Origin of the sequence: Mycobacterium sp. 5-140-3-2 (assembly GCF_035666375.1) — a bacterium.
GTDB lineage: Bacteria > Actinomycetota > Actinomycetes > Mycobacteriales > Mycobacteriaceae > Mycobacterium > Mycobacterium intracellulare.
This window is the reverse complement of the sequence record NZ_CP142025.1, coordinates 4168331-4281578: the sequence shown is the minus strand read 5'-3', so window position 1 is coordinate 4281578 and position 113248 is coordinate 4168331. Positions and strand designations below refer to the sequence as shown.

The window sequence follows — 113248 nt, the reverse complement described above, 5'->3', positions numbered from 1 at the left end:
GCCTGGCGCTGGTCGTCGGCTGCGCGGTGCTGGTGGTGTTCCTGCGCAGCATCACCGGTTCGGTGATGGCCCTGTCGGCGATGGGCACCGTGCTGGGCGCGCTGTTCGTGGTCATGGCCGCGCCGGACGTCGCGCTCGCCACGGTCGCGGTCGGCGCGATCGCCCAGCCGGTCCTGTACCTGATCGCCATCGGGAAGATTCGCACCGACGTTTTCGACCGGGGTGAGCTGGGCGAGGCCCTCGACGATGGTGGTGCCCGCGATGACTGATCGACGACCCCCGCGCGAGGCCGGGTGGCATCGCGCGGGGCTGGGCGGGCTGCTGGTCGGCGGTTTCGCCGCCGTGGTGGCCGTCGGCTTCACGGCCTTGCCCGACGGTTCAAACGCGTTGCCGGACATCGCAAGACACGCGATGGCGATCGCGCTGCCGCGGTGGGGGACCACCGAGGCGGTCAGCGAAGTGGTCTACGGCAGCCGGGCCTTCGACACGTTCGGCGAGACGTTCTTGTTGCTGGCCGCCGTCGTCGCGGTGCTGCTGCTCTCGCGGGGCCGCGAACCGCGATCGGAGTTCGTCGGCGAAGCCAGCGCCGGGCGCGCCGAGCAGGAGAAGGCCGACCCCGACGAAGGCCCCGACCGGCGGGAGTCACAGGCGCGTGCGGCGGAAGACCAAGAGCGCCGCGACGAGCCGGAGCCCGCCCCCGAGCACGCCGACGACGACGCGCTGGGCGCGCCCGCCCCGGAGCGGGCGGTCGCGATGACGGTGGTGGTGCGAGTGGGCGCGCGCGTCGCCGCGGTCATCCTGGCGGTCGCCGGGGTCTACCTGGCCGCGTGGGGCTACACGCCCGGCGGCGGTTTTCCCGCCGGGGTGGTGCTGGCGGGCTGCGTCGTCCTGCTCTATACGGCGCTCGGGCACCGCGCGGTGCGCGCCGCGGTGCGCCCGGCGACGCTGGAGGTCGCCGAAATGGCCGGCGCCGCAGCCATTGTCGGGGTTGGCCTGGTGGGCATGTGGCTGACCGGTTCATTCCTGGACAATTGGCTTCCGCTGGCGCCCCAACAGACGATCCGCGCCGGTGGCACGCTGCAGGTGATCTCGGCCGCCGAGTTGGTGGAGGTGGCCACCGGCATCACGATCGCGGTGTTCGCGTTGCTGGGCATGAGACATGACTGGACACCCGACGAGGACGAATCATGATCGTCGCCAACTACGTCGCCGCCGGGGTGTTGTTCTGCCTCGGTTTGTTCGCGGTGACGTCGCGCCGCAACCTGATCAAAATCGTCCTCGGCCTGTCACTGATGGAGTCCTCGACCTATCTGCTGCTGGTGTCGATGGCCTATCGCAACGACTCGACCGCGCCGGTGCTCGCCGGGCTGCCGGGCGGGCGCACTCAAAAAGACCTGGTTGCCGGGAATGTGGCAGATCCGGTGCTGCAGAACTTCTGCATCACCGCGGTGGTCATCGGGGTGGCCATCACCGCGGTGTTCTTGACGGTGGTGGTCCGGGTGGCCCAGCACTACCGCAGCGTCGACGCGGCGGACCTGACCGAGCTGCGGGGCTGAGCCGGTGCCGACGCCCGCGCAGCTGCTCCCGTTGCCAGTGGTGCTCCCGCTGATCGGCGCGGTGCTGGCCGCGCTGGCCGCCCGGCGGGCGCCGCGGGCGCCGCTGTGGGTGGCGGTGACCGCGTTGAGCGCATCGCTGGCGGTGCTGCTGGGCGTCGCCGCGCGCGTGTTCGCCGGTACCGGTCATCTGTTGACGCACTTCCTGTCCAACGAACACCCGGTGCGGGGCGCGTCGCTCGGAATCGCCTTGGTGGCAGACCCTTTCGGGCTCACCTTCGCCACGCTGGCCGCCGGGGTGGGCATCGTGTTGGTGGTCAGCGCGCTTTCCGAACTCGGAGACCTCGGCCGCCGAGAGCTGGGTGGCCTGGCCTGCCTGGTGCAGCTGCTGTTGGCCGCGCTGATCGGGGCCGCGCTCACCGCCGACACGGTCAATCTGTTCGTCTGGTTCGAGGTGGCCGCGCTGGCCAGCTACGGCCTGACCGGTTTCTTTCTGGAACGCCCCATCGCGGTGGAGGCCGCCTTCAAAAACCTGGTCCTCACCAGCATCGCCGGCTTCTCGGTTTTCATCGGCAGCGCGATGCTCTACTCGGCGACCGGGGCGCTGAACTTCGTGCAACTGCACGGCGCCGTCGCCACCGGTGCCACCAGGGCGACGCTGCTCGCGGTCGCGTTTCTGGTGGCGGGCTTCGCGACCAAGGCCGGCCTGGTGCCGTTCCATGCCTGGCTGCCCGACACTCACACCCCCGTCCCGGGCGCCGTGTCGGCGCTGTTCTCGGCGCTGATGGTCGACCTCGGGGTGGTGGCGCTGGCCCGCCTCAGGCTGCAGGTATTCGTGAACCTGCCGTCGCTGCCGGCGCTGCTGACCGGACTCGGCCTGGCCTCGGCGCTGGTCGGCGCGGCGATGGCGTTGCTGCAAGACGACCTCAAGCGATTGCTGGCCTGGGACACCGTCGCCCAAACCGGAGTCCTGACAACGGGATTCGCGAGCAGGACCGCGGACGGCGTCGCGGGTGCGGTCTATCACCTTGTCAACCACGGACTGTTCAAGGCGCTGCTATTCCTGTGCGCCGGCGCGGTGGTGCACGCCACCGGGCTGACCAAGCTCTCCGAGATGGGCGGGCTGGCGCGTCGGCGTCCGCTGCTGACCGCGGCGTTCACGGTCGGGGTGTTGTCGATCGCCGGCCTGCCGCCGCTGAACGGCTATGCCTCACTTGGCTTGATACACAAGGGTTTGTCCGACCGGCCCGCCGTGCTGGGCTGTGCGCTGCTGGCGCAGGTCCTGACCGTCGCCGCCCTGGGGCGCGCCGCATACCTGGGCTTCTACCGCCGCCGGAACCGGGCATACGCCCATTTGGAGCCGATCCGGCCGGGCATGAAGGCCAGCCTGATCATGTTGAGCGCGTGCTGCCTGGGCTTCGGCGTGCTGGCCGGCCCGTTCGTCGCGCACGTCGCCGGCCCTGCTACCGCCGGGCTGCTCGACCCGGCCGGATATGCGGCGGGCGCCCTGGGGTCGGCGGTCACGCTGCCGAACCCCGGCGTGGGATTTGGCTATTTCGAACCCAAGACGTTGGGAACCATCGCCATCGAGCTGATCCTCGGGGTGGCGCTGCTGGTGCTGGCGCTGCGGCGCGACGGCGTTGCGCGATCGCTGGGGTGGCTGCGGCGCGTCCACACCGGGAGCATCAACGACTACGCCGCGTTCGTCACCGGCGGGATGATCGTCGTCAGTTGTGCGCTGCTGCTGTGAGCTAAGCCCCGCCGGGTTTTTCGCCGTCGGCCGCATGGTGCCCGTCGGTGCTCGGCGCCAATGTCCGCAGCCACGTGTCGACGTCGGGACCGACGACCACCGCGTGCCCGGACGCCAACAGCGCCCCGTTGGCGAGCGCGGCCACCGCGGGCCGCACGGTCCGCACCTGCCGGCCATCGCCTTGCTGGGCAAGCAGTTTCGATGTCAGTTCGGGCAGGCGAATGGGGTGCGGGCCGGTGATGGTGCGCGGGGTGTGCGACTGTCCCAGCGCCGCCTCGACGAGCACGTCGGCGACGGTGTCGGCGGCGATCGGCTGAATCAGCCAGTCCTCGACGATCACCTCGTCACCGTCGCAGCTCACCGCATCGCAGTGGGTGGCGCATTCATACCACTGGGTGGACTTCACGATCGTGGTCGGCACCGGGCCGTCGAGCACGATGTTCTTCGCCGCCCGTTTGCCTTCGTAGTAGGGGATGCCGTCGAATTCCGGGTCGTCGATGCCCGCGATCGTCGGCACCACCAGGCGGTGCACCTCCTGGATGGCACAGGCGCCCACGATGTTGTGCGAGGCGGTGGCCAGAGATTGACCGATGTCGGACGGCTCGGGCGGCACCGGATCGGACACGTCGATCGCGACGTCCACCCCCTGGAGCGCCTCGCACAGGTCCAACCCGCTGAACACATCGACGCCCTGCTCGCGTGAGATCTCGACCACCGCGACGTCGCGCGACCTCAGCCGGGCGACAACGCGGGACCCGGCCGTGCCGGTGGCCCCTATCACGGCGATGGTGGTCACCGCCTTCACCCCCCTTCGCGCCGCCGGCTAGTACTACTACCCGGTAAAAGCCCGTTCAAACCGACCGATCGACGCTCCGATACGTGGGGCGTGGATGCGACGGCGGGGCGTTTGGCGAGGCGTGCGGCGGGAACGCCCTAGGTGCCATCGAGCGCAAGCTCACTCACCACCGAGAGGGAGGTCGACCCATGGGGGACCAGAAGAGCGGGCCGCAGGAAGCGGTGCAGGGCGCCGTCGAGGGCGTGAAGGGCAAGGCCAAGGAGGTCGGCGGGGCCGTGCTCGGCCGTGACGACCTTGCCGACGAGGGCCGGGCCCAGCAAGACAAAGCCGACGCCCAACGCGACGCGGGCAAGAAGGAAGCCGAAGCCGAGTCGGCGCGGGCCGGCGCGGACGCGGCCGAAGAGCGCCAGAAGAAAAACCAGTAAGCCGCTTGCTCGACGGGGCGGGTCCGGGCCCGGTTTCAAACCGCCGCGCCCGGTTATCCCTGCCGTGTCCCGCTGGAGCGGGCGGGCGGTGGATGAGCGAGGTGGAACATGAACCTTCAAGCTCGGGTGTCCAGGGTTGTCGCGTTTCTGCGTGCGGGCTGCCCGCCGCTCGCCCCGGCCACGGGGTACGCACCGCTGCTGGCGTTGTTGCCGCGACGGGTGGCCGACGACGAGGTCATGGCCATCGCCCGCAAACTTGTTGCGCCCCAGCGTCACCCGGTCGACAGCGCCGACGTCGGAGTGGAGATCATCAGGGTCACCGGCGAGGCGCCGTCGACGTACGACATCGAGCGTGTCCTGGGTGCCATGAAATCGGCCGGCGATCGCCCGTGCTGACGCCGCGGGCTCAGACTCGCTGGAGGTCGACCACCAGCGGTCGGTGATCGGAAATCGGCATGGGGCTGGCGTCGACCGCTCCGCCGCACAGCCGGGGATCGTCGGTCAAGATGTGATCGAGCTGGCGGTTGGGGTTATCGGCGGGAAACGTTTCGGCGGTGGCCAAGGCCCGCATACCCGACCAGCGGCCAACGGTTTTCGGCGTCATGTTCAGGTCGCCGGTCAGCAGCCGTGGACCGGGGAAGCCGCGCAGGTCATGAATCACCCGCAGCAGCTGGCGCCTGTTCCAGCCCGGAACGAAGGACAAATGCGTGTTGGCCACCGTCAGCCCGCCCATCGGGGTGCGCAGCTGCGCGATGACCGCCGCCCGCGGCTCCTCGTCGACGATCATCACCCGGTTGGGGCCGGGCAGGTACATCGGAAACCGCATCGGGATGCGGGGCAGTCGCAACACCTGCCAACTGGCCACGGGGTATCGGGACAGCAGGGCGATTCCGTACGCGGCTGTCCCGGGTTGTTCCCGGCCGGTGGCGGCCATCCAGGTCGCGCCCGGGGTACCGGAAATCGCCGCCACGAACCGGTGCTCGACCGCGCCCATGGCCTCGGCCGCCGCGGCGGTCAGGTCGGCCCGCTCGGAGCGTGGCTGATCGCAGTCGACCTCCTGCAGGCTGAGCACGTCCGGATCGAGACGGCGCACGCAATCACGCAGGCGCGCAACGTCGACACCGTCCCCGATCGTGCGGCCGTGCAGGATGTTGAAGGTCGCCACGCGCATAGGTTTTCACCTACCCACTTTGCCGCCTGGGCACTCACCGCGGCATTTCGTCGCGGGTCGGCGCGGGGGTCACCGGAATACGAGTTCCCCCATCGCGGCGCCCACCGCGAGCAGCCGCGCAAGCACGAAACCCGGCAAGGTGGGCGAGGATTCCCCGCCGGCGGGCTCGAGTTGGCTCCGATAGCATTGCGCCGCGCGGCGTTTGCGGCACATCGCCCAACTCGGTGACGGCACCGAATAGGCCCGGTCCCACGGCACCGCGGGATCGGCGACGCGCGCCCAATGCCACATCAGCACCGGATATTCCAGCAGTGTCGTGCCGGTGCGGGCGCACGCCGCGGAGGCAGCGCGCCCGGCGGCTTCGTGATCGGGATGCCCGTCGCCCCGCCACGTCGCCGCACACCAGGTCGCCGGGCCGCCACCGTCGAGGATCTCCGCCAGCGTGTCGGCCAGCGTGTCCTCGTGATCGGTCAGCTCACCGTCGGGAAAACCCAGCGAGATCGGGCTGGGGACATTCAAAAGGCTGGCCGCCCGGCCCAATTCGTATCTGCGGATGGTTGCCATACGAAGTCGGTCCGTGACCGACACATCGGGCTGGGCAGCCCCGCCGTCGCTGACCGAGACCACCTGAACGTCAACCCCCAGCGCGGTCAGCTGCGTGGCCATCGCGCCCAGGCCGAGGGTTTCGTCGTCGGGATGCGGGGCTACGACGATCAGCCGTCGGCACTCCGCCAGATCCAGTGTCGGCAGGGGACTTTCGGCGAAAGCGGCCAGCCACAACGGCACCGGTGTGCCGCCGTGGGTCAGCGGATCGGCCGCGAACGCGCAGTTGCCCGCCGGCACGGTTTTCACGGCGCCCTCATCGCCTGTCTGCCCGCCAGCTGCCCGAGTTCGGCCAGGTCCCGCTCCGCATGGCTCTGCCGGATGTAGATGCTCAGGTCGGCGACCCGTTGAGCGTGCCGTCCGTCCTGGCACAGCGGGCCGGGGCCCAGGGCCCGGCCGGTGCGCGTAATCGCTTCGTCGACAGCGTGTTCCACGACCGTGCGGACGCGGCGGGCCAGCAGTTGCGCGGTTCCGGATCGGTCGAACGGATCCGCGTCGACCTGCGCCGCGGCCTCGGCCAGCATCGCGTCACTGGCGGCCAGCGCGGCGTCCACCGCGCCCAGGTGCGCCAGCGAGTACGCGTCGGCGGATCGGCTTGCGGCGCAGCGGTATAGCGGGTCGGCGACCCTGCGTGCACCGCCGAGCCAACAGGCGGCGACACCGATTGCGCCGTGCCAGAAGCCCGGTCGATTCAGGTAGGCTCCGGGGTCACCCACGGCGACGGCCTGGGCGTTGGTGAACTGGACCGGCCTGGTGTCGCTGCCGGCCATCCCCGCGTTCCACCAGGTGCTGGGCAGGGCCTTGACGGCGGGGTCGGTCACGGTCACCGCGAACAGGCCTTGGGTCCCGTCCTCGAGCCGCGCCGTCACCAGCGCATGCGTGCAGAACCCGGCGCCCGCGCACCAGACCCTGGTGCCGTTCAGGGTGAACGCGCCGTCGACATCGGTTGCCGTCAACGCCGTGTCCGGCGCTTCGGCGGCCCACACGCCCCACAGCTGACCGGGGTCGGGGGGCTTGCCGCCCAACTCGTGCAGGATCGCGACCGCATCCACGTGCGACTCGGCGATCCTGGCCGCGACGATGTTGTCCTCGGCCAGCCGCGCCAGCCGCTGCCAGCGTTCGGCCGTGCGTCCCGACGCGGGCAGGGGAAGCTCGAGCCGTCCGGACTCGAGCCAGTGCTCGACCAGCCCCGCCGTCACGCCGGGCCGCCCACCGGGAGCGTTCCCCCTCGCCTGATGGGGTCGGGGGAGGGGGCCGAAATCACGACGGCCGCAGCATCGTATGAACGTGGCACCGCGGTTGACATAACGGACGATTTCCCCGTTGCGCGCAAGTTAAACGGCCTTACGACCGCCCGTCGTCAGGTTGCCGGTCCGGCCCGCGGGGTATCACCTAATGCACCATGGAACCCCTCGACGCACATGCCGACGCAACCAGCTGCGCCTCGCGGTTGCGGGAGGCGCTGAGAGGCGCCGCCTCGGCGCTCAAGGAACATGGGCCGCGCTTCGCCCTGGCCGGCAGCTATGCGTTATGGGCTTACGGCGCACCGGAACCCAGCCACGACGTGGACCTCGTGGTGGCCGAGGCCGACGTGGAGACGGCGGTGGCCACCCTGACCAATGCGGGCTTCGCCATCGAACGTCCCCCGGAGGATTGGTTGTTCAAGGCCCGCACCGGCGACACGCTCGTCGACGTCCTGCATCGCATCAACGGCGTGCCCGTCGACGCCGCGACGCTGGATCAGGCCGAACAGCAGGAGGTCCTGGCGATCGGCATGCCGGTGCTGCCCCCGACCATGGTGCTCGTCCAGCAGTTGCGCTCCCTGGGGGAGCATCACTGCGACTTCGGCCGGTTGTTGCCGGCCGTGCGCGCGGTGCGTGAACGCCTGGACTGGCAGCGCATCGAGGCGGAGACCGCCGAAAACGATTACGCGGTCGCCTTCTTGGTGCTGGCCGACCGGCTCGGCCTGTCGCGTCAGTGATTACGCAGCTTGGCCACCAGCTTGTCCTTGGTCAGGCTCGAATAGCCTGACATGCCAAGCTCTTTGGCCCGCTTCTTCAGTTCCGGAACGGTCCAGTCCTGGTAAGACCCGGACTTGCCGCCCTTGCGGCCCACCGAGGACTTGCCCCGGCCGGCGGCCGCATTCGAAATCCGCGCGGCCTTCTCCTTGGAGTCGCCCTTCTTGCGCAGATCCTGGTACAGCTTCTCGTTCTTGATCGACGAACGCGGCATGATCCATCCTCCTGTCCACGATGAGACACCTTTTCAGTTATGCCCGCCCCGGCCGCGGGGAAAACACCGGCGCTAGGCCGGAACCGGGTCGGTGCGCCGTTGCCAGCAACGGTGTTGGGCGAGCGCGCCGGCGAATTCCTCGACGAAGCGATCGGGCAACTCGTCGGCGGCGGCCTTGGTGGTGATGACGGACTGGTCGTTGAGCACGTCGGTGTCCTCGGCGAGGCGGTTGGTGATACCGGCGGTGCGCAGCAGGTCGACGCCGGCGCCGTACGCCCCGATGGGCTTGAGGTGCTTGTAGGCCTCGGTCACGAAGTGCACCGCATACCCGTCGTTGGACAGCGTCGCGATCGACCGCGGCCCGCACGCCACCACGACCGCGTCGTAGAGCACCGACGCCATCGTCGTGAAGGACCGGTCGACGGGCAGTTCGCCGCCGGATCCGCCCTCCAGTGTGCCGCCGGCCACCGGCGCCAACACCTCGACCACGGCCCCGCGCTGTCCCATCAGCTCGATAAAGCGCTGTGTCCCCACAACATCGACGCCGTTGGCGGCCAGCACGGCGACCTTGCGCGATTCGATGGTGTCGCCGGCATCGGTGACCTGTGACAGCGCCGGTGAGGCGGTCACCGTGTCGACCTGCTCCTCGGGCGGCGCGGGAAGCCCCAGCTTCGCGGCCACCTGGGCGGCCAATTCGCCGTCGACCCGCGCGAGCTGTGCCACCACCGCCGAACGGATCTCGGGCGTCTCCACCTTGCCGAGCTCGAAAGCGAACGCGGCGACGATGTGTTCGGCCTCCACGCGCGTCATGCTCATCCAGAACATCCGCGCCTGGCTGTAGTGATTCTCGAAGGACTCGGCCCGCTTACGCATGGTCTGCCCGTCGAGCCGCTGGGTGTAGTGCCGGAACACGTTCTCGTCGGCCAGCGCTGGGCAGCCGCCGCCGATGGTGTTCTTGTAGTAGCTGGAGCGGCCCTGCGGAATCGCGTGCTGTCCGTAGCCGTCGTGCTGGTTGGTCCGGACCTCGGCCACCGGCCGATTGATCGGCAGCTGGGCGAAGTTGGGGCCGCCCAGCCGGATCAGTTGGGTGTCCAGGTAGGAGAAGTTGCGGAACTGCAGCAGCGGATCGTTGGTGAAGTCGATGCCGGGCACCACGTTCGCCGTGTGGAACGCGACCTGCTCGGTCTCGGCGAAGAAGTTGTCCGGGTTGCGGTTCAACACCATCTTGCCAACCGGGCGCACCGGAACCTGTTCCTCGGGAATGATTTTCGTCGCGTCGAGAAGATCGAAATCGAAGCTGAACTCGTCCTCCTCGGGAACGAGCTGGACGCCGAGCTCCCACTCCGGGTACTGGCCCGACTCGATGGCCTCCCACAGGTCGCGGCGGTTGTAATCGGGGTCTTTGCCGGCGATCTTTTGGCATTCGTCCCAGATAAGTGAGTGCACGCCGAGCCGCGGCTTCCAGTGGAATTTCACGAAAGTGCCCTCGCCGCGGTCGTTTACCAACCGGAAGGTGTGCACGCCGAAGCCCTGCATCATCCGGTAGCTACGCGGCAATGCCCGGTCCGACATCAGCCACATGATGGTGTGCAGCGTCTCGGGCTGCAGCGCCACGAAGTCCCAGAGCGTGTCGTGGGCCGACTGCGCCTGCGGAATCTCGTTGTGCGGCTCCGGTTTCACCGCGTGCACGAAATCGGGGAACTTGATGCCGTCCTGGATGAAGAACACCGGGAAGTTGTTGCCCACCAGGTCGTAATTGCCTTGTTCGGTGTAGAACTTGGTGGCGAAGCCGCGCACGTCGCGCACGGTGTCGGCCGAACCCCGCGAGCCGGCCACCGTGGAGAATCGCACGAACACCGGGGTCTGCAAGCCTGGAGTGGTCAAGAATCTCGCCGCGGTGTATTGCGCCAACGAGTCGTCGTACGGTTCGAAATAGCCGTAGGCGCCGGCGCCCCGCGCGTGCACCACGCGCTCCGGGATGCGCTCGTGGTCGAAGTGGGTGATCTTCTCCCGGGCGTGAAAGTCCTCCAGCAGCGTCGGTCCCCGCTCACCGACCGACAGCGAATCGTCGGTGTGGTCGACGCGCACGCCCTGCTGGGTCGTCAGGTATCCCGTGTCGTGGCGGAACCGTGCGGATTCCAGGTCGCGCTGCTTGGGATTCTGGTCGGTGGCCATGGCCTCCCTCTCTGCCTGATGTGGAATCGGGACTGATTAGCTGTGATGGGCCGCTCAACGGTGTGGGGTACCACAGCGAAACCGGTGTAAAACGGCCCGAATCCAGCCTGTCCATCGCGTCGACGGTTGCCTACCATCGATCGGGGTAGACGGAAGTGGTGATTGCGGCGGCGGACGGTGGCGACCTCGAGGGCGACCTCCAGGGCCTCCGATCGCCACCTGCTCGTCTCCGACCATCACGTCCTGCTGTCCCAGGGGCCCACCGAGAACGGGCATCGGCCGGCTATCAATGCGTTGTTCCGATCGGTCGCCGTAGCATTCGGGCCCCGCGCGATCGGCGTGCTGCTGTCCGGCGTGCTCGACGACTCCGTGCTGGGAATGGGAGCCATCCGTGCCCGAGGCGGCACCGCCATCGGCCAGTCACCCGAGGACGCATTGTTCCCCGCGATGCCCGTCAACGCCGCCGAGGCCGGCGTGGTGGATCGGCAGGCCGACGCGGCCGACATCGGAGCGGTCCTCAAAGAGCTGTCGCACCGAGAGATAGAGGGTTTTGCCATGGAGCGCGACGCCGCGATGGAGCTCGAGAACCGCATCGCCATGAGGTCGCGGTTCGCGACCGACTTCGACACGGAAAAACTGGGGTCGCCGTCCGGCTACACCTGCCCCGATTGCAACGGTTCGCTGGTTTCCATCAGTGAGGGCAACTTCCGCTGCCAGGTCGGCCACGCCTGGACGGCCGAAGCGTTGCTCGGCGCGCGGGACAACGAGCTCGAGGGGGCGCTGTGGATCGCGGTGCGCAGCCTGCAGGAAAAGGCCCGGCTCGCAAGGGACATGGCCGACAGGGCCGGGCCGGGACTGCTCGTCCGCCGCTACGCGGCGATCGCCGAGGAAACCGAACGCGCGCTGCACGTGCTCAGCGACCGGCTGTCCGGCGCCGCCCGGCAGCCAGGTGACGCCGGATGACCGGTCGCAGCCCCGCTCCGCGGATAGCGCTGGAACCCGTTGAGGATGCCGCCATCCTGACGGTGCAGGGAGTGCTGGACAGCTCCACCTATCGAACGATCCGCGACGCCGTGATCAAGGCCGCGATCGACGCGCCGCGCGCGGTGATCGTCGACATCAACGGGCTGCATGCGCCGTCAGCCTCGGCGTGGACGGTGTTCACCAGCGCTCGCTGGCACGTCAGCGTGTGGCCGGACGTCCCGATCCTGCTGGTGTGCGAACAACCGGCGGTGCGCCGCGCGATCACCAGGGCCGGGGTCACCCGATATGTGCCGGTGCATCCGGATCGCAAGCTCGCCCTGGAGGCGGTGCACGGGCAGTCGGTCAAGGTCCGACGGCGGGCCCGCACCGAGCTGTCGCGATCCAGCGCCAGCATCGATCTCGCCCGCACCGTGGTTGCCGATTGGCTTACCAACTGGGACATTCGCGAGGTGATCGCGGTCGCGGCCACCGTGGCCACCGTCTTCGTCGAAAACGTCCTCGACCACACCGAGAGCGTTCCGGTGCTGATCGTCGAGAGCTACCAAGACATCGTCTCCGTCGCGGTCGAGGACAACAGCCCGCAGTTGCCGGCCCGGCACGAAGATGCCGACCGCGGCGCCCACATGGTCTCGGGTCTGGCGATCGTGTCCGCCGTGTCTCGGCGATGGGGGGCCACCCCCACGCTGTCGGGCAAGACGGTCTGGGCATTGGTCGGTCGGGAAAACCGCCTCTGATTTCGCGAGTAGTGTTCAAGTCCTTCGTCGAACCGTTGTCGGACGGGACTTGCATTGGAATCCACCACTGACGAGGCTTTCGAGGCCCTGTTGCGCTATATGCGCGATTCGCGGGGCTTCGACTTCACGGGCTACAAGCGCACCTCACTGATGCGCCGCGTCCGTCGCCGGATGGACCAGGCGGGTTACACCTCGTTCGAGGAGTACCTTGACTTTCTGCAGGCCAGCTCGGACGAATTCACCGCGCTCTTCAACACCATCCTGATCAACGTCACGTCGTTCTTCCGCGACGCGGAGGCCTGGGACTACGTGGGCGCCGAGGTCATCCCGCGGCTGCTGGCCGAGCGGGGACCCGACGACCCGATCCGGGTGTGGAGCGCCGGATGCGCGTCGGGCCAGGAGGCCTACACGCTGGCCATGATGCTGGCCGAGGCGCTGGGAGCCGAGGAGTTTCGCCAGCGGGTCAAAATCTATGCCACGGATGTCGACGAAGATGCACTCGGCGAGGGGCGCGGGGCGTCCTACGACGCCAAGGCGGTCGAGTCCGTGCCGCCGGAAATGCTCGGGCGCTACTTCGAGCAGGTCAACGGCCGCTACGTCTTTCGCAAAGACCTGCGCCGGGCGGTGATCTTCGGCCGCAATGACCTGGTCACGGATGCGCCGATATCACGGGTCGACCTTCTGGTGTGCCGCAACGCGTTGATGTATCTCAACGCGGAGACGCAGCGAAATGTGTTGGGGCGTCTACACTTTGCGCTCACGCCCCAGGGCACGCTGTTTCTCGGGCACGCCGAGATGCTCCTCAGTCATGGTGACCGATTCACGCCGGTGAGCCTGAAACATCGAATCTTCCGCAAGGCGGCCGGGACCCATGTCGGCGCGGATCGCTACGAGCCGGGCGGGGCGTTCTACGAACGCCACGCGGAGCTGCCGGGCCTGGCGACCGTGCGCGACCTGGCCTTCCGCGCCAGCCCGGTGGCCCAGATCGTGGTGACCGGCGAGGACACCGTCGCCATGATCAACCAGCAGGCCGAAACCCTGTTCGGCCTCTCGGCGCGCGACATCGGCCGGCTGCTGCGTGATCTCGAGGTCTCCTATCGTCCGGTGGAGCTGCGCGCCTACGTGGAGCAGGCCAAGGTGGAGCGCCGTCCGTCGCGGATCCAGGACGTCAAATGGCAGCGGCCGGGCACCGAGACGGTGTGGTTCGAGATCCACGTGAATCCGCTCGTCGACGCCGAGAACGGTCTGCTCGGCGTGTCGATCGTCTTCTTCGACGTCACCGCGACGCGGGCTCTCCTGGACAAGGTCGTGCAAACCAACCGCCAGCTCGAGGCCGCCTACGGAGAGCTGCAGTCCACCAACGAAGAGCTCGAAACCACCAATGAGGAACTGCAATCCACGGTCGAGGAACTCGAGACCACCAACGAGGAACTGCAGTCCACCAACGAAGAACTCGAGACGATGAACGAGGAGCTGCAGTCCACCAACGACGAACTGCAAACCATCAACGACATGCTGCGCGAACGCAGCCTGGAACTGGACGAGGCGAAGAGCTTCCAGGATTCCCTGGTCGACTCGATCCAGAGCGGCATGGTGGTGGTGGACCGCGAAATGAAGATCGTTCTGTGGAACCGCGGCTGCGAAGACCTGTGGGGGCTCCGCGCCGACGAGACGCTCGGGTCGCGGCTGACCGCCCTCGACATCGGCCTGCCGCTCGACGGCGTGCTGCCGTTGATCGGGAACGCCTTCGTCGACCCCGACACCTCCGGGGAAGTCGTGGTGGACGCGGTCAACCGGCGCGGGCGCCCCGCTCGGGTGCGGGTCACCTGCACGCCGTTTCGTTCGAACATCGGCACGGTCGGCGGCGCCCTGCTGCTGATGGAGGTTCTGGGCTAGCAGTCCACGCCAGCACACGTGTGGTCCATCAACCGAATTCCCGGCCACCAAACGAAGCGGTGATCTTGTTCGTTTCGCGGACGCCCCAGGGTGGTATGCCCAGGTGATGTCGGGGTGGATGGATGACGTGCGCGGAGGGAACCGCGAGTGAAGATCGCAATCGTCAGCGGCGATGACGTGGTCGGGGAGGACCCCGAGCAGCTGGGCGCCGCGCTGACCACCCAGGGGCACGATGCGGTGGTCTGCCTGCGGCAAAACGGCCGGCGGCGTGCCAGGGCCGGTGCCTGCCGCAGCGTGTCGGTTCCCGTCGGTCCGCGCGCCGCGGCCTCCGCCACCGACGTGCTGCCCTACGTCGGGGACTGGGCGGCCAGACTCGAGCGGGTCTGGTCGAAGGAACAACCCGACGTCGTGCACGCGTACGGGTGGCTGGGCGGGTTGGCCGCCCAGCTGGCCGCACGACGTCAGCGTGTCCCGGTAGTGCAGACGTTCTTGGGCCTCGCCACGGCATCAGGCGCCCACGCGGGGAATGGGAGCGAACGCCGGCGCATCGAGCCGTTGCTGGCGCGCGGCGCCGCCTGGGCGACCGGCGAGAGCAGCGCCGACGTCGACCTCCTGGCCCAACTGCGCCGCAGCCGGGCGCGGGTGTCCGCGTTGACCTGCGGGGTGGATTCCGAGCGATACACCCCGGCCGGTCCCGCAATTGCCCGTGACGGGCTGCAGCGTGTTCTCTGCATAGCGCCGAACCCCCTGCAGCATAACGGTTTTGACATTGCGATCAGCGCGCTGTACCGCGTCCCCGGAGCGGAGTTGGTCATTGCGGAAACCGAGGCGACCAACCCCGCGCACGACGACGCGCGGGCCCAGCTGCAGTATCTCGCCAAGGAATTCGGGGTTGCCGACCGCGTCCGCTTCGCGGGCACGATCCCCGGCAACGAAATGCCGATGTGGGTCCGGTCCGCCGATGTCATGGTGTGCACCCCTCGCGAACCGTTGCGCCCCTCGACCGCGTTGCAGGCCATGGCCAGTGGCGTGGTGGTGGTCGCCGCGACGGTGGGCGCCCTCGCCGACGTCGTCCTCGACGACATCACCGGCGTCATACTGCCCCCGGAGAATCCCGTCGGCCTGGCAGCCGCGCTGAGACGGCTTCTCGCCCAGCGCTTTCAGTGCGAAAGCATGGGCGCGGCCGGACGCAGCCGCGCACAGTCACGCTTCGCATGGGAGCGAATCGCGCTCGACGCGCTGAATGTCTACCAGAGCCTGGGCGCGCAGGGCCGGGCATCCACAGATCTGTCCTCGACGGCGGCACGGTGATGCAATGACGAGGCTGCCCCCGGTCTTTCCTCCGAGCCGGCCATGACCACCGCGACCCGCGCGACCGCCAGTTTGCCCTCTGGGGGGCTCCTGGGTTCCGCGGGCGAGGAGACCCGGGCCGAGTACCGCCCCGCACGTCCCGAGCTCGGAGGTGAGCACGAGCACGGGGTTCAGCCAGTCGCGGTGGAATACAAGCAGTTTCGCGGCATCGATGCGCGGGCTGCGCGCCGGCTTTTCGCCGCCGCCTATCGGCCGGGCTGGCGGCTCTCCGGCTTCACCGGACACTGCGCGGTGTCGCATCGGCGCCGGGACACCGGATCGATGACGGTGGACGAGGTGGCGATCCAGGGTCGATTGACGCTCGAGATCCCGGCGGGCGACACCGTTGTCGTCATACAGCCGCGCGCGGGATCGTTGAGCGTCGCGGGCGGCCCCTCGGCGACCGCGGACTTCCCCATCCTCGTCGCGCACGGCATGTCGTGTGTATTGCACTGCAACGGGGCACGTTTCGATGTGGTTGTCCTCGCGGCGGAGGTGCTGCACGCGGTCGCCGCCGAATGGCACACGGCGCTGTCGCAACGGACCCAGTTCTTGAAGTGGCGACCACGTTCGCGTGCCGCCGTGCGGGCCTGGCATCGCGCGCTCGACTACGTGTTGACGACGTTGGCGTGTGCCGACACCGCCCAGCAACCGATGATCGCCGCGGGCATGGCCAACCTGTTGGCCGGCGCGCTGCTCGAGTGTTATCCATCCAATCTGACCGAGCAGGATCCGGGCGGCGACGGCACGCTGCCCGAAACGCTCAAGGAGGCGGTGTCTTTCATCCACCGTCACACCACCGAGGACATCGGCATCAACGATGTCGCGGCCGCGGTGCATCTGACCCCCCGGGCGGTCCAGTACCTGTTCCGCCGCCAACTCGACACCACACCCACCGAGTACATGCGCCGTGTCCGGCTGCGCCGCGCCCATCTAGAGCTGATCGCGGCGTCGGCGGGCACCTCGACCGTCACCGAAATCGCCCAGCGGTGGGGGTTCGCGCACACCGGGCGGTTCGCGGTGCTGTACCGGCAGACCTACGGGCAAAGCCCCCACACCACGCTGCGCCAGCAGACCCCGGCGTGACGGCCGCGCGATCAACCGCTCACCCGGTGCAGCAGTTGCTTCGCGGCATAGCGCCCACCGAGCACCGCGCCGGTCGCGGTGGCCGGAGCCGGGCGGATCCACGTCCGTACGTCGGTCAGCGCGATGTGGTACCCGAAGAGCCGGATTTCCCAAACCCATACCGAATGTCGGGATAAAATCGTCTCATCCTTAGCTGCGGCGACGGGGCCGTGTTCGAGGGGGGAGCGGCGCATGAGTGCTCGACGGGCGGTACGCGCCTTTGACCCGTTCCCCGAACGGCTGCCACCGAGCGAGACCCTGCCGGTCCGCGCGGCCGACGGCACCTGGCTGCACGCGGAGGTGTTCGGGCCTGCTGACGGTTATCCGATCGTCTTGACGCACGGCATCACGTGCGCGATCCGCGCGTGGGCCTACCAGATCGTCGACCTGGCCGGCGACTACCGGGTGATCGCGTTCGACCATCGCGGGCACGGCCGCAGCGGCGTACCGCGGGCCAAGGCGTACAGCCTCAAACACCTTGCGTCCGATCTGGATTCGGTGCTAGACGCGACGCTGGCGCCGCATGAACGGGCGGTGGTGGCCGGCCACTCGATGGGCGGCATCACGATCGCCGCGTGGTCGGAGCGCTACCGGCACAAGGTTCCGCGGCGCGCCGACGCCGTCGCGCTGATCAACACCACGAGCGGCGACCTGATTCGCAACGTGCAACTTCTCGCGGTGCCCCACGGGCTGTCGCCGGCGCGGGTGCTCGCCGGGCAGGCCCTCATCGGCGTCTTTGGTGGGTTTCCCGTCCCGGGTGCGGCCCGCATCCCGAGCCGTTATGTGGTCGCGATGCTGGCGACCGGGCGCGACGCCGACCCGAGCATCGCCCGCCTCGTCTACGAGCTCTTCGAGAACACGTCGCCGCGGGGCCGGGCCGGCTGCGCGCGGGCGCTGGTCACGTCGATGGGGTCCCGCTATCTCGACCTGAGCGGGCTGACGGTGCCGACGCTGGTCATCGGCAGCGAACGCGACCGGCTGACACCGATCAGCCAGTCCCGCCGGATCGCACGCGACGTGCCCAATCTGATCGGTCTGGTGGAGCTGCCCGGTGGGCACTGCTCGATGCTCGAGCACCCGCGCGAGGTGAGCCGCCAGCTGCGCACGCTGGCCGAAGCGGCGATCCACCAATCGGCGACCAGCCGGATCAGCTCATAGCAGCGCGGTGATCTCGGCGGCCGCACGCTGGCCGGACCTGATCGCCCCGTCGAGGAACCCGGTCCATTCGTCGGCGGTCTCGGTGCCCGCCCAGTGGATCGGGCCGACCGGTTCGCGCAGCCACCGCCCGAACCGCGTCCACGACCCCGGCGGCACCGCCGCGGTCGGGCCGCCCGGCGCGAATTCCTCTGCGCCCCAACGATGATCGACGTAGTCGAGCGGTTTGAGTGCGTCGTCACCGAAAAGCGTTGCAAAGCAACGTAACACGTCGCGACGGCGCTGGTCGCCGGGCAGTGAGTCGAAGGCGCGGGCGTCGACGAAACCCATGAGGATGCCCGGACCGTCCGGGTGCGGGCTGACGTCGAACGTGATGAAAACGGGGCCCCGGTCGGACAGCGCCTGCCCGGAAAAGCCGTTGGCCCGCCAAAACGGCGTGGAATAGGCCGCGTACGCCTTGCTGAGCCGGCCCTGCGGCCAATGCCGGGCGAGCTGCTCGTACTCGGCGGGCAACGGGGGAGTGAACTCGATCGAGGCGCGATGGGCCGGCGGGATCGCGACGATGACGAAGCCGGCCTCGGTCTCGCCGACATCGGTCGTCACGGTCACGCCCGCACCGTGGCGTTCGATGCGCCGCACCGGTGCGCCCAGCACCACCCGCGTGTCGAGTTCGGCGGCCGCGGCTTCGGCGATCTGTTGCGTGCCGCCGGGAAAGCGGTCCTGTTGGGCGCCGTCCTCGACGTCGAGCAGTCGGTCCAGGCCGCCGGCCGCGTGCGCGTAGCGGGCGGCGTGCAGCATCGACACGTCGTCGGGCTCGCACCCCCAGGTCACCCGCGCCACGATCGCCAGCAGGTCGCGCGACGAGGCGGTTGCCCGCACCGAGCGCAGCCAGCCGCCGAGCGACAGGCCGTCAAGTTCGCGCGCCCGGCGGGCGTCCCACGGGGCCGCCAGCGGGACGCCGCGGGCGATCCGGTCGAACTGCCAGCGCAGCCGGCCGATGTCCAGCAGCCCGGTCAGGGACAGCTTGGGAATGGTGCCGCGATACGCGTGCGTCCAGCCGCGCCAGTGGATCAGGTTCTTGCCGTCGTGGTGCGTGGGCGTGGTGGGGACGTCGAGTTCGGCCGCCATCGCCAGCACGGCGTCTTGGGTCGGCCCGACGAAAGTGCCGCCCAGATCGGCCGGCAATCCGGCGACGCTGCCGGTCAGCGACCGCCCACCGACCCGGTCGCGGCCCTCGAAGACCACCACGTCGTGGCCCTGCCGGTTCAGCTCGCGCGCGGCGGCCAGCCCGGCAAAGCCCGCTCCGACCACGACGACGTCGACGATCCGGGGCGGCTGTGACACGCGGTCTAGTGAACCGCATTTCTGCGAGTTGCAGGGCGAAATCGTGAAGCGCGGACCGGTTACGGCGCGACCGTCAGCCAGTCCTTGAATCCCGACGGGTCGTGGCGGCCCAGCGCGCCGTGCTCGTAGAGGCCCCAGCCCTCCACCGGTGGCTTGTCGCCGTCGCGGCACAGCGCCCGGCCGACATGGTCGATCACGCCGAACCCCGCGCGCGCGACGATCGCCGGGTCCGTCATGTCGTAGGTCAGCCGCTCGGCGAACTTCTCGCCCTTCCACATGCCGTGTATCCAGTCGGAATCGCCGCCGTAGCCGCCGCCGACGTGAATGGGGACCGGCAGCTTGGACTCCACGTCGAAGTGGACCTCGGTGCCGTCGGGGGAGGTGGCCTCGATGGTCGCGCCGGTCGGGATGCGGGTGCCCGAGCGGTAGTGGATCTTGACCCGCGGCCAGCCGAGCTGCTCGACGCGGCCGTCGCGCCAGATCCGGGTGCAGTCGTTGAGCGAACGGAACCCGTTGGGCTCCTCCTGAATGATCAGGACGATCGCGAAATCGTCGAAGGCCATGGGCACATAGAGCCACCACATGCCCTCGAACGGCGGGTCGGCGGGCCGTCCGGCGGGCTCGGCCTCGCCGATCGGGCGGATGCCCCAGGACCGGTCGCGGCTGCCCAGCCAGGTGTTGGGGTCGACGGTGATTTCCTCCCCGTCGACGACGATGTGGCCGCTCCAGCTGCCGAGTTGCGCGAAACGCTGGGCGTCCAGCGTCACCCGGTTGCCCGAACGCAGGATGTGCGGCTGCTCCTGGACGACGTCGAACAACCCCTTCCAGGTGAGATCGGCTGCGATGCCTTCGGTTTCGTCGAGCACGATGCGCAGCCGGTGCAGCGGTTCGATGACCTCGATCCGATAACCGTTGACGTGCTGGTTGAGGCGGTCCTGATCGATGGCGTCCGAAACGTGCACGGCGGTCTGCGTGTCCCCGCGCCTGACGAGCAGGAACGCGTCCTTGACCCCGAGGTTGGGGTAGTAGCCGATGCCGCTGATGACGAAGATGTTCCCGGTGCGGTCGTGGGCGTTGAAGTAGGAGCGGTCGTAGAAGTTGCGGTCCGAGGAGCCCGGCCACGCGATCGGCTGGGGGATCTGGTGTACCGGGTATTCGTCGAGCGGTCCGAGCATTACTGGTCCTCTCCGATCAAACGTCGCATCAATCCGGCGTGGTAGAACAGCGATTCGACATCGTCGGGCTTTTCGGTCTCGCCGAAGTGCACGCGCCGCGCGCCGGTGCGCATGAACACGCACGCCCACATGACGCCCGAGTACACGTAAAACCAGTGCAGGTCGCCGACTTCGACGCCGGCCAGGCGCGCGTAGGTCGCGCGCACGTCGTCCTCGCGCATCACCTCCGGCAACCCCGGCAGCGTCGCCAGGCCGGCGAGTTCTTGAAAGACCATGTGCGCGAATATCATCCACGCCACATCCAGCTCGCGCGGCCCCAGCGTCACCATTTCCCAGTCCAGCACCGCCACGGGCGCGAAGTCTTTGTACAACACGTTGCCGACGCGCGCGTCGCCCCACAGCAGCACCGGCTCGGCGGCGGCCGTCTCGGCCGGCCAGTTGGCCTCCAGCCAATCGAAGGTGCGTTCCAAAAGCGGCGATCGCCCGATGTCGGGCACGGCGAAGTCATACCAGGACCGCACCCAATTGAAGTGCTTGCGCAGCGCGGTGTCCCCGATTTGTCCCTCGGTGAGGAAGCCAAAGGTGTTCTGCGCGTCGGGAATCGAGTGTAGCGAAGCCAAGACGCCGACGGTGGCGTCTTGCAGTTCGCGCTGCCGTTCGGCGGGCGCGTCGGCGAACCAGTTGCCGCCGAACGTGTAGGGCATGACGTCGGGCGGCACCTCCCCGTCGACGTAGTCCATCACGAAGAACGGTGTGCCCAGGACGTCACCGGTGTTCTCCAGCCACCGCACCCGGGGCACGGGCACGTCGGTGAGTTCGCCGACCTTGCGGATGACGTCGAATTGGTGGTCGAGCCGGTAGGTCGGGAAGACCTGCACGTCCTCGGCGGTGGGCGCCACCCGCGCCACCAGCTTTTGCTCGGTCGGTTGCCCGTCCTGCTGCCAGCGGACGGTCAAGATGATCGTCTCCGACGACATGCCCGTCGAATCCACGCCGCTTTCGACGGTCACCTCGGGTTTTGCGCCGTAGGGCAGTACGGTGGAGAGCCAGCGCGACATCACCGTCGGCAACGTGGTGACGTCGCGGCTGGAGCGCTGCAGCCGGTCGACGTTGTCGACTGCCGGTTCAGTGGCCACGGGGAGTGCCTCCATCCTTTGAGACTTTTTCGCGGCAATTACGATACGGTAGGTAGCGTTATGAAAGCAGACCCGTCCGGCCTTGACAAGGCCCCCGGCGCCGGCCGCCCGCGCGATCCGCGTATCGACTCGGCCATCCTATCGGCGACCGCGGAACTGCTTGTCCAAACGGGCTATTCAAACATCAGTCTGGCCGCGGTGGCCGAGCGCGCCGGCACCACGAAGTCGGCGCTGTACCGGCGGTGGTCCAGCAAGGCCGAGCTGGTGCACGAGGCGGCCTTCCCCGTGGCCCCCACCGCGCTGGAGGCGCCGGCCGGGGATATCGCCGCCGATACGCGGATGATGATCGAGGCCGCCCGCGACGTGTTCACCACCCCGGTGGTGCGCGCCGCGCTGCCCGGCCTGGTGGCCGACATGACGGCCGATCCCGCGCTCAACGCGCGGGTGATGTCGCGATTCGTGGACTTGTTCGCCGCGGTGCGGGTGCGGCTGCGCGAGGCCGTCGACCGGGGCGAAGCCCATCCCGACGTGGATCCGGATCGCTTGATCGAGTTGATTGGGGGAGCGACGATGCTGCGGATGCTGCTGCGCCCGGAGGAAGAGCTCGACGACGCGTGGGTGGAGCAGACCACGGCCATCGTCGTGCACGGCGTGCGGCGATGACGGGCCGGCTCGCCGGGCGCGCCGCGATCGTCACCGGTGCCAGCCGCGGCCTCGGTCGAGCGATCGCGTTGGCGCTGGCCGCCGAGGGCGCGGCGGTGGCGGTCGCCGGGCGCACCGAAGAGGTCTGGGATGACCGGCTGCCGGGAACGATCGGTGAGACGGTCGCCGACATCGAGGCCGCGGGCGGACGCGCCGTCGCGGTGCGCGCCGATCTGACCGACCGCGACGAGATCGCCCGGCTGGTGGACTCGGCGCGAGATGCGTTGGGCCCGATCGCGATTCTGGTCAACAATGCGGCGTTCACCGCGCCCGGCCGCCCGCCGGCGCCCGGCGGCGAACCGCGCCCCAAGCCCGCCAAACCGCCGAGCGGCGCCGCCAGGCCCGGCTGGCCGGGGTTCGTCAGTACGCCCTTGCACGCGTATCGCCGGCATTTCGACATCGCGGTGTTCGCGGCTTACGAGCTGATGCAGCTGGTGTGCCCCGACATGATCGAGGCGGGTGGCGGGTCGATCATCAACATCACCTCGGTCGCGTCGCGACTGCCCGGTGATGGCCCGTACGCCGACCGCAGCGGCGGTGTGCTGCCCGGGTACGGTGGGTCCAAGGCGGCGCTCGAGCATCTAACCCAATGCGCGGCATTCGATCTCACCGACCACAACATCGCGGTCAACGCGCTGTCGCCGTCCAAGCCGATCCTCACACCGGGGCTTTCCTACTACGCCCGCAACTTCGACGACACCGCGTCCGCGGATGAATTCGCCCGCGCTGCAGTGGAATTGGCGCTCGTCGACCCCGGCAAGGTCACCGGACGCACCATCGGGCACCTACAAGTGCTCGACGGCAGTTTCCGGCCGTTCGCGCTGGACTGAGCCGGGGCGGTCGATCGCACTCCGGCGAAGCCCGGACCACGCCACCGACGCTATCGAACGCCAGTCCTGGCCCTAGGGCCGCCTGACGTGCAAGTATGAGCAAAGCCAGTGCCGCAACGGCGGCAGGCAACCGGTTGAGTGGTGTGCCCATGCCTGGTATGGACAAGCCGACAGGGCGGGTCGTGGCCCTGATCGTTCTCCTACTCGTGGTCGCGGCCGCCCTGCGCGGGTATTTCCCGGCTCAGCAGCATGCGGCCCGCAGCGAGTCGGGGGGCCGGGCGGCCATGGTGTTCGTGGTCGCCATCCTGGCGGCGACGCTGGCCTTGGTCGCGATCGCGGTCGTCGCGCGGTTGCGAGACCCCCGTGCACCCGCGCCGTCCGCCGGGGCGCTGTCCGACATGCTGGGCACCGGGAGGGGCCGACCGAGCTGGCGGGTGTTGCTGATCGGCCTCGCGGTGATCGTCGCGTGGCTGCTGATCGTGATGCTGCTAAGCAGGCTCCTGGCGCCCCACGGCATCGGCCCGGCTCCCTCCCCATCCGAGACCGGCGGCCAGCCGCCGTCGGGGCATGGCGGCTCGCCGCCACCACCGCAGCAGCAGCACCGGCCGCGCGACGGTTCCCAGAGCATGCTCGGCGTGCTGCTCGCCAGCACGGCCGCGATGTTGTTCGTGATCGTCGCCGGAACGGTCGCCACGGCGAGGCGACGGCGGCACCCGATCGCACTCCGCATCGCCGACGAGCCGGCCGAATCCCCGGCGGCCGCGGCGCCGCCGCGGTCGCTGGCGCGGGCCGCCGAGCGTGGGCTGGCGGAGATGACGGACCTCAGCCGCGAGCCGCGCGAGGCGATCATCGCCTGCTACGCCGCGATGGAACGCGAACTCGCGCATGTTCCCGGGGCCGTCCCCCAGGACTTCGATACCCCGTCCGAGGTGTTGGCCCGTGCGGTCGAACGCCATGCCCTGCATGCCGATAACGCCGTACAACTGGTGAACCTGTTCACCGAGGCGCGGTTCAGTCCGCACGTGATGAACGAGGGACACCGCGACGTGGCGGTGCGCGTGCTTCGATTGGTCCTCGACGAACTCCGATCGCTGAGCGTCGCATGAAAAAGACCGCGACCCTAGGAGTTTGCCTCATCATCGCCATCGAACTGCTGACGCTGACGCAGCATGACCGCCGACTCGTGTTGGCGGCCTCCGGTATCGGGCTGGCCGTGGTACTGCTCGGCCTGCGGCGCAAGCTGGGACGCGGGCCCGAGGCCGGCACCGAGCCCGAGGCCGACGACCTCGGGGATTCGTTGCGCCGCTGGCTTTCCACCACCGAGACGACCATCCGCCGGTCGGAGGCCACCCGGGCCGACTGGGACCGGCATCTGCGCCCGATGCTGGCCCGACGGTACGAAATCGCCACGGGCCAACGGCAAGCCAAAGATCCCGCCGCCTTCCACGCGACCGGCCGAATGCTCTTCGGTGTCGAGCTGTGGGACTGGGTCAACCCCAACAACGTCATCCGCAACGGTGACCGCCAGCCGGGGCCGGGCCGGGCGGCGCTGGAAGAGATTCTGCGAAAGTTGGAGCAGGTATGACAGGGGGCGCGATCCAGAAATGACGCTGCCGGTAGCAGCCACGACCGCACACTGCGAGGCGATCCTCGACGAAATAGAACGCGTGGTGGTGGGCAAGCGCGCCGCGCTCAAGCTCATCCTGACCGCCGTTCTCGCGCGCGGTCACATCCTCATCGAGGACCTGCCGGGCCTGGGCAAGACGCTGATCGCGAGATCCTTTGCGGCCGCGCTGGGGCTGCAATTCACCCGTGTGCAGTTCACCCCCGACCTGCTGCCGGCGGACCTGCTCGGGTCGACGATCTACGACATGCAGTCGGGGCGCTTCGCGTTCCGGCCCGGACCGATCTTCACCAACCTGTTGCTCGCCGACGAGATCAATCGCACGCCACCGAAAACCCAGGCGGCGCTGCTGGAGGCGATGGCCGAACGACAGGTCAGCATCGACGGCGAAACACACCAGCTGTCACGGCCTTTCATCGTGCTGGCCACCGACAACCCGATCGAGTACGAGGGCACGTATCCGCTGCCCGAGGCGCAGCTCGACCGATTCGCGATCCGGCTGGAACTGCGGTATCTCTCCGAACGCGACGAGACCTCGATGCTGCGGCGGCGCCTCGAACGCGGATCGGCCGAGCCGACGGTCAATCAGGTCGTGGACGCGCACGACCTGCTGGCGATGCGGGAATCGGTCGAGCAGGTGACCGTGCACGAAGACGTCCTGCACTACGTGGTCTCGCTGGCCAACGCGACGCGGCACCACCCGCAGGTCGCGGTCGGAGCCAGCCCGCGCGCCGAACTCGACCTGGTCCAGCTCGCCCGCGCCCGCGCGCTGCTGCTCGGCCGCGACTACGTGATCCCCGAGGACGTCAAGGCGCTCGCCACCGCGGCGGTCGCGCACCGCATCACCTTGCGCCCGGAGATGTGGGTGCGAAAGATCCAGGGCGCCGACGTCATCGGGGAGCTGCTGCACCGGCTGCCGGTGCCGCGCACCGGCGCGAGCCCGGGGGACACCGGATGAGTCCGGCGTGACGCAGGGCCGCGAGATCGAGTTTCGCTGGCGCGCATCGGGATTGACGCGCGCGGTTGCCACCTGCGCGGGGTTCGCGATGGCCGCGGCCGTCATCGGCGCCCGGTGGCAGCTGATCGCGTTCGCGGCGCCGCTGCTCGGCGTGCTGTGTTCGATCAGCTGGCAGCGGCGGGTGCCGGAAATTCGCGTGCACGGCGAGCCTGACGCCCAGCGATGCTTCGAAAGCGAGCAGGCGCACCTGCGGGTGTGGATCAGCGGGGAAGAACAAGGGTTGTCGGCCGCCCGGCTCACGGTCCCGGACGTGGAGGGGATGGAGCTCGAGATCGCCGATGCCGATGCGGGCCGGGCGAAGACGGTGGCGGCCACGGCGCAGCGCTGGGGACGGTACCGGATCGCGGCCCGCGTCGAGGTGATCGCACGCGGTGGGCTGCTCACCGGCACCGGCGTTGTCGACGCCGCCGAGGTCATCGTGTTTCCGCTGACGCCGCCGCAGGCCACGCCCATCCCGCAGATCGAGTTGCTCGACCGGCTGGGCGCCCACCTGACCCGGCACGTCGGCCCCGGGGTGGAATACGCCGACATTCGTCCCTACGTGCCGGGAGACCAACTGCGCGCGGTGAATTGGCCGGTGAGCGCGCGCCGCGGCCAGCTGCACGTCACGGAGCGGTTGACCGACCGCGCGGCGGACGTGGTCGTGCTGATCGACGGGTATCGGCAGCCGGCGGGTCCGGCGACCGTAGCCACCGAACGGGTCGTCCGGGGCGCGGCGCAAGTGGTGCAAACCGCCCTGCGGCACGGTGATCGGGCCGGGATCGTCGCGCTCGGGGGCAACCGTCCGCGCTGGCTCGGCGCCGACATCGGGCAGCGCCAGTTCTATCGGGTGCTCGACACCGTGCTCGGTGCCGGTGACCGATTCGAGCGCACCACGGGCACGCTGGCGCCGCGCGCGGCGGTGCCTGCCGGGGCGATCGTCATCGCGTTCTCCACGCTGCTCGACACCGAATTCGCTCTCGCCCTCATCGATCTGCGGAGGCGGGGCCATGTCGTGTTGGCCGTGGACATCCTCGACAGTTCGCCGTTCGAAGACGATCAGGATCCGTTGGTCGATCGGATGTGGGCGCTGCAGCGCTCCTCGATGTATCGCGACATGGCCACCGTCGGTGTGGACATCGTGTCGTGGCGGGGCGAGAGCGGCCTCGAGCAGTCGATGGGTGTGCTGCCCGATCGCCGCCGCCGGGTGCGCGGGAGGCTGCGTGGATAGCGGTGGTGCGGGCGCGCTGGGTCGGCTGGGCTCGCCCGCGTTCGCGACCGGGTTCGGTCTGCTCATGGTGGGATCGGCGGCCGGGGGCTCGCACGGTTTCGCCGTGGCCGCGTGGGTGGCGGCCCTGGTTTCGGTGGGCGCGGGGACGGTATTCCGGTTCGCCGCAACGGTTGCCGTGCTGCTGGCGGTCGTGACGGTCACGCTGTCCGATCCGCCGGTCGTGTTCGTCGCGCTGTCCGGATTGTGCGCGGCCGCCTACCTGGTGTGCCGCCATGCGGCCGGCGCGGCCGCCCCGGTGGTGCTGAGCAGCTGGCCGACGGCCGTTGCCGCGGTGGGGTTTACGTTCGCCGGGTTGGTCGCAACGTCGTTCCCGTTGCAGTTGCCGTGGTTGCCGTTGGCCGCCCCGCTGGGTGCGCTGGTGATCTACCTGCTGGCGATCCGGCCGTTCTTGGCCTGAGCGCCGACGTCGGTCACCGTCAGTGCAGCAGGTGCGCGGCGTGATCGGCCAGGTCGAGCAGCGGCTGCGGGAAGATGCCCAACACCACGGTGACCGCGGCGCAGACCGCGATCGCGGCCTTGCTCAGGATGCCCGGCGCCACCACGTGCGGGGTGTCCTCGGTGGCTTCGGTGAAGAACATCGACACGATCACCCGCACGTAGAAGTAGGCGGCGACACCGCTGGCGACCACACCGACGATCACCAGGGGCGCGGCGCCCCCCTGGGCGGCGGCCTTGAACACGGCGAGCTTGCTGACGAATCCACTGGTCAGCGGGATGCCGGCGAACGCCAACAAGAACATCGAAAACATCACGCCCACAATGGGGGAGCGCTGTCCCAGCCCGGCCCAGTGCGACAGCGCGGCATCCTCGACACCGTCGTCGTCGCGAATCAGGCCCACGATGGCGAACGCGCCCACGGTGCTGAAGCTGTAGGCGAGCAAATAGAACAACGTGGAGGAAAGCCCGGTGTGGTTGTCGGCGATGACGCCGGTGAGGATGAATCCGACGTGGGCGACCGAGGAGTAGGCCAGCATCCGCTTGACGTCGGTCTGGTTCACCGCGGTGATGGTCCCCACCACCATGGTCAGGATGGAAATCGTCCACAGCACCGGCCGCCACTGGTCATGCAGCGGCGGCAGCGCCACGTAGATCACCCGAAGCAGCGCGCCGAACGCCGCCACCTTGGTGGCCGCCGCCATGAATCCCGTGATCGGGGTGGGGGCGCCCTGGTACACGTCCGGAATCCACGAGTGGAACGGAACGGCGCCGACCTTGAACAGCAGGCCGACCGACAGCAGTGCGACACCGACCAGCGCCAGCGAGCTGTCGCCGCGTGTGGTCAGCGCATCGCGGATACCGGTCAGCAGCAGCGTGCCGGTCGCGCCGTAGAGCAGCGCCACACCGTAGAGGAAGAAGGCCGACGAAAACGCGCCCAGCAGAAAGTATTTCATGGCCGCTTCCTGCGACAGCAGGCGACGGTGGCGGGCCAGGCCGCACATCAGGTACAGCGGCAAGGACAACACTTCCAGCGCGACGAACATCGTCAGTAGGTCGTTGGACGCCGGAAAGACCATCATGCCGCCGACCGACAGCATCGCCAGCGGGAAGAGCTCCGTCTGGGCGGCTCCGGCCCGCTCGGCCTCCCGCTCCGCGTCACTGTCGGGCACCGCCGACGCCTGCGGGGTGAACGAGTCCAGGCCTCCCGTGCCGCCGGCGCCCGTTGCGACGGAAACCTTGCTCTCCGTTTTGGTTTGGGTCCGTTCGGCGATGAAGATGACGGCCATCACCGCGACCAGCAGCACGGTGCCCTGCAGGTACAGCGTCGGACGGTCGATGGCCATGGCGCCCAGGACCGCGGCCCGCCCCGAGCTCTTGATCGAGCGGCTCACGGCGACGACGGCGACGAACGCCGCGATCAAGCCGCCGAGGGCCAGCGTCACCTGGCCGGCGTAGCGGATGCGCCTGGGCAGGAACGCTTCGGCGAGGACCCCCACCACGGCGATGCCGAACACGATGAGGGTCGGGGACAGCAGGAAGTACTGGATGCTGGGGGTGGGGAGGGTCATCGCGGTCCTTCAGCGGTCCGGGCTTGGGCCGGCCTGGGATTGCCCACCGGCACCGTTGGTTTGGGGTCGTGCTGGCCGATGGTGGTCATGGTGTTCTCGACGGCCGGATTGATGATGTCGAGGACGGGCTTGGGATAGATCCCGAGCACGAGCAGCAGCGCGATCAACGGTGCGACGACGATCAATTCGCGCGCCCTCAGGTCGCCGATCTTCTCGTTGCCGGTGGCCACCGGCCCGGTCATCACGCGCTGGTAGAGCCACAGCATGTACACGGCCGACAGCACCAGCGCGGTGACGCCGAATCCGGCGGCCAGCCAGTACCGGTTGAAAGTTCCCAGCAGGACCAGGAATTCGCTGATGAACGGGGCCAGGCCGGGCAATGACAGGGTGGCCATGGCGGAGACCAGGAAGGTGCCCGCCAAGATGGGCGCCACCTTCTGCACGCCGCCGTAGTCGGCGATCGCCCGGCTGCCGTGCCGCGAGATCAGGAAGCCGGCGATCAGGAACACCGCCGCCGTGGACAGCCCGTGATTGAGCATGTACAGCGTCGACCCGCTCTGGCCCTGGCTGGTCATCACGAAGATGCCGAGGATGATGAACCCGAAGTGCGAGATCGACGTGTAGGCGATCAGGCGCATGATGTCGGTCTGGCCGATGGCGACGATCGCCCCGTAGACCACCCCGATGACCGCCAGCACGACGATCAGCGGGCGGAAATACGTTGAGGCATCGGGGAACAGCTGCAGGCAGTAGCGCAGCATGCCGAAGGTGCCGACCTTGTCCATCACGGCCATCATCAGCACCGCGGTGGCCGGGGTGGCCTCGACCGCGGCGTCGGGCAGCCAGCGGTGGAACGGCCACAGCGGGGCCTTGATCGCGAACGCGAACATGAAGCCCAGGAAGAGCGCCTTGAACACCGCGGAATCCGCCCCGTAGCGCCCGGAGGCGACGCCGGCGACGATCTCACGGAAGTCGAACGTGCCCGACCCGTGCTGCGAGGTCACCACATACAGCCCGATCACCGCGGCCAGCATGATCAGCCCGCCGAACAGGTTGTACAGCAAGAACTTCACGGCCGCACGTGAGCGGCCCGACCCCCCGCCGAAGCCGCCGATCAGGAAGTACATCGGGATGAGCATGGCTTCGAAGAACACGTAGAACAGCAGCACGTCCAACGCGATCACCGAGATCAGCACCATGGATTCGATGGCCAGCGTCAGCGCGACGTAGGCGTGCACGCCGCGCGTGCGCTGGCCCCCGTCGTTCCAGCCGGCGATCTGCAGCACCGGGATCAGCACCGCGGTCAGCAGCACCAGCACCACCGCGATGCCGTCGACGCCCAGGGTGTAGCCGGCCCCGAAAGCCGGGATCCACTGGTGCTTTTCGACGAACTGATACGGGGCGCCGCCGGTCTTGAACCCGAGGGTGACGACGATCGCGACCGCCAGGGTCGCGACGCCGAACACCAGGCCCGTCCACTTGGCGAGCTGCCGCAGCCCGGGTGGCATCAGGATGATCAGCACGGCTCCGGCCAGCGGCACCAGCCACAGCACGCTGAGCCATGGAACCGAGGTCATCGGGTTCACCACAGTTTCACCGCCAGGATCAGCGCGACCACCAGCACCGCGCCCGTCAGCATCGACAGTGCGTAGTTGCGGGCGAAGCCGGTTTGCAGGCCCCGCAGCCGATTCGACGCCTGGCTCACGAGCGCCGCCAGCGCGTTGACCGAGCCGTCGACGCCCGCGTTGTCGACTTCGACAAGCGCGTGGGTCAGTTGCGCACCGGGGCGCATGAACACCTCCTCGTTGAGGGCATCGCCGTAGAAGTCCTTGCGGACGGCCGACGTCAGGGGCGAGACCGACAGGGGGGCCACCCGGGGGATGTCCGCGGTGGCGTAAAGCCGGTAGGCGACGGCGATCCCGATGGCGACCACACCCAATGCCAGCGCGCTGCTGACCCAGACCGGGAACGCGTGGGTGACTTCTTCGTGTTTCCCGACGACCGGTTCGAGCCAGCGCGCCAAGGTGCCACCGACCGCGAGCAGGCCGCCGGAGAACACCGAGCCGATCGCCAGCAGGATCATGGGCCACGTCATCAGGCCGGGCGCCTCGTGCGGGTGGGCGCCGGGCGCCCAGCGCTTTTTACCGAAGAAGGTCATCAGCATGACGCGGGTCATGTAGAACGCGGTGACGCCCGCGCCCAGCAGCGCCGCCGCGCCCAGCACGTAACCCCGGACGCCGCCGGCGGCCAGCGCCGCCTCGATGATGGCGTCCTTGGAGAAGTAGCCCGCGAAGGGCGGCACACCGATGATCGCCAGGTATCCCAGGCCGAACGTGGCGAACGTGATCGGCAGCGCGGCGCGCAGGCCGCCGTAGCGGCGCATGTCCTGCTCTTCGTCCATCGCGTGGATCACCGCGCCGGATCCCAGGAACAGCCCGGCCTTGAAGAAGCCGTGGGTGAGCAGATGCATGATCGCGAACGCGTAGCCGGCCGGACCCAGGCCCGCGGCCAGCACCATGTAACCGATCTGGCTCATCGTCGAGGCCGCCAGCGCCCGCTTGATGTCGTCCTTGGCGCAGCCGATGAAGGCCCCGAGCAGCAACGTGACCGCACCCACGACGACCACCGCCAGTTGCGCGTCGGGCGAGAGGTTGTACAGCGGGTTGGACCGCACGATCAGATACACCCCGGCGGTCACCATGGTGGCGGCGTGGATCAACGCGGACACCGGGGTGGGGCCCTCCATGGCGTCACCCAGCCAGGCCTGCAGCGGCACCTGCGCGGATTTGGCGCAGGCGCCCAGCAGCAGCAACAGCCCCATCGCGGTCAGCGCGCCCCGCCCTGCGGCCGGCGCCCCGGCGAACACCCCGGCGTACGACAGCGTGCCGAAAGTGCTGAACATCAAGAACATTCCGAGCGCCAGCCCCGCGTCGCCGACCCGGTTCATCACGAAAGCCTTCTTGGCGGCGGTGGCGGCGGTCGGCTTGTGGTACCAGAACCCGATCAGCAGGTAGGACGCTAGGCCCACCCCTTCCCAGCCGACGTAGAGCACCACGTAGTTGTCGGCGACCACGAGCAGCAGCATCGAGGCGAGGAACAAGTTGAGGTAGCCGAAAAAGCGCCGGCGGTCGGGGTCTTCGGCCATGTAGGCGACCGAATAGATGTGGATCAGCGAGCCGACCCCCGAGATCAGCAACACGAAACAGACCGACAGCTGGTCGATCTGGAGCCCGAGGTCGACCTGGAGCTGGCCGACCGGGATCCAGCTGAACACCTTTTGGTGGATGACGCGGTCGTCGGCGGGGCGGCCGAGCAACTCGCCCAGGAGGCTCAGGCCCAGGGCGAATGCCGCCAGCGCAGTGGCGCAGCCCAGCCAATGCCCCCAGCGGTCGGTGCGCCGCCCGCCGAACAGCAGGATGGTGGCACCCGCCAACGGCAGCGCGACCAGCAGCCAGCTGTATTGAGTCCCAATAAGATTCGTCACGTGGCGCTCTTCAGCCTTTGAGTAGGTTCGCGTCGTCGACGGACGCCGATTTGCGGGCACGGAAAATGGTCATGATGATGGCCAGGCCGATGACCACCTCGCAGGCGGCCACCACCATCGTGAAGAACGCGATCATCTGTCCGTCCAGGTGGCCGTGCATCCGCGCGAACGTGACGAACGCGAGGTTGACGGCGTTGAGCATGAGCTCGACGCACATGAACATCACGATGGCGTTGCGGCGCAGCAACACACCGGCGGCCCCGATGGTGAACAGCAGCGCCGAAAGGTACAGGTAATTAGCGGGATTCACGACGGACCGCCTTGTGACAGACTCGAGCTTGCCTCGGGGGACGGGGTTTTCTTGCCGTCGGCGCCGCGGCTTTGCAGCATCGGCGACACCGACAGCTTCGAGTACGAGCCGTCCGGCAGCAGCGCGGCCACGTCGACGGCGTTGTGGCGGGCGTAGACGCCGGGGCCGGGCAGCGGGGTGGGGTGCCCGCCGGGCCGGAATCGTTCCTGGGAGAGCTCGCGTTGCGTCTTGCGGCGTTCGAAACGCTCGCGATGCGCCAGCACCATGGCCCCGACGGCCGCGGTGATCAGCAATGCGCTGGTGAGTTCGAATGCCCACAGGTAGCGCGAAAAGATCAGCGCCGCCAGCCCTTCCACGTTGCCGGCGGCGTTCGCGGTGGTCAGCCCGGCGAAGCCGCCCGCGGCCACGTCGCCGATGGCGGCGATGAGCAGGATGCCGAATCCGACACCGGCGGCCACCGCGGCGACGCGCTGGCCCCGCAGCGTCTCCCGCAGCGATTCGGCGGAGTCCACGCCGATGAGCATGAGCACGAACAGGAACAGCATCATCACCGCGCCGGTGTAGACGACGACCTGAACGACGCCCAAGAACAACGCGTCCTGGATCATGTAGAACACCGCCAGGATGATCATCGTCATGGCCAAAAACATCGCCGAGTAGACGGCGTTGACCGCCAACACCACCCCGAGCGCACCGATCACCGCCAGCGCCCCCAGCACCCAGAACGTCACCGCTTCGCCGGTGGAGGTTCGAGCGATGGTGTCGTGGGCGAAACTGGAGGCCATCACGGACGTGACGGCGTGGCCCGCGAAACCGGTCACCGGGAGTCTCCGGCGTGCTGGTTGTCCCGCAGCCCGTGTGCGGTCACGTTGCCCAGGTAGTAGTCCTTGTCGGTGGCGCCCTCGGCCCTGGGATGCGGCGGCGCGAGCATGTCTTGCAGCAGCGGGGCCAGCAGCCGGTCCTTCTCGTAGATGAGGTCGGCGCGATTGTCGTCGGCCATCTCGTAGTCGTTGGTCATCGTCAGCGCCCGGGTCGGGCAGGCTTCGATGCACAGGCCGCAGCCGATGCAGCGCAGATAGTTGATCTGATACACCCGGCCGTAGCGTTCCCCGGGGGAGTACCTGAGTTCCTCGGTGTTGTCGGCGCCCTCGACGTAGATCGCGTCGGCCGGGCACGCCCACGCGCACAGTTCGCAGCCGATGCACTTCTCCAGGCCGTCGGGGTAGCGGTTCAGCTGGTGACGCCCGTGATAGCGGGGCATGACCGGGCCCGGCTTTTCCGGATACTCCTCGGTGACGCGCTTTTTGAACATCGATCCCAGCGTCACGCCGAATCCGGCCACGGCGTCCAAGAATTTAGCCACGTGCTTCCTCCTTGCTCGCCGCCGCCAGCGACTTCATCTCTTTCGCCGGCAGCGGCGGTGTCGGGAATACCGGTGTGGAGATCGATGCGGCCGGCACCTTCTTCGCCTGACGCCGCAGCTGGCGCTCCAGCGCGCGAATCCCCGGCGCGCTGAACGGTTTTCGCAGCAACATCACCAGGACCGTGGCGAACACGATGCTGCTCACCACGAGTACCGGGGTCCAGTGCTGATACCCCTGGTTGCGCAGTGTGCGGACCACCGCCGCGATCAGCACCCAGACCAGCGAGGCCGGGATCAAAAGCTTCCAGCCCAGGCCCATGAACTGGTCGTAGCGCAGCCGGGGCAGCGAGGCCCGCAGCCAGAAGTAGATGAACAAGAAGGTCCACATCTTGGCGGTGAACCACAGCACCGGCCACCACCCGGTGTTGGCGCCGGCCCACATGTTCAGCGGCCACGGCGCATGCCAGCCGCCGAAGAACAAGGCGGTGGCGAGCGAGGACACCGTCATCATGTTGACGTACTCGGCCAGCATGAACATCGCGAACTTCAGCGACGAGTACTCGGTGTGGAATCCCGCGACCAGTTCACCCTCGGCCTCGGGCAAATCGAAGGGCGCCCGGTTGGTTTCGCCGACCATCGAGATCAGGTAGATCACGAACGACGGCAGCAGCAGGAACACGTACCAGACCCGGTCCTGCGCGGCGACGATCTGTGACGTCGACATGGAGCCGGCGTACAGAAACACCGCCGCGAACGACAGTCCCATCGCCACCTCGTAGGAGATGACCTGGGCGGTGGAGCGCACCCCGCCCAGCAGTGGATAGGTGGACCCGGATGCCCAGCCGCCCAACACGATTCCGTACACCCCGATGGCCGACAGCCCCAGAATGAACAGCACCGCGACGGGGAGGTCGGTCAGTTGCAGCGGCGTCCGGTGGCCGAACACCGACACCACCGGGCCGAACGGGATGAACGCGAAGGCGGTGAACGCCGGGATCGTGGAGATGACCGGCGCCGCGAAGTAGACGAACTTGTCGACACCACCGGGCGTGATCGTTTCCTTGAGCGCCAACTTGATTCCGTCGGCCAGGCTCTGCAGGACGCCCCAGGGTCCCGCCCGGTTCGGTCCGGGCCTGCGCTGCATCCAGCCGAGGATCTTGCGTTCGAGCAGGATCGCGACGAGCACGTTGAGCATGAGGAACACGAAGATGGCCAGGGCCTTGCCGAGCACCAGCCACCAGGTGTCGTGCCCGAAGACCGTCAAGCCGGTGGTCATGTGCGCCGCTCCTCCTCATCGCTTCGCTCTGCATCGTCGCCGGCGCGAGTCATTTGCCCACTCCGATTTTCACTGTGCTGCCGGGGGTTGCCCCGAGCTGGCGGTACACCGCCGACGCCGACGAGTTGAGTGGGAGCCACGCCACCCGGTCGGGCATGTCGGTGACGAGCAGCGGCAGGCTGATGGACCCGCGTGACGTGCTGACGGTCACCGCGTCGCCCTCGGCGGCGCCGATCTCGGCGGCCGTGTCGGCGGACAGCCGCACGACGGATTTGCGGGCCGTTCCCGCCAGATGTGGCTCACCGTCCTGCATTCGGGCGTTGTCCAGCAACATCCGCCAGCCGGCCAGCACCGCCTCGCCAGCGCCGACCTCGGGTGGCTGCGGCGCCGCGACGTCCGGGCTCGCGGGGCGCTTGCCGTCCCAGTGCCGCAGCGCGGCCAGTTCTTCGCGGGCCGCGTCGACGGTGGACATGCCCAGGTAGACGCCCATCTCGTCGGCCAGCGCGTCGAGCACCTGGTGGTCGGACTGGGTGGCGTCCTGGGTGTTGCGCAGCGCGGCGTCGAAGGGCCGGAAGCGGCCCTCCCAGTTGATGAACGCGCCGGCCTTCTGTGTCGTCGACGCGACCGGGAACACCACGTCGGCGCGCCGCGTGACGGCGCTGTCCCGCATCTCGAGGCTGACCACGAAGCCGGCGCCGTCCAGCGCCGCCAGCACCGCTTCGGGGTCGGCGAAGTCGTCGGGCTCGACGCCACCCACCAGCAGCGCGCCCAGCGTCCCGTCGGTGGCGGCGGCCAGGATGCCGTCGGCGTCACGCCCACGGCCGGAGGGCAATTCGGACACGTTCCAGGCCCGCGCCACCTGCGCCCGGGCGGTCTCGTCGTCCACCGGACGGCCGCCGGGCAGCAGCCCGGGCAGCGCACCGGCCTCCAGCGCGCCCCGCTCGCCGGCGCGCCGCGGCACCCAGGCCAGGCGGGCGCCGGTGGTATCGGCGAGCCGCGCCGCAGCGGACAATCCGCCCGGCACGGTGGCCAAGCGTTCGCCGACCATGATGACCGCGCCGGGGGTGGACAGCAGGTCACCCACCTCGCCGGTGGCCAACCCGTCCAGCGCCGCGGCTTCGGCGCCGGGCACGGTCTTGATCAGCCGGCCGGACATCTTGTCCAGCGCCCGGGTGGCGAACGGCGCCACCGCGTAGACGGGCAACCCGCGTTTGCGGGCCGCCTTGCGCAGCCGCAGGAACACGATCGGCGACTCGTCCTCGGGCTCGAACCCGGCCAGCACGACCACCGGCGCCGACTCCAGATCGGCGTAGCTGACGGTCATCGGCCTGCCGGCGATGCGGGCCGCCAGGAAGTCGGCCTCCTCGGCCGAACTCGGCCGGGCGCGGAAGTCGATGTCGTTGCCGTCCAGCACGATTCGCGCGAACTTGGAGTAGGCGTAGGCGTCCTCCAGGGTCGCGCGGCCGCCGACCAGCACCCCCGTGCGCCCGCGCGCCGCCTCGAGGCCCTGCGTCGCGACGGCGATCGCGTGTGACCACGAGGTCGGCTGCAGCGAGCCGTCGGCGTCGCGAACCAGGGGAGTGGTGATCACGTCGGGCTGGGTCGCGTAAGTGAACGCCCACCGGCCCTTGTCGCAGTTCCACTCCTCGTTGACTTCCGGGTCGTCGCCGGCCAGCCGGCGCAGCACCTTGCCGCGGCGGTGGTCGGTGCGCTGTGCGCATCCGGAGGCACAGTGTTCGCAGACGCTCGGGCTGGAGACGAGATCGAACGGACGGGCCCGGAAGCGGTAGGCGGTCCCGGTCAGCGCGCCCACCGGGCAGATCTGCACCGTGTTGCCCGAGAAGTAGGAGTCGAACGGCTCGTTGGCGTAGATGCCGACCTGCTGCAGGGCGCCCCGCTCCTGCATGTCGATGAACGGGTCGCCGGCGATCTGTTCGGAGAACCGCGTGCAGCGCGCGCACAGGATGCAGCGCTCGCGGTCGAGCAGAACCTGCGAGGAGATGTTGATCGGCTTGGCGAAGGTGCGCTTCTCGTCGGTGAAGCGAGAATCGGCCCGCCCGTTGGACATTGCCTGGTTCTGCAGCGGGCATTCGCCGCCCTTGTCGCACATGGGGCAGTCGAGCGGATGGTTGATCAGCAGCAGCTCCATCACGCCGTGCTGCGCCTTGTCGGCGGCCTCGGAGGTGAGCTGGGTGCGCACGACCATGTCGTCGGTGGCCACGGTGGTGCACGAGGCCATCGGCTTGCGCTGGCCCTCGACCTCGACCAGGCACTGGCGGCACGCGCCGACCGGCTCCAGCAGCGGGTGGTCGCAGAACCGCGGGATCTGGATGCCCATCAGTTCGGCGGCCCGGATCACCAGAGTTCCCTTGGGAACGCTGATTTCGATGCCGTCGATGGTCAGCGTCACCATCTCCGGCGGACGCACCTCGTCGCCGGTCTCGGTTTTGGCAAGGCTCGTCATCAGCTCGTCATGCCTTTCCGTTCGGTATCAGCATGGAGTCTCGTGGGTCGAACGGGCATCCGCCGCCCTCGACATGGGCGACGTACTCGTCGCGGAAGTACTGGATCGACGACATGACGGGGCTGGCGGCGCCATCGCCCAAGGCGCAGAACGCTTTACCCAAGATGGAGTCGGAGATGTCCAGCAGTTTGTCGAGGTCCTCGTGGGTGCCGGTGCCGGCCTCCAGCCGCTCGTAGATCTTGTCCAGCCAGAAGGTGCCCTCGCGGCACGGCGTGCATTTGCCGCACGATTCGTGCTTGTAGAAGTACGTCCAGCGCTGCACCGCACGCACCACGCAGGTGGTTTCGTCGAAGATCTCCAGCGCCTTGGTGCCCAGCATCGAGCCGGCGCCGCCCACGCCCTCGTAGTCCAGCGGGACGTCGAGATGCTCGTCGGTCAGCAGCGGGGTCGACGAGCCGCCGGGCGTCCAGAACTTCAGCCGGTGGCCGGCCCGCACCCCGCCGGCGTAGGCGAGCAACTCCCGCAACGTGATTCCCAGCGGGGCCTCGTACTGTCCGGGGCGGGTGACGTGCCCGGACAGCGAATACAGCGTGAAGCCCGGGGATTTTTCGCTTCCCATCGAGCGGAACCAGTCCACGCCGTTGCCGATGATCGACGGCACGCTCGCGATGGTCTCGACGTTGTTGATCACCGTGGGGCAGCCGTACAGGCCGGCCACCGCGGGGAACGGCGGGCGCAGCCGCGGCTGGCCGCGTCGGCCTTCCAGCGAATCCAGCAGCGCGGTCTCCTCGCCGCAGATGTACGCGCCGGCGCCCGCGTGCACGACCAGCTCCAGATCGAATCCCGAGCCGTTGATGTCGCGGCCCAGGTACCCGGCGGCGTACGCCTCGGCCACCGCGTTCTGCAGGCGGCGCAGCACCGGCAGCACCTCGCCGCGCACATAGATGAACGCGTGGTTGGCCCGGATCGCGTAGGCGGCGATGATGACGCCCTCGACGAGGACGTGCGGTGTCGCCAGCATCAGCGGAATGTCTTTGCAGGTACCGGGTTCCGACTCGTCGGCGTTGACCACTAGGTAGTGCGGTTTGGCGGCCGCGCCGGTGTCGCCCTGCGGGATGAACGACCACTTGGTCCCGGTCGAGAAGCCCGCGCCGCCGCGCCCGCGCAGCCCGGAATCCTTCACCACCCCGATCACCGCGTCCGGCTCCATCGCCAGCGCCTTCTTCATCGCCTCGTAGCCACCGTGCCGGCGGTAGGTCTCAAGCGTCCAGGACTCGGGGTCGTCCCAGAAGCGGCTGAGCACCGGAGTGAGCGGCGTGGCGCCGGACGTCTCGGAAGTGGTTGTCATGGCTGGCCTTCCGGCGCGCCGGGCGCCTGCATGCCGTGTTCCTTGGCTACCTTCAGGCCGGCCAGGGTCGCCGCACCGGCGCCTCCCTGCCCCTGGTCGGGCCGCTCGTCGGGCAGGCCGGCCAGGATGCGCGACGTCTCCCGGAAGGCGCACAGCGGCGCGCCGCGGGTCGGGGCCTTCGGCTCACCGGAACGCAGCGAGTCGACGAGTTCGCGTGCCGATTCGCAAGTCTGGTTGTCGAAGAACTCCCAGTTGACCATCACCACGGGCGCGTAGTCGCAGGCGGCGTTGCATTCGATGTGTTGCAGGGTGACCGATCCGTCGGCGGTCGTCTCGTCGTTGCCGATGCCCAAATGTTCTTTCAGGGCATCGAAAATGGCGTCGCCGCCCATGACGGCGCACAGCGTGTTGGTGCAGACGCCTACCAGGTAGTCGCCGGTGGGGCCGCGGCGATACATCGTGTAAAAGCTCGCCACGGCGGACACCTCGGCTCCGCTGAGTCCCAGCTGCTCACCGCAGAACTCCAGGCCCGCCGGCGTCAGGTAGGAATCCTGCGCCTGCACCAGGTGCAGCAACGGCAGCAGCGCCGAGCGCTTCTCGGGGTAGCGGCCCATGATCTCCTTGGCGTCGACCTCCAGCCGGGCCCGCACCTCGGGCGGATACGACGTGGGCGCGCCCTCGACGACGAACGCGTTGGGCTCGTCCGGCGGCGGGCCGAGCCGCAGGAAGACCGGCTGTCCCTGCGGGCCGGTCACCGGTCCACCCCGCCCATGACCGGGTCGATGCTGGCGACCGAGGTGATCAGGTCGGCGACCAACCCGCCCTCGCACATCGCGGCGACCGACTGCAGGTTGGTGAACGAGGGGTCTCGGTAATGCACTCGGTAGGGCCGGGTGCCGCCGTCGCTGACCATGTGCACGCCGAGCTCCCCGCGCGGCGACTCGACCGCGGTGTACACCTGGCCGGGCGGAACCCTGATGCCCTCGGTGACCAATTTGAAGTGGTGGATCAAGGCCTCCATCGAACCGCCCATGATCTTGGCGATGTGCTCCGGCGAGTTGCCCATGCCGTCCGGGCCCACCTTCAGGTCGGCCGGCCAGGCGATCTTGCGATCTTCGACCATGGTCGGGCCGGGCTTCAACTTGTCCAGACACTGCTCGACGATCTTGATCGACTCCCACATCTCGTTGACACGAATCATGTAGCGCCCGTAAGCATCACACGTGTCTTCGGTGATTACGTCGAATTCGTAGTTTTCATATCCGCAGTACGGTTCGCTCTTGCGCAGATCGTGCGGCAGCCCGGTGGCACGCAGGATCGGCCCGGTGATGCCCAGCGCCATGCACCCGGTCAGGTCCAGGTAGCCGACGTCCTGGGTGCGGGCCTTCCAGATGGCGTTCTCGTTGAGCAGGCCGCTCATCTCGCGCAGCACTTCGCGCAGCGGTTCGAGGGCCTCGGCGATCTCGGTCTGCGCGTTCGGTGGCAGGTCCTGGGCCACGCCGCCGGGCCGGATGTAGTTGCTGTTCATCCGCAAGCCGGTGATCGATTCGAACAGGGTCAGCACGATCTCGCGGCCCCGGAAACCGACGAACATCGGGGTCATGGCGCCCAGTTCCATGCCGCCGGTGGCCAAGGCCACCAGGTGCGACGAAATCCGGTTGAGCTCCATCATCAACACCCGGATGACGTCGACGCGCTCGGGTATCTGGTCGGTGATGCCGAGTAGCTTCTCCACGCCCAGGCAGTAGGCGGTCTCGTTGAAAAACGGTGCGAGGTAATCCATCCGGGTCACGAAGGTGACGCCCTGGGTCCAGTAGCGGTATTCGAGGTTCTTTTCGATGCCGGTGTGCAGGTACCCGATGCCGCAGCGGGCGTCGGTGACCGTCTCGCCCTCGATTTCCAGGATCAGCCGCAGCACCCCGTGCGTGGACGGGTGCTGGGGCCCCATGTTGACGACGATGCGTTCGCCGGGATCGGCGTTGCGGGCGGCTTCGACGACCTTGTCCCAGTCTTGGCCGCCGGCGACCACGAGTGTCTCGCCGGCGCCGTCGTGCGTCGATTCGGTGGTGGTGCTCATCAGTTGTACGCTCTCCGCTCGTCGGGCGGGGGGATCTGTGCGCCTTTGTATTCGACGGGAATTCCGCCGAGGGGGTAGTCCTTGCGCTGCGGATGTCCGTGCCAGTCGTCGGGCATTTCGATGCGGGTCAGCGACGGGTGACCGTCGAAGATGATGCCGAAGAAGTCGTAGGTCTCACGCTCGTGCCAGTCGGTGGTCGGATAGATGCCGAACAGCGACGGGATGTGCGGATCATCGTCGGGCGCAGACACTTCCAGGCGGACGCGGCGGTTGTGCGTGATCGATTGCAGCGGATAAACCGCGTGCAGTTCGCGGCCGGCCTCGTGCGGGTAGTGCACCCCGCTGACGCCCAGGCACATTTCGAAGCGCAGTTGCGGTTCGTCGCGAAGGCGCTGGGCGACCTGCGGCAGCGCCTCCCGGCGCACATGCAAGGTGAGCTCGTTGCGGTACACCACCACTTTTTCGATCGCGTCCGTGAATTCGACGCCGCCCTTTTTCAGGGCCTCGGCCAGTCCGTCGACGAGCTCGTCGAAGTAGCCGCCGTAGGGCCGCGGGCTGCTGCCCGGAAGCAGGACTTCGCGCACCAGCCGGCCGTAGCCGGACGTGTCACCCGAGCCTTGGACGCCGAACATGCCGCGGCGCACGTCGATGACTTCTTCGTCGGCGCGGCCGATCGCCTCGTGTGGATCCTGATTCGGCGAACTCATCGCAGCAGTCCGCGCATCTCGATGGTGGGCCGGGCCGACAGCGCCGCCTGCTCGGCCTCGGCGATGGCGTCTTCCCGGTTGACGCCCAGCGGCATCTCCTGAATCTTCTCGTGCAGCTTCAGGATTGCGTACAGCAGCATCTCCGGCCGCGGCGGGCATCCGGGCAGGTAGATGTCCACCGGGACCACGTGATCCACGCCCTGGACGATCGCGTAGTTGTTGAACATTCCGCCCGACGACGCGCACACGCCCATGGCGAGCACCCATTTCGGTTCGGCCATCTGGTCGTAGATCTGCCGCAATACCGGTGCCATCTTCTGGCTGACCCGGCCGGCGACGATCATCAGATCGGCCTGCCGGGGGGTGGCCGAGAAGCGTTCCATGCCGAACCGAGCGATGTCGAATCTTGGCCCGGCGGTTGCCATCATCTCGATGGCGCAGCAGGCCAACCCGAATGTCGCCGGCCACAGCGAGTTCTTGCGGACATAGCCCGCCACCTTCTCGACCGTGGACAGCAGAATCCCGCCGGGCAGCTGTTCCTCAAGACCCACGTCTTACCTCAATCCCACGTCAGGCCGCCGCGGCGCCACACGTACGCGTAGGCCACGAAGACCGTGAGCATGAACACGACCATTTCGACCAGAGCAAACGTGCCCAACGCGTCATAGCTGACCGCCCACGGATACAGGAACACGATTTCGATGTCGAAGACGATGAACAGCATCGCGGTCAGGTAGTACTTCACCGGAAACCGCTGTCCTGCCGTCGCATGCGGCCCGCTCACCGAGGTCTCGGTGGGCTCGATCCCACACTCGTAGGCCGCCATCTTCGACTTGTTGAACCGTGACGGGCCCGCCAGGCTCGCGATCACCACCGAGCCCACGGCAAAGGCCGCGGCGATCGCACCGAGCACCAGGATGGGTATGTAGACGTTCAATTCGCTCCATGATCCGTCGTACGAGCCGCCTGCAGCGGCCAGGCGGTAACCGGGCTGCTGTGACGAACTGGGTCTGAAGCCCGTCACAGTGATCTTCAACATAGCGTCGCGGCGCGCGGTGCGCTTGCCCGGGGTGGGCGTTTTGCACTATTGGGGGGCCGCGCGCGTGCTGTGCTGCGCGAACTCGGACCGGCGCCGGTGGTCAGAACCGCCGCAGGCGGTCAGCGGAAGGCAAAAGCCGCGGCATGGCCGCGGCGAGGAGAAGGTCAGCGAACCGGGGTTCGCAGCAAATTGAGGACCGTGCGGCCCAGCAGGATGGGGTCGATGGGATGTGGCACCGCACCCTCGGCGCGCGACCAGGATGCCAGCCACGCGTCGTCGGGACGCCCGGTGAGCACCACCAGCGGTGGGCAGGTCTCGAGTTCGTCTTTGAGCTGTTTCGCGATTCCCATGCCGCCCGTCGGGGTGGCCTCGCCGTCCAGGATGGCCAGGTCGATGCCGCCCTCGTCCATCGTCCGCACCACCATCGGACCGGTCGCCACCTCGACATAGCTCAACTCGGGCAAATCCGGGTGCAGCTGCTTGCCGAGCGCGCGCATCACCCGTTCGCGGGTTTGGGCGTTGCTGCTGTAGACGAGGATCCGCAGGGCGACGCTGGATTGGGGGAGGCTGTCGGACACGGTGCAGATGCTACTGGGGTCGCTGCGGGCTTATCGCCGGTGCCCGCAGAAATCTCATCGCGATTCGCGCACGAAGATCGCTTCCGCCGCCGCGGTCACCGTCGGGCCGATCATGCCGAGCCGGTTCCAACCCAGGTCGAACCGGGCACGATCGAGCGTGGTCTCGCCGGCGACGCGGACCGAGCCGTCGTCGAGTTCGGAGATCGTGACGGGCAGCGGCAGCTCCGCGGTGATGCCCTTGATGGTGAAGTTGGCCCGAACGTCGGCGGCCTTGCCCGTCGTGGGGCGCAGCGCGGTGACGACGACGCCGATCTCGGGAAAGCGGTCCACGTCGAAGAAGTCCGCCGAGCGCAGGTGTTTGTCGCGGCGGCCGATCCCGGTGTCCAGCGAGGCGGCCCGGATGTCGACGCGCCCGAAAACCGCTCCCTTGCCGGTCAGTTGGCCGTCGCCGGTGAAGTCGGTGAAGCGGCCCTTGACGTTGACGAGCCCCCACATGTTGCGGACCTTGAACGTGATGGCCGAGCGATCCAAGACCAGGTTCCACCCGCCGGCGAGGTCGGGATCGTGAAGCAGTGTCTCCAAAGTCGTCATCGTCACCCCCATGTCTGGTGGCGAATCTAGTCTCAATCCAGCAACGGCGCGATCCCGGCGGGGTCGAAATATTCGTCGATGCGCTCGATCCGGCCGTCGGTGCCCACCCGGATCACGATGCACACGCGCAGCGAGATCGATTGCCCCGCATGCCCGGTCGCGTGCAGGACGTGCTGCTGGACGAAGCCCTGAGCGGACCCGTCGTCGAAGAGCTGCCGGTCGAGAATTTCGTAGCGGCGCTGCGTGGTCGCGCCGATGAACCACTCGATGACCCGCATCGCGCGGGCCTTGTCGTCCGTTTTGAGGGGGTCGTGGCGCGAGCCGACGCGCCATACCGCGATGTCGTCGCTCCACATCGCGCCGACCGCCGCGACATCGCCTCGCTCGATCGCCGTGAACAGGCGGTCGGCGGCCTCGATGACCGTTTCTGCGCGGGACGCGGGCATGGCGGTGGCTCCTATTCGCTGTCGTATCCGGGGTGGGCGACGGCGAGCCGGCGCCGTACCAGGGTGCGCAGGCAGGCCGTGACGTCGGCCGCCCGGTCGTCCATCTCGCCGGACCGGATCGCGGCGGCCAGCTGGTCCTCGTCGGCGACACCCAGGCCGGCCAGCGCCGCACGGGATTCGGCCCCGCTGTCGTCGAGTAGTTCGCGCTCGACGATGCGCAGGGCGTTGGCCGCCACCCTGGCGTGAAAGTTGACCTGGCCGTCGGTCGCGGCCCGGACGTCGGTCTCCAGGAATTCGGCCACCGCGGCCACGAGTTCGGCCGCCTGCGGGCGGCCGTACGCACCGCTCACGGGGCCGCCCGGCCCCGATTGCCCGCCTCCTCCTCGCGCCGCCGCGCGGCGCCCATCGTCGGCGGGCGCGAGCAGGTTGAGCAGGTCCCACTCGGTCTCGCAGACGCGGCGCCCGATGGTGGCCAGCTCGACCGAGCGGTGCTGACCGCTCAGATGCCGTTCCGCCTGGAATCGGCAGATGACACCCCAGCGCAGCGTGGCCAGCACCAGCCACCAGTGAAACGCCACCCGGTCGACGGTAGTCGCGCCGGCCTGCTCGTAGGCCCGCAGGAAGCTCTCGATGCTGCCGAGGCCGCCGGCGCCCAGGCTGGCCGGGGCGCCGAATCGCCAGGCCCTAATGCAGAACCACGCCAGGTCTTCGTACGCCTGGCCGACGTGCACCAGTTCCCAATCCAGCACGGCGGCAAGGTCGGATCCGTCGACGATGAGGTTGCCCATCCGGAAGTCGCCGTGCACCAGCACCGCCGGCGTCGGGTCGGGCCGGTTTGCGGCCAGCCAGCGAAACCCCCATTCGAAGGTGGCGGTGGTGTCGCCCATGTCGTCAAGGCGCCGGCGCCATTCGTCGAGCTGGTCCTCGTGGGCCAGGCCCGGGCCGTGTGGGTCGGCGCGGTGAATGGCGGCCGCCGCCTGCGCGCACTGCTGCAGCAATCGGGCGCGGCCGGCGTGCCCGTCACCGGAGTCGAGCCGGCGTTGGATGCGCCGCACGATGGTCTCGCCCTTGATCTCATCGCAGATCAGAAACGGATTACCCAGTGCCGCAGGCGAATCGTCGGCGATCAGGACGTGGGGGACCGGAGCTCCGGCGGCCGCGGCGGCGGCCTGGGACCGGGCCTCGAGTTCCATGCCGGCATGCACGTCGTCGGGCGGACCGGTGCGCAGGATCAGCGAGCGGCGTTGCGCGCCGGTCACGGCCTCGAACGCCCAGGTGGTTCTGCTGGCGCCGCCGGTTAGCGCGCGCAGGTTCTCGACCGCCGTGTCGGTGCCGATGGCCGACGTGAGCACGGCGGCGAGTTTGGCGGTCAGCTCGGCCGACTCGTCATCGTGCATCATTTTCGGCCGAAGTTGAACAGCCGCTGCGCCACCCGGCGAATCTGGATCTCTTCGGCGCCCTCGGTGATCCGGTAACGACGGTGGTGTCGGTAGATGTGCTCGAACGGCTCGTGCCGGCTGTACCCGAGGCCGCCGAAGATCTGCATGGCGCGATCGGCGGCGTCGCAGACCAGGCGATTGGCGCGGTAATTCGCCATCGACACCTTGTCGGAGACCTCCATGTGGTGGTCGCGGTCCAGATGCCAGGCGGCGTATTGGACCAGCAGGCGCACCATCTGTGCTTCGGTCTGCAACTCGGCCAGCGGCCACTGCACCGCCTGGTTGACCGACAGCGGCTTGCCGAACACAGTTCGGCCGCCGGCGTATTCGGCGGCGCGGTCGATGCAGTATTGCGCGGCGCCCAGGCTGCTGGCCGCCTGCCGAATCCTGTTCTCGTGCAGGAAGGTTTGCGCCACCTCCAGGCCGCGATCCACCTCGCCGAGCACCGCGTCCGCGGGCACCCGAACGTCGGTCAGCTCGACCTCGCCGTGGTCGGTGGGCATGTTGAACGTCCACCAGTAGTACGGAACGTCGAACCCCGGCGTATCGGTCGGCACCAGAAACGCGGTGATTCCGCGTGCGCCGCCGGGCTCCCCGGAGGTGCGGGCGAAGACCAGGTCGTGGGTGGCGCGGTGCACGCCGGTGTTGAACCGCTTGGAGCCGTTGATCACCCAGGTGTCGCCGTCACGTTCGGCGTGTGTTTCCAGCCAGGTGGCATCCGAGCCGTGCTTGGGCTCGGTCAGTCCGAACGCCATCGAACGTTCCCCGGTGATCAGCGCTTCCGACCACACCCGGCGTTGCTCGTCGGTGCCGAAGCGCTCCATCATGATCACCTGCGGGAAGTTCCCGACGATCGACGACTCGTTCTGCAGGTCGTTGTGCAGGCCAAGTCCCTTGCGCGCCAGGTGTTCCCGGATGACGGCCATGTCGACGTTGCTGCCGTCGCGGCCGCCGAGCGAGGCCGGCAGGCCGTAGCGCAGCCAGCCCGCCTTGTCGGCGCGCCTGCGCATCTCGGCGAGCAGGTCCTCCCACTCGCGGGTGGGAATGCCGTCGTTGTCCCAATCGGTGCGCGCGTGCTCGCGGCGCTGGTCGAAATACTGGATGTTCTCGCGTTCCAGCGGTTTGATCTCGGTCTCGATGAACTCGTCCATCTCGGCGAGCACACCCGGAAGGTGCTCGGGCAGCGTGAAATCCATGGCTTTCTCCTTATGCGCCGTACAGGGTTCTCTTCCAGATCGTCGACAGCGTGGCGATGGCGTCCTTGTCGCTGATCTTGATGCCCAGGTTGGAGGGACCGACGAACACGGTGGTGAAGTTCTCGAACAGCAGCGCGATGGCCGCCGCGGTGTATTCGGGGTTCAATTCGGCGCCGTAGCCCTGCTCCTGGGCGCGGCGCACCGAGGCCGCCACGAGATCGATGCCCAATCGCCGGAATTCGTTCTGCACGGCGGCGAACCGGCGCTGGGTGGCGGCCAGCTGGGCCACCGCGATCATGATCCCGATGTTCTGCTTGAACATGTTCCAGTAGCCGGTGACCACCGAGGTGAAAAAGGCGTCGTCGTCGGGGGCGTCGGGCAGGTGAACACTGGCCCCCGACGGCGTCACCACCTCGTGCAGGAACGATTTCGCCAGCGCCGCCAGCAGGTCTTCCTTGTCGGTGAAGTAGCGGTAGAACACCGCCGGCGATTTCCCGGCGGCCGACGTGATGTCGGCCACCGTGGTGCCGTGAAAGCCCCGTTCAGCGAACAGTTTACGGGCGGCCTGCTCGATGGCCTGCCTGGTTTGGCGGCCTTTGGCGGTCAGCTCGCGGGTTGCCTCCGGGGCGGACATCAATTCTGTATCCGGTCGCCGGCGCGCAGCAGGGAGCTCGGTAAATCGTGGCCCACCAACGACTTCGCCACGGCGGCCGCGGCGATGGCGGCTTGCAGGTCGACGTCGACGTCGACACCGCTGTCGCGCAGCAGATACACCAGGTCCTCGGTGGCGATGTTGCCCGTGGCGCCCGGGGCGAACGGGCAGCCGCCCAGCCCACCGACCGAGGCGTCCAGCCGGGTCACCCCGGCGGTGACCGCGGCGTAGGCGCTGGCCAGTCCGGAGCCGCGGGTGTTGTGGAAATGGCCGCCCAGCGGCATGTCCCCGATGACCGGACGCAGTTGCGCGATAAGCGAACTCACGCGGCCCGGGGTGGTGGTGCCGATGGTGTCGGCGATCGACAGCCGTTCGGCGCCGCGCTCGCGTGCGGCCGCGGCGATGTCGAGCACCCGCTGCGGCGGGGTGGGGCCTTCGAACGGCGAATCCCACGCCGTGGCGATGACGACCTCGACGGTGACAGGGACGCCGGTGGGGCCGTCGTGCGCGATCGCGACGATCTCGTCGATCTGGTTGGTCGCCTCCGCGCTGGATCGCCCGACGTTGGCCTTGCTGAAGGTGTCGTCGGCGGCCACCACGTACTCGATGGAGCGTAGCCCCGCGGCGACGGCCCGCCTGGCCCCGTTGGGGCTGGCGACCAGGGCGGAGAATTCGATGTCGGGGTAGTCGTGCAGGTGGGCCGCGAGCTCGGCGGCGTCGGCCATCGACGGCACCTTCGTCGGGGAGACGAACGCGGTGGCCTCCACCTCGCGGACGCCGGTGGCCGCCACCGCGGCCAGCAGTTCGAGCTTGGCCGACAACGGGATTGGCGCCTCGATCTGCAGGCCATCGCGCAGGGCCACTTCTCGAATCTGGACATGCTGGGTGGTCATAGCACCTCCTGGGCCCGCAGCTCCTCGAGTTCCGCGGCGGTCTTGCCCAGCAACCCGACGTAGACGTCGTCGTTGTGTTCGCCCGGACGCGCCGGACCGGCGTTGCGCAGCCGGCCCGGAGATTCCGAGAGCACCGGAACGATGCCGGGTCCGAGCACATTGCGCTGCAACCGCTCGTCGTAGTGCTCGACCAGCATGTCGCGGGCCCGCAGCTGCGGGTCGTTGACGACCTCGGCGACCGTGTTGATGGGACCCGCGATCACCCCTGCGGCGGAAAGGGTTTCGATGATCTCGCCCGGCTGGCGTTCGGCCGCCCAGCAGCCGATGATGTTGTCGAGCTCGTCCTGGTTGCGGCCGCGCGCGACGTGCGTGGCGAACCGGTCGTCGGTGGCCAGCTCCGGGCGCCCCATGGCCTTGCACAGCCGCGCGAAGACGGTGTCCTGGTTGGCGGCGATCACCACCCACGAGCCGTCGGCGCTGCGGTAGATGTTGGACGGGGCGATGCCCTCGAGCCGGGTGCCCGACGGTCCGCGCACCACGCCGCCGACGTCGTAGTCGGGGATCGTGGATTCCTGAACGGCCAAACAGGATTCGGTGAGCGCGACGTCGACCACCTGGCCGCGCCCGGTCACGCTGCGGCGGTACAGCGCGGCCAGCGCTCCCTGGGCGCCGAACATGCCCGCGAGGCTGTCGCCGAGCGAGAGCGCCAGCCGGGGCGGTGGGCCGCCCGGGAAACCGTTGAGGTGTCGCAGTCCGCTCGCCGCCTCGGCGACCGACGCGTAACCGGCCTTGGACGCGTCGGGTCCGGTCTGTCCGTAACCGGAGACGCGCACCAGGATGATGCCGGGGTTGCGCTCGGACAGCACGTCGTAGCCCAGGTTCCACTTCTCCAGGGTGCCCGGGCGGAAGTTCTCCACCACGATGTCGGATTTCTCGACGAGCTCGCAGAACAGTTCGCGGCCCTGGGGGTGGCGCAGGTCGAGGGTGATGGCTCGTTTGTTGCGCGCGTGCACCGTCCAGAAGACGTGCTGCCCGTCGACTTCGGCCTGGCCCCAGGTGCGCAACGGGTCCGGGGCCTTGGGAAGTTCCACCTTGATGACGTCGGCGCCCATGTCGCCCAGCAGCCGCCCGGCGAACGGGCCGGCGATCAGGGTGCCCAGTTCGAGCACCCGGACGCCGTCCAGCGGACCTGTGGGAATCACTCGGCGCTCGCGAAGTCGTGCCGGACGAGCCAGTCCGTGACGATGGTGACCGCCGTGCGCAGCGCGTCACGCTGGTCGGGTCCCGCGTAATAGTGTGTGGCGCCTGGGATTTCGTGTATCTCCTTGTCCGGGTGCCCGATCGCTTCGAAAAGCCGGCGGGTGTGGCTGGGTGTGCACGCGTCGTCGGCCAGGTTACCGATCACCAGCGCCGGGATCGCGATATCGGGCCCGCAGGACACCGCGTCGCCGCGGGCGTCGTCGTAACTCCACTGCGAGAGCCAGCCGCGCAACGTGGAGAACCGGGCCAACCCGACGGGGCTCATGTTCACCACTTGAGGATCCCCCAGGTAGCACGTCCCCGGGGCGCGTTCGTTGGGATCGACGGTTGGGTCCAGCCATCGCGGGTCGGCCATGGTGCCGTGCACGACGAACCCGAACTCGTCGTCCGGCCGGCCGGCGGCCCTCAGCTCGGCCAACTTGTCTTTGACCCACGCGGTGATGCGGCGGTTGCGGTCGATCTGCGCCTGCCGGTACCGGGCCAGGAATTCTTGGCTGTAAGGCGGCTGGTTGGGGTTGTCGGGGTTGTACAGGTCAAGCTCGGGATCGCGCTTGGTCGGGTCGGATTCGTCGAGGATCGATGCGTCCAGCCACTCGGTCAGCGTGCCGTGACGGCTGATGTGCGCGGCCAGCAGCATGATGCCGTCGGCGGCGGGCAGGTCGAGTTTGGTCAGGTCCGGGCCGTCACCGGTCGGGCTGGAGGTGATCGTCGGATTCTGCGCCTGCTGCTGGTAGAACACCGACAGCGAACCGCCGCCACTCCATCCGGCCAGCACCACCTTGGAGTACCCCAGCCGTTTCTTGGCGTCCTTGATGCACTCGCCGAGGTCCTCGACCACCTTCTCCATCAGCAGCGCCGAGTCGGTGCCGCGGAAGCGGCTGTTGCAGTAGATGACGTGATGACCGGCGCGGGCCAGGGCATTGATCATCGGCAGGTAGGCGCCACCGCCGATCGGGTGCATGAACACCAGCACGGTGTCCGACGGATTGTCCCTGGGCTTGAGCAGGTAGCTTTCCAGCACGGTGATCTCGGCCAGGCCGCCGTAGACGTCCCGGACACCGGAATTGTTCTGGAAGGCAACGAGATAGGGGATGCGATCGTACTCGTGCTTCTTGGGTTTCACGGCGTGCGTCATTAGCGCCGCTCCTCCTCATCGCGGGTCATCAATGTTGTCCTAGGTCGTGGGCGAGTATTTCCGCCGACGGGGTCAGCCGGCGGCGGGTGTCGATGGCGATCACCTGCCAGTCGACGCGGGAGTATTCGTCGAACTTGCGGCGCGCCCGTTCGCGCGCCTTTTCGGGTGCGCCGTGGTGAACCCCTTGCGGCGCATGCGAAATCAAACCTGGCGGCATCGGGATGCCGTAGAGCGAGCCGCCGTGGAAGAAGGCGATCTCGTCGTAGTCGACGTTGCGGTGATACCACGGTGTGCGCTCGGTGCCCGGGACGCCCTCGGCGGGCTTGGGCAGGAAGTTCATCACGTAGACGCCGGTGGCCTGCATGAACAGGTGCACGGTCGGCGGCAGGTGGACGCTGTCGGAGGTGACCACGTTGTAGTCTGCGATGTTGAACGTGAACGCGAAGTTATCGCCGCGCCAGCCCTCGACGTCGAGCGGATTGTGTTGGTAGAACAGCGTTGTCGGTCCGCCCTCGTGGATCAGCCGGACCTCGTACTCGCCGCCGGACGCGTCGTCGTCGGCGGGGACCGGCTCGGGGATGACGACCTGCGACGGGTCGAAGGGGAAGTGGCGGCCGAGCGCGCCGGGGGGCGGTATCCGAAACTCGTCGCGGGCCTCGATCATCAGCATCGTCGTCGCGGTATCGGGCAGCTGGCGCCAGGTGCACGCCTTCGGGATGTACAGCCAATCGCCCTCCCGATAGCGCAGCGGCCCGAACTCCGTCTCGGCCAGACCGGTGCCTTGGTGGACGAAGCACAGCAGGTCGCCGTCGACGTGACGAGCGAAGAACGGCATCGGCTCATGGCGACGGCTCAACAGAATTCGGCAGTCGTCGTTGCTGAACATCAGCAGCGGCCCGCCACCCGCGTCGGTGGCGTCGCCGGGCTTGAGCTCGCTGGACAGCACGTCGAGGGGGCGCAGCGGGCCGACCGACCGGTAGGCGGTGGGATCGTTGCGCCGGTAGAGGTTGGCGGTGCGACCGGTGAACCCGCCGCGGCCCAGCTCGTCGTCCTTGAGCCCGTCAAGATCCGCATGAAGCCGGCGTGGCGTCTTCCCTTTCCGCAGGTGCACAAAGGATTCCATGGACGGCTCCTCCGATGGGCCAAGCTCGGCGGTCACAAAACTGAAAGTGACATTACTTTTTGTTTTGGTCGGACACAAGGGCCGCAAGAGCGCCAGGCCGTCGTCGTCTCGCGTCAGTCACAGTCGCCACAGGCGTCTCCGGCAGGCCGGACCCGCTCGGTGCCCACCTCCCAGCGACAACTCCGATGGCAACGCGCCCGCTCGCTGGGAGGCGGCCAACAAATACGTCCGTCAACCCCGGACGCGCAGCACGACCTTGCCCTTGGCGGTGCGGTTTTCGAGTGAGGCGACGGCGGCCGCGGCCTCGTCCAGCGGGTAGGTGGCCGGCTCGGGCGGAGCCAGCTCCCCGGAGGTGAGCAGACGTTCGAGGCCGGCCCATTGCTCGGCCAGCGCGCCCGGATGCGTGCCCGCCCACGCGCCCCAGCCCACGCCGACGACGTCAATGTTGTTGAGCAGCAATCGGTTTACCTTGACGGTGGGGATCTCACCGCCGGTGAATCCGACGACCAGCAGTCGTCCGCCGGGGGCGAGCGAGCGCAGGGAATCGGTGAACCGGTCGCCGCCGACCGGGTCGACGACGATGTCGACGCCACGGCCGTGGGTCAGCTCCTTGACCGCGTCCTTGAACCCGTCAGCCAGCACCACGTCCGTCGCGCCGGCGGCCGTGGCGATGTCGGCCTTGTCCTGCGTGCTGACGACGGCGATGGTGCGCGAGGCGCCCAGCGCCGGCGCCAACCGCAGCGCCGAGGTGCCGATGCCGCCGGCCGCGCCGTGGACCAGCACCGTCTCGCCGCGCTGCAACCGGCCCCGCACGGTGAGCGCGAAGTACACCGTCAGGTCGTTGAACAGCAGGCCGGCGCCGGCCTCGAAGCTCACGTTGTCGGGCAGCTTGAACACCCGGTCCGGGGCCAAGATTGCGACCTCGGCCATGCCGCCGGACAGCATCGTGAGGCCGACGACCCGGTCGCCGGGACCCACGTGCGCGCCCTCGGGCGCCGACCGGACCACGCCGGCGATTTCGGCGCCCAGCACAAAGGGCAATTGCGGGCGGTACTGGTACAGGCCGCGGGTGAGCAGGGCGTCCGGGAACGCCACCCCGGCGGCGTGCACGTCGACGACGACCCCGTCACCAGTCGGTTCGTCGATGTCGGCCAACTCGACCGAGTCTGGACCATCGAGCCGAGTCACCCGTACCGCGCGCATGCCAGCAGAGCCTACTGCCGCCTCAAAAACCGCCCGCGACCCGCACCACGGCCCGGCCGGAGAACTTGCCGGCGCGCACCTGATCGATCACGCCGACGACGTCCTTCACGTCGACGTCGCTGACCAGCGAGTCCAAGTGACGCGGCCGCAACGAATCACCCAGCCGGGCCCACAGCGCGCGCCGCGGCCCGATCGGCATCAGCACCGAGTCCATGCCCAGCAGCGCCACACCGCGCAGGATGAACGGCATGACCGTGGTGTGCAGGGCGGGACCGCCGGTGAGACCGCTGGCCGCCACCGCGCCGCCGTAGTCGATGGTGCTGAGCACGTCGGCGAGCGTCGCCCCGCCCACGCAATCCACCCCGCCCGCCCAGCGGGCCTTGCCGAGCGGTCGCGGTTTGGCGTCGGGATCGGCGGGCAGGCGACCGATAACCTCCGCGGCACCAAGGGTTTTCAGCCGCTCGGCGGCGTCGGCCTTGCCGGTCGAGGCGACGACCCGGTACCCGGCGGCCGCCAGCAGGTCCACGCTGACCGAGCCGACTCCGCCGGTCGCGCCGGTGACGACGATGTCGCCGGCGTCGGGTGCGATGCCCCAGTCGATCAGCGCCTGCACGCTCATCGCCGCGGTGAAGCCCGCGGTTCCGATCGCCGCGCCCTCGTGGGGGCTCAACGCGCCGAGCGCCACCACCTGGTCGGCCGGCAACCGCGCGTATTCGGCGTAGCCGCCGTGGTGGCCGGTGCCGATCGCATAGCCGTGGGCCAGCACCGCGTCGCCGACGGCGAAGTCCGGTGAGGTGGACTCCACGACCTCGCCGGTCAGGTCGATGCCGGGCACCACCGGATAGTTGCGCACCACGCCGCCGCCGGGCGTCAGCGCCAGCGCGTCTTTGTAGTTGACGCTCGAATACAGGACCCGGATCGTCACGTCCCCGGGCGGTAGGTCGTCGGGACGAAGCGTCTCGACCGACGCGGTTATCCGGTCACCATCTTGGCGCGCGACGAGCGCGTGAAACGTGTCCATGCTTCGACGCTAACCTCACCGTATGGATCCCTTTCCACTCGGTGGGTTTTCGGTCAACCGCGTGGGCTTCGGCGCCATGCAACTGCCCGGTCCGAACGCGTTCGGCCCGCCGCGCGACCGCGACGAGGCGTTGGCCGTACTGCGGCGCGCGGTCGAACTCGGCGTCGACCACATCGACACCGCCCAGATCTATGGGCCCGACGTTGCCAACGAGTTGATCCGCGAGGCGCTGCATCCCTATCCGCCAAACCTGGCGCTGGTCAGCAAGGTCGGCGGGCGCCGCGACGGCGACGGGGCCTGGCTGCCGGCCGGCGAGCCGGCCGAGCTGCGCCGCGACATCGAGACGAACCTGCGCACTCTCGGCGTCGAGCGGCTCGCCGTGGTCAACCTGCGGGTGTTCGACAGCTCGGCTCCCGATCAGCTGTTCGACGACCAGCTCTCGGCCATGATCTCCGCGCGCGACGCCGGGCTGATCGGCGCAATCGGACTGAGCAACGTCAGCCGCGAGCAGCTGGCCCATGCGTGCGAGCGCACCGAAATCGCCTGTGTGCAAAACGCATTCAATCTCATTCACCGCGAGTCGGCCGCGGTGCTCGGCGAGTGCACGACGCGGGGGATTGCGTTCGTCCCCTTCTTCCCGCTGGGCGCGGCGTTCATGCGTCCCAACCCCGTGCTCGGCCATCAGCTGGTCCAGGGGATCGCGCAGCGCCTCGGCCGCACCCCGGCCCAGGTCGCGCTGGCGTGGACGCTCGGCGTGGCGCCCAACGTGCTGCTGATCCCCGGCACCTCGTCGCTGCGGCACCTGGAGGAGAACGTCGACGTCGCCTCGATCGAACTGGACGACGACGACCGCGAGCGGCTGAACGCGGTCGCTACCTGAGCTCGGCCGAGGACAGGCCCAGCAGTCGGCGCGCGACGACCAGCTGCTGGATCTGTTGGGTGCCCTCGAAGATGTCCAGGATCTTCGAGTCGCGCGCCCACTTCTCCAGCAGGGTCTGTTCGGAATACCCTGCGGTGCCGGCCAATTCGACGGACTTGAGGGTGACGTCGGTGACCATCCGGCCGGCCTTGGCCTTGCTCATCGACGCCTCTTTGGAGTTGGGGATCTTGTTGTCGGCCTGCCAGGCCGCCCGCAACGAGAGCAGGTAGCTGGCCTCCCAGTCGGCTTCCATTCGCAAGAACTCGGCGGCCGCCGCGCTCTGAACGTGCGCCGGTCGGTCGTAAGAGATCTCCACGCCGGCCTCGGTCAGGATCTTGCGGATCTCCTCGAGCGCCGCGCGCCCCACGCCGACGGCCATGGCGGCGACGATGGGCCGGGTGTTGTCGAAGGTCTCCATGACACCGGAAAAGCCCTTGCCGACCTCGATTTCGGGGTTGCCGAGCAGGTTTTCCTTCGGGATGCGGACATTGTCGAACCGGATGGCGGCGGTATCGGAACCCTTGATGCCCAGCTTGTGCTCGAGCCGCTCGACCGTGACCCCGGGGTGCTCGCGCGGCACGACGAACGACTTGATCGCCGCGCGGCCCTGCGACTTGTCCAGGGTGGCCCACACCACGATGTGCGTGGCGCGCGACCCGGCGGTGACGAAGATCTTCTCGCCGTTGATCACGTACTCGTCGCCGTCCAGGGTGGCGGTCGTCGCGACCGCCGCCGAGTCCGACCCGAAGCCGGGTTCGGTGATCGCCATCGCCGCCCACACCTTGCCGAGGCGTTGTAGCTGCTCGTCGTTCGCGACGGCGGAGATGGCGGCGTTGCCCAGCCCCTGGTAGGGGACCGACAGCATCATCGCGAGGTCGCCCCAGCTGGCTTCCAGCGTCTGGAGCAGCGCGGCCATGTTGGCGCCGTTGTGGTTTTTGTCGCGCTCTTCGTCCTCGCCGCCGAGCGCGTTCGCTCCGGCGAATTCGAATGACTCCGAAGCGCCTTCGAAGAGGCTGAACAGGGTGTCGAGCTCGACCGGGTACGCGTGCTCCTTGAGGTCGTACTTGCGGGCGATCGGCCGCATCAACTCAGCGGCGCCCTGATGCGTCTTGGTCGTGACCGCTTGCATCTTGCGGGGCAGTTCCAGATTGATTGCCATGATTGAACTTTCAGCTCGAATGAGTTAACGACTTAGATGACGACGACACCCTCGGCGACGCCGATGGCCCGCAGGTCGCGGTACCACCGCTCGACTGGGTGCTCCTTGGTGTAGCCGTGGCCGCCGAGCAGCTGAACGCCGTCCAGTCCGATCTGCATGCCCTTGTCGGCGCCGAGCCGCTTGGCCAGCGCCGCTTCGCGGATGAAGGGCAGGCCCTGCTCGGCACGCGCCGCGCCGCGCCAGGTGATCAGCCGCAGCCCGTCCAATTCGATGGCGATGTTGGCGCACATGAAGGCCACCGCCTGGCGGTGGGCGATCGGCTCACCGAAGGCCTCGCGTTCCTTCACGTAGGGGACGACGTAGTCGAGCACCGCGTGCGACGTGCCGACCGTCAGCGCCGCCCAGCCCAGCCGGGACAGCGCGATGGCCTCGGAGTAATCCTGATCCGAGGCGTCGTCCTCGCCGAGGCGCGCGCCCAGCGGCACCGACACCCCGGAGAGCTCGACGTGGCCCAGGGCCGCCGCGCGCAGCCCCATGCTCGGATCGGCCTTTACCGTCAGGCCTTTCGCCGACGACTCGACGATGAACAAGGCCGGCTTGCCGTCGAGTTGGGCGCCGACGATGAAAAGCTCGGCGTCGGCCGCGGCCGGCACCAATGACTTCACGCCGTCGAGGCGGTAGCCACTCGGGGTGCGCACCGCGGTCGTCTTGAGCCGGGTGGGGTCGAAGAGCGGTTGCGGCTCGGCGATGGCCACGCAGGCCTGCGGCACGTTCTCGCCGGCGAATTCCGGTAGGTAGGTCGCCTGCTGATCGGCGCTGCCCCAATGGGTCAGCGCGGAGGCGACGCCGCCCGGGGCGAGCAGCGGCAACGCCAAGCCCATGTCGCCGTAGGCGAGTGCCTCGGCGACCAGCACGTTGGTCACGCTGGAGCGGTGCGCGGCGATGCCGTCGAAATCCTCGGGAATGTTGATCGCCGTGATGCCCAGCTCGGCGGCCTTGGCGATCAGGTCTTGCGGGTAGGTGGCCGCCTCGTCGGCGTCGTGCGCCGCGGGGCGCAGCACTTCCTCGGCGAATTCGTCGAGGGTCTCGACGATCATCTTCTGCTCGTCGTCGGGCGTCAGGTCGAAATAGTCCTTGCCGCTGGACTTGAGCCGGGTCGGCCCGGTGCGCAGATTCTGGACCCGCTTGAACTGCCGAGAAGTCGTGGCGGCCGTAGAGAAAATCGTCTTGGTGCCGTAGCGCAGGGCGCGGTTGAGCGGGTCGCGCAGCTGGTATTTGTCCAGGAACTCCTGGCCGACGAGCGGGGTGATGAGCGCGATGGCGATGTCGACGCCGGTGCGTTTGTGCGGTTGCAGCCCGACCGCGGACTTATGGTCGCGCCGTTTGACGCGCGAGCGGGCGGTTGTTTTTGGTGAACCGGTATCGGTCATGGGTCAGCGGCCTCAGGTTGATGGGCAAGCGGATACAGCCGATCTTACTCCGGAGTAAGATCACAGAGAACACTTGTTAACTAATTCACAGTGAGGCTGCCGAGCACCTGCCCCTGCAGCAGGCCGTTGGTGGCCACGGCGCTGCCATGATGCGGTCCCGCGGTGCCGTCGAGCGCCGTCAGCGTCCCGCCCGCTTCGCGCACCAGGATGTCCAGCGCGGCCAGATCCCATACCGACACTTCCGGCTCGGCGGCGATGTCGACCGCCCCCTCGGCCACCAGGCAATAGGACAGGAAGTCGCCGAACGCGCGCACCCGCCACACGGCATCGGTCAGCGCGATGAAGCGGTCCCGCACGCCCAGCTGCGCCCACCCGGAAAGACTGGAGAACGACAGACTGGCCGAATTCAGTTGCGCCACTGAGGAAACCGATATCCGGCGGGGTGGTGTGCCGTTGAAGGCGACGAACGCGCCGTGGCCGTCCGCGGCCCACCACCGGCGCTGCAACGCCGGGGCGCTCACCACGCCGACGACGGGGACGCCGTCGTGCAGCAACGCGATCAAGCTGGCCCAGACCGGCACCCCGCGGACGAAGTTCTTGGTCCCGTCGATCGGGTCGATGATCCACTGCCGCCCGGTGAAGGTCGTGTCTCCGCCGAATTCTTCGCCGACGATGCTGTCCTTCGGGCGTTCGCGCGCGAGCGCCTCCCGCAGCTCGGTTTCGACCGCGCGGTCGGCATCGGTCACCGGCGTCAGATCCGGTTTGGTGTCAACGCGCAGGTCCAGCGAACCGAATCGGGAGGACGTCAACGAGTCTGCGCGGTCGGCAAGCGTCAGTGCCAGCGCCAGATCCTCGGTGCGACTCATGACGCAGTCTTATCACGGCCCTACGATGGCGGGGTGTGGGAATTCGGACTGCTGATCCTCCTGATCGCGGTGCTGGCGGTATTCCTGGTCCAGCGGTTCGTCCCGCGCGGTCCCCGCGGTGAGCTGCTGAGTGGCACGCTGCTGGTGACCGGGGTCAGCCCGCGTCCCGATGCCACCGGCGAGCAATTCGTCACCATCGCCGGAGTGATCAACGGCCCCTCGGTCAACGAACATGCGGTGTATCAGCGCATGGCCGTCGACGTGGATCAGTGGCCGACCATCGGTCAACTGTTCCCGGTGCTGTATTCGCCCAAGAATCCGGACAACTGGAGAATCGCCCCGCCGACTCCGCCCGCACCGCAGGAGCCGCAGTCCTAGGGCGCGTCAGCCGGCCGCGGGCGGGCGCGTCATGACCGTGATGCGAACGCCGTAGCGGGGCACCACAAGCGGTGCCCGCCGAACCGTCCCTCCGGGTATGCCGGGGACGCCGGCGGCGGCGGGCCCGGTGCGGGCGAGCGCCTCGGTCGCCGGCAGCCCGGACAACCCGCCGCCGGGCAACGCCGGGACGGGGTCACCCGCCGCGGCGGCCCAACCCGCGGGCACCGACATCGGGCCGATTCGGCCGGCGCGGGCCAGCACCGCATTGACGTTCCCCAGACCGGACGCGGCGCCGCTCAGCGCGGGCGCCTTCGGGAGCGCGGCCGGGACCGCCGCGAGGTTCGGCAAAATGCCCAAGTTCTTGTCCGCCTGGATGATTCCCGCGTTGAACCCCTCCGCCGTGAAGATTGATCGGAACGCGACCTGGGCGCCCTGGATGGTGTCCAGGATTCGCGCGAATCCGTCCCTTCTGGAAAACGCGAACAGCTGCGAACCCGGGCCCGCATTCGAGTTCGCGGCATTGGCGGTAGCTTGCGTAACGGCGTCCTGCTGCGCTGTCACCCCATCCTGAGTGGTCGCTTCGCGCGGGGCAGAGAACGGCGAAAACTGCACCGTTGCAGCAGAACTGGCGGAATAGCTGTACATCGCGGAGGCGTCCTGGGCCCAGTATTCGGCGTACTGGGCCTCGTTCGCCGCGATCGCGGCGGTGTTCTGCCCGAAGAAGTTCGTTGCCACCAGCGTCGCCAATTGGGTGCGGTTGGCCGCGACCGCGGGCGGGGGCACGGTCATGGCGCGCCCCAGCTCGTAGGCTGCCGCCGCCGCCCGAGCTTGGATGCCCGTCTGCTGTGCGCGCTCGGCCGTCGCGTGCAGCCATCCCACGTAAGGGGCGGCGCTGGCCGCCATCGCCTGGGAGGCGGGCCCGTACCAGGACAGGCCCGTCAGGCCGGACAGCACCGATTCGTACACGGCGGCCGTGATGCTCAACTCGGCCGCCAGTGAGTCCCAGCTTCCCGCGGCGGCCAACAACGACCCCGAGCCGGGGCCCGCGTACATGCGGCCAGAGTTCACCTCTGGAGGTAGAAACCCGAAATCCATTGTCTTACAGCGCTATCAGCTGCGTACAGCGGCCCTGTTGGCGGTGCGTCACCCGGCGGCCGGAGGGCGTGGCATCACCGTGAGCCGCACGCCGTAGCGGGGCGGGGCACCCGCTCCGACGGATCGCGAGGCGCCGCCGCCCGGCATGCCGGGGTAGCCGGGGTAACCGGACGCTACCGGCTCCTCGGTTCCCGGCAGCGTGGTGAAACCGGCCGGCTCCAACGGCGAGATATGGGTGCTCGTGGGCGCGGCCCAGCTTGCGGGCACGGACATCGGCCCGATCGATCCGGCGTGCGAGAGGGTTGCGGTGACGTTGCCCAGGCCTGCGCCGAGACCCCCGCCGAGACTCGTTGTGGTGCTGCTGAGTGCGGGCGCCGCGAGAGCAGGGGCGGCGGCCAAGGGCTTAGCGAGAATACCCAAATTGTTCTCGGCCCCGATGATGCCGGATACGAACTGCTCCATGTTGTAGGGAGCGCTGAAGCCGACGCCGGTGCCCTGAATGGCGTCGAGGGCCGCAAAGAAGGGTTTGCCGCCGGCCGCCGCTGTCGTATCCGACAAGTCATAGATGTCGCCGTAGTAGTTGTAGGTGTCGCCCGTTTGCTGCGTGGATAACGGTGAATAACTCTGCGTGACGGCCTTGTTGGCGGCGGCGTTGCTGTTGGCCGCGGTCACGGCGGCCTTCTGGGCGCTCACCCCGGACTCGTTGGTGGAGTTGGTCGCGGGCGCAAACCGCGGCAACTGGGTCGCGGCCGCCGAGGACACGGAGTAGGCGGACATGGCGGCGGCGTCCTGGGCCCAATAGTCGGCGTACTGCGCCTCGGTGTCCGCGATGGCCGCGGTGTTCTGGCCGACGATGTTCGACGCCACCAGCGCCGCCAGCAGGGTGCGGTTGGCGGTGATCACGGGCGGGGGCACCGTCATCGCATACGCCTGCTCATAGGCCGCCGCGGCCGTCCGGGCCTGCATGGCCGTCTGCCTGGTCTGCTCGGCGGTCACCTGCAGCCACTCGGCGTAGCGGATGGCGGCGAACGCCATCGCCTGCGCTGCGGGACCGCGCCATTGCAGGTCCAGGCCCGAGAGCGCCGATTCGTAGCCCTCGGCGGCCGAACTCAGCTCGGCCGACAGCGCGTCCCAGCTTCCCGCCGCGGCCAACAGCGAGCCCATGCCGGGGCCCGTATACATCCGGGCGGAGTTGATTTCTGGTGGAACAAAAGCCCAATCCATTGTGGATACATCCCCTCGAAGTGCGGTCTGCGGACAGACGCCACTGGCGCCGGCGCTTGCCGCAACGGCGTTGATCAAAGTTGGTGGGGCCGATCCCAGGCCGGCATGACAAGCCGGCAAAGCTCACCCCCGCGTCGGGGGACGGGACGGCCGGGCGCGATCGCTCCGCGCCTGCCTAGCGGGCAGCGCGGTACTTATCGAGTTGGCGGACCGTGCGCACAGGGCATCGCGGGAGACCTTCGGTTTTTGGGCCCTTCAAAGGTCGCAGGTGCGGCCGACGTGTGCGGGGTTTTGTGTATTTCACGGCGCCGACCAGGCAGAATTAAGACTACGTTTGCCCATCGTTCATCTTCTGTTCACCGAAGCGGCCTCTAGATCTACGCGTGTCGAATATTGAAAGTAATTGACGCGCTTGATATTTGGGCTAACCCCGGCGTCGGCCCGCCGTCAACCGCGATGGTTGAAGCTGTCGACCACACCCCGTAGCATCTCGGGATTTCGGAGGAACGGCGTGATGATGTCGACCGGCAACGGAAGACGACGGTCGAGTTCTGATCGGCTCCCAGCTCCAGCAGCGTCTGCAGGTAACGCAACTGCAGTGAGGCCGGGCTCTTCGACAGGGTCTCGGCGGCCTCGCGCAGCTCCTCCGAGGCCTGCAACTCGCCGCGGGCGTTGATGACCTTGGCGCGGCGCTCGCGTTCGGCCTCGGCCTCACGCGCCATCGCTCGCTGCATCGACTCGGGGATCTCGACGTCTTTGATCTCCACGACACGGACCTGGACGCCCCAGGGTTCGGTCTGCTTCTCGATGATCGTGCGCAGGTCGCTGTTGAGGTCCTCGCGGTGCGCGAGCAGCGTGTCCAGGTCCGCCCGGCCCAGCAGCGAACGCAGGGTGGTCTGGGCGATCTGCGAGGTCGCGACCGCGTAATTCTCCACCGCCAGAATCGCTTTCAGCGGATCGGTCACCTGGAACATCACGACGGCGTTGACGCGGGCCGGCACGTTGTCGCGGGTGATCACCTCCTGCGGCGGAATGGTCAGCGTGACCAGGCGCTGGTCGACGCGAATCATCTTGTCCAGAAGCGGAATGAGGAGCCGCAGCCCCGGGGCGTACAGCGGACGTACATGCCCCATCCGGAACACCACCCCGCGTTCGTACTCGCGCAGCACCACCAGCGACCACGTCGCGAGCACCACAAGCACAACGATTCCGGCGGCGATGAGGCCGATCACCAGCGTGGTCATGTCGTGTTGTCCTCCTTGGGCTTCCAGCCGCCCCAGCGCGTGGAGTAGCGGTCGATCGCCGCCGCCACCTGATCCTCGATCGCGGTGCGGTGCGGCAGGTGTTCAGGCGCGTTCGACGGAGTGTTCCACAGGTGGCGGACGAGCGGCGCTCCGAGCAGTGCGACCAGCAGCACGGTCGCCATCAGGACCAGCGCGTCCGCGGCCGAGTGGTTGGCGATCAAGGTGGCCAGCGGCAACACGATGCCCAATGCCGCCACGCAGCAGGCGATTCCGCGGTGAAACCGGCCGGCGTCCGAATGCGGCCACGGGTCGATCTCGCGGCTGATCTCGCGACCGTGCTCCGATGTGGTGCAGTCGGATTTGACGGGGCAGCTGTTGCAGACCACCGGCAGCGCGCGGTACCGCATGACCCGGTGCTTGGGATCGAACGACGTCGGCCACAGCCAGTGGTCCTGCGGACATATCCAGGCGTCATGGTCGGGCCGGTAGGTGAATTGGCCTGTGCGCCAGCGCGCCGCGTGCGCCGACGCCCGTCGGGCCATGACGTCGAAACTCCACCCGACGGCCAGCAGGGCCAGGGAGTACCCCGCGATCAACCACACCGAGGTCGCCGGCGCGGTCACCGTCAATCCTTCGCCGGCACCGCGGCGCCGGCCTCCGGCTCGACCGCGGCCTGGGTGTACAGCGGACTTTCGGGCAGCTCCTGCGCCGTCGTGCCCGACCGGAAATTGCGCAGCGCGATCCAGGCGATCCAGACGAACGGCAGCACGCCGCCGACGATCAGGATGACGTCTCCGGGTAGCCGCAGCCATTCGAGTACCGCGTTGCCCGGCTTGGTGATGTAGCCCAGCGACCGCGCCTCGAAATAGCCGTCGTTGACCGAATGGTAGAGCTGCAGCACGCCCAGCGGCAGCAGGGTGGCGAACACCATCCACGCCAGCCCGATGTTCATGCACCAGAACGAGATCCGCGCCAGCTTCTCCGGCCACTTGTCGGCCGGGATCACGTACCGGAAGGCGAACATGGCCAGGCCGACGGCGAGCATGCCGTAAACACCCATCATCGCCGCGTGCCCGTGGTTGGCCGTCAGGGCGGTGCCGATCTGGTAGTAGGACACGATGGGCAGGTTGATCAGGAACCCGAAGATGCCCGCCCCCAAGAAGTTCCAGAATCCGACCGCGACCAGGAACATCACCGCCCAGCGATGCGGGAAGGGATTGGCGTCGCCGGATTGCTGGCGCGCGCCGAGTTGCAGGAACGCCCACGCCTCGACGGTCAGGAAGGTCAGCGGTATGACTTCGGCGGCGGAGAAGAACGCCCCCAGCGCCATGTGCTCCACCGGCGTGCCGGAGAAGTACAGGTGATGCATGGTGCCGATGACGCCGCCGGCCGAGTACAGGATGACGTCGAGGAAGATCACGCCGAGTGCGATCCGCTCGCGCACCACACCGAGCAGAACGAACATGTAGGCCACCATCACGGTGGTGAACAACTCCAGGAAGTCCTCCACCCACAGGTGCACGACCCAGAACCTCCAGAAGTCCGCGACGGTGTAGTGGGCGTCGCTGCCGGCCAACAGGCCGACGGCGTAGAAGGCCGGGATGGCCAGCCCGGAGAAGAAGAACAGCCAGGGCATGTTCATCTTCGACTCGGTCTTGAGCCTGCCGCGGATGCCGCGCCAGATGATGGCGATCCACAAGAACATGCCGACGATCAGCAGGACCTGCCACAGCCGCGGCAGGTCGAGGTACTCCCACTGCTGGGAGAACAGCCCGCCCGCGGGGATCACGCCATAGATGGACAGCGCTTCACAGATCAGCGAGCCGAACACCACCACGGCGACCGCCCCGAGCAACACGTAGGCGAGCAACGCCTGACGCCTGGGTTCGCGACGCGCGATGAACGGCACCAAGAAGATGCCACCGGCCAAAAACGCCGCCGCCGTCCAGAACAGCGAGAGCTGCAGGTGCCAGGTGCGGGCGAGGTTGTACGGCAGCACGCGGGCCAGGTCCAAGCCGAAGAAGTTCGACAGGTCGGCCCGGTAGTGCTCAGCGGCCGCGCCCAGCAGCGTCTGCGCCAGGAACAGCACCGAGACGATGGCGAAGAACCAGATGCAGGCTCGTTGCGCGGGCGTCAGGCTCACCTCGCCGGGTTGGCGGAAGGACAGGGTGGACGACTCGGCGCTGTGCCAGCCGACCTTCTGGCTCCAGCGGCCGTAGACCGCGAACATGATGCCGATGCCGCCCAGCAGGGCGATCAGCGACAGCGCCGACCAGACGATCACCGGAGCGGTGGGGCCGTTGTCGACTCGCGGCTCGGCGGGCCAGTTGTTGGTGTAGGTGTACCGGTGCCCGGGGCGTTCGGCCGCCGCCGCCCATGCCGTCCAGGCGAAGAACCCGGTCAGTTCACGGATTTGCGCCCGGTCGGTGATCATGTGGGGCAGCAGACCGTATTTCGTCGAATTCTCCCCGAAGTAGGCCGCGTACCGGTTCTGGATGTGGTCGAACGCCGCGGCCTGCCGATCGGTGAACACCAACGTCTTGGTCGCCGGGTTGTAGCGGTTGGTGCGGAATTCGGTGACCACCCGATCGCGCGGCTCGCTGACACCCTGCGCCCTCAGCTGATCGGCGACGTCCTGCGTTGCCGCGCGCAGGTATTCGGCGGTGTAGTCGGGTCCCAGGTAGGCGCCATGACCGAGCACCGAGCCGTATTCCATCAGGCCGCGCGCCTGGTAGAGCTCCTGTCCGCGGGTGATGTCCTCGCCGGTGAACAGCAGCTGACCGGATTCGCTGACGACCTTGTCCGGCATCGGCATCGACGCCGAATAGGTGCGGTAGGCCAGAATGCCCATCACCAGGAAGCCGAAGATCATGACGAGGGCGACACCCTGGACCCAGCCTTTGCCGACCAGCGGCTGTGACGATGACTGTTGGGCGGAGGTCGGTTGAGCGGTCATGCGCGAGGTCTCCCGTCTAGGTGGTGGCTGTGGTGCCGCTGTCTCGCATGTCAAACAAACCCGGTTTTCGTCCGCACCCAGTATTCGGTTGCCGGCATCGCGATGGCAACAGTGAATTCGCAGCGTTTCGCGGCCAGTCGGTTCCAATGGCGCCAAATTCGAGACCGATCTCCTTGGGGGAGAGCGCTTTACGGCCAATAGCCTGAGAACGCACCGCTCAACGAAGGAAGTCGCGATGAGCAAAATGTATTCGGCTCCGGCGATTGTCGTGGGAATCGACGGATTACCCGACTCGCCGTCGCGCGCGCCGCGCTTGCCGACGCCCATCGGCCGTCGACGCGGCCGGCGAACCGCGCAAGGTGGAAGCGGACATCCTCTGGGGCAAAACGGTTTTCAAGCTGATCGGTTGCGTTCTCGTTGGTCCGCGCGGCCCTATTCCCGGTCGCCGTGATCCATCGGTCGACCAGCCGAAGGCTCGCGCAGGTCGGCACCGTCGTCGCCGAGGTGGACAACGGCACGGTGCTGCGGCACGCTTTCGAGGAAGCGAGGCTGCGCGGAGCCACACTGCGAGCGGTGTCGATCTCGCGCGATGCTGCGCTCGGAAACTTCACGGCGCCCGCGCAATTGGATCGCCGACTCGCACGGTGGATGCGGTTGTATCCCGACGCGCACGCGGAGCAGGCACTCCGTGCTCGCGATCCGCTGTGGCAACCTATGAATCGGGCTCCGGGCCGAACCGGAAATGACGACCGGTGACCTCGGTCGGGGTGATCCGCACATAGTGCGGCTTGCGCATGGCGGTCCACGGCAGTAACTGCGCGCGGTCTGCGTGTGCAATGTCCGCGTCGGTTTTCAGCAGCCGGGCGCGACCGCGGACGATGACGCTCCAGCCTTCGACGAGGTTGTGGTCGTCCACCTCGAAGACCACCGCGTGGTTCGCCACGGCCGAGAACAGTTTGGTGCCCTCGGCGGTGCGGAACAGCACGGTGCGGTCCTGCGCCACGAAGTTGACCGGAAAGATCTCGGGCTCACCGGCGAAGTTGGTGACCAGCCGGCCCAGCGTGACACTGCCCAACCGATTCCAGTTCTCGTCCTCGGTGAGTACGCTCACCGGTTCGTCGCTACGCACGACCCCAACGCTACGGAGAATCGCCGGCGTTGAGTAGGGCCGGCGATCTAGCCGTGGCTGACCCGAAGCAACTTGGCCAAGCTCGGCAGCTTGACCCGGGGGCGCCCGTGCGGCTCGCCGGCCGCCCGCTCGTGGGCGTCGATGAGCTCCCAATGCGCCGAGGTGACCAGTTTGGGCTGGCGCGAGGCCAGCCATTCGGCCAGCTGATCGGCGTGGTCGTCCGGGAAATCCGCCAGGCCGCCACCATCGGGGCGGGCGGCGCTGGCCAGGTCGGCGAGCAGCGTGTCCACGGTGTCCTGGGAGTCCTTCTTGTTGGTGCCGATGACGCCGGTCGGCCCGCGCTTGATCCACCCGACCACGTATTCGTTGCGGCTCCCGTCGACCCGGCCCCCACTATTGGGGATCGTCGCGGTCTTCTCGTCGAACGGTAGCCCCGGCGTGGGCACGCCGCGGTAACCGACCGAGCGCACCACCAGCTGCACCGGCAGCTCCTCGCGCTCGCCGGTGTCGTTGGCGGAGACCCGCCCGTTGGCGTCGGTGACGAGCTCGTTGCGGCCGAGCACAATCCGCTCCACCCGGCCCTCGCCCTTGATCTCGATCGGCGAGGTCATGAAGCGCAACACGATCCGGCGATGCCCCGGGCGCGGGGAGCGCTTCGCGTAATCACGCAGCACGTTGATGTTCTGCTTGGCCGTCTTGCCGGCCGCGGCGGCGTCCTCGTCGCTCACGCCCTCGAGCTGCGCCGGGTCGACGATCACGTCGACGTTCTCCAGATCGCCCAGCTCGCGAAGTTCGAGCGTGGTGAACGCGGTCTGCAGGGGCCCGCGCCGGCCGATGACCACCACTTCGTCGACCCCGCACGGCCGCAACGACTCCAGCGCGTGGTCGGCGATGTCGGTCTGGCCCAGCACGTCGGGATCGGTGACCAGGATGCGCGCGACGTCGAGGGCGACGTTGCCGTTGCCGACGACCACGGCGCGCGCGCCCGACAGGTCGGGCGTGGCCTCCTCGAAGTTGGGATGCGCGTTGTACCAGCCCACGAAATCGACGGCGGCGATGCTGCCCGGCAACTCCTCGCCGGGGATGTTCAGCGCGCGGTCGGACTGGGCACCGACGGCATAGATGACGGCGTCGTAACGCTCGGCGAGCTCACTGGCTTGCACGTGCTCGCCGACCGAGACGTTGCCGAAGAAACGGAACCGCGGATCTTGGGCCGTCTTCTCGAATTGCTTGCTGATCGACTTGATCTTCGGATGATCGGGCGCGACGCCGGAGCGCACCAGCCCCCACGGGGTGGGGAGCATCTCCAGCATGTCAACGGCGACATCGATGTCCTGCGACGCGTCGGCCGCCTTCAGCAAGGAGGACGCGGCGAAGAACCCCGACGGTCCGGAGCCGACGATTGCAACGTGGTACGGGCGCATTCTCGACCTTCTATTCGGGCCACGTCAGCGCCGGGGGCTTCCAAAATAGGCCGGCGCGCAACGCGGGGCGCACATGATCGTGCCTCGACTCTAAACGCATGACCGCTGGTCGTGACCTCAGCACTCGCCGGTGGCCGGGCAGGCTGGCGGCCCCCGGTAACGTTGTCGGCTGTGGAACCCGACCGTCAAGCCGACATCGCCGCCCTCGACTCCACCCTGACCACGGTGGAGCGGGTGCTCGATGTGGACGGTCTGCGCGCCCGCATCGAGAAGCTCGAACGCGAGGCTTCCGATCCTCAGTTGTGGGACGACCAGACCCGCGCCCAGCGGGTGACCAGCGAGTTGTCCCACGCCCAGGGCGAGCTGCGCCGGATCGAGGAGCTGCGGGGGCGTCTGGACGACCTGCCGGTGCTGTACGAGCTGGCGGCCGAGGAGGGCGAGGGCGCGGCAGAGGCGCTGGCCGAGGCGGACGCCGAGTTGAAGGCGCTGCAGGCCGAGATCGAGGCCACCGAGGTGCGCACCCTGCTCTCGGGCGAGTACGACGAGCGCGAGGCGCTGGTCACGATCCGTTCCGGCGCCGGTGGGGTGGACGCCGCCGACTGGGCCGAGATGCTGATGCGGATGTATATCCGGTGGGCCGAGCAGCACAAGTATCCCGTCGAGCTGTTCGACACCTCCTACGCCGAAGAGGCCGGCATCAAGAGCGCGACGTTCGCCGTGCACGCCCCGTTCGCCTACGGCACGTTGTCGGTGGAGCAGGGCACCCATCGGCTGGTGCGAATCAGCCCGTTCGACAACCAGAGCCGGCGTCAGACCTCGTTCGCCGAAGTCGAGGTGCTGCCTGTGGTGGAGACCACCGATCACATCGACATTCCGGAAGGCGATGTGCGCGTTGACGTTTACCGTTCGAGCGGCCCGGGCGGCCAATCCGTGAACACCACCGACTCCGCGGTACGTTTAACCCACGTCCCAACGGGTATCGTCGTCACTTGCCAGAACGAAAAATCGCAATTGCAGAACAAGATCTCGGCGATGCGAGTGCTTCAGGCAAAGTTGTTGGAGCGCAAGCGATCCGAAGAACGCGCGGAGCTGGACGCGTTAAAAGGCGAAGGCGGCAGTTCGTGGGGCAACCAGATGCGCTCCTACGTGCTGCACCCCTATCAGATGGTCAAGGACCTGCGGACCGAATACGAGGTCGGCAATCCGGCGGCCGTCCTGGATGGAGACATCGACGGATTCCTGGAAGCGGGAATCCGTTGGCGCAACCGAAAAGATGACGAATAACACAAGCATTCTTGCGGCCTCGATGACGCACCGTTGGCACGACTTCTGGCGGGGCGAGATCGGTGAGTGGATCATCACCAGGGGTCTGCGGATCGCCATGGTGCTGATCGCGGCGGTGCTGGCGGCGAGGTTCGTCAACTGGGTGGCACAGCAGGTGACCCGGCAGCTCAACCTCGGCTTCGCCGAAAGCGACGCGCTGGTGCGCTCGGAAGCCTCCAAGCACCGCCAGGCCGTGGCCTCGGTGATCTCCTGGGTATCGGTCGTCATCATCGGCATCTGGGTCATGCTGCAGATCGCCGACGTGCTGCAGTTCTCGGTGGGGGGTCTGGTCGCCCCGGCCACCGTGGTCGGCGCCGCCCTGGGTTTCGGCGCCCAGCAGTTGGTGAGAGACCTGCTGTCCGGCTTTTTCATCCTGGTGGAGCGGCAGTACGGCTTCGGGGATCTGGTCACCCTCACCGTCGTTGCGGCCACGGAAGCCAGCGGCACCGTCGAGAACGTGACGTTGCGGGTGACCCGGCTGCGCTCGCCGGACGGCGAGGTGCTGACCATCCCGAACGGGCAGATCGTCAAGGTGGTCAACCTGTCCAAGGATTGGGCGCGCGCGGTGGTGGACATTCCGGTGTCGACCAGCGCCGACCTGAACCGGGTCAACGAGGTCCTGCACCAGGAATGCGACCGCGCGATGGACAACCCCGTGCTGGGGGCATTGCTGCTGGATGCGCCCACCGTGATGGGGGTGGAGAGCATCGAAGTGGACACCGTCACCTTGCGAATGGTGGCCCGCACCCTGCCCGGTAAGCAGTTCGAGGTCGGCCGGCAGCTGCGTGTCCTGGTCATCCGCGCGCTGGCCCGCGTCGGGATCGTGACGGCGGCGGACGCGCGGGTGGAGCTGGTCGACGACGCGTCCGTCCCGGCCGCCGAACGGCAAACCGATAATGACGTCCAAGGTGCGGGGCAAAAGCGGTGAAATTCACCCTGAACATCCTCGAGAAGCGCGGCGACGACACGGATGCCGAACATCGCTGGCCGAATTACGTCTTCGGCGGGCGGATGCGCACGTCGACCCTGGTGCTGATCATCGCCTTTTTCCTGGTGTGGTGGACCTACGACACCTACCGCCCGGCGCCGGCGCCAAAGCCCCCGGCCCAGCAAGTGGTGCCGCCGGGGTTCGTGCCCGATCCCAACTACACGTGGGTGCCGCGCAGCCGCGTGCAGCAGCCGCCGGCGACCGTCACCTATACGCCGACCCCGACGACCACGCCGCCGCCTCCACCGCCGCCACCTCCGGTGACCACGACCACCACCACTACGCCGCCGTTCCAGATGCCGCAGCTGCCGTGCATCCTCCCGGCGCCGTTCTGCCCGCCGAGCACGAGCCCGCCCACGCCGACGCCCGAGCAACCGCAGCCGGGCCCCGGTCCGACCCCCACGACGTCGCCCCCGGCCCGTTGACTTCGCCTGCCAGCGAAAATCACCGCTACACTGGCGTGCCGTGATGATCACCCTGGACCACGTCAGCAAGAAGTACAAAAGCGCGGCCCGTCCCGCATTGGAGGACGTCAACGTCAAGATCGACAAGGGTGAATTCGTCTTCCTGATCGGCCCGTCGGGTTCGGGCAAGTCGACGTTCATGCGGCTGCTGCTCGGCGAGGAGAGCCCGACCTCCGGCGACATCCGAGTGTCGAAGTTCCACGTCAACAAGCTGCGCGGTCGTCACGTACCGAAGCTGCGTCAGGTGATCGGAACGGTCTTTCAGGACTTTCGCCTGCTGCAGCAGAAGACCGTGTACGAGAACGTCGCCTTCGCGCTGGAAGTGATCGGCAAGCGCAGTGACGCGATCAACCGCGTGGTGCCCGACGTGCTGGAAACCGTCGGCCTGTCGGGGAAGGCAAACCGGCTGCCCCACGAGCTGTCCGGCGGCGAGCAGCAACGCGTGGCGATCGCGCGGGCCTACGTCAACCGGCCGCTGGTGCTGCTGGCGGACGAGCCGACGGGCAACCTCGACCCAGATACCAGTAAGGACATCATGGATTTGTTGGAGCGGATCAACCGCACCGGGACGACGGTGTTGATGGCGACACACGACCATCACATCGTCGACTCGATGCGCCAGCGCGTCGTCGAGCTGTCGTTGGGCAGGCTGGTGCGCGACGAGCAGCGTGGCGTCTACGGGATGGACCGCTAAGTGCGCTTCGGCTTCCTGCTCAACGAGGTCCTGACCGGCCTTCGCCGCAACGTCACGATGACGGCCGCGATGATCCTGACGACTGCCATCTCGATCGGGCTGTTCGGCGGCGGCCTGCTGGTGGTACGGCTGGCCGACAACTCCCGGGAGATCTATCTCGACCGCGTCGAGACGCAAGTCTTCCTCACCGACGACATCTCCGCCAACGACGCGACGTGCGCGTCCGCTCCGTGTAAGGCGCTGCGCGACAAGGTCGATGCGCGACAGGACGTCAAGTCGGTGCGGTTCGTCAACCGGCAGGACGCCTACAACGACGCCATCAAGAAGTTCCCGGAGTTCAAGGACGTCGCGGGCAAGGACTCGTTCCCCGCGTCGTTCATCGTCAAACTCAACAACCCCGAACAGCACGCGGAATTCGACGCCGCGGTGCAGGGGCAGCCGGGGGTGCGCAGCATCCTCAACGAGAAGGACCTGATCGACCGGCTGTTCGCGGTGCTCGACGGGTTGCGGGATGCCGCGTTCGCCGTCGCGCTGGTGCAGGCGGTCGGGGCGATCCTGTTGATCGCCAACATGGTGCAGGTCGCGGCCTACACGCGACGCACGGAGATCGGGATCATGCGGCTGGTGGGCGCCAGCCGGTGGTACACCCAGCTGCCCTTCCTGGTGGAGGCGATGCTGGCCGCGTCCATCGGTGTCGCCATCGCGGTCATCGGCCTGATGTTGGTGCGGGCCTTGTTCCTGGACAACGCGCTGAGCCAGTTCTACCAAGCTCACCTGATCGCCAAGGTCGACTACGCCGACATCCTCTATATCTCGCCGTGGCTGTTTCTGCTCGGCGTGTCGATGGCGGCCCTGACGGCGTACGCGACCTTGCGCCTCTATATCCGGCGGTAGCTGTGGCCAAGGGATCCGGCCGGGCCAAGGCGGCGGGCGGCAAAGGCGGCAGCAAACAAGTTGTGGCCACCAATCGCAAAGCGCGGCATAACTATTCGATCATCGAATCGTTCGAGGCCGGGGTCGCGCTGCAAGGCACCGAGGTCAAAAGCCTGCGCGAGGGCCAAGCTTCGTTAGCTGACGCCTTCGCAACGATCGACGACGGCGAAGTGTGGTTGCGCAACTTGTACATTGCGGAGTACCAGCACGGTAGCTGGACCAATCATGACCCCCGGCGCAACCGAAAGTTGTTGTTACATCGGCAACAAATCGACAGGCTGGTCGGCAAGATTCGAGATGGTAACCTCGCCTTGATGCCGCTGTCTCTGTATTTCTCCGAGGGCAAGGTCAAGGTCGAACTGGCCCTTGCGCGCGGCAAAAGGGCTTACGACAAACGCCAGGACATGGCCCAGCGCGACGCACAGCGCGAAGTGGTCCGTGAACTAGGGCGCCGAGCGAAGGGCATGACCTGATCGGCGCCGCGTACGCCCAGCTGTCAGCCGTTACGTACGGTGTCAGCGATTTTGTGGGCGGTGTCGCAGCTCGGCGGGTGGCCGCGCTGCGCGTCATGCTGGTCGCCTATCCGATCGAGACAGTCCTACTCGGTGTGATGGCCATCTTCGTCGGTGGCCCTATTCATGTCGGGGCCGTTCTGTGGGGGACCCTCTACGGAATCGGCATGGCGTTCGGCATGTGGGCGTTCTTCGCGGCGCTGGGTTCGGGACCGATCTCCGTCGTCTCACCGCTGGCGGCCGTGCTGAACGCCGCGGTACCCGTCGCAGTGGGTATGGCTCTGGGGGAGCGGCCGGGGCAGGCGGCCCTGGTGGGTGTCGTGCTGGCCCTGGGGGCGGTGATGCTGGTCAGCCGCGAGGCCCCCGTCGAGGGGACCCCATATCGGTTCACCCCAAAAGTGGCCTGGCTCACGGTCGTTGCGGGCTCGGCGATGGGACTGAACCTGGTGTTTCTGCACCAGGCACCCCACGTCTGCAAGCTCTGGCCGCTGGTGTTCGCCCGGGTGGCGGCCAGCCTGGTGATCTTCGCGATGGCCGCAACCAGCCAGAACCTGAAGCCGCCGCGCGGCAAGCCGTTGCGGTTGGCGGTCGCCGTCGCCGTCCTAGACATCTTCGCCAACATCACCATGCTGGCGGCCCTGCACACCTGGCTGCTGTCGTTGGCCAGCATCCTGATCTCGCTGTATCCGGCGGCGACGGTCGTCCTGGCGATGGTCGTGCTGCGGGAGCGGGTGACCCGCTGGCAGGGGATCGGCATGGTGCTCGCGATGGGGTCCGTGGCGATGATCGCGTCGGCCTGACCGGCCTACGATCCTGACCATGGCCGATCGCCCCGTCACCAAACTCGACAAGTCCACCGTGCTCACCGGTCTGTTCGCCGTTTGGGACGACCTCGACGCGCTGTTGGCGGGCCTGTCCGAGGCGCAATGGCGGGCGGCGAGTCCGCTGCCGGGCTGGGACGTCAAGGCCTTGGTGTCGCACATGATCGGCACCGAGTCCTTCCTCGCCGGCATCGCCGCGCCCCAGCCCGACATCGATGTCTCCGTGCTGGAGCACGTGCGCAACGACATCGGAGCGATGAACGAGTGTTGGGTTCGCCATCTGGGCACCCACGCGGATGCCGATGTGCTGGAAAGCTTCCGGGCGATCACCGACGACCGGCGCGCGGCCCTGACGTCCCTGTCCGACGAGGAGTGGAACGCGGTGACGGCGACCCCCACGGGCCCGGACACCTACGGCCGGTTCATGCGGATCCGGGTGTTCGATTGCTGGATGCACGAGCAAGACATCCGCGTCGCATTGGAGCGGCCGCCCTCCGACGACGAGCTCGCCGGCCCGGCGGCCTCGCTTGCCGTCGACGAGATCGCCGCCACGATGGGCTATGTGGTGGGCAGGCTGGCCAAGGCCCCCGAGGGTTCGCGCGTCCAATTCGAGCTCACCGGCCCGCTGGCCCGCACCATCCGGGTCAGGGTCGACGGTCGGGCCGCCGTCGTCGACAGCTTCGCGGGACAAGAGCCGACGGCGACGATCCGGCTGGACGGGCTGCAGTTCACCAGGCTCGCCGGCGGCCGGCCGATGTGCCCCGCGCGCGCCCAGGACGTCGAACTCGGTGGCGACAAAGACGTGGCCGGCCAGATCGTCGAGCACCTCAACTTCGTGATCTGACCGCTCTTCGTCGCCTTTCGCGACGAACGTCGGATTGATGCGTTGATATGGGGGTTTTTCGCGCAACGAGTCGACGCTCGTGGCCGAGCGGGGAAGATAATCCCATTGCCGCTGGTTGATAGGCGGGTACCATTGATATTCCTGCCGAAAGTCGGCGGGATGCGAGGGGCTGAAAGGTTTCGACTTCGCGCATCGAATCAAGGGAAGCGTGCCGGTGCAGGCAACCGACCACCGTAAGCGTCGTTGCAAACAGATAAGCGCCGATTCACATCAGCGCGACTACGCTCTCGCTGCCTAAGCGACAGCTAGTCCGTCAGACCGGGAACGCCCTCGACCCGGAGCCTGGCGTCAGCTAGAGGGATCCACCGATGAGTCCGGTCGCGGGACTTATCGGGACACCAACAGCGACTGGGATCGTCATCTCGGCTTGTTCGCGTGACCGGGAGATCCGAGTAGAGGCATAGCGAACTGCGCACGGAGAAGTCTTGAGGGAATGCCGTAGGACCCGGGTTCGATTCCCGGCAGCTCCACAGAGAATGTGCTGGTCAGAGCAACCAAGCTCTGGCCAGTTTTCTTTCTGATCAATTCGGCCTCGGTGGTAGGGCCGGTTGCGCTGGAGGCGCAGAATTGCCAATCATCGAAGCATTTCCGAAGTGGGGCGCTCATCGCCGGGCGGACCTAGGCATGCTTCCCGCCTGTAGTCGGGGTAAGCGGGCGCGGTCGACCTCATCACGCGCGCTTAGCGCTTGCGGCGAACAACGATGCCGTTGAGCAGGTTTTCCAGAGCCGCGAGCGAATCTCTACTCTCGCGCATCGGGTCCGCTGAGCGGGCAACCGTCATCGCGGCTTCACACATCGCGCCATGAACGAGGTGCGCCAAAGGCTCCACCCGCTGGCGCCCGAGGTGGCCGTCGGCGATCGCTTGGGAAAGACCCTGCCGGAGCAGGGAAGTGACATGCTCGTCTTCGAGCTTGCGCATCGTCTCCCAACCGAGGACTGCGGGAGCATCGATCAGCGTGATGCGCTGCACCCCTGGATCCAGCACCGCGTCGAAGAACGCTCGGCAGCCACTCAGGACATTCTGCCAGCTGCTGTTGCCGCGTCGGGCAGCGCGCAGCACAGCCTGGCCGATCGCAACCTGCTCGGCTTCATAAACCGCGGCGAACAACGCGCGTTTGCCCGGGAAGTGATGGTAGAGCGCGCCCTTGGTCATGCCGGCACCTTCGACGATGCCATCGACGGAGGTGGCGTCGAAGCCGTCCTCGGCGAATGCGCGGCGCGCCACCGACACGATCTGCTCGATGGTGACGCGCGTGCGCTCTGCTTGGGTACGCGGGCCGGTCACGGGTCTCAGCATACGCGATACATACCCAGGGTACATACTTGTGGTACATACTGTCAGTATGTATATACTGCCGGTATGCAAATCCAACGGCATGTCTGTCCGCTCTGCGAGGCCGGTTGCGGTTTGGAGAGCAGCGTGGATGCGGGCGAGGTCAGCTCCATCCGTGGCAATCGCAACCACGTATCGAGCCGCGGACATGTCTGCCCGAAAGCCTTCGGGCTCAAAGAGCTTCATGAAGATCCCGACCGGTTACGTGCACCGCATCTCCGCAGCGCCGACGGTCGGCTTCAGCCCGCGTCCTGGGAGGAGGCGTTCGCGGTCGTCGATCGACGACTCACCGCGGTCATTGACCAGCACGGCGCGGATGCCGTGGCCTTGTACCTCGGCAACCCGGTGGCACACGACTTTGCCACGACGCTCTATGGCAGCGCCGCGATGCGGGCGCTCGGCTCACGCAACATCTACACCGCGAACACCGTCGACGCGATGCCGAAATTTGTTGCCTGCCAACTCATGTTCGGCGGGATGTACACAGTGCCGCTGCCCGACGTCGACCGCTGCTCATATCTATTGATCTTGGGCGCTAACCCGATGGTGTCCAACGGGAGCCTGCTCACCGCTCCGGGTATGCGGGGACGGCTACGTGCGCTGCGGCGCCGCGGGGGGCGGTTGGTCGTGGTCGACCCCAGCCGGAGTCGAACTGCCCAAGAGGCCGACGAGCACTACCGGATCCGGCCGGGCACCGATGCACTGCTCCTGCTGTCGTTGGTGCATGTTCTGTTCAGTGAGGATCGCATCGATCTTGGCCGGCTGGGCCCGCACACTCGCGGCGTCGAAACCGTTGAGCAGGTCGCACGCGAGTTTTCTCCGGAGACCGTTGCTCCGCACTGCGAAATCCCGGCCGAGGAGATTCGCCGGCTCGCGCGTGATCTGGCCACCGCGCCGGCTGCGGCCGTGTACGGCCGCACCGGCACTTGCACTCAGCGCTTCGGGACCGTGTCGAGCTGGCTGATCGACGTCCTCAATGTCCTGACCGGCAACCTCGATCGGCCCGGCGGTGCCATGTTCGCCCGCCCTGCGGCCGATCTGCGACTGGTCACGGCGGGGCGGACGGGCACCGCGATCGGGCGGTGGCGCAGCCGGGTGCGTGGCGCCCCCGAGACTCTCGGAGAGCTGCCGCTGGCCTGCCTTGCCGAGGAGATCGACACGCCTGGAGCAGGGCAGGTGAAGGCGCTGATCACCGTAGCCGGAAATCCGGCGCGCTCAGCTCCGAACAGCTCGCGCCTCTCGGCTGCGTTCGAGCAGCTCGAACTCATGGTCAGCCTGGATCTGTACCGCAATGAAACGACACGGCATGCGCACGTACTGTTGCCGGCGCTCTCGCCGCTGACCAAGCCCCACTATGACTTGTTCTTCGGCCATTTTGCGATCCGCAACACTGCCACCTACTCACCGCCGGTGCTGCCCGCGCAGCCCGGCGACAAAGCGGACTGGCAGATCTTGCTGCGCTTGATCGGAATCCTGGCACGACAAGGCGCCACGGCCGACCTGAAGGCCATCGACGACATGGTCGCCGAATCGCTGGCGAAGGCTGTCGGCGGCGATGCGCATGGACAGCTTCGCGGCCCCGAGCGTCTTCTTGACTTGTTGTTACGCGCAGGACCCTACGGCGACGCCGATGGGCCGCTCACCCTGGCCCGGTTGCGCGAGTATCCCAACGGGATGGATTTCGGCCCACTGAGCCCACAGCTGCCCGGGATACTCAACACACCGTCGGGGCAGATCGAGCTCGCCCCACCACCGTTGGTGGACGATGTTGCCCAATTGCGCGCCAGCTTCCTCCGGCCCCGTAAACACAGCATGGTGTTGGTCGGGCGGCGTCACCTGCGGTCGAACAACTCCTGGATGCACAACTTGCCCACGCTGGCCAAAGGACCAGACCGGTGCACATTGCAAATTCACCCCACCGACGTCGCACGTCTCCAGCTCGGCAAGCACGCCCGGGTGAAGTCGCGCGCCGGCGTAATCGACGCTCCGGTGGAGGTGACCGACGCAGTGACCCCCGGCGTGGTCTCACTACCGCATGGTTGGGGACACGACGAACCAGGAACGGCTGCCGCTATCGCGGCACAACGGCCGGGAGTCAACAGCAACCTCTTGGCCGACGGCATAGAACTCGATCCACTATCCGGCACCGCGGTGCTCAATGGCATCCCGGTAGAGATCACTGCAACCCCCACACCAACGCTCGACGCCACGCAGGAGAACTCCCATGTCCACTGAGGCTGTGCTGCGCGAGGCACTGCGCAACTACGCCGAGGCTAAGAACCGACACGACGTCGAAGCGATCGTGGCCGCATACGCACCCGACGGCAGCTACCAAGACTCTGGGGTTCGCCAGCCGGTCACCGGCCACGCGCAATTGCGCAAGTTCTACGCGGCCTTCTTCCAATCAGTGCCTGATTACCAGGGCCACTTCGATGGGACGGCATTCGGCGACGACACGGCCGTGGTGTGGGGGCGCATGACCGGGACGGTGGGGAACAATCTCCTCGGCCTGACCACTGATCCCGGCAGCCGCATCGATGTCCCCGTCACGTTCGTGTGCACCTTCCGCGGCGGACAGCTCACCAGCGACTGCGGCTACTTCGATACCAGGATCCTTCATCACCAAGTTGGTTTCGCCGGGCCGGCTGCTGCGCTGGAGCCGCCGGTGTCAACGGTCGCATCCTTCGTCGCGGGTTGGGCCCGATTCTGGGCTGCGCCCACCGACACCACCCGCGTTCACGGCCTCGTCACCGACGATGTTGCGCTGCACTGGCCGGGAATTGCCGAACCATTGCGCGGACGCAATGCCTATGTCGCCCAACTGGCCGCCGCGGTCAAGCACGTTCCGGACCTGACGTTATCGGTCGCCGACTACGCGCACCGCGGCAACGTCCTCCTGATCGCGTGGGAAGGCCGTGGAACGGTGGATGGTTCGGTACGGCGCTGGTGCGGTGCCGACCGGTTCCGGCTTCGAGACGGCCAAAGCGCCGAGACGACGGTCGTATTCGATACGAGGGGCATGACGCCCAGCCGCAAGCGGCACCTAATTCCGGCCAAACCATAACTGAGGAGGCAGTTTTCGTGCGCGCAATCATCCAACATGAGTGGGACGGCCCCGCCTCCCTGCGGTTAGCGGAGGCCCCCGAACCGCAGCCGGCCCCGACCGAGGTGAAAGTCCGCGTTCACGCCGCTGGTGTTAACCCAGTGGACTACTACACAAGTGGAGGTCGGGCATATAACCGGGTGCTCAATCTGCCGTTCATTCACGGCTGGGACGTCGCAGGGGTAATCGAGGAGGTCGGCTACGGCGTCAACCGATTCAATGTCGGCGATCGGGTTTTCGGAATGCCATGGTTCCCGCGCCAAGCGGGCGGATACGCCGAGTTCGTCACCGGGCCGTCACGGCACTTCGCGGCTATGCCCGCCGGGTTGGACTTCACCGAAGCAGCCGCCCTGCCGCTCGCGGGGCTCACCGCATGGCAGATGCTTGTCGACGTCGCCCACGTTGCGCCCGGCCAGCGCGTGCTGATAGCTGGCGCCGCTGGGGGAGTCGGGCATTTGGCGGTCCAGATCGCCAAGGCGCACGGCGCTTACGTCATTGGGACCGCCCGCGCCGCCAAACACCGCTTCCTTGCCGAGCTGGGTGTTGACCAGGCGTTGGATTACACCGTAACGCCGGTCCACGAGGTAGTCGGTGATGTTGACGTGGTGATCCAGATGTTCGGTGGTGATGCTGGTGTCGAGGCATTGGGATGTCTTCGTCCCGGGGGGATTCTGGTCAGCGCTCAAGCCGCCTGGACGCCAGGCCTGCACGAGCGTGCGAAAGAGCTCGGAGTTCACGCCTACGACTACCTGGTCGAGCCCGACGCGGCCGGCCTCCGGGGCATCGCGCAGCTCGTCGAATGCGGAAAATTGCGGGTGCATATCGCCGAGCGGCTCCCGCTAGCCGACGCGGCGCGTGCCCTGACCATCAGCAGCCAGGGCCGCACCAGCGGCAAGATCATTCTCACCGTGGTGTGAACGAACCGGACGTGGGCCCCATGACTTCTCTTGCATCTCACCGGCAACTGCACGATCCAGGTGGGAAAGGCGCATTGCGTGTCGGGATCGTGGCGCTGCTTGCCGCTGACCAATGGCCGGGTACCGAACCTGACCAACTCGCCCGCATGGTGCGCACCATCGAGGATCTCGGCTTCGACTCGCTATGGGCCAACGACTCACTGATTGGCCCACGTATCGAAGCGTTGACATTTCTCGCGGCTGCCGCTTCGGTGACTGAGCGGGTGACACTTGGCACCGCTGCGCTTCTTCCTGCGTTGCGCAGACCTGTACAAGCCGCGCAAGCGCTAGCCTCCATCGATCGATTGGCGCAGGGCCGCCTCGTCGTAGCTGTCGGTGCCGGCTTTCCGGGGATATCGGAGACCGAATACGCGGTGTCGGAAGTGTCATGGCGACGGCGCTCCAGGCGGCTCGACGAGACTGTTGCGCTCTGGCGACAGCTATGGGCCGGGGCAGGGCCGAGCGCGTTTCACGGCGATACGATCGCCCTGAGTGACATTCCTTCTGGGATAAGGCCGTTCAACCCTGCCGGGCCGCCGGTCTGGCTTGCCGGCGACACGCCGCGCGCCCGCGCTCGCGCGGGGGCGGCATATGACGGTTGGCTGCCCTACCCGCCGACGCCGTCGGGTTTCGCGACGGGTCTAGGTGACGTTCGCGCCGCAGCCAAGCTGGCTGGGCGGCCGACTGACGCCGTCACCCCAGCCCTTTTTGTGACGGTCCTTGTAACGGACTCGCCAGATGGCGGTCGATCCGAACTTGATCGGTTCACCACCGCAACGTATGGATTTCCGCTTGCGGCCGTCGAGAGTCTCCAGGCCTTCGCCGCCGGGTCCGCTGAGGCGGTTGCGGCCAAGCTGGCGAACTACATCGATGCCGGAGTGCGCCACTTGGTCTGCCGTATCGGGGTGCTCACGCAGGATGGGTTCCGGGTGCAGCTCGAACGACTTCGAGATGTGAAGGATCGCTTGGAGGAGGCGTCCCGTGCTTACCCGTGAGCGCACGACGGTCGGCCTGCTCCGCGAGTACCAGAACTTCTCGGATTTGTTGGCCAGGCTCGATATGTCGATGTGGACCCGAGCCACCCGCTGCGCCGGTTGGCAGGTGCGCGACGTCGCCGCCCATGTTGTGGGTCAGGCGATCGACACCGTCACGGGCGCAAGCGGTACGCGAAGCGCCGATGAACAGGCGGCGTCGCTGCGCGCCCAACCGCCCAACGACCTTGCCGCCCAGATGCGGCAGATCGGAGAGTCGACGGCAGGGCTGTTGACCGCGTTCGGCGACGACATGTGGGTCCGACCCAGTCCAGCACCGCGTTTCACTGTTGGCCGGGCAATACATGCTCTATTGATGGACGCGTACGTGCACGCCGACGACATCCGCGACGCCATCAATCAGCCATCAGATCTACGCGAAGGACTTTATGACAGCCTTGATTTCGTCCTCGACATCCTAAGCCGCGATCCCATCATCGCAGCCGACTCGCACGTAGTCCGCCTGCTTGCGATACCGGCCGCGGCATTCCCGAAGGAAAGCGGAATCGACGCCCACAAATTCCTTCTCGCTGCTACAGGGCGACGCGACCCACGGATGCTGGGTCTTCCCGAAACAGTGAATATCTTTCGCGCGTGACTGGAGCGTGCCCGCAGCTCAGTAACGGGCTTTTCCGAAATGGCGTGCAGCCCTGGGTGAGTAGTCCTGACGAGCCGCGCTTAGGCCGTCCGCGGTCTGCGAGGTTCGGCTAGTCGTCTGCAGGTTGATTCCTGCGAGCATCCCAAATTCTTTGTGTGTGCTCACCGATCGATCGGTGATGGATTTCCTGAAAGTTCCGTCCACCGCGCCGGAATGTGGCAATGACCGCGGACGGCACCTCCTGCTCAGGCGTCGGTGCCGACAGCCACTCGCACGGTCTTACGTGCACCAAATCCACTGCGGCGGCCGCTTCGCCGGCGTCATAGAAGTACGGCCCGCAGATGCGGCCCAACCAGAACCACCCGTCGGTGTCGCGGCTCCACACAAACGAGCCGTCATCGAGGTCGGCGAATCGGCCGACCCGACGGACAAGCCGTTCCTGTTCGCCCGAGCGATCCACGTATTGCCCGAAGCCGCACAGGCCGAGCCGTCGAGCGCGGTCGATGGCAGCTTGCGGCTCGACGGCATCGTTGCGGGAACGCATCGGCGCGCGGTGGACGGCGACCATGACAAACATCGTGCCCTGATTACCGCCGGCAACCCCCAGGCGTGCGCCGATCGCCAAGCGCCGATGCTCGATGCGCTAGGACCGAAGTGGCTGCATCGGGGCGAACCCAGATGTGGCGGCGCTTACGGCGCCGTTAGCTCTTCCAGACGACCTTGTCGATGCCGGCGGCATCCCGGTAGACAACGCTGTCCGGCGCCGTGCCGCCTCGAACGTCGAAGTAGAGCCGCCCGGTCGCCTGGGCGCCCGGCGCGATCGGCTGGTTCGGCAGGCCGTCTACTTCATGCCCTTTCATGACCGCGTAGGTCGAGCTGTTGACGGCACGCGCGTTGAAGTCGGCAATGACCGGAGTCGCATTACCGCGCACACCTGTGGCCGTGACGTCGGAGTACCAGATGCCATCGTTGTGGCCGCTGGGCTGCAAGTTGTTCACGGTGTAGTTGATGGCTTCTGCGCCGTTTGCGCTTGGAATCTCTGCGGATTGGCCAAACGCTACGACTTGCGGATCCGCCAGCGCCGGCGACGCCATCAGAATTCCCGCCGTCGCGATGCCGGCGGCGGCCGCCGTCGTCTTCATGGCAACCTTGGAGAGCATCATGGCAAAACCCCTTCCCTAGGTCCCTGCGGTCAAGAAGCGCTAGCCGCTTGCTCGACATACCGGGAGGTATCCAGACTCGCCGGTTTCAAACCTGCTCGGGCGAGGTCAGAGGGTGAATCGTTCTAGCCTTTCGGACTCAGGACGACCACCGGGATGGGTCGTGACGTCCGCTTCTGATACTCCACGTAGCGGTTTTGGTTGTTGTTGTTGACGATCTGCCATAGCCGCGGGTAGTCGGGGTCATCGGGCAGCACCGGTCGCGCGGTGACGGCGAAACGCCGTGGTCCGACGTTGATCTCGACGTCGGGGTTGGCTTTCAGGTTGTGGTACCAGCCGGGGGCTTCGGGGGCGCCGCCCTTGGAGGCGACGACCAGATACTTGTCACCGTCGCGGGCATAGGTCAGCGACGTCGTGCGTCGTTTACCGGTCTTCGCGCCGACGGTATGCAGCAGCAGGCTCGGTATCCACAGCGCGCGGTGACCGATCCAGCCATTCGTCTTCTGATACACCGTGTCGTGCACTCGCAGCAGCTGCGGAAGCACCTTTTCCTCCACGAAACTCATAGCTGTCAGTTTCGCTCGGCGGCGCCGGTATTTGCCAGGGGGTTCCTCGAAGCGGGAGGCAATTCGGACGTATATCCGCACATGGCCGCGGAGATAGCTATAGTCACCTCGGACTGAAGGGGCGGTTGGGGTCAAGGGGGGTCAGACGGTAATTGGCGCAGATACTGACATAGCTGCCCCGTCGCGATTTCGCATGTATCTACCATTCTCGAGAGTTGCCCTTCACCCAGTTGGTGACGATGGCAGACGTTGAGAGCGTCAGCCCCGTCACGCAAGCGCGGGGCCTGCGTCCGCCGAAGCCGGCATTTCGCCAAGACCTCGAAGGCCTGCGTGCCGTCGCGGTGTTGGCCGTCGTGCTCTTTCATGCCGGCGTGCCCGGTGTGGGCGGTGGGTTCACCGGCGTCGACGTGTTCTTCGTCATCTCGGGATTCCTCATCACCGGAATGCTTTACCGCGAGGTAAGCACTGCAGGCACCGTCCGGCTGGGCCGCTTCTACGGGGCGCGAGCCCGCCGGCTGCTGCCGGCATCGGCTGCGGTGGGCGTTGTCACCGCGATCGCCTCGGCGATCCTGTTGCCCCCGTTGCAAGCCGAGGGCGTCATCGGTGACGGCATCGCCAGCGCGCTGTACATCGGCAACTACTGGTTCGTCTTCCACGGCATCGACTACCAACTTGCCTACACGCCGCCGTCGCCGTTCCAGCACTACTGGTCCCTGGGCGTCGAGGAGCAGTTCTACCTGGTGTGGCCGGCCGTCATCATCGGTACGGCCTGGGCCACCCGGCGGCGGCGTCGGCGCGCCGCGGGCGTGTCGTCCGAGCGTCCTTATCTCCTGGTCCTTGCGCTGGTCGCGGTCCTGTCGTTTGCCGCGTCACTGCTGGCCACCCCGATCGTGCCTTCCGTCGCGTTCTTTTCACTGCCCACCCGGGCGTGGGAGTTGGCCGTGGGCGGCCTGGTGGCCCTGACGACCACCCAGTGGCGCCGGCTGGCGGCGCTGCCCGCCGCGATCGCGGGATGGGCGGGCCTGGCACTGATCCTGCTGGGTTGCACGGTCTTGAGCGTGATGACGCCCTACCCGGGCACGGCCGCCCTGCTGCCCGTGCTCGGCACCGCACTCGTGATCGGCGCGGGCTGTGTCCACCCCACCCGAGGGTGCGGGCACCTTTTGGCGTGGTCGCCGATCGGAGCCATCGGCCGAATTTCGTATTCGTGGTATCTCTGGCACTGGCCCGTGTTGTTGCTCGCGCCGCCGTTGCTGGGCCATCCGCTGGGACTGGTGGGCAGGCTGGCGACGGTCGCGATATCCGGCGGTCTGGCCGTGCTCACCCTGCGCTTCATCGAAAACCCGCTCCGCTTCGCCCCTTTCGTGCGCCGGTCCGCGTTCCGCAGCCTGTTGCTCGGTGGCGGTGCGACCGCGGTGGCGGTATGCGTGGGCGCGGCGTTGTTGGTGGCGATCCCCGCCCCCGTCGGTCACGGTGCCCCGGCGGCGGCGCTGAAAGTCACCGGGCCGATACCACCGGCGGGTGACAGCCTCGACGCGTACGACGCGGCGGTGCAGTACGCGTTTGCGCAAGTGCAGACGATGGTCGCGGTATCCGCCGATCTCAAGGCAGTCCCGTCGAATCTCGACCCATCGATCGGCGCTGCTTCAGCCGAAAACCCGATCGCCTACTTCAAGGGCTGCTTGCGCAATTTTTTGGAGGCCGATCAGCCCGAGTGCATCAGCGGCGACAGGGCGTCAAAGACCGGCGTCGCCCTGGTCGGTGACTCGACCGCAGCGATGTGGATCCCTGCATTCCAGCAGGTCACCGGGCGGCGGCACTGGCGGCTGGATGCCCTGACCAAAGGCGGCTGCCCGATGCTGGACCTGCCCATCATCAACCCGTTCCTGCGCCGGGAATTCACCGAGTGCGACAAGTGGCGCGATCTGGTCGTCGCCCGCCTGCGCAACCAGCATCCACAGTTGGTCGTGTTGAGCCTGTGGCGCAAATACGGTGACCGTTACGACTTTCCGGCCGGTGTCACGTCATACGACTCGGCCTGGCTCGGCAGCCTGACCCGACTCGTCCAGCAGCTGCGCGGTACCGGTGCCAAGGTGCTGGTGCTCGGGCCGGCCCCGGATCCGCACGCATTGGTGCCGACCTGCCTGTCCGGTCACCTCGATGACGCGACGGCCTGCGCGCCGCCGAGATCGACGGCGGTGAACGATCCGGGCATCGCCGCCGAGGCGGCGGCCACCAAAGCCGGCGGCGGACAGTACGCCGACCTCACCGAGCTGTTCTGCACCTTGGACCGGTGCCCGGTCATCGTCGGCAACACCGTGGTGTTCCACGACGCCAACCATCTGACGTTCGAATACGCCCGGGAACTGGCGCCGGTGATGGGCGCGCTGGCCGATCGCGCGCTGCTCCCCGGCTGAGCTTTGCGACGATCCTCACCGGAACCGTTCAGCCGGTGCGCTCATGTTCGCTACCCTTAACTCGATCATCAGTTGCCTGGGAAGTTGAGGCCACGAAATGGCTGAAAGACCCAAGGCTCGCCCCCGGGCGCCGGGACCGAGCGACATCGTCGCGGAGTTGGCTGCCGCCGGATTCGACAACGCGCGCCAGATCGCTCGAGGCGCCGCCGGCGTGGTGTATCGCTGTCGCGAGACTGCGCTCGGTCGCAACGTCGCCATCAAGGTGTTGCCGACCTTCGGCGACGACGAGAGTCGCGAACGATTTCTCCGCGAGGGCTACGCCATGGGCGGCCTGTCGGGCCATCCGAACATCGTCAACATTCTGCGCGTCGGCGTCACCGCGGGCGGCCGGCCTTATATCGTGATGTCGTACTGCGCCGCCGGTTCCCTGGGCCTGCGGGTGCAGCGAGAGGGGCCGATCGCCTGGCCCGAAGCGATGCGGATCGGTGTGAAATTGTGCGGGGCGCTCGAAACCGCTCACCTGACAGGAACTTTGCACCGCGATATCAAGCCCGCGAACGTTCTCGTCAACGACTACGGCGAACCGCAGCTCACCGATTTCGGGACGGCGCACGTCGCTGGAGGCTATGAAACGGCGTCCGGGTTGTTTTCCGGCACAGTCGATTTCCTCGCGCCCGAGGTCATGACCGGCGATCCGGCGACGGTCGAGACCGATGTTTACTCGCTCGGTGCCACGCTCTATGCGCTCATCGCCGGCAACGCCGCATACGAGCGCCGCAGCGGCGAAGACCTCCTCGCGCAGTACACCCGGATCAAAAGCACGCGGGTCCCGGACCTGCGCCCCAATGGGATCCCCGACGCGGTCTGTTCGGCGATCGAAAAAGCGATGCGGTTCGATCCCGCCGAACGGCCGGCGTCAGCGGCGGAGTTCGGCCGCGAATTGCAGGAGAGCCTGCGCCGCAACGGATTAAAGCCCGATTCCATGGCGATTACCGCCGCGGGTGCGGGTTCGGGGCGCATCGCGCGGCCGGTGCCGAGACCGCCGAGGATCGCCAAACCGGGCCCACGGATCGCCGGCCCGGAAAGTGCCACCTCGCTGATGAATGCGCTGGGAGATCGCACCACCTCGACGCCACCGCATCCGCCGTCACGGCCGCCCGGTCGCCCGCAGCCGGGCCGCGCACCCGCTGTCTCGCGCGGCCCAAACACGTCCGAGCCCACCCAGATGATCCCCGAACAGACAAGTGTCACCGACGCGATCGCGCCGACGAGTTCTGCCGACCGTGTTCCGGATACGCCGCGCGGATTGGCGACCGGCGCGGTGGCGTGGCCGAAACCGTCGAAAGCGAAGCGAAGCCGCGCCACCGCGGCGCTGATCGCCGTCGCGATCGTGGTGGCCGTGTTGGTGCTGGGCAGCGGCGTCTACGTGCTGCTGACGCACGGCAAGCGGCACCCCCAGGCCGCCGCGAGCCAGCCGAGCCAGGCGTCGGTGAAGTGGCAGCCGATCACGAACGCGCGCATCGCACGCGACGCGGCGGCAACCACCCAGGCCGACGGCACGATCTGGATATTCGGCGGAATCGGCAGCAACCACGCCGTCGTCGCAAACCACGAGGGGTATGACCCCGTCATCGACAGCTGGAAGAGCGGCGACGATCTCCCGGTCCCGGTTCAACAGGCCATGGCCGTGACGTGGCAGGGAAACCCGATCGTGCTCGGCGGCTGGCGCGCCGCGGGCGCGCAAAAGGTTGCCAGCGACCAGGTTTGGCGCGTGGTCAACAGTCACTGGGTGGAGCTGCCCCACCTGTTGCAGCCCCGCGCGGCAGCGGCGGCGGCCGTGGTGGGTGACCGCATCATCGTCACCGGCGGCGTCGACGCCAACGGAGCGCTGCTGAACTCCACCGAGATCTTCGACGGCAACGCCTGGACCCTCGGCACCCCCATCCCGACCCCGCGACAGATGCTGGCCGCGGCCTCGGACGGGAAACTGGTGTACACGGTCGGCGGGACCAACGGGAACGCCGACCTGGTAGCGGTCGAGGCGTACGACCCGGCCGCGAAAACCTGGACGAAATTGCCCGACCTTCCCCAGCCTCGCAGTGACCTTGGCGTGGCGATCGCGGACCGGCGCCTGGTCGCCGCCGGGGGTCAGTCGGCGGGGCAAGTCCTCAAGAGCGTGGCGGTGTTCGATCTGTCGACGAAGACGTGGGATGGCTTGCCGGACATGGGGACTGCGCGCCACGGCATGGCGGTCGATGCGGTGGGGAAGTCCATCTACGCCGTCGGGGGGTCGACGGCCGTCGGTGACGACCAGGTGACCGCGACGGCCGAGGCGTTACAGCTGCCGCCACGCCTGGCCCAGCCGGCCGCGCAGTGGCGTTCGCTACCGGACGCGCCCACACCCCGGCTGATGACGGCGTGGACCGTGCTGGGCGACAAGATCTGGATCATGGGCGGACTGCGCGACGGAGTCGCACTTCAGACGGTCGAGAGTTACGACCCGCGCACCGGCGCCTGGCAAGCCCAACCCCCGCTGCCCGTCCCGCTCCACCACGCCGCCGCGGCCACGTATCGCAACGAGGTGGTGGTCCTCGGCGGCGCCAGCGGCGACCTCACGCAGGCGTCCACCAAGGTGTTCGCGTTGCGCGGCGGCAATTGGGTGGAGCTGGCCGGCCTCAGCCACGCGCGGGCGGCACCGGCGGCCGCGGTGGTCGGTGACAAGCTCGTCGTCGCCGGCGGACAGAACGCCAAGCAGCTCGTCGGCCAGACCGAGGTCTTCGACGGCAGCTCGTGGCGCGACGCGGCCAACATGCCCACCCCGCGCGAACACTTGGCCGCGGCGTCCGACGGCACCTACATGTACGCGGTCGGCGGGAGGTTCCTGTCCGCCGACAAGAATTCCGCGGCGTTCGAACGGTTCGATCCCCAAGCAGGGACCTGGACCAAGTTGGTCGACATGCCAACTCCGCGTGGAAGTTACGGCGCCGCGTTCATCGATGGCCGAATCGTGGCGGTCGGTGGTGAGGAACCAACCCAGGTGTTGGGAGTCGCAGAAATGTACGACATCGCAAATGCGAAGTGGTCCACGCTGCCCCCGCTGCCGACGCCGCGTCACGCTGAGGCGGTCGCGGCGGTGGGCAACACCGTGTACTGCATTGGCGGTGCAAACCGGCCCACCCATGAGGGCCCCGTCGCGACGGTCGAGGCTTTGGACTTCGTCTAGCGACGGATCAATGGCGCTTGAGCCGGCTGCGCCACCCCACGATTCCCGCGTACACGACCGTCAGCAACACCAGCATGCCGACGTCGAACAGCCATGTCCCCGCCGTGTGTTTAAAGTGGCGGTCTTTCGGGGCGAGCGGCCCGGGCTCGATCGTCCACAAGTCGACCGTCGAAGCCTGCGCCGCATACCCCCAACGGGAGGGGACCGCCCAGGACATCTGATCCAGCCCGATCCGGTCGGTGACCGGGACCATCCCACCGCAGAGCACCAGCTGCAACATGAGCGACACCACCAGGAGCGGCATGATCTGCTCGTTCGAGCGCGCCAGCGAGGACAGGACCAGGCCGATCATCGCCGCGGCCACGCACATGGCGGCGGTGGCGACGTACAGCTCGAGTGTGGCGCTGCCAAGGAGCAGGGCCGGCCGGGTCGGCGCGCCTTTCCCCAGAATGGTGATGGTGGTCGCGATCGTCGACTGGACGATGGCGAACACAAAGAAGACCGCCATCTTCGCGAGCAGATAGGCCTTGGTCGACAGGCCGACCGCCTGTTCGCGGCGAAAGATCGGGCGCTCGCCGATAAGATCGCGGATCGTCAGCGCGGTGCCCATGAAGACGGCGGCCATGGTCAGCAACATCAACACCGATCCGGGCTCGTCGGACCCGTCGCCGTTCGGATCGGCCACGCGGAATCCCGTCGAGCCGGGAACGGTCAGCGCCAGCGCGCCCATCACGAACGGCAGCAGCGCCAGGAAGATGAAGTAGGCGCGATCGGCGACGATCAGCCGGACCTGGCGGCGGGCGATCGTCGAGAATTGACGCCAGGTGCTGGAGCGCGCCGGAGCGCCGAGATCGGCCGGCTTGTCCGCGTCGGATACAGGAGGCGGCGGTTTGGCTTGGGCCAGGAATCGACGGTTGGCTTCGTCGGGGTCCGCGCCCACCATTCCAAAGATCTTGGCCCAGTTGGTGGTTCCCATGGTCGCTTCGATGTCGCCGGGTGGACCGCAGTAGGCGGTCTTGCCGCCCGGCGCCATCAGCAACACCTGGTCGCACAGATCGAGGTAGCTCAGCGAGTGCGTCACCACCAGCACGACGCGGCCGGCGTCGGCCAGCTGCCGAAGCATCGTCATGACCTGCAGGTCCAATGCGGGGTCCAGGCCCGACGTGGGCTCGTCGAGGATCAGCAGCGACGGCCCGGTGAGCAGTTCCAGGGCCACCGAGGCGCGCTTGCGCTGCCCGCCGGACAGCTTGTCGACTCGCGTGTCGGCGTGCTTGGTCAAGCCGAGTTCCTCGATGACCTGCGCGACGACCTGTGCGCGGTCGGACTTGCTGGTGTCGGTCGGCAGCCGCAACTCGGCCGCGTAGTTCAGCGCCTGGGTCACCGTGAGCTGGCGGTGCACGACGTCGTCTTGGGGCACCATCCCGATCCGGCTCCGCAACGACGCGAACTGGGCGTGGATGTCGTGGCCCTCGAACGTGATCGAGCCCGAGGTCGGACAAGTGGCGCCGGCGATCAGCCGGGACAACGTGCTCTTGCCCGCTCCCGACCCACCGATGAGCGCGGTCAGCGTCCCGGGCCGCGCCGTCAGGGACACCTTTTGGATCAGCCGCTTGTTGTCGACGTGAAAGTCGACCTCCCGCACTTCCAGCCCGCCGGTGCGGGTGGCCGCTTCGGCGCGGCGCAGCAGGATTTCACCGTTGAAAACCAGGTCGACGTTGCCGATCGTGATTACGTCACCCTCGGTGAGCGGTGCCGACAAGATGCGGGTGCCGTTGACGAAAGTCCCGTTGATGCTTTGCGCGTCGTGGATCTCCATGCCGGTGGGGCCCGGCACCAAGTAGGCATGATGGCGCGACGCCAAGACGTCCGAGATGACGATGTCGCTGTCTTCCGCGCGGCCGATGACCGCCGCCCCCGCGGGGGGCGCCCCGAGCCTCGAACGTGACCGCTGCACGGCGCGCCGCAGGTTGGCGCTGTCGAAGCCCGAGGCTTCAAGGGTCTGTGCCCCGATCTCGGTGAGCGGCTGGAGCCCCGCCGGCTGCGGCGCCGGGTGGGGAGCGCGCGGGGGCTGGCCGGCGGGCGGGTAGCGCGGCGGGGCGGGTTGCGGTCGCGCGATGCGGGGCGGCGGGACGCCGGGCCGCCGTGGCGGTTCCGGACGGGCGGTCTTCGGGGCGCCCGGCGGCGCGATCACCGGCACCGCCTCCAGGGTGGGCGGTAGTTGGCCCACCGCCCCGTCGTGCCGGCCGATCCCAAAGCTCAGACGCGGCCCGTCGGGCCGGGCGAGGTTGAGGCTCTGGCGATCGTGGATGTCGACGGCCCGTACCCGGTGACCATTGACGAAAATGCCGGAGGGCGAACCGTTGTCGATCGCGATCCATTTGGCCCCGTCGAAGCGCAGCAGGAGGTGGGCGCGGGCGATCAGCGGATGGGCGACGCGCATGTCGGCGCGGAGGTCACTTCCGACCACGATGTCGTGGCCCGGCGCGAAACTGCGCTGTGACCACTCCGATTGAACCGTCAGCACGGGCGGTGCAGGCCTACTCATCACCTAAGTATTGGACTCGCCGCCAGCAAACGCTCACTTTTTCGCTTTATAGGTGCAGACGGCCGGTTTTGCCGCCTGCGCTTCGCGCGGTGTTCTCGGTGATGATGTCGCACGCCGTCTCGTAGAACGCGCTGATCAACGTGGAGAACGAGAGCTGGAAGGGATGGATCATGTAGACGTCAAGCTGCTCGAGGCGCCATTCGGGCAGCACCGGCACGATGCTGCCGTCCCGCAACTCGGAGGTGACGATGATCTGGCTCGGCATCGCACCGACACCGAGCCCGTTCAGGATGTACTGCTTGCACACCTGAAAATTGTTGGCTCGCGCCCGAACCATCGGCGAGAGCTCATGGCGCCGCTTGTTCTTGGCGACGGTGAGCCTGCGCGGTCCCTCGCTGACTCCGCAGTCGATGAACGGCACGGTATCCAATTGGGTGGGAGCGGTGATGGGTTCGGGTAGCTCCCGTATGAACTCCGGTGACGCACAAAGGAACAGTTCGAGGCTGAAGACCTTGCGCGCGATCAGCGTCGAGTCCTGCAGCGGCCCCGTGCCGAAAACCACGTCGAACCCGTCGTGGACGGGATGAACGACGTTGTCCACCAAGCGGATATCCAGCCGCGACTGGGGATATTGCTTCAGGAATTTGGCGCCGACTCGCGATGCGTAGTCGATGCCGACAAAGACCGGGATGGCAACGCGCAACTCACCCTGCGGCTCGAGCTTGCTGCCTTCCACCAGCGCCCGCACACCGTTGGCCTCGGCCAAGATGTTCACGCCGTGGCTGTAGATCTTTTCGCCAAGGTCGGTGACGGTGAGCTGGTGCGTGTTCTTGCGCAGCAGCTTGATCCCGAGGTCCGCCTCGAGCTTGCTGAGCTTGCGGCTGACGGTGGACTTGGGCATGCCCAGCAGCGCGGCCGCCTTCGACAGGCTGCGGCACTCGACCACCTTGCCGAATACGAGCAAGGCATCGAGGTCGAACGGCAGGTTCTGCTCCACGTGGTGTTCCAAAATTGCAACAGGGTGTTGCAATTGAAGGCCTATTTGCGCATTTGGTCAAGTGCTACCTTCGGCCGAGAGGCGGAGGAGGGCCCGATGAGTCAGGACGTCTTGGTGACGAAGCCGTCGAGCGGGCACTGGACGGACGCCTATCCCGAATTGGGCCGTGGCCCAGTGTCACTCGAGGACTGTGTCTCAGAAGAGTTCTACGAGAAGGAACGCGAGCACGTCTTCAAAAAAACCTGGCTCTACGTCGGACGGGTTGAGCGGGTGCCGAAGTCGGGAAGCTACTTCACCCGCGAGCTGAGATTCCTCAACACGTCGATCATCATCGTTCGCGGCAAGGACGACGTGATCCGCGCCTTCCACAACATCTGTCCGCACCGCGGCAACAAGATGCTGTGGGAAGACGACCCGTTCGAAGAGGTACAAGGTCGCGCCCCGGTGCTGTACTGCCGATTCCACGGCTGGCGCTACAAGTTGGACGGTTCGCTGCACGCGCCCACCCGCAAGGATCTGCTGCTCGACTTCGACGCCGAGAGCTGCCGGGTGCCGGCGATCCAATGCGAGGTCTGGGAGGGGTTCATCTTCGTCAACCTCGACCCGCACAACACCGAGCCGCTGCGGTCCTACCTCGGCGAGCTGGCCCACGGCATCGAAGGGTATCCGTTTGCGGGGCCACACCAGGTGTATCGGTTCAAGGTCGAATTGCAGTGCAACTGGAAGATTTTCGTCGACGGATTCGCCGAAAGTTACCACGGGCCGTATCTGCACGCGTCCTCGTTCGGCGCCCTCACCGCGGAGGCGCGAGACGCCTTCGACCAGCCGAACCCGTTCACCGACGCGCTGGCCTACCGGCTCAAGGGTCCGCACCGGATGTTTTCCTTCGCCGGCGAGCCGTCGCAGAAGACGCCGTACTCCAAGCCCATTGAATGCGTGATGGAGGCGAGCGCGGCCGGCCCGTGGAACAAGCGGACCGATCGCGGCCCGATGCCGTCCGGGCTCAATCCGACTCGTTCGGAGAAGTACGGCTTCGATTCGTTCCAGTTCTTCCCCAACTTCGTGCTGATCTTCGGTTCGTCCGGTTTCAGTACGCACACGCACTGGCCGACGGGCCCGCACTCGCACATCTTCGAAGTCGAGATGTTCTACCAGCCGCCCAAGACGCACAAAGAACGGCTGGGCCAAGAGCTCACAGTTACCTTCCTCAACGACATCATCCTGGAAGACGCGAGCCCGTCGGAAGGGTTGCAGGCGATGCTGAACAGCGGTGCGCTCACGCATTTCACGATGAATGACGAGGAGATCCTGCTGCGTCACCTGCACAAGGTGGTGGGCGATTATGTGGCGGCAGGCGAGAAGGCGAAGGCCGGCCGATGAATGCCCTTTTGCCGCACGAGTTCTCGCAACTTGAGCACCTGGTGCCCGAATGGGCCATCGAGGATGGGCACGAGCGCTACGTGAAGCGTGTGAACAGCTCCATGGCCGAGATACAGGCGTTCTACGACGAGGTTTTTCCGCACGCCGAGGAGGCGGTCGCCTACATCGACAAGTTCGACTATGCCGAGCCGCTGCCCGAGGACGTCGCGAACCTGCGCAATCTGCTGTACTCGCTGATCCACGGTCTCGTTGGCGGTGGAGTTGTGGAGGCAGCCGCGGGTAAAGCATTCGGCGAAGACCATTCTCACGAGATTGAGCTGACGCATGGGACTGTCCACCACACGACTCGACGTCATCGACTGCACGCCGTTGATCGGCAGCGAGATCAAGACCGATCTCGACACGCTGCTCAGTGGTCGCGAAGCCGAGGCGATCCGCGCGATCCTCGAGCAGCGCGGGGTGGTCTTCTTTCGCGGACTGCAGATCAGCGACGAACAGCAGGTCACCATCGCGAAAACCCTTGGCAGCATTGTGCAGAACGAGGGTGAGGGCGGGATCTACAAGATCTCGCTCGACACGAACGTCAATCAGCGCGCCGAGTACCTGAAAGGCTCGCTGTTCTGGCATTTCGACGGCTCCCTGCAGCCCTATCCGAATCTGGCCACGCTGTTGCGCGCCATGAAATTGTCCGACTCCGGCGGTCAGACCGAGTTCTGCAACACCTACGCGGCCTACGAGGAGCTGCCGGAGGCCGACAAGGAGACGATCGCCGGCCTTCGGGTGGTGCACAGCGCGGAGCGCTCGCAGTACTACGTGCGACCCGAGATGAGCTACGAGGAGATCGCGTTCTGGCAGAAATCGCCCACGAAATCCTGCCCCATGGTGTGGACTCACCGATCGGGGCGTAAGTCGTTGCTGCTCGGTGCGACGGCGGATTACGTGATCGACCTGCCGGTGGAAGAAAGCCGCGCATTGCTTGCGCGCCTTCGTGACTGGGCGACTCAACCGCGCTACGTCTACCGCCACGAGTGGCAGCTGGGCGACCTGCTCATGTGGGACAACACCGGGACCATGCACCGGGCGCTGCCGTATGCCGCTGACAGCGGTCGGCTCATGCACCGCACGGTCCTTGCCGGTGAAGAGCCGCTGGATTGAAACTCGGCATCGCGACACCTGTCGTCACGAACGTCGCCGGCGCGGCGTTGACGTGGGAGAAGACGGCCACCATCGAAGACATCGGTCGCGTCGCCGAGACGGCGGACGGTCTTGGCTATCACCACCTCACCTGCAGCGAGCACATCGGCATACCGTCGACCGAGGCCGCCCGCCGCGGCTCCCGGTACTGGGACCCGCTGGCCACGCTCGGCTACGTGTCGGCGCGCACCAGCCGGATTCGGCTCGTCACGATGACCCTGGTGCTTGGCTATCACCACCCGCTCGCGATCGTAAAGCGTTATGGCACATTGGATCACGTCAGCGGCGGCCGGGTGATCCTGGGCGTCGGCGTCGGGAGCCTCAGGGAGGAATTCGACCTGCTGGGCGCGCCGTTCGACGACCGCGGCGCTCGTGCCGACGACGCCCTGAAGGCGCTGCGGGCGGCGTTGCCCACCAACGAGCCGGTGTATGACGGCGAGTACTACTCGTTCGGTGGGCTCACCATCGATCCCTGTGCGCTGCAGCCACATATGCCGATCTGGGTGGGCGGGCGCACCAAGCGGTCGTTGCGCCGTGCGCTCACGCTCGCCGACGGGTGGTGTCCGTACTACGTGTCCATTGCCACCGCCGCCGAGTGGCTGCGGGCGCGAGAGCTGCCGGACGGCTTCGAGGTCGTCTTGCCCGCCGACCAGCCACTGGACCCGGTGGGTGAACCGGCGAAAACCGAAGACTCGCTGCACACCATCGCCGCCGCCGGGACCACCACGTTGTCGGCCAGGTTCATCCACCATTCGCTCGAGCACTACCTCGAACAGATTCACGCGCTGGCCGAGTTGCACGGCAAAACGTTCTGACCGGGCAGCATCAGAACGGCCGCACCGCAGATCGCGGGAGTCTAATCTCCTCGCATGGACCGCATCTGGCAGTGGGCGTGGGATCGGTACGGGGCGAGGTACACCTGGGCGGGCGGCGTGATCGCATTCGTCATCTCGGTGCCGATCTACCTCACCCTTGTCTCGTATCCGATCGTCGTGTTCGAAAGGTCCGATCGCTACGTTGCAGCGACGGCAGCCACCGTGGTGGCCGCGCTTGTGCTCGCATGCATCATGGTTCTACCGGATCACCGATGGGCACGGCTCGCGGAGCAGTGGGCAGCGGGTCGCGAGGTCGATCGAGCGGCCGCCCTGGAGGGCACCTATATCTTTTCCCGCAGGGCGACTTCCCGCACGATGTGGGCCGCCGCTGTCTGGGCTGCCGCGTTGTCGGTCGTCGTCGGTGTGATCGCCGGAGCGAGTTGGTTGCGGCTACTCCAATACGGGAGCGTGGCTGCGACCATTGCATTAGCGGTCCAGTTGGTCGCGCTTCACAACAGCATCGAGGCGGCATGGCGGCCCGCCAGGGTCGCCCTCGCCAATGACACTGGGGTCGGTGACTCACTGCCGCGCTCTCGCCCGACTTTCGCCGCGCGATCGAACGTGTCCATGGTCGCTGTCGCGTTTGCCTATGCTGTCGGCGGCGCGTTGCTTGCCGCAGCGTCGAATCGAATCAGTGATGCTCCCATCGTTTCCCTCGTGATCGGCGGCGCGTTAGCCCTTGTATTCGCCATACCGGTCTCCGTCGGCCTTGGATTCTCGAGGTCTTTGCAACCCATCCGCGACCTCGCCGAGGGCGCCGAACGCGTTGCGGCAGGCGACTATAGCCAGCGCCTACCCGTCGTCCAGGACGACGACCTCGGCGCCCTGGCCGCGTCGTTCAACCGCATGCAGGCGGGTTTGGCTGAGCGGCAACGACTTCAGGGCGCTTTCGGCACCTACGTCGACCCGGCGCTGGCGGCGCGGCTGCTCGAACAGGGCGACGACGTGTTTACCGGTGAGCGCCGCGAGGTGACCGTGATGTTCATCGACATTCGCGATTTCACCCCGTTCGCCGAAGCCAATACCGCCGAGGATACCGTCGCCCGGCTCAACTCGCTGTTCGCGATCGTCGTGCCCGCCGTCGTTCAGGCCGGTGGGCACGTCAACAAGTTCCTTGGCGACGGAGCCCTCGCCGTCTTCGGCGCACCGAACGACCTTGCGGCACATGCCAATGCCGCGGTGCATGTCGCTGTCGGGATCCAGCGGCTCGTTTCGGAGCGCTTCGACGGAGCACTGCGGATCGGCATCGGGATCAACACCGGGGTGGTAATTGCCGGCACCATCGGCGGGGGAGGCAAGCTCGAATTCACGCTGATCGGTGACACCGTCAACGTAGCCGCGCGCGTCGAGCAGCTAACCAAGACGACGGGCGACGCGATCCTGCTCACCGAGTCGTGCGTCGATGCGCTGGCTTCTCGACCTGTCGGCCTCGTCGATCGGGGGCCCCATGCCCTCAAGGGCAAATCCGCAGCGGTGCAGGTCTTCACGCTGGAAGAAAGCAGCTGGTCAGCGCCTTGACCCGCAAGAGGTGAAGTGCGCGGTCCTACGCAGCAAATTAAGATTCGGAGCGCAATCCCGGCGAGCCGTAGGAGACATTCGTGGCAAATGGATTGAAGGTCGATCCCGCCGCACTGCACGTCGGCAGCAACGACATGTTCAACGCGATCGGCGAGGCCGCGTTGGATTTCTTCAGTCATGAGGACGGCCTTGCGGCGGCCGCGCCCGGCTGGATCGGATCCTCGGAGCTGGCGCTGGGTGAGCTCGCGGCGCGCTGGCAGGCCCGCCACGACCACCACCAGCTGCAGGTGGACGGCCTGGGGTCGCACGTCGCCGAGGCGATGCTCGGCTACCTCACCAACGAGGACGAGTCGGCGCGAGCTTTTCGGTCGGTGCGGGAGTAGGGGTCACGAGTGGGGCAGCTGACCCCCAATGACGTCAAGCGTTGGGATCTCGGCGCGATCCAGAAGGTGTTCGAGACCGCGAACGGACGCGCCAACACCTTGCAGCAGTTGGGGGAGAACCTCCAGCAGGTGCATAACGTTCTCAGCGGCTGGCAGGGGGAAGCCGGAGAGGCGTTTCGCGCTGACCTCGGTAAGGCTCGACGTGACATCGAGGCCGACGGTCAGGAGTCCCGGCAGGTAGCCGCGGCGGTGGCACGCGCCGAGGGCGATGTGCGCGCATGCAAGCGCGAACTCGAGGACATCGAGCGGGCCGCTGAGGCCAATGGCTGGACCATCACGCCGGACTGGCGAATTGACGTGGGCGACACGTGGATTGGGCGCGATCCCATAGAATTTGCCGCCCAGCAACAGCTGCTGCAGGATCAGCTCATTGCGTTGAACGTGCATGCCCACAGCGCCGACCACGAGCTTGCCACCGCCGTCCGCTTTGCCGTGGGCGAAGTCCCGCTGGATACCGGCGGTCATGCACCAAGTGGTGGCGCACCGCCGCAAGGTCCGCCCAATCCGGCAGCAGGGCGCAAGCCACGGACGTGGCAAGACATGTTGTTGCCCGATGGCCCGGCAACCGCGGGCACGGACGGCGCCTCGCGGAAGGGCCCGCCTGTTCCCGCGGGCGCCGTTGGCATGCCCCTGTCGCTGCAAGACATGCTGTTGCCGGCTGGACCTGCCGGACCCGGGCGCGGCGGTGTCCCGCCGCCGCGGCTGAACCCAGGAGATGTCGAGAGCTTCAAGGCGATGGCGCGCCAGACCATGATTCGCGACGGTGTGCCGCCGAATCAGATCGAGGCGCGGCTGAATGACGTTGTGAGCCAGACACAGCAGTGGATCGACAACGGGATGCCCAACTACGTTCCACCCGAGCCGAAGGCCCCGCCGCCACCGGGATTCTCCGAAGGCTTTAGTGACCGTTGGTTCGCTACCGAGCAGGGGATCAAAAACCTTTTCGGGCAGGGAGGCCCCGGAGCTCCAGGTGTGCTCAAGTCATGGGAGCAGATGCTCAAAGGCACCGCCGAAACGGCCCTGAACCCCGTGGGCACCGGACTCACGGAAATCAAGAGCGCAATAGACTCCCCAAGCCTCGCTTACTATTTGGGCGGCAAGACCTCCGACGCCGCCACCACGCTGCCCACGATGCTCTTCGGTGGGGAAGGAGCGGCCGTCGTACGTGCGGGGGAATTGGCCGATATTGGCTCCGCTGTGCTTGATCCTGGCCTAGCGGTTTCGCCACATGCCCCGATCGGCATCGATCACCCCTTCGGCTACAACCCGTGGGCAGAGCAGGTGGCAACGGATCTCACCTACGCACACCTGCATGGAGAGCCCACAGCGGAACTCAGCCAGCAACTCGCTGACATGTCGACTCACTATGTCGGTGACAACCCAGACCGAGTAGTCCTCGGCAAGTTCGACGGATATGAAGGTGGCTACATCGGCGAGGCCAGAGCCCACGGTGGGATCTACTTCGACACCGGCGGCCCAACCTGGGAAGCCCTTACCGTGGGCCTCCGTGATGCGGACGCGACGGCCCTAACGTGGCAAGCCAACGAGAACTTCCTTCGAACTCGAATGGAGCAAGGTGTGCCCTGCATTGAATACGTTCTGGGTGATGAATATTCGTCTGTTGAAGAAGTCTATTTAAAGCGCCAAGGATCGTTCTCAGCCATGGAGATTGAGTTCCTAACGGAGAATGCGGCAAAGTATGGATACCATCGTGTTGGAAACACCTGGTTGAAGGATTGAGTGTGGACGACAACTTTGTGCAGGAAGTTCAACAAATCATAGGGCCCCTCCTCTTGAGCATGGGGTTCGACCTGTATGCCATTGACGTCAATGTGGACGAGGGGGGGCCGAAGGGTTCGGTTGTCTTCTACCGTGCTGCAGCTTGCAAAGTGCAGATTTATCGGTCGTCCCGGGAAGGCGAGATCAATGCGATGATTGGTCCACGCGATGCGCCGGATGTGCACGGCTTGTACGATCGGTCGCGGAAGTGGCATTATTTCAACGATTTCGATGATTCCCCAAAGCTTCCGCTCGAAGAATTAGTGCAAAAACTTCAGGACGAGCGTGCTAATTTTGAAAGCACACAGACGTGGCTTCAATGGATCAAGAGAGAACGCATATGCCGGTATTTCGAGTCAGCGCGTGACGCTATCGTCGCAGGACAGTGAGTAAAGCCGTCCGTGTAGGAATGGTCAGTTAAGTTATTGGATCAATATGGACCGCGCCTTGGACGATAAATCTGCGGCACTTCAAAGTGAAATCGATCGTTTGTCGGAAAGGCTCGGCGTGCGTCCCATGCCGGTTGGCTTCCGGACGACCGATGGTTTGAACATTTTCGTTGCCGAGGACGGTTCCTACCACTACACCTTCTACGAGCGCGGAAAACTCGGCTTCGACCGGGCGGGCAGCCTCGATGACCTTCTCTACTGGTACATGCAAGGCGTGGTTACGAGCCAAGCGGCTAAACGAGTCGGAGACAGGGCACAACGCTTCAAATACGAGTACCAGGTGCTATGCCAGTTCAATACTGATTGGGCTATCAGAAATATTCGGGAAACTGCGGCATTGTTTCGCCGGTACGGCCAGCCAGAGGACATCGCCCTACTCCCTGACATCGGCGAACCGTTATGACGCCAGTAGGCCCCGCCTAGCTGTTGGTCCAGCGGTCGAAAGCAGCCTCCATGTCGGGACAGAATGTCCCGACGGCAGCGCCCATGATCTGACCCGCTTGCGCGGATGCGTAGCCGTTGCTCGCCACCGTCGGGTAGATGGTGTCGAAGTCGGTGCCGCCACGCGCTTGCTGGCAGACGTTGTTCCCGATGTCGACAATCCTGCCCGGATTGTCGTACGGCACATGCAACACGTTCAGTGTGTGCAGATAAGCGCCGACGGAGATGGGATCGGGGTCGGCGTGGGCTGTGGGCGCGAGCCACACCAGCCCGGTCAGCGATGCGGCAATCAGTGCCGACGGAGACAAGGCCTTGCCGTGGCCGATGCCGGCCGACACTCTCGGGTCCATGGACAGGGAGCGTAAATGCTGCGAAGCGCAGTTTTATGTGTTTTCGGCGATCCACGTAGTGGTGAAGCGCAGCATCTCGGGGATTCCCTCCGCCAAACCTGCCCCGATGGACTTTTCGAGTTTGCCGCCCACCAAAGGGATTTTGACGTTCACCTGAAGGGCGGCGCGCAGTTGCGAACCGCTGTCATCCGTCGGCGCCAGCCACGTATCCGCATGGCCTGATCCCAATCCGCCCGAAGCGGACACGGTGACCCGCCCACGCACCTGGCGATCGCTGTCCGGACGCCACGTCTCGGTCTGCACGATCTTCACCTCGCCGGTAACGAATTTGGCGACCAGCCCGGGCAGGAGCTGACGACCGAGGCGTTGAGTCGTGCGCACCGTCACCGTGCCGTCGGCGTCGGCCACCAGTGAATCCAAGGTGGTGTCGGCGGCGCCGGCCGCGATGCGGGCCAGCCAATAGTCCTCTCGGCCGAACGCGGCGTGAATCTGCTCAACGCTGGCGGGCGACTCGGTCAGGACGTCGAATGATCGCGACATATCGGACCATTCTTGCAGAGGCGGATCGTCCGAGGCGGTGAAGCCGCCCCGCATCTATGCGTCGGGACCAGATCCCAACAGCCGCAACGGATGCAAGCCATCGACGTTGCCGACGAACGGCGGGTGGATGCTGTAGCCGAGCATGCGGCGGATGTCGTCGGAGACCGTGCGCGCGATGTCGCGCGACACCGACAACGTATAGGCCTCCATCGGCCGCAGCCACGGCTCACAGTATTGAGCGGTGATGGCCAGCCGCTCGTGGGCGGTGTTGTTGGCACCCCCGCCATGCCAGAGGGTGCCGACGAAGAAGACGCAGGAGCCGGCGGGCATGACCACCGGCAACGCCTCGTCGTCGGAGTCCGGCCGGCGCTTGCCCCACCGGTGGCTCCCCGGGTACAGGACCGTGGCGCCGTTGTCGGCGGTGAAGTCGTCGATCGCCCAGATCGTGGCGGCCGCCAGCGGCGCGCGAGGGCGTGGAATCGGGTAAAAGCCGTCGTCATGGTGTGCCAGCTGTGCGGCCTCGCCGGGCTGAATGTTGATGGCCTGCAACGCCGAAAGCAGATAGTTGGGCATCAGCAACCGGTCGAGAGCGGCGAGCACCCGGGGATGGTCGACAAGCCGATCGCACGCCCGTGTCCTGCTCAGCACGCTGTAGATCCGCTGCGTACGCCGGCCCTCGAACGAGTTGCGTCCGGTATGCCCGAGCCACGGCCGCACGGTCTGGCGAATGTGCGCGCATTCTTCGGCGCTCAGCAGGTTCTCCCAGATGACGTAGCCGTCGCGGTCCAGGGCCGCCATGTCGGCTTCGGCGATCGCGCTGTCGATCGAACTTCCGCCCGTCGGCGTCCTCTTGTACCGCTGCGCCAGGTCGCCCCGAAGGTCCTCCAACGTGGTGACGGATTCGTCGTCGATGCTCATGGGTGCTCGTCCTTAGTCCACTGGCACTTCTGCCCAGACTAGGCCGAGTCCGGTTCGACTCACACCCCAATCGCCGGCGCGTTAACCCCGGAGGCCGGTGATGAAGCGTTGCACGCTTCGGCTCAGCGACCGCGGCACATGGTCGGGGTCCATCAGCTCGTTCTCGGCCAGCGGGCCCGCCTCATCGGCCACGGTGCGCTCGGTGAAGGGCTGCAACGTCTTGCCGTCGCCTCGAAGCGCCTCGACGGCCTTGTGCACCGACCGGTGTTCGGCGATCGCTCTGTTGAGCTCGCCAGGCGACACCCCTAAGTGCTCGGCCACCAAACCGTTTCGCACGGAGGCGATTTCACGGCGCACGTCATCGTCGGAACTTGCCGGCGGCGCCTCGATGGCCACATCGCATTCGCTGTCGAATCCCAATGACCGGTTGTTGAAATTCGACGACCCGATCCGCAGCAGCCGATCGTCGACCACCAGCACCTTGGAGTGGATGTAGATCGGCGCGCCGCGGTCGGTCACCGGCCAGTAGATGCCCAACCGGTCATGCTCGTCGGCCCCCCACAGCTGGTGAAGCAGGAGGTGGCGTGCGCTGTCCATCGTTCCCCGTTCGAGCGGGTTATTGCCTTTGCGCGCAAGAACGATGACGATCTCGGGGCCGTCGGCTTCCCGCAGCCGCGCCGCCAGGGCGTCGGCGATGGTGCGCGACGCCAGGTATTGGTTCTCCACGTAGATGGTGTCGCGGGCCGCCGCTATGGCGGCAAGGTTGAGCGCCTCGACCTCGCGGACCTCGGGGCGATCGTCCAGTTCGGGCAGGGTGAGAGCGATCCCGATGTCCACGTTGCGCAGCGTCGGTTCCAGCTTGCCGGGCCACGCGCTGTGCCGTGCCTCCACGGGCGCCAACGCTTGTTTCGTCGCCGTCTGCCACCGCGCCAACGCTTGCTCGCCAAGAGCCCGCGCCGCCGCACCGTCGACCGCCGCCGCGACGTCGTGCCGTGGCCCGTAGCTGCGGCGTGCCGTGCGGCGGTGGCGGTTGACATGCTCGTGGGCGCGGGTGTCCCAGCGGTCAAGGGTGAGGTCAATGCCGCCGCAGAAGGCCACCGCGTCGTCGACGACGACGATCTTCTGATGATGCACCGAGCCGAGCGGATGGGCGCCGTCGATGGCGAAATGCATTCGCTTACTGCTGATCTGGTTCACCAGCGATACCGGGGCAAGCCCATACCAGAGGCCATCGAAGGCCGGGAGCAGACGCAAATTGGACTTCAGCAGGTAGATGTCCAGACCCGGCCGCTTCCACAGCATCCAATAAAGGAAGGTGCCCAGCTGGTTCGGGCCGGGCAGCGTCTTGCGGCCGCGCTCGAACGTCACTCGGGAGTCGAAATCCCAGCCGATCAGCATGATTCGGCGGCGGGCGCGCAGCATCGCCGCCTTGACGTGTTTGAAGTAGTCCGCCGCATCGACGATGGGGGCGAACTTGTCGGCACGCGCCGTACGCCAGCACGTCTGGCCGGGACTCAGCAGTCGATCGTCGTGCACCGCTGGGGCTCTCAACAGGGTTGATGGGTCAGCGCGGACATAGCCACTGTGTACCACACCCAGGCCCTTCGCCCAGGTGGCCAAGGGCTGCCGGCGCCAGGACCGCGGCTCTGTACCAAGATGAAAGCCATGCGCATCCCTGTAGTGCTTGCGGGCTTCGTCGTCTTCATCGGTGTGGCCACGCCTGCGCACGCCGATCCGGCCGGCAATTCGGCCGCGGATGTGAGCTTCCTGACCGCGCTCAACAAGGCCGGCATCACCTATGAGAGCCCCGCCACCGCGGTCGGGGTCGGCAAAAGGGCGTGCGAGCTGATGGACCAAGGCCATCCCCAGGTCGACGTCATCCACAACGTGTCGTCGAGCAATCCGGGGTTCACCGTGGACGGCGCCGCGCAGTTCACCATGATCGCCGCGAGCGCTTACTGCCCCCAGCACCTAGGGCAGCCGGTTACACCGACTGGAAGCTGAGCTCCACCTCGGAGCGGGTGCGGACCTGATCGGTGCCGGGCACGTAGATCGGCACGGTGTGGGGAACGGTGGTGCCTCCTTTGACCCGGGCCTGGGCCTGCCGAAACTCCGGTGTCGGGCCCGCCGCGGCGTTGATCCCGTTGATGATCGACCACACCGCGGTACGACGGGCGGTGCGTTCGATGATGTTGGGGTCACGGTGCTGCAGCAGCTGCTTGGCCCATTTCGGCATCGTGTCGCGAATGGCCCAATCGACGGCCGCCTGCGGCATGGGGACGTTGGGGCCGGTGCCCATCGCTTTCCCATGAGTCACAGCCAATTTCGGCAAGTACGACTCCAGGCACTCGAGCGTCTCGGCCTTGGTGGTCGGCAGATCGGTACCGCCCAGGGCGTGTCCGACCCGGACGAACTCGCCGTAATAGCGGTCGAGGTTCTTGCCGCGCAACGGCATTGGGTGATAAAGCTCGTGCGCGGTGGCCAGCCCCCAGACGACCGTCGCGTAGTTCCATCGCAGCCACTCGGGATCGTCGGCGTCGTAGCGGGCTCCGTCGGGACGGGTGCCCTTGATGGTGTGATGCATCGCGCGCACGGACGTCGCCAGGCGCTCGGCGGTTTCCGTCGACCCGTACGCCGTGCCGATGAAGAAGGCGACCGAGTGGCCCAGCCGCGTCGCGGCGCCCTCGGGGTCGATCTGCGGCACGCGCGATATCGGGTTTCCGTTGCTGTCGCGCTTGATCAGGCGCGAATGGTGCATGCCCATCCAGTAGATCGACGGGTCCAGGGATTCCATGAAGGCGGCGCAATACAGGCCGAAGATCAAGGCGGGCAGGTGCGAATGCACGCGCCACACGGCGCTGTCGGGACCGAACCAGCCCGGATCGCCGACGGGCGCGGCGAATTCCATGCCGCGGAAGAAGCGCCGCCGCATGGTGTCGTCCAACCGCTTGTTGATCATCTGCCCGACTATCTGGTGTGGCAGGAACACGAATCACTCCCTCGGGACTTCTGGTCACGACTGTAACCAGAATATGTTTTGGTTACGGGTGTGACAAGACCCGCGCCGTGTCGACCTACGCTGTAGGGATGTCGAGTCCCACCCGGTGGGCCGGTGTACCGCTCAAGGACCGCCGCGCCGAGCGTCGTGCGCTGCTCGTCGAGGCCGCGTATCGCCTGTTCGGCAGCGGGGGCGAGGCCGCCGTCTCGGTGCGCTCGGTCTGCCGGGAGTGCGGGTTGAATACCCGGTATTTCTACGAGAGCTTCGGCGACACCGACGATCTGCTCGGCGCGGTGTACGACCGGGTGAGTGAGCAGCTCGCCGAGGTGATCGCGGCCGCTATCGAGGAGGCGGGGGATTCGCTGGGCGCGCGCACCCGCGCCGGCATCGCGGCCGTGCTGGGCTTCTCCTCGGCCGATCCGCGGCGCGGCCGCGTGTTGTTCACCGATGCGCGCACCAACCCGGTGCTGGCCGCTCGCCGCCGCGCCACCCAGGACATGTTGCGCCAGGGGGTACTGACCGAGGGCTGGCGTCTCAACCCGGGTTCCGATCCGGTGGCCGCCGAGGTCGCCGCGGCGATGTACACCGGCGCGATGGCCGAGCTTGCCCAGCAGTGGCTCGCCGGTCATTTGGGCAATGATCTCGACGCGGTCGTCGATTACGCTTTGAAGCTGGTGTTGCGGTAGCGGGGAGTGCGGTGATGGGCCAAATCGAACATGCGATGGACCCGGTACGGCGCGTCCTCGGGCGCAAGGTCAGCATCGGCGGGCTGATCGAGCTGGCCGTGTGGCTCGCGATTCCCTACCTCTGTATCGGTTTCGCGTGGACCGTTTTTCACCCCGAGCAGACCCAGCGAATTCACGCAAGGATAGAAGTGGTGTCACCCGCCGCCGCCGACGCCTTCGCCTTCGGTGTGGCCACGGTGCTGTGGCCGGCCGCGCTGCAGATCGCCGACGCATGCCCGGCGCCATGACCGGCATTCGGAGCGAATGCGTGCGCGAGACGGGCTTTTGCTCCTAGGCTCAGGGACCATGTCAATCGACCGGTTCGGCCTCTCCGCGGGCACCATTCGGCTCGCCTCTGGCGTTTCGTTTCTCGTTGACCCCCTGCGCGCAAACAAATTGTGGGGCGACCCCGAGGAGCCGACGCCGACGGCGCAACTGTTGTTGCGATCGATGGGTTATCGCGACGCGCTGATCGGTGCACTGCTGGCCGGCGCGGCGCTGCGCGGCAAGAACACCCGCGGCTGGTTCCTGGCCTCCGCCGGAGCCGACGTGGCCGACCTGGTCGGCGGGTTGAGCGTGCACAGCGAGTTGAAGCCCTCGCAGCAACTGATCGGCCTGGGCGGCGCCGTCGTCGGGATCGTCACTGGGCTGTGGGGCGCGGTACGTCCGGCCAGGCGGACGGGCGAAGCGCCAGAGCCTGCCTGAGCGCTGACAGCCGAGCGGAGATGCTGTTGACTGAGCGGCATGGGTTTCGGTGTGCTGACATTTGTTACCGACGAGGGCATCGCTCCGGCGGACTTGGGTAAGGCGCTCGAGCAGCGCGGTTTTGAATCGCTCTTTCTCGCCGAGCACTCGCACATTCCGGTCGACGCGAAAACTCCGTACCCCAGCGGGGGACCGATTCCGCGAAAGTACTACCGCACACTCGATCCGTTTGTCGCGCTGACGGCGGCGGCGGCCGTCACCGAGAGGCTCCTCGTGGGCACCGGCATCGCGTTGGTGCCGCAGCGCGATCCGATCCACGTCGCCAAGGAGGTTGCGTCGCTGGACCTGGTGTCGCAGGGTCGATTCCGCTTCGGCGTGGGCGTGGGGTGGCTGCGCGAAGAGATCGCCAACCACGGCGTCGATCCCGCGGTCCGGGGACGCGTGGTCGACGAGCGCCTCGACGCGATGATCCAGATCTGGACGAGCGAAAAGGCCGAATTTCATGGTGAATTCGTGGACTTCGACCCCATCTACAGCTGGCCCAAGCCCGTGCAGCAACCGTATCCGCCGCTGTATCTGGGCTGTGGACCCGCGGGCTTCAAACGCATCGCCCGGCTCAACGCGGGCTGGCTCTCGATGACAGGCTCGGCGGGAGAGCTAGCACCGCAGCTGGACCAACTGCGCGAGCTGGTCGGCCGGGACGTGCCGGTGATCCACTTCCACGGCGGGGAGGCCACGGCGGCTGAGCTCGAGGGCTACCGAGATCTGGGATTGCAACACCTCTTGGTGAACCTGCCGACGGAACCGCGGGATCAGACGCTGCAACGCCTCGATGAGTTGCAGGACGAGTTCGCTAAGCTAGCGTAAGGCTAAGTGCCGCAGAAGGTTTGGTACTTCCCGAAGTCCTCGGGGGCGGGACTGGCGTAGCGCTCCCAACCGGGCCGTTCCACGTACGGCTCGGTCACCGCCGCCAGGAGCCGCTCGACGGGCGCGAGATCGCCGTCCGTCGCCGCGGTGAGGGCCTCCTCGACCAGATGGTTGCGCGGGATATAGATCGGGTTGGTGCGATCCATCGCGTCGGCGTCGGGGCGCAATGCTTGCCAGCGCGCCAACCACGCGTCAAAGCCGGCCAGGTCCATGAACAGTCCGCGCGCGGGCTCCGCGTCGCCTCGCGCCACATGGCTGAGCTGTCGGAAGAACGACGTGTAGTCGACGTGGTTCTGTTTGAGCAGAAGGAGTAGCTCCTCGACCAAGGCCGTGGCGAATTCGGCGTCGACGCCGGCGGAGAGGCCGAGTTTGGCCCGCATGCCCGAGGTCCACACCGCGTCGTAGCGGGCTTGGAACACCCCGAACGACTGCTCCGCCAGTGCGATGGACTCCTCGCTGCTGTCCGACAGCAACGGAAGGAGTGTCTCGGCGAAGCGCGCGAGGTTCCAACCGGCGATGACCGGCTGGTTGCCGTAGGCGTAGCGGCCCCAGAAATCGATCGAACTGTAGACCGTGTCCGGGTCGTAGGCGTCCATGAACGCGCAGGGACCATAGTCGATCGTTTCCCCGGAGATCGTCATGTTGTCGGTGTTCATCACCCCGTGAACGAACCCGACCAACATCCACTGGGCGATCAGCGCGGCCTGGACCGCGACGACCGCTTCGAACAATGCGAGATAAGGGCGTTCGGCCTCGGCCGCGGCGGGATGGTGGCGGGCGATTGCATGGTCGGCGAGGCGGCGCAGCAGGTCCTTGTTGCCGGTGGCCGCGGCGTATTGGAAGCTGCCCACCCGCAGGTGGCTGCTGGCCACCCGGGTCAGCACGGCGCCCGGCAGTGTGGTCTCGCGATACACCGGGCGGCCGGTGCCGACCACGGCCAACGACCGTGTCGTCGGAACGCCCAACGCGTGCATCGCCTCGCTGACGATGTATTCGCGCAGCATCGGTCCGACGGCCGCCAGGCCGTCCCCGCCCCGGGCGAACGGTGTGGCTCCGGAGCCTTTCAGGTGGATGTCGCGCAGCCGCCCGTCGGTGTCGACGAGCTCGCCGAGGAGCAGCGCGCGCCCGTCGCCCAATCGAGGGACGAAGCCGCCGAATTGATGCCCCGCATAGGCCTGGGCGACGGGGGCGGCCCCGCTGGGCACCAGGTTGCCCGTCAGGAAGCGCAGCCCGTCGTCGCCGCGCAGCCAGGCTGCGTCGAGCCCGAGGCTCTCGGCGAGCCGGTCGTTGAGCACGAGCAACCGCAACCCGGGAAATGTCTCGGCTTGCCAGCGGACCGCCATTTCCGGCAATTCGCGGAAGAACCGGTCTTGCAGGGCAACGGTGGTGTCCGGGGCAACGCTCATTTGATCGAGCCTACGGAAACTCAGCCGACGGCATGTCCGATGAGGTCGCGGGCGCGATCGAGCATGGAGGCAAACGGGCCGAGTGCAAAGTTCAGCTTTGCCGACTCGACGCCTGGGTGGGGGTGGGTCGGCGCGATGGCTTCGGCGGCGCGCACCGCCGTGCCCATCCGCTTGAGATCGTCGTCGTCGAGCTGGCGTGTGAGGACCGGGAATTCCTCGGTCTCCTCCTGCTTGGCGTGCTCGAGCACGGCCTCGCGCAGTTTGGTGAGTTCGTCGATGAACCGCTGCGAGGTGACGTCGAGCTGCTCGATCTGCGACAGCAGCTCCTTGGCCCCATGCTCTTCATTCAGGCGGGCGTCGACGATGGCGTCGCCGTCGTCGGCCTCCTTGCGTGCGCGCGGGTGCACGATCATTTCCTCGGCGGTTTCATGGACCGCCAGCAGTTGGCGCAGCGCCGCGAACGGCTCTTCCCGCGCTTTGGGATCCGTAGCGTGCAGCACCTGGTCAAACATGTCCTCGATGAGGTTGTGCTGTGCTTTCAGGAACGCGACGACCTCGTCGGGTGACTGGATAATCATGTCGGCCATCGCCGATACCTCCAGTGATCGGGAGTTGTGAAACGCACGCTGGGCTGTGTGCGGCTTGGCGAGGTATACCCGCTGCAGAAACGGCCAAACGGCGCCCCGCGGTGCGGGACGCCGTTCGGCAGGGCTAACTGAAACCGGGATACGTTGGGAAACAATATATTTCGTCGCCAAACCCGGTGCCCACAGGTCGGCGAAGGGGCTAGACGCCGCGGTCGCGAGGGGTGGTCGGTGCGACGCCGGGCCGCGCGGCGGCGTCCTTGCGGCGCATCAGCCCGGCAAGCCCGCCCAAGCCGAGGAGGCCGAGAAGGCCCCACAGTCCGCTGTTGTCGCTGTGCTGACTATTGTCGTTGTCCGCCAACGTCGTTGTGGTCGGCGACGGCGCCGGGGCGCTCGGAACGGCGGCATTGGCGACACCTGCTCCACCGAACAACAGCGCCCCGGTGGTTGAAACGATTGCAATGGCCCTACGCATGTTTACTCCTAATGGGTTTTCTCGGTCGCGGCCAGACGGCTGATCGAGAGGCATTTGGGGACCAGGGTGCTCTAGTCTCCGCAGGAAACGGCGTCGGCCGGCGGCCGCGACGTCCAGGAAGGTGGCTACCCCGGGCGGCCACGGCGAAACTCGGCGGCGGGTGCGTTTCGTTTGCTGGCCCGTCCGGCGATTCGCCGCTCCGCTCAGGAACTCCGCGGGCGGCGCGGCCGAGGCGTCAGCACGTCCGCGGGGGATTGCCCGACCAGTTGTTCGGGACATCGCTACGGTTAAGGGGCACACGCCCGCCGTTCGAAACCACGAGAAGACGACAGATCAGCGAAATGTACGAACAGGTCAACAGCAGCGCCGCCGCACCCGAAGACATCGGCTCTCGCATCGACCCGGTACTGGCCCGAAGCTGGCTACTGGTCAACGGCACGCATCCCGACCGGTTCCAGTCCGCGGTGGACTCGCGCGCCGACATCGTCGTTTTCGACATCGAGGACGCGGTCGCGCCCAAGGACAAGCACGTCGCGCGCGACAACGTGGTGAGTTGGCTGGGCGCCGGCAACGTGGACTGGGTCCGCATCAACGGCTTCGGCACCCCCTGGTGGGCGGACGACCTGGCCGCCCTGGCCGCTACCCCGGTCGGCGGGGTGATGCTGGCGATGGTCGAATCGGTCGACCACGTCACCGAGACCGCGAAGCGGCTGCCCGACGTGCCGATCGTGGCCCTGGTCGAAACGGCCCGAGGCCTCGAGCGCATCACCGAGATCGCCGCGACCAAGGGAACCTTCCGGCTGGCGTTCGGTATCGGGGACTTCCGCCGCGACACCGGCTTCGGGGACGACCCGGCGACGCTGGCCTACACGCGATCTCGCTTCACCATCGCCTCCAAGGCCGCCGACCTGCCCAGCGCGATCGACGGCCCGACCATCGGCTCCAATCCGCTGAAACTGATCGAGGCCACGGCGGTCTCCACCCAGTTCGGGATGACCGGCAAGATCTGCCTGACACCCGACCAGTGCGCCGTCGTCAATGAGGGTCTGTCGCCGTCGCAGGACGAAATTTCTTGGGCGAAAGAGTTTTTCGCCGAGTTCGAACGTGACGGGGGAGAGATCCGCAACGGCTCCGATCTGCCCCGCATCGCTCGGGCGACCAAGATCCTCGAGCTGGCTCGCGCGTACGGTATCGAGGCGTTGGACATCGACGAGGAAGAGCGCGATCACTCACCCGCGCCGTCGGACACCTATCACTACTGAGTGTCAGGCCGCATGTCGCGCGAGCGCGACGCCGACGCGGACTTCGAGCTTGCTCATCGTGATGGTGGGGCCGCGCGGCGGCGCCGTCGAACAGTAGGTTGTGCCCGTGGGCGTCGTGAAAAGCGCCGTATGGGTGTGGTTTTCGTCGACGCTCGTGCTCACCCGCCACCCCGCATTTTCCTTGACGTAGTTGCAGTGTTCGCACAATCCGAGGCCGTTGTCCGCGGTGGTCGGGCCGCCGTCGGCCCACGGCTGCGCGTGGTCGCGGTGCCTGATCGGCGCGTCGCAGTAGGGAGTGCGGCAGTGTTGATCGCGGAGCCCGATGAACGCGGCCAGGCCCTGCGGGAAGAGTCGCGCTCGTGACTCCATGGCCACCAGCGCCCCGGATTGGGGATGCGTGTAGAGCCTGCGCAGGGTCGCTCGCGAACGTCGATCGGCGGCGGCCTCGGCGACCATGCTGCGCGCGACCGACGCGGGGATGGGGCCGTAGCCGGCGACGTCAGCCGGCGCATCGTCACCGCCGAGCAGCGTCTCGTCGGTCAGCGCGAGGTTGACCGCGACCGGGGTGGGGACCGTTGCGCTGCGGCCGGTGACCCTTTCCACCAGGGTGTCGGCCATCACCTGCCCGCGCGTTCGCCCGTCGCCGCAGGTGTCTGCCTCGCGGCGCAGCGTGGCATACACCGAAACCCCCTGAGCCACCGGCAATAACGCGGTGACATAGCTCATGGTGTCGGGCGCCGGGCGGATGGTGACGGTGCGGTCTTCCTCGGCCTTGGCCGCCCGCTCGACGATGGCGTGCGGATCGAGCCGGTAGGCGATCGCCTTCGCGGCCGCGGCCACTCGCGCGTCGCCCATGCCGCTCAGGCTCGACGGGTCGGCACACATCTCCGCGTCCAAGGCGCGACGGTCCTCGACGTCCAGGCATGCGCTCTCGCGCACGATCAGCGTCGCCCGCCACTCCGACAGGGCCCCGCATTCCAGGGCGGCCAGCGTATGCGGCATCTCGTGCACCAGGGCTTTGGCGAAACCGAGATGCCGGCCGCCCCGCGCGGGGGAGTCCCGTCGCGCCAGGGCAACCTCGCTTGCCACGCCGCGTCCGCGGCGCGCGGCGGGCACCCCGGTGGCCGCTTCGGTGGCTCGACGCGCCGCGTCCAGGGCGGCCGCCGCCCGGGCCTGGCCGGCGGCCGCCGCGGACTTGAGCATTTCCAGCTCGGCGATACGCTCTACC

Annotated in this window: 110 protein-coding genes, 1 other RNA gene and 3 pseudogenes (2 of these 114 cut by a window edge); 53 read left to right on the top strand and 61 right to left on the bottom strand. The window is 67.4% G+C overall.

Going from position 1 to position 113248, the window contains the following annotated elements:
• The 4 genes in view from P6281_RS19945 to P6281_RS19930 are tightly spaced (at most 4 nt apart) and all read left to right on the top strand, a layout consistent with a single transcriptional unit that may run on beyond the window.
• Positions 1 to 269, top strand: the 3' portion of a protein-coding gene (locus P6281_RS19945; RefSeq protein ID WP_014383119.1) for a Na(+)/H(+) antiporter subunit B. The gene continues 31 nt to the left of window position 1, outside the view; only the last 269 of its 300 coding nucleotides appear in the window; the start codon falls outside the window, past its left edge; it ends in the stop codon at positions 267 to 269.
• The gene (locus P6281_RS19940) at positions 247 to 1191 is read left to right on the top strand and encodes an MnhB domain-containing protein (protein ID WP_089152100.1); all 945 of its coding nucleotides are present in this window, start codon (positions 247 to 249) and stop codon (positions 1189 to 1191) included. The genes P6281_RS19945 and P6281_RS19940 overlap by 23 nt, the downstream gene beginning before the upstream one ends.
• Positions 1188 to 1556 (top strand): sodium:proton antiporter, encoded by a 369-nt coding sequence (locus P6281_RS19935; protein WP_014380866.1) that lies wholly within the window; start codon positions 1188 to 1190, stop codon positions 1554 to 1556. Before P6281_RS19940 ends, P6281_RS19935 begins: the two co-directional genes overlap by 4 nt.
• Before the next feature lie 4 nt (positions 1557 to 1560).
• Entirely contained in the window at positions 1561 to 3303 is a 1743-nt protein-coding gene (locus P6281_RS19930; RefSeq protein WP_324738492.1) for a complex I subunit 5 family protein, read from the top strand.
• A gap of 1 nt (position 3304) precedes the next feature.
• Here P6281_RS19930 and P6281_RS19925 read toward each other — a convergent pair whose 3' ends face one another.
• Complete coding sequence (locus P6281_RS19925; RefSeq protein WP_009957448.1) at positions 3305 to 4108, bottom strand: SDR family oxidoreductase; 804 nt, start codon at positions 4106 to 4108, stop codon at positions 3305 to 3307.
• A gap of 179 nt (positions 4109 to 4287) precedes the next feature.
• Here P6281_RS19925 and mbp1 point away from each other — a divergent pair, with 179 nt between their 5' ends.
• Positions 4288 to 4524, top strand: coding sequence for a microaggregate-binding protein 1 (gene mbp1, locus P6281_RS19920; protein ID WP_008259513.1), 237 nt, complete (start codon positions 4288 to 4290; stop codon positions 4522 to 4524).
• A gap of 108 nt (positions 4525 to 4632) precedes the next feature.
• Positions 4633 to 4920, top strand: a complete 288-nt coding sequence (locus P6281_RS19915) for a DUF3349 domain-containing protein (protein WP_041785158.1) — start codon at positions 4633 to 4635, stop codon at positions 4918 to 4920.
• Between the two features lie 10 nt (positions 4921 to 4930).
• Here P6281_RS19915 and P6281_RS19910 read toward each other — a convergent pair whose 3' ends face one another.
• The 3 genes from P6281_RS19910 to P6281_RS19900 all read right to left on the bottom strand — a co-directional run bounded on the left by P6281_RS19910 (position 4931) and on the right by P6281_RS19900 (position 7497).
• Positions 4931 to 5695, bottom strand: coding sequence for an endonuclease/exonuclease/phosphatase family protein (locus P6281_RS19910; RefSeq protein WP_014385594.1), 765 nt, complete (start codon positions 5693 to 5695; stop codon positions 4931 to 4933).
• 69 nt (positions 5696 to 5764) lie between these two features.
• The gene (locus tag P6281_RS19905) at positions 5765 to 6547 is read right to left on the bottom strand and encodes a PIG-L deacetylase family protein (protein ID WP_014385593.1); all 783 of its coding nucleotides are present in this window, start codon (positions 6545 to 6547) and stop codon (positions 5765 to 5767) included.
• Positions 6544 to 7497, bottom strand: coding sequence for an acyl-CoA dehydrogenase (locus P6281_RS19900; RefSeq protein ID WP_324738491.1), 954 nt, complete (start codon positions 7495 to 7497; stop codon positions 6544 to 6546). Before P6281_RS19900 ends, P6281_RS19905 begins: the two co-directional genes overlap by 4 nt.
• Before the next feature lie 203 nt (positions 7498 to 7700).
• Between P6281_RS19900 and P6281_RS19895 the strand changes: the two genes are divergently transcribed.
• Positions 7701 to 8279 (top strand): nucleotidyltransferase family protein, encoded by a 579-nt coding sequence (locus tag P6281_RS19895; RefSeq protein WP_009957454.1) that lies wholly within the window; start codon positions 7701 to 7703, stop codon positions 8277 to 8279.
• On the opposite strand, the gene P6281_RS19890 is transcribed toward P6281_RS19895, so the two are convergent.
• Together P6281_RS19890 and P6281_RS19885 are read right to left on the bottom strand one after the other, a co-directional pair.
• Positions 8273 to 8530 carry a DUF7218 family protein gene (locus tag P6281_RS19890; protein ID WP_008259505.1) on the bottom strand — a complete coding sequence of 86 codons (258 nt, stop codon included), beginning with the start codon at positions 8528 to 8530 and terminating at the stop codon, positions 8273 to 8275. The two genes, P6281_RS19895 and P6281_RS19890, sit on opposite strands and share 7 nt — an antisense overlap.
• A 72-nt stretch (positions 8531 to 8602) precedes the next feature.
• On the bottom strand, positions 8603 to 10705 hold the full coding sequence (locus P6281_RS19885) for a catalase (protein ID WP_324738490.1): 2103 nt from the start codon (positions 10703 to 10705) through the stop codon (positions 8603 to 8605).
• Positions 10706 to 10915: 210 nt separating this feature from the next.
• On the opposite strand from P6281_RS19885, the pseudogene P6281_RS19880 reads away from it, so the two are divergent.
• The 5 genes and pseudogenes from P6281_RS19880 to P6281_RS19860 form a co-directional block, all read left to right on the top strand.
• A pseudogene (locus P6281_RS19880) lies at positions 10916 to 11668 on the top strand (chemotaxis protein CheB); the annotation flags it as partial.
• Positions 11665 to 12423 carry an STAS domain-containing protein gene (locus P6281_RS19875; protein WP_201408005.1) on the top strand — a complete coding sequence of 253 codons (759 nt, stop codon included), beginning with the start codon at positions 11665 to 11667 and terminating at the stop codon, positions 12421 to 12423. The pseudogene P6281_RS19880 and the gene P6281_RS19875, both read left to right, overlap by 4 nt.
• A gap of 54 nt (positions 12424 to 12477) precedes the next feature.
• On the top strand, positions 12478 to 14319 hold the full coding sequence (locus P6281_RS19870; RefSeq protein WP_324738489.1) for a CheR family methyltransferase: 1842 nt from the start codon (positions 12478 to 12480) through the stop codon (positions 14317 to 14319).
• 147 nt (positions 14320 to 14466) lie between these two features.
• Entirely contained in the window at positions 14467 to 15630 is a 1164-nt protein-coding gene (locus tag P6281_RS19865; protein WP_014385586.1) for a glycosyltransferase, read from the top strand.
• Between the two features lie 42 nt (positions 15631 to 15672).
• The gene (locus P6281_RS19860) at positions 15673 to 16755 is read left to right on the top strand and encodes a helix-turn-helix domain-containing protein (protein ID WP_014712180.1); all 1083 of its coding nucleotides are present in this window, start codon (positions 15673 to 15675) and stop codon (positions 16753 to 16755) included.
• Between the two features lie 11 nt (positions 16756 to 16766).
• On the opposite strand, the gene P6281_RS19855 is transcribed toward P6281_RS19860, so the two are convergent.
• Entirely contained in the window at positions 16767 to 16988 is a 222-nt protein-coding gene (locus P6281_RS19855; protein WP_324738488.1) for a hypothetical protein, read from the bottom strand.
• On the opposite strand from P6281_RS19855, the gene P6281_RS19850 reads away from it, so the two are divergent.
• A complete protein-coding gene (locus tag P6281_RS19850; RefSeq protein ID WP_014380859.1) occupies positions 16987 to 17952 on the top strand; it encodes an alpha/beta fold hydrolase in 966 nt (321 codons plus the stop codon). The genes P6281_RS19855 and P6281_RS19850 overlap by 2 nt on opposite strands.
• Here P6281_RS19850 and P6281_RS19845 read toward each other — a convergent pair.
• Genes P6281_RS19845 through P6281_RS19835 form a run of 3 tightly spaced genes read right to left on the bottom strand, consistent with a single transcriptional unit; the run spans position 17947 to position 21604 of the window.
• The gene (locus P6281_RS19845) at positions 17947 to 19293 is read right to left on the bottom strand and encodes a flavin monoamine oxidase family protein (RefSeq protein WP_009957462.1); all 1347 of its coding nucleotides are present in this window, start codon (positions 19291 to 19293) and stop codon (positions 17947 to 17949) included. The genes P6281_RS19850 and P6281_RS19845 overlap by 6 nt on opposite strands.
• A gap of 59 nt (positions 19294 to 19352) precedes the next feature.
• Positions 19353 to 20468 (bottom strand): hypothetical protein, encoded by a 1116-nt coding sequence (locus P6281_RS19840; protein WP_014385582.1) that lies wholly within the window; start codon positions 20466 to 20468, stop codon positions 19353 to 19355.
• Entirely contained in the window at positions 20468 to 21604 is a 1137-nt protein-coding gene (locus P6281_RS19835; protein ID WP_201408010.1) for a phosphotransferase family protein, read from the bottom strand. The genes P6281_RS19840 and P6281_RS19835 overlap by 1 nt, the downstream gene beginning before the upstream one ends.
• A 60-nt stretch (positions 21605 to 21664) precedes the next feature.
• On the opposite strand from P6281_RS19835, the gene P6281_RS19830 reads away from it, so the two are divergent.
• From P6281_RS19830 to P6281_RS19800, 7 genes are all read left to right on the top strand, one after another.
• On the top strand, positions 21665 to 22267 hold the full coding sequence (locus P6281_RS19830; RefSeq protein WP_008259472.1) for a TetR/AcrR family transcriptional regulator: 603 nt from the start codon (positions 21665 to 21667) through the stop codon (positions 22265 to 22267).
• Complete coding sequence (locus tag P6281_RS19825; RefSeq protein WP_202349326.1) at positions 22264 to 23136, top strand: SDR family NAD(P)-dependent oxidoreductase; 873 nt, start codon at positions 22264 to 22266, stop codon at positions 23134 to 23136. The genes P6281_RS19830 and P6281_RS19825 overlap by 4 nt, the downstream gene beginning before the upstream one ends.
• Before the next feature lie 158 nt (positions 23137 to 23294).
• Entirely contained in the window at positions 23295 to 24242 is a 948-nt protein-coding gene (locus tag P6281_RS19820) for a DUF4129 domain-containing protein (protein ID WP_095562863.1), read from the top strand.
• The gene (locus P6281_RS19815; protein WP_095562862.1) at positions 24239 to 24721 is read left to right on the top strand and encodes a hypothetical protein; all 483 of its coding nucleotides are present in this window, start codon (positions 24239 to 24241) and stop codon (positions 24719 to 24721) included. The genes P6281_RS19820 and P6281_RS19815 overlap by 4 nt, the downstream gene beginning before the upstream one ends.
• A gap of 19 nt (positions 24722 to 24740) precedes the next feature.
• Positions 24741 to 25718 carry an AAA family ATPase gene (locus tag P6281_RS19810; protein WP_136245174.1) on the top strand — a complete coding sequence of 326 codons (978 nt, stop codon included), beginning with the start codon at positions 24741 to 24743 and terminating at the stop codon, positions 25716 to 25718.
• A 7-nt stretch (positions 25719 to 25725) separates the two neighbouring features.
• Positions 25726 to 26988 (top strand): DUF58 domain-containing protein, encoded by a 1263-nt coding sequence (locus P6281_RS19805; RefSeq protein WP_014942748.1) that lies wholly within the window; start codon positions 25726 to 25728, stop codon positions 26986 to 26988.
• Positions 26981 to 27445 carry a hypothetical protein gene (locus P6281_RS19800; RefSeq protein ID WP_014380857.1) on the top strand — a complete coding sequence of 155 codons (465 nt, stop codon included), beginning with the start codon at positions 26981 to 26983 and terminating at the stop codon, positions 27443 to 27445. Before P6281_RS19805 ends, P6281_RS19800 begins: the two co-directional genes overlap by 8 nt.
• 19 nt (positions 27446 to 27464) lie before the next feature.
• Here the strand turns inward: P6281_RS19800 and nuoN are convergent, their stop codons facing one another.
• The 26 genes from nuoN to P6281_RS19670 all read right to left on the bottom strand — a co-directional run bounded on the left by nuoN (position 27465) and on the right by P6281_RS19670 (position 54659).
• On the bottom strand, positions 27465 to 29054 hold the full coding sequence (nuoN, locus tag P6281_RS19795; protein WP_014385575.1) for an NADH-quinone oxidoreductase subunit NuoN: 1590 nt from the start codon (positions 29052 to 29054) through the stop codon (positions 27465 to 27467).
• Positions 29051 to 30631: an NADH-quinone oxidoreductase subunit M gene (locus P6281_RS19790; protein WP_014712170.1), complete on the bottom strand. Its 1581-nt coding sequence runs from the start codon at positions 30629 to 30631 to the stop codon at positions 29051 to 29053. The genes nuoN and P6281_RS19790 overlap by 4 nt, the downstream gene beginning before the upstream one ends.
• A gap of 5 nt (positions 30632 to 30636) precedes the next feature.
• Complete coding sequence (gene nuoL, locus P6281_RS19785; RefSeq protein WP_014383100.1) at positions 30637 to 32538, bottom strand: NADH-quinone oxidoreductase subunit L; 1902 nt, start codon at positions 32536 to 32538, stop codon at positions 30637 to 30639.
• 10 nt (positions 32539 to 32548) lie between these two features.
• Positions 32549 to 32848: an NADH-quinone oxidoreductase subunit NuoK gene (gene nuoK / locus P6281_RS19780; protein ID WP_008259456.1), complete on the bottom strand. Its 300-nt coding sequence runs from the start codon at positions 32846 to 32848 to the stop codon at positions 32549 to 32551.
• The gene (locus tag P6281_RS19775; protein WP_201408018.1) at positions 32845 to 33633 is read right to left on the bottom strand and encodes an NADH-quinone oxidoreductase subunit J; all 789 of its coding nucleotides are present in this window, start codon (positions 33631 to 33633) and stop codon (positions 32845 to 32847) included. The genes nuoK and P6281_RS19775 overlap by 4 nt, the downstream gene beginning before the upstream one ends.
• A 32-nt stretch (positions 33634 to 33665) precedes the next feature.
• Positions 33666 to 34211, bottom strand: a complete 546-nt coding sequence (nuoI, locus tag P6281_RS19770) for an NADH-quinone oxidoreductase subunit NuoI (protein ID WP_009952979.1) — start codon at positions 34209 to 34211, stop codon at positions 33666 to 33668.
• Positions 34204 to 35475, bottom strand: a complete 1272-nt coding sequence (nuoH, locus tag P6281_RS19765; protein ID WP_014712168.1) for an NADH-quinone oxidoreductase subunit NuoH — start codon at positions 35473 to 35475, stop codon at positions 34204 to 34206. Before nuoH ends, nuoI begins: the two co-directional genes overlap by 8 nt.
• A gap of 61 nt (positions 35476 to 35536) precedes the next feature.
• A complete protein-coding gene (locus tag P6281_RS19760) occupies positions 35537 to 37951 on the bottom strand; it encodes an NADH-quinone oxidoreductase subunit G (protein ID WP_014383097.1) in 2415 nt (804 codons plus the stop codon).
• 7 nt (positions 37952 to 37958) lie between these two features.
• Complete coding sequence (gene nuoF / locus P6281_RS19755; protein WP_009955121.1) at positions 37959 to 39299, bottom strand: NADH-quinone oxidoreductase subunit NuoF; 1341 nt, start codon at positions 39297 to 39299, stop codon at positions 37959 to 37961.
• Positions 39296 to 40054: an NADH-quinone oxidoreductase subunit NuoE gene (gene nuoE, locus P6281_RS19750; RefSeq protein WP_009955120.1), complete on the bottom strand. Its 759-nt coding sequence runs from the start codon at positions 40052 to 40054 to the stop codon at positions 39296 to 39298. Before nuoE ends, nuoF begins: the two co-directional genes overlap by 4 nt.
• Positions 40051 to 41376: an NADH dehydrogenase (quinone) subunit D gene (nuoD, locus tag P6281_RS19745; RefSeq protein ID WP_008259439.1), complete on the bottom strand. Its 1326-nt coding sequence runs from the start codon at positions 41374 to 41376 to the stop codon at positions 40051 to 40053. The genes nuoE and nuoD overlap by 4 nt, the downstream gene beginning before the upstream one ends.
• Positions 41376 to 42083, bottom strand: a complete 708-nt coding sequence (locus P6281_RS19740) for an NADH-quinone oxidoreductase subunit C (RefSeq protein ID WP_009955118.1) — start codon at positions 42081 to 42083, stop codon at positions 41376 to 41378. The genes nuoD and P6281_RS19740 overlap by 1 nt, the downstream gene beginning before the upstream one ends.
• Positions 42080 to 42634: a NuoB/complex I 20 kDa subunit family protein gene (locus P6281_RS19735; protein WP_008259437.1), complete on the bottom strand. Its 555-nt coding sequence runs from the start codon at positions 42632 to 42634 to the stop codon at positions 42080 to 42082. The genes P6281_RS19740 and P6281_RS19735 overlap by 4 nt, the downstream gene beginning before the upstream one ends.
• Positions 42635 to 42642: 8 nt before the next feature.
• Complete coding sequence (locus P6281_RS19730; RefSeq protein ID WP_008259436.1) at positions 42643 to 43020, bottom strand: NADH-quinone oxidoreductase subunit A; 378 nt, start codon at positions 43018 to 43020, stop codon at positions 42643 to 42645.
• 266 nt (positions 43021 to 43286) lie between these two features.
• Positions 43287 to 43700 (bottom strand): Rv3143 family two-component system response regulator, encoded by a 414-nt coding sequence (locus P6281_RS19725; protein ID WP_008259435.1) that lies wholly within the window; start codon positions 43698 to 43700, stop codon positions 43287 to 43289.
• A gap of 54 nt (positions 43701 to 43754) precedes the next feature.
• Positions 43755 to 44291, bottom strand: coding sequence for a YceI family protein (locus P6281_RS19720; RefSeq protein ID WP_179960088.1), 537 nt, complete (start codon positions 44289 to 44291; stop codon positions 43755 to 43757).
• A 32-nt stretch (positions 44292 to 44323) separates the two neighbouring features.
• Positions 44324 to 44737 carry a nuclear transport factor 2 family protein gene (locus P6281_RS19715; protein ID WP_009955114.1) on the bottom strand — a complete coding sequence of 138 codons (414 nt, stop codon included), beginning with the start codon at positions 44735 to 44737 and terminating at the stop codon, positions 44324 to 44326.
• A gap of 11 nt (positions 44738 to 44748) precedes the next feature.
• Positions 44749 to 46137 (bottom strand): phosphotransferase family protein, encoded by a 1389-nt coding sequence (locus tag P6281_RS19710; RefSeq protein ID WP_014385571.1) that lies wholly within the window; start codon positions 46135 to 46137, stop codon positions 44749 to 44751.
• The gene (locus tag P6281_RS19705; RefSeq protein ID WP_009955110.1) at positions 46134 to 47372 is read right to left on the bottom strand and encodes an acyl-CoA dehydrogenase family protein; all 1239 of its coding nucleotides are present in this window, start codon (positions 47370 to 47372) and stop codon (positions 46134 to 46136) included. The genes P6281_RS19710 and P6281_RS19705 overlap by 4 nt, the downstream gene beginning before the upstream one ends.
• A 10-nt stretch (positions 47373 to 47382) precedes the next feature.
• Positions 47383 to 48006, bottom strand: coding sequence for a TetR/AcrR family transcriptional regulator (locus P6281_RS19700; protein WP_324738487.1), 624 nt, complete (start codon positions 48004 to 48006; stop codon positions 47383 to 47385).
• Positions 48006 to 48917, bottom strand: coding sequence for a hydroxymethylglutaryl-CoA lyase (locus P6281_RS19695; RefSeq protein ID WP_324738486.1), 912 nt, complete (start codon positions 48915 to 48917; stop codon positions 48006 to 48008). The genes P6281_RS19700 and P6281_RS19695 overlap by 1 nt, the downstream gene beginning before the upstream one ends.
• Positions 48914 to 50119 carry a CaiB/BaiF CoA transferase family protein gene (locus P6281_RS19690; protein ID WP_014383091.1) on the bottom strand — a complete coding sequence of 402 codons (1206 nt, stop codon included), beginning with the start codon at positions 50117 to 50119 and terminating at the stop codon, positions 48914 to 48916. Before P6281_RS19690 ends, P6281_RS19695 begins: the two co-directional genes overlap by 4 nt.
• The gene (locus P6281_RS19685) at positions 50116 to 51312 is read right to left on the bottom strand and encodes an alpha/beta hydrolase family protein (RefSeq protein ID WP_009955106.1); all 1197 of its coding nucleotides are present in this window, start codon (positions 51310 to 51312) and stop codon (positions 50116 to 50118) included. Before P6281_RS19685 ends, P6281_RS19690 begins: the two co-directional genes overlap by 4 nt.
• 28 nt (positions 51313 to 51340) lie before the next feature.
• The gene (locus P6281_RS19680; RefSeq protein ID WP_009955104.1) at positions 51341 to 52435 is read right to left on the bottom strand and encodes a homogentisate 1,2-dioxygenase; all 1095 of its coding nucleotides are present in this window, start codon (positions 52433 to 52435) and stop codon (positions 51341 to 51343) included.
• A 231-nt stretch (positions 52436 to 52666) separates the two neighbouring features.
• Positions 52667 to 53638: an NADPH:quinone oxidoreductase family protein gene (locus P6281_RS19675; RefSeq protein ID WP_014383089.1), complete on the bottom strand. Its 972-nt coding sequence runs from the start codon at positions 53636 to 53638 to the stop codon at positions 52667 to 52669.
• A 22-nt stretch (positions 53639 to 53660) separates the two neighbouring features.
• Positions 53661 to 54659, bottom strand: coding sequence for an acrylyl-CoA reductase family protein (locus P6281_RS19670; RefSeq protein ID WP_009955102.1), 999 nt, complete (start codon positions 54657 to 54659; stop codon positions 53661 to 53663).
• Positions 54660 to 54681: 22 nt separating this feature from the next.
• Here P6281_RS19670 and P6281_RS19665 point away from each other — a divergent pair, with 22 nt between their 5' ends.
• Entirely contained in the window at positions 54682 to 55539 is an 858-nt protein-coding gene (locus tag P6281_RS19665; RefSeq protein ID WP_009955101.1) for an oxidoreductase, read from the top strand.
• Here P6281_RS19665 and P6281_RS19660 read toward each other — a convergent pair.
• The 3 genes from P6281_RS19660 to hisN all read right to left on the bottom strand — a co-directional run bounded on the left by P6281_RS19660 (position 55532) and on the right by hisN (position 59033).
• Complete coding sequence (locus P6281_RS19660) at positions 55532 to 56737, bottom strand: acyl-CoA dehydrogenase family protein (protein ID WP_008259399.1); 1206 nt, start codon at positions 56735 to 56737, stop codon at positions 55532 to 55534. The genes P6281_RS19665 and P6281_RS19660 overlap by 8 nt on opposite strands.
• Positions 56738 to 56769: 32 nt before the next feature.
• The gene (locus P6281_RS19655; RefSeq protein ID WP_008259397.1) at positions 56770 to 58167 is read right to left on the bottom strand and encodes an acyl-CoA dehydrogenase family protein; all 1398 of its coding nucleotides are present in this window, start codon (positions 58165 to 58167) and stop codon (positions 56770 to 56772) included.
• A gap of 80 nt (positions 58168 to 58247) precedes the next feature.
• The gene (hisN, locus tag P6281_RS19650) at positions 58248 to 59033 is read right to left on the bottom strand and encodes a histidinol-phosphatase (RefSeq protein WP_014380847.1); all 786 of its coding nucleotides are present in this window, start codon (positions 59031 to 59033) and stop codon (positions 58248 to 58250) included.
• A gap of 33 nt (positions 59034 to 59066) precedes the next feature.
• On the opposite strand from hisN, the gene P6281_RS19645 reads away from it, so the two are divergent.
• Complete coding sequence (locus P6281_RS19645; protein ID WP_009955097.1) at positions 59067 to 59411, top strand: hypothetical protein; 345 nt, start codon at positions 59067 to 59069, stop codon at positions 59409 to 59411.
• A gap of 6 nt (positions 59412 to 59417) precedes the next feature.
• Here P6281_RS19645 and P6281_RS19640 read toward each other — a convergent pair whose 3' ends face one another.
• The 7 genes and pseudogenes from P6281_RS19640 to P6281_RS19610 form a co-directional block, all read right to left on the bottom strand.
• The gene (locus tag P6281_RS19640) at positions 59418 to 60506 is read right to left on the bottom strand and encodes a PPE family protein (protein WP_014385567.1); all 1089 of its coding nucleotides are present in this window, start codon (positions 60504 to 60506) and stop codon (positions 59418 to 59420) included.
• Between the two features lie 48 nt (positions 60507 to 60554).
• Positions 60555 to 61730: a PPE family protein gene (locus P6281_RS19635; protein WP_324738485.1), complete on the bottom strand. Its 1176-nt coding sequence runs from the start codon at positions 61728 to 61730 to the stop codon at positions 60555 to 60557.
• Positions 61731 to 62177: 447 nt separating this feature from the next.
• Positions 62178 to 62974, bottom strand: a pseudogene (locus P6281_RS19630) (slipin family protein).
• Complete coding sequence (locus tag P6281_RS19625) at positions 62971 to 63597, bottom strand: hypothetical protein (protein WP_014712156.1); 627 nt, start codon at positions 63595 to 63597, stop codon at positions 62971 to 62973. Before P6281_RS19625 ends, P6281_RS19630 begins: the two are co-directional and overlap by 4 nt.
• 2 nt (positions 63598 to 63599) lie before the next feature.
• A complete protein-coding gene (locus tag P6281_RS19620) occupies positions 63600 to 65930 on the bottom strand; it encodes a nitric-oxide reductase large subunit (protein ID WP_009954273.1) in 2331 nt (776 codons plus the stop codon).
• Between the two features lie 712 nt (positions 65931 to 66642).
• Complete coding sequence (locus tag P6281_RS19615; RefSeq protein WP_009954272.1) at positions 66643 to 67059, bottom strand: pyridoxamine 5'-phosphate oxidase family protein; 417 nt, start codon at positions 67057 to 67059, stop codon at positions 66643 to 66645.
• Positions 67060 to 67106: 47 nt separating this feature from the next.
• Entirely contained in the window at positions 67107 to 68483 is a 1377-nt protein-coding gene (locus P6281_RS19610; protein ID WP_009954271.1) for an FAD-dependent oxidoreductase, read from the bottom strand.
• Positions 68484 to 68654: 171 nt separating this feature from the next.
• Here P6281_RS19610 and prfB point away from each other — a divergent pair, with 171 nt between their 5' ends.
• The 9 genes from prfB (at position 68655) to ssrA (ending at position 75595) form a co-directional block, all read left to right on the top strand.
• Complete coding sequence (gene prfB, locus P6281_RS19605) at positions 68655 to 69767, top strand: peptide chain release factor 2 (RefSeq protein ID WP_009954269.1); 1113 nt, start codon at positions 68655 to 68657, stop codon at positions 69765 to 69767.
• Positions 69757 to 70734 carry a mechanosensitive ion channel family protein gene (locus P6281_RS19600; RefSeq protein ID WP_026071243.1) on the top strand — a complete coding sequence of 326 codons (978 nt, stop codon included), beginning with the start codon at positions 69757 to 69759 and terminating at the stop codon, positions 70732 to 70734. The genes prfB and P6281_RS19600 overlap by 11 nt, the downstream gene beginning before the upstream one ends.
• The gene (locus tag P6281_RS19595; RefSeq protein ID WP_014380843.1) at positions 70731 to 71219 is read left to right on the top strand and encodes a hypothetical protein; all 489 of its coding nucleotides are present in this window, start codon (positions 70731 to 70733) and stop codon (positions 71217 to 71219) included. The genes P6281_RS19600 and P6281_RS19595 overlap by 4 nt, the downstream gene beginning before the upstream one ends.
• A gap of 43 nt (positions 71220 to 71262) precedes the next feature.
• Entirely contained in the window at positions 71263 to 71952 is a 690-nt protein-coding gene (gene ftsE / locus P6281_RS19590) for a cell division ATP-binding protein FtsE (RefSeq protein WP_020415574.1), read from the top strand.
• The gene (ftsX, locus tag P6281_RS19585; protein ID WP_014385564.1) at positions 71953 to 72846 is read left to right on the top strand and encodes a permease-like cell division protein FtsX; all 894 of its coding nucleotides are present in this window, start codon (positions 71953 to 71955) and stop codon (positions 72844 to 72846) included.
• Positions 72847 to 72848: 2 nt separating this feature from the next.
• Positions 72849 to 73358: an SsrA-binding protein SmpB gene (gene smpB, locus P6281_RS19580; RefSeq protein WP_009954261.1), complete on the top strand. Its 510-nt coding sequence runs from the start codon at positions 72849 to 72851 to the stop codon at positions 73356 to 73358.
• A gap of 95 nt (positions 73359 to 73453) precedes the next feature.
• Positions 73454 to 74197: an EamA family transporter gene (locus P6281_RS19575; protein ID WP_442757127.1), complete on the top strand. Its 744-nt coding sequence runs from the start codon at positions 73454 to 73456 to the stop codon at positions 74195 to 74197.
• Between the two features lie 19 nt (positions 74198 to 74216).
• Positions 74217 to 75062, top strand: a complete 846-nt coding sequence (locus P6281_RS19570; protein ID WP_014380840.1) for a maleylpyruvate isomerase family mycothiol-dependent enzyme — start codon at positions 74217 to 74219, stop codon at positions 75060 to 75062.
• Positions 75063 to 75227: 165 nt separating this feature from the next.
• Positions 75228 to 75595, top strand: a transfer-messenger RNA (tmRNA) gene (gene ssrA / locus P6281_RS19565).
• 206 nt (positions 75596 to 75801) lie between these two features.
• On the opposite strand, the gene P6281_RS19560 is transcribed toward ssrA, so the two are convergent.
• Positions 75802 to 76407 carry a TetR/AcrR family transcriptional regulator gene (locus P6281_RS19560; protein WP_014385562.1) on the bottom strand — a complete coding sequence of 202 codons (606 nt, stop codon included), beginning with the start codon at positions 76405 to 76407 and terminating at the stop codon, positions 75802 to 75804.
• Positions 76408 to 76482: 75 nt separating this feature from the next.
• Between P6281_RS19560 and P6281_RS19555 the strand changes: the two genes are divergently transcribed.
• The 5 genes from P6281_RS19555 to P6281_RS19535 are packed head-to-tail and all read left to right on the top strand — an operon-like array spanning position 76483 to position 82143.
• Entirely contained in the window at positions 76483 to 78690 is a 2208-nt protein-coding gene (locus P6281_RS19555) for a molybdopterin-dependent oxidoreductase (RefSeq protein WP_080588038.1), read from the top strand.
• Positions 78691 to 78694: 4 nt separating this feature from the next.
• Positions 78695 to 79519: a nuclear transport factor 2 family protein gene (locus P6281_RS19550; protein ID WP_014385560.1), complete on the top strand. Its 825-nt coding sequence runs from the start codon at positions 78695 to 78697 to the stop codon at positions 79517 to 79519.
• A gap of 17 nt (positions 79520 to 79536) precedes the next feature.
• Positions 79537 to 80475: an NADP-dependent oxidoreductase gene (locus P6281_RS19545; RefSeq protein WP_041785151.1), complete on the top strand. Its 939-nt coding sequence runs from the start codon at positions 79537 to 79539 to the stop codon at positions 80473 to 80475.
• Between the two features lie 20 nt (positions 80476 to 80495).
• Positions 80496 to 81509: an LLM class flavin-dependent oxidoreductase gene (locus P6281_RS19540; protein WP_232065618.1), complete on the top strand. Its 1014-nt coding sequence runs from the start codon at positions 80496 to 80498 to the stop codon at positions 81507 to 81509.
• On the top strand, positions 81496 to 82143 hold the full coding sequence (locus P6281_RS19535) for a maleylpyruvate isomerase family mycothiol-dependent enzyme (RefSeq protein WP_014385557.1): 648 nt from the start codon (positions 81496 to 81498) through the stop codon (positions 82141 to 82143). The genes P6281_RS19540 and P6281_RS19535 overlap by 14 nt, the downstream gene beginning before the upstream one ends.
• A gap of 109 nt (positions 82144 to 82252) precedes the next feature.
• Here P6281_RS19535 and P6281_RS19530 read toward each other — a convergent pair whose 3' ends face one another.
• From P6281_RS19530 to P6281_RS19520, 3 genes are all read right to left on the bottom strand, one after another.
• A complete protein-coding gene (locus P6281_RS19530) occupies positions 82253 to 82711 on the bottom strand; it encodes a GAF domain-containing protein (RefSeq protein ID WP_080588074.1) in 459 nt (152 codons plus the stop codon).
• Between the two features lie 133 nt (positions 82712 to 82844).
• Positions 82845 to 83306 (bottom strand): DUF1942 domain-containing protein, encoded by a 462-nt coding sequence (locus tag P6281_RS19525; RefSeq protein ID WP_014385555.1) that lies wholly within the window; start codon positions 83304 to 83306, stop codon positions 82845 to 82847.
• Positions 83307 to 83428: 122 nt separating this feature from the next.
• Positions 83429 to 83869, bottom strand: coding sequence for a nitroreductase family deazaflavin-dependent oxidoreductase (locus P6281_RS19520; protein WP_009954255.1), 441 nt, complete (start codon positions 83867 to 83869; stop codon positions 83429 to 83431).
• A 215-nt stretch (positions 83870 to 84084) separates the two neighbouring features.
• Here P6281_RS19520 and P6281_RS19515 point away from each other — a divergent pair, with 215 nt between their 5' ends.
• Both P6281_RS19515 and P6281_RS19510 read left to right on the top strand, forming a co-directional pair.
• On the top strand, positions 84085 to 86286 hold the full coding sequence (locus tag P6281_RS19515; RefSeq protein WP_324738484.1) for an acyltransferase family protein: 2202 nt from the start codon (positions 84085 to 84087) through the stop codon (positions 86284 to 86286).
• Positions 86287 to 86383: 97 nt separating this feature from the next.
• Positions 86384 to 89509 (top strand): Kelch repeat-containing protein, encoded by a 3126-nt coding sequence (locus tag P6281_RS19510; protein WP_014383069.1) that lies wholly within the window; start codon positions 86384 to 86386, stop codon positions 89507 to 89509.
• Positions 89510 to 89516: 7 nt separating this feature from the next.
• Here the strand turns inward: P6281_RS19510 and P6281_RS19505 are convergent, their stop codons facing one another.
• Both P6281_RS19505 and P6281_RS19500 read right to left on the bottom strand, forming a co-directional pair.
• Entirely contained in the window at positions 89517 to 92054 is a 2538-nt protein-coding gene (locus tag P6281_RS19505) for an ATP-binding cassette domain-containing protein (RefSeq protein ID WP_324738483.1), read from the bottom strand.
• A gap of 46 nt (positions 92055 to 92100) precedes the next feature.
• Positions 92101 to 93051 carry a LysR family transcriptional regulator gene (locus P6281_RS19500; RefSeq protein ID WP_008259343.1) on the bottom strand — a complete coding sequence of 317 codons (951 nt, stop codon included), beginning with the start codon at positions 93049 to 93051 and terminating at the stop codon, positions 92101 to 92103.
• Positions 93052 to 93147: 96 nt separating this feature from the next.
• Here P6281_RS19500 and P6281_RS19495 point away from each other — a divergent pair, with 96 nt between their 5' ends.
• The 9 genes and pseudogenes from P6281_RS19495 (at position 93148) to P6281_RS19455 (ending at position 101092) form a co-directional block, all read left to right on the top strand.
• Positions 93148 to 94431, top strand: a complete 1284-nt coding sequence (locus tag P6281_RS19495; RefSeq protein ID WP_014942728.1) for an aromatic ring-hydroxylating oxygenase subunit alpha — start codon at positions 93148 to 93150, stop codon at positions 94429 to 94431.
• Positions 94428 to 94752, top strand: a pseudogene (locus P6281_RS19490) (hypothetical protein). Before P6281_RS19495 ends, P6281_RS19490 begins: the two are co-directional and overlap by 4 nt.
• Before the next feature lie 3 nt (positions 94753 to 94755).
• Complete coding sequence (locus P6281_RS19485; protein ID WP_014380832.1) at positions 94756 to 95586, top strand: TauD/TfdA dioxygenase family protein; 831 nt, start codon at positions 94756 to 94758, stop codon at positions 95584 to 95586.
• Entirely contained in the window at positions 95583 to 96440 is an 858-nt protein-coding gene (locus P6281_RS19480) for a TIGR03619 family F420-dependent LLM class oxidoreductase (protein ID WP_014942727.1), read from the top strand. The genes P6281_RS19485 and P6281_RS19480 overlap by 4 nt, the downstream gene beginning before the upstream one ends.
• Positions 96441 to 96494: 54 nt before the next feature.
• Complete coding sequence (locus tag P6281_RS19475) at positions 96495 to 98018, top strand: adenylate/guanylate cyclase domain-containing protein (RefSeq protein WP_324738482.1); 1524 nt, start codon at positions 96495 to 96497, stop codon at positions 98016 to 98018.
• Between the two features lie 80 nt (positions 98019 to 98098).
• The gene (locus tag P6281_RS19470; protein WP_020823299.1) at positions 98099 to 98401 is read left to right on the top strand and encodes a hypothetical protein; all 303 of its coding nucleotides are present in this window, start codon (positions 98099 to 98101) and stop codon (positions 98399 to 98401) included.
• Between the two features lie 9 nt (positions 98402 to 98410).
• Positions 98411 to 100201 carry a WXG100 family type VII secretion target gene (locus P6281_RS19465; RefSeq protein WP_324738481.1) on the top strand — a complete coding sequence of 597 codons (1791 nt, stop codon included), beginning with the start codon at positions 98411 to 98413 and terminating at the stop codon, positions 100199 to 100201.
• A 2-nt stretch (positions 100202 to 100203) separates the two neighbouring features.
• Complete coding sequence (locus P6281_RS19460; protein WP_043955278.1) at positions 100204 to 100629, top strand: hypothetical protein; 426 nt, start codon at positions 100204 to 100206, stop codon at positions 100627 to 100629.
• Positions 100630 to 100756: 127 nt separating this feature from the next.
• Positions 100757 to 101092 carry a hypothetical protein gene (locus tag P6281_RS19455; protein WP_041785145.1) on the top strand — a complete coding sequence of 112 codons (336 nt, stop codon included), beginning with the start codon at positions 100757 to 100759 and terminating at the stop codon, positions 101090 to 101092.
• A gap of 16 nt (positions 101093 to 101108) precedes the next feature.
• On the opposite strand, the gene P6281_RS19450 is transcribed toward P6281_RS19455, so the two are convergent.
• The 4 genes from P6281_RS19450 to P6281_RS19435 all read right to left on the bottom strand — a co-directional run bounded on the left by P6281_RS19450 (position 101109) and on the right by P6281_RS19435 (position 104474).
• Positions 101109 to 101480 (bottom strand): DUF732 domain-containing protein, encoded by a 372-nt coding sequence (locus P6281_RS19450; protein WP_233425288.1) that lies wholly within the window; start codon positions 101478 to 101480, stop codon positions 101109 to 101111.
• A gap of 33 nt (positions 101481 to 101513) precedes the next feature.
• Entirely contained in the window at positions 101514 to 102020 is a 507-nt protein-coding gene (locus P6281_RS19445; RefSeq protein ID WP_014385546.1) for a DUF2505 domain-containing protein, read from the bottom strand.
• Positions 102021 to 102074: 54 nt separating this feature from the next.
• Positions 102075 to 102938 (bottom strand): phytanoyl-CoA dioxygenase family protein, encoded by an 864-nt coding sequence (locus tag P6281_RS19440; protein ID WP_008259328.1) that lies wholly within the window; start codon positions 102936 to 102938, stop codon positions 102075 to 102077.
• An 81-nt stretch (positions 102939 to 103019) separates the two neighbouring features.
• On the bottom strand, positions 103020 to 104474 hold the full coding sequence (locus P6281_RS19435; RefSeq protein WP_009955139.1) for a phospholipase D-like domain-containing protein: 1455 nt from the start codon (positions 104472 to 104474) through the stop codon (positions 103020 to 103022).
• A 129-nt stretch (positions 104475 to 104603) separates the two neighbouring features.
• On the opposite strand from P6281_RS19435, the gene P6281_RS19430 reads away from it, so the two are divergent.
• On the top strand, positions 104604 to 104942 hold the full coding sequence (locus tag P6281_RS19430; RefSeq protein WP_014942721.1) for a DUF732 domain-containing protein: 339 nt from the start codon (positions 104604 to 104606) through the stop codon (positions 104940 to 104942).
• On the opposite strand, the gene P6281_RS19425 is transcribed toward P6281_RS19430, so the two are convergent.
• Positions 104923 to 105927: an oxygenase MpaB family protein gene (locus P6281_RS19425; protein ID WP_014380821.1), complete on the bottom strand. Its 1005-nt coding sequence runs from the start codon at positions 105925 to 105927 to the stop codon at positions 104923 to 104925. The two genes, P6281_RS19430 and P6281_RS19425, sit on opposite strands and share 20 nt — an antisense overlap.
• A 98-nt stretch (positions 105928 to 106025) precedes the next feature.
• On the opposite strand from P6281_RS19425, the gene P6281_RS19420 reads away from it, so the two are divergent.
• From P6281_RS19420 to P6281_RS19405, 4 genes are read left to right on the top strand one after another with little or no spacing between them, the layout of a single operon-like run.
• Positions 106026 to 106622: a TetR/AcrR family transcriptional regulator gene (locus P6281_RS19420; protein ID WP_009955143.1), complete on the top strand. Its 597-nt coding sequence runs from the start codon at positions 106026 to 106028 to the stop codon at positions 106620 to 106622.
• Between the two features lie 14 nt (positions 106623 to 106636).
• Complete coding sequence (locus tag P6281_RS19415; RefSeq protein ID WP_008259319.1) at positions 106637 to 106909, top strand: hypothetical protein; 273 nt, start codon at positions 106637 to 106639, stop codon at positions 106907 to 106909.
• Positions 106910 to 106967: 58 nt separating this feature from the next.
• The gene (locus P6281_RS19410) at positions 106968 to 107366 is read left to right on the top strand and encodes a DUF4267 domain-containing protein (protein WP_009955144.1); all 399 of its coding nucleotides are present in this window, start codon (positions 106968 to 106970) and stop codon (positions 107364 to 107366) included.
• 39 nt (positions 107367 to 107405) lie between these two features.
• Positions 107406 to 108233, top strand: coding sequence for an LLM class F420-dependent oxidoreductase (locus P6281_RS19405; protein ID WP_014385545.1), 828 nt, complete (start codon positions 107406 to 107408; stop codon positions 108231 to 108233).
• Positions 108234 to 108235: 2 nt separating this feature from the next.
• Here the strand turns inward: P6281_RS19405 and P6281_RS19400 are convergent, their stop codons facing one another.
• The 3 genes from P6281_RS19400 to P6281_RS19390 all read right to left on the bottom strand — a co-directional run bounded on the left by P6281_RS19400 (position 108236) and on the right by P6281_RS19390 (position 110758).
• Positions 108236 to 109699: a protein adenylyltransferase SelO gene (locus P6281_RS19400; RefSeq protein ID WP_095763618.1), complete on the bottom strand. Its 1464-nt coding sequence runs from the start codon at positions 109697 to 109699 to the stop codon at positions 108236 to 108238.
• A 20-nt stretch (positions 109700 to 109719) separates the two neighbouring features.
• The gene (locus tag P6281_RS19395; protein WP_008259311.1) at positions 109720 to 110286 is read right to left on the bottom strand and encodes a hemerythrin domain-containing protein; all 567 of its coding nucleotides are present in this window, start codon (positions 110284 to 110286) and stop codon (positions 109720 to 109722) included.
• Between the two features lie 199 nt (positions 110287 to 110485).
• Positions 110486 to 110758: a WGxxGxxG family protein gene (locus tag P6281_RS19390; RefSeq protein WP_014380816.1), complete on the bottom strand. Its 273-nt coding sequence runs from the start codon at positions 110756 to 110758 to the stop codon at positions 110486 to 110488.
• Positions 110759 to 111099: 341 nt separating this feature from the next.
• Here P6281_RS19390 and P6281_RS19385 point away from each other — a divergent pair, with 341 nt between their 5' ends.
• The gene (locus P6281_RS19385) at positions 111100 to 112020 is read left to right on the top strand and encodes an HpcH/HpaI aldolase/citrate lyase family protein (protein WP_041785142.1); all 921 of its coding nucleotides are present in this window, start codon (positions 111100 to 111102) and stop codon (positions 112018 to 112020) included.
• Positions 112021 to 112023: 3 nt separating this feature from the next.
• On the opposite strand, the gene P6281_RS19380 is transcribed toward P6281_RS19385, so the two are convergent.
• Positions 112024 to 113248, bottom strand: the 3' portion of a protein-coding gene (locus tag P6281_RS19380; protein WP_014385542.1) for an HNH endonuclease. 50 nt of this gene lie beyond the right edge of the window; the window shows 1225 of its 1275 coding nt (coding positions 51-1275); the start codon falls outside the window, past its right edge; its stop codon occupies positions 112024 to 112026.

Bases quoted from the DNA above. Each gene is read 5' to 3' on its own strand.
- P6281_RS19600 (WP_026071243.1), top strand. From the start codon at position 69,757: ATGACGAATAACACAAGCATTCTTGCGGCCTCGATGACGCACCGTTGG.
- P6281_RS19510 (WP_014383069.1), top strand. From the start codon at position 86,384: ATGGCTGAAAGACCCAAGGCTCGCCCCCGGGCGCCGGGACCGAGCGAC.
- P6281_RS19740 (WP_009955118.1), bottom strand. From the start codon at position 42,083: ATGAGTTCGCCGAATCAGGATCCACACGAGGCGATCGGCCGCGCCGAC.
- P6281_RS19610 (WP_009954271.1), bottom strand. From the start codon at position 68,483: ATGCGCCCGTACCACGTTGCAATCGTCGGCTCCGGACCGTCGGGGTTC.
- P6281_RS19440 (WP_008259328.1), bottom strand. From the start codon at position 102,938: ATGAGCATCGACGACGAATCCGTCACCACGTTGGAGGACCTTCGGGGC.
- P6281_RS19665 (WP_009955101.1), top strand. From the start codon at position 54,682: ATGGATCCCTTTCCACTCGGTGGGTTTTCGGTCAACCGCGTGGGCTTC.
- P6281_RS19430 (WP_014942721.1), top strand. From the start codon at position 104,604: ATGCGCATCCCTGTAGTGCTTGCGGGCTTCGTCGTCTTCATCGGTGTG.
- P6281_RS19715 (WP_009955114.1), bottom strand. From the start codon at position 44,737: ATGCCCGCGTCCCGCGCAGAAACGGTCATCGAGGCCGCCGACCGCCTG.
- P6281_RS19525 (WP_014385555.1), bottom strand. From the start codon at position 83,306: ATGATGCTCTCCAAGGTTGCCATGAAGACGACGGCGGCCGCCGCCGGC.
- P6281_RS19680 (WP_009955104.1), bottom strand. From the start codon at position 52,435: ATGGAATCCTTTGTGCACCTGCGGAAAGGGAAGACGCCACGCCGGCTT.
- P6281_RS19820 (WP_095562863.1), top strand. From the start codon at position 23,295: ATGGACAAGCCGACAGGGCGGGTCGTGGCCCTGATCGTTCTCCTACTC.
- P6281_RS19575 (WP_442757127.1), top strand. From the start codon at position 73,454: ATGCTGGTCGCCTATCCGATCGAGACAGTCCTACTCGGTGTGATGGCC.
- P6281_RS19675 (WP_014383089.1), bottom strand. From the start codon at position 53,638: ATGCGCGCGGTACGGGTGACTCGGCTCGATGGTCCAGACTCGGTCGAG.
- P6281_RS19860 (WP_014712180.1), top strand. From the start codon at position 15,673: ATGACCACCGCGACCCGCGCGACCGCCAGTTTGCCCTCTGGGGGGCTC.
- P6281_RS19655 (WP_008259397.1), bottom strand. From the start codon at position 58,167: ATGACCGATACCGGTTCACCAAAAACAACCGCCCGCTCGCGCGTCAAA.
- P6281_RS19810 (WP_136245174.1), top strand. From the start codon at position 24,741: ATGACGCTGCCGGTAGCAGCCACGACCGCACACTGCGAGGCGATCCTC.
- P6281_RS19410 (WP_009955144.1), top strand. From the start codon at position 106,968: ATGTCAATCGACCGGTTCGGCCTCTCCGCGGGCACCATTCGGCTCGCC.
- P6281_RS19420 (WP_009955143.1), top strand. From the start codon at position 106,026: ATGTCGAGTCCCACCCGGTGGGCCGGTGTACCGCTCAAGGACCGCCGC.
- P6281_RS19540 (WP_232065618.1), top strand. From the start codon at position 80,496: ATGACTTCTCTTGCATCTCACCGGCAACTGCACGATCCAGGTGGGAAA.
- P6281_RS19635 (WP_324738485.1), bottom strand. From the start codon at position 61,730: ATGGATTGGGCTTTTGTTCCACCAGAAATCAACTCCGCCCGGATGTAT.
- P6281_RS19570 (WP_014380840.1), top strand. From the start codon at position 74,217: ATGGCCGATCGCCCCGTCACCAAACTCGACAAGTCCACCGTGCTCACC.
- P6281_RS19890 (WP_008259505.1), bottom strand. From the start codon at position 8,530: ATGCCGCGTTCGTCGATCAAGAACGAGAAGCTGTACCAGGATCTGCGC.
- P6281_RS19475 (WP_324738482.1), top strand. From the start codon at position 96,495: ATGGACCGCATCTGGCAGTGGGCGTGGGATCGGTACGGGGCGAGGTAC.
- P6281_RS19530 (WP_080588074.1), bottom strand. From the start codon at position 82,711: ATGGTCGCCGTCCACCGCGCGCCGATGCGTTCCCGCAACGATGCCGTC.
- P6281_RS19775 (WP_201408018.1), bottom strand. From the start codon at position 33,633: ATGGCCTCCAGTTTCGCCCACGACACCATCGCTCGAACCTCCACCGGC.
- P6281_RS19885 (WP_324738490.1), bottom strand. From the start codon at position 10,705: ATGGCCACCGACCAGAATCCCAAGCAGCGCGACCTGGAATCCGCACGG.
- P6281_RS19815 (WP_095562862.1), top strand. From the start codon at position 24,239: ATGAAAAAGACCGCGACCCTAGGAGTTTGCCTCATCATCGCCATCGAA.
- P6281_RS19485 (WP_014380832.1), top strand. From the start codon at position 94,756: ATGGGACTGTCCACCACACGACTCGACGTCATCGACTGCACGCCGTTG.
- P6281_RS19825 (WP_202349326.1), top strand. From the start codon at position 22,264: ATGACGGGCCGGCTCGCCGGGCGCGCCGCGATCGTCACCGGTGCCAGC.
- P6281_RS19830 (WP_008259472.1), top strand. From the start codon at position 21,665: ATGAAAGCAGACCCGTCCGGCCTTGACAAGGCCCCCGGCGCCGGCCGC.
- mbp1 (WP_008259513.1), top strand. From the start codon at position 4,288: ATGGGGGACCAGAAGAGCGGGCCGCAGGAAGCGGTGCAGGGCGCCGTC.
- P6281_RS19505 (WP_324738483.1), bottom strand. From the start codon at position 92,054: ATGAGTAGGCCTGCACCGCCCGTGCTGACGGTTCAATCGGAGTGGTCA.
- P6281_RS19620 (WP_009954273.1), bottom strand. From the start codon at position 65,930: ATGACCGCTCAACCGACCTCCGCCCAACAGTCATCGTCACAGCCGCTG.
- P6281_RS19640 (WP_014385567.1), bottom strand. From the start codon at position 60,506: ATGGATTTCGGGTTTCTACCTCCAGAGGTGAACTCTGGCCGCATGTAC.
- nuoF (WP_009955121.1), bottom strand. From the start codon at position 39,299: ATGACAACCACTTCCGAGACGTCCGGCGCCACGCCGCTCACTCCGGTG.
- P6281_RS19935 (WP_014380866.1), top strand. From the start codon at position 1,188: ATGATCGTCGCCAACTACGTCGCCGCCGGGGTGTTGTTCTGCCTCGGT.
- P6281_RS19450 (WP_233425288.1), bottom strand. From the start codon at position 101,480: ATGGACCCGAGAGTGTCGGCCGGCATCGGCCACGGCAAGGCCTTGTCT.
- P6281_RS19720 (WP_179960088.1), bottom strand. From the start codon at position 44,291: ATGACGACTTTGGAGACACTGCTTCACGATCCCGACCTCGCCGGCGGG.
- P6281_RS19850 (WP_014380859.1), top strand. From the start codon at position 16,987: ATGAGTGCTCGACGGGCGGTACGCGCCTTTGACCCGTTCCCCGAACGG.
- P6281_RS19400 (WP_095763618.1), bottom strand. From the start codon at position 109,699: ATGAGCGTTGCCCCGGACACCACCGTTGCCCTGCAAGACCGGTTCTTC.
- P6281_RS19875 (WP_201408005.1), top strand. From the start codon at position 11,665: ATGACCGGTCGCAGCCCCGCTCCGCGGATAGCGCTGGAACCCGTTGAG.
- P6281_RS19790 (WP_014712170.1), bottom strand. From the start codon at position 30,631: ATGACCTCGGTTCCATGGCTCAGCGTGCTGTGGCTGGTGCCGCTGGCC.
- P6281_RS19705 (WP_009955110.1), bottom strand. From the start codon at position 47,372: ATGGATTTCACGCTGCCCGAGCACCTTCCGGGTGTGCTCGCCGAGATG.
- P6281_RS19555 (WP_080588038.1), top strand. From the start codon at position 76,483: ATGCAAATCCAACGGCATGTCTGTCCGCTCTGCGAGGCCGGTTGCGGT.
- P6281_RS19915 (WP_041785158.1), top strand. From the start codon at position 4,633: ATGAACCTTCAAGCTCGGGTGTCCAGGGTTGTCGCGTTTCTGCGTGCG.
- P6281_RS19445 (WP_014385546.1), bottom strand. From the start codon at position 102,020: ATGTCGCGATCATTCGACGTCCTGACCGAGTCGCCCGCCAGCGTTGAG.
- P6281_RS19760 (WP_014383097.1), bottom strand. From the start codon at position 37,951: ATGACGAGCCTTGCCAAAACCGAGACCGGCGACGAGGTGCGTCCGCCG.
- P6281_RS19415 (WP_008259319.1), top strand. From the start codon at position 106,637: ATGGGCCAAATCGAACATGCGATGGACCCGGTACGGCGCGTCCTCGGG.
- P6281_RS19910 (WP_014385594.1), bottom strand. From the start codon at position 5,695: ATGCGCGTGGCGACCTTCAACATCCTGCACGGCCGCACGATCGGGGAC.
- P6281_RS19840 (WP_014385582.1), bottom strand. From the start codon at position 20,468: ATGCTCGGACCGCTCGACGAATACCCGGTACACCAGATCCCCCAGCCG.
- nuoN (WP_014385575.1), bottom strand. From the start codon at position 29,054: ATGACCCTCCCCACCCCCAGCATCCAGTACTTCCTGCTGTCCCCGACC.
- P6281_RS19940 (WP_089152100.1), top strand. From the start codon at position 247: ATGGTGGTGCCCGCGATGACTGATCGACGACCCCCGCGCGAGGCCGGG.
- P6281_RS19520 (WP_009954255.1), bottom strand. From the start codon at position 83,869: ATGAGTTTCGTGGAGGAAAAGGTGCTTCCGCAGCTGCTGCGAGTGCAC.
- P6281_RS19700 (WP_324738487.1), bottom strand. From the start codon at position 48,006: ATGTCCGCCCCGGAGGCAACCCGCGAGCTGACCGCCAAAGGCCGCCAA.
- P6281_RS19855 (WP_324738488.1), bottom strand. From the start codon at position 16,988: ATGCGCCGCTCCCCCCTCGAACACGGCCCCGTCGCCGCAGCTAAGGAT.
- P6281_RS19685 (WP_009955106.1), bottom strand. From the start codon at position 51,312: ATGACGCACGCCGTGAAACCCAAGAAGCACGAGTACGATCGCATCCCC.
- P6281_RS19390 (WP_014380816.1), bottom strand. From the start codon at position 110,758: ATGCGTAGGGCCATTGCAATCGTTTCAACCACCGGGGCGCTGTTGTTC.
- P6281_RS19455 (WP_041785145.1), top strand. From the start codon at position 100,757: ATGCCGGTTGGCTTCCGGACGACCGATGGTTTGAACATTTTCGTTGCC.
- P6281_RS19670 (WP_009955102.1), bottom strand. From the start codon at position 54,659: ATGGACACGTTTCACGCGCTCGTCGCGCGCCAAGATGGTGACCGGATA.
- P6281_RS19405 (WP_014385545.1), top strand. From the start codon at position 107,406: ATGGGTTTCGGTGTGCTGACATTTGTTACCGACGAGGGCATCGCTCCG.
- P6281_RS19495 (WP_014942728.1), top strand. From the start codon at position 93,148: ATGAGTCAGGACGTCTTGGTGACGAAGCCGTCGAGCGGGCACTGGACG.
- P6281_RS19660 (WP_008259399.1), bottom strand. From the start codon at position 56,737: ATGGCAATCAATCTGGAACTGCCCCGCAAGATGCAAGCGGTCACGACC.
- P6281_RS19385 (WP_041785142.1), top strand. From the start codon at position 111,100: ATGTACGAACAGGTCAACAGCAGCGCCGCCGCACCCGAAGACATCGGC.
- P6281_RS19395 (WP_008259311.1), bottom strand. From the start codon at position 110,286: ATGGCCGACATGATTATCCAGTCACCCGACGAGGTCGTCGCGTTCCTG.
- P6281_RS19695 (WP_324738486.1), bottom strand. From the start codon at position 48,917: ATGACCACCCAGCATGTCCAGATTCGAGAAGTGGCCCTGCGCGATGGC.
- hisN (WP_014380847.1), bottom strand. From the start codon at position 59,033: ATGAGTCGCACCGAGGATCTGGCGCTGGCACTGACGCTTGCCGACCGC.
- nuoD (WP_008259439.1), bottom strand. From the start codon at position 41,376: ATGAGCACCACCACCGAATCGACGCACGACGGCGCCGGCGAGACACTC.
- P6281_RS19895 (WP_009957454.1), top strand. From the start codon at position 7,701: ATGGAACCCCTCGACGCACATGCCGACGCAACCAGCTGCGCCTCGCGG.
- P6281_RS19710 (WP_014385571.1), bottom strand. From the start codon at position 46,137: ATGATGCACGATGACGAGTCGGCCGAGCTGACCGCCAAACTCGCCGCC.
- ftsE (WP_020415574.1), top strand. From the start codon at position 71,263: ATGATCACCCTGGACCACGTCAGCAAGAAGTACAAAAGCGCGGCCCGT.